Below are 81,764 nucleotides of genomic sequence, written 5' to 3' on the forward strand. Positions count from 1 at the left end.
GCACGTCCTCGGCGGCCGCGCGCCGGTCGGCACCCTCGGCGGGCAGCCAGCCCCAGGCGTACAGGGCCTGGCGGGCGAAGTCGCGGGCCAGCGGTACGACCCCGCTCTCGCCCGCGAAACTGAGCCTGCGGGTGTTCCGGCCCACGGCCGGTTCGGCGTCGTCCCCGGCGGACGGCACGGAAGCGCCTCCGGCGGGCGCCTCCGCAGCGCCACCGGGCTCCGGGCGGTCGCCCGGCGGGTAGGGCCGGGTGGTGCTCATCAGCGCTTCACCTCACCGATTCACCGGTTCACGATTCAAGAGTCGGTACGTGTTCAAGAGTCAGTACGTGGATCAGGAGCGATTTCGTCGCTCGGGGTCTCGACAGGTTCAGATGTTCTCCTGCCCGAGCGAACCGGCAAAACACCCCTTACTCGGCACGGAAGACGAGGCACGGGGAATGAGCCGGTCGCACGGGGAGAACGGGGTCAGCCGGACTCGTCGGCGAGGGCGGCCCCGAGGGTGTCATGGACGGTGAAGACCGCTTCCGCCCCTGTGATCTCGAACACGCGCGCCACCGCGGGCTTCATCGCCGCGAGGTGCACTCCGCCACCTGCGGCTTCCGCCTTCAGGCGCGCGCCGAGCAGTACGTTCAGGCCCGTGGAATCGCAGAACTCCAGCCCTGAGCAGTCCACGACGAGCCGTGCGTACCCATGGGCGAGCAGGTCCTCCAGCGGTTCCCGCAACAGATCGGCGGTGTGGTGATCCAACTCACCCGCCGGCGTCACGACAGCGCTGAGGCCCTGTTTCCGCACCTCGACCAGAAGCCGGCCAGACTGTGCGCTGCCGACCGTCCCGCGGTCCATGCCGTCTCTCTCTCCCGAGGTCGTGGCTGTTGACGTTCGCCCTGGAACACTACGCCTTCCTCACACTCTCCGACACCCGAACAACCGCCCGTAAATGGACATATGGGTACACAGCGCACTTGCGGCGGGCTCCGGAAAACGGGTAGGGCTAGTAGAGACAAGTATTTGGACATTCGATACGACGGACAAGACCGGTCACCGACCGGCTCTCGCCCCGACTGTCGAAACGACCGACCGACCGACACGACCGGCTTTGGAGGCGCCGCACTCCGCAGTGCACGCACCGGCTTCGGCAGCCATATGCCGAGAACGATGGAGGACGCCATGTCACCCCGGCTCGACGCATCGCCTACCCCCGCAGCGACGTCGACACCCCCACCGGCACAACTGGATCCCAATGCCATCGAGGGGCTCCCCGAGATCCCCCCGTACGACGAGGTCGGCGCCGTAGACGCACGGGCGCTCTCCAAGACCCTCTTCGAGCGGCTCGAATCACTCGAAGAAGGCACGCACGAGTACGCGTACGTCCGCAACACCCTCGTCGAACTCAACCTCGCACTGGTCAAGTTCGCCGCCTCCCGGTTCCGCTCGCGCAGCGAACCGATGGAGGACATCATCCAGGTCGGCACCATCGGCCTGATCAAGGCGATCGACCGCTTCGAACTCAGTCGCGGTGTCGAGTTCCCCACCTTCGCGATGCCAACCATCGTCGGTGAGATCAAGCGCTTCTTCCGTGACACCTCGTGGTCCGTGCGCGTCCCGCGCCGGCTGCAGGAACTCCGGCTCGACCTGGCCAAGGCCGGCGACGAACTGGCCCAGCAACTCGACCGCGCCCCCACCGTGGCCGAGTTGGCCGAGCGCCTGAAGCTCTCCCGCGATGAGGTCGTCGAGGGCATGGCAGCGTCAAACGCCTACACGGCCAGCTCACTTGACGCGCAACCCGAGGAGGACGACTCCGAGGGCGCCCTCGCGGACCGTATCGGCTACGAGGACCACGGACTCGAAGGCATCGAGTACGTCGAGTCGTTGAAGCCGCTGATCGCCGAACTCCCGTCCCGGGACCGGCAGATCCTCTCCCTGCGCTTCGTCGCCAACATGACGCAGTCGGAGATCGGCGACGAGCTGGGCATCTCGCAGATGCACGTGTCGCGGCTGCTGTCGCGGACACTGGTGCGGCTGCGGAAGGGACTCACGGTCGAGGAGTAGGAACTCCCCTGGCCGTACGCCCGTATTGCCCGTATCGCCTGTACTGAGCGCGGCGCGCGTGTGTGCGCCGCGCTCAGGCGTTCCCGGACTCGCCCGTACCACCCCCGGGGTTACCCACAGAAACCTCTTTCCCCACCGGTCTCCTTCCACCACTATGGGCACCCGACAAACTGGCTGGTAGGTCAGGACGGGCGCGAGGAGGCGGGTGAATGGTTCGCTCCGAGAAGGACGACGGCATACCCGGAGCGTCCGACGCCCGGCTCACGGAGTTGCTGCGCGCCGACACGTCCACGGTCTACGCGGTCCTGCGGGAACTCCGCACCCGGCACCAGCCGTCCGTGCTCTCCTACGCCCGCCTGTGCACGACGAGCGAGTCGGCGGCCCGGCAGCTGGCCGCCCAGGCGTTCACCCTCGCGGCCCGCGAGACGGCACGCGGCGTGGACCCGTCCGTCCCCTGGCGGCACCAACTCCTGCTGCTGACAGGGCGGGTGGCCGCGTCGTGGTCCCGGGACGACCGCTCGACCGGCCTGGACGCCGGCCTCCTCCTGCTCCTGAACACGACGGACCCGGCACCTTCCATGCTCCCGGCGTTCCTCTCGCTCCCCTCCCGGACTCAGGGCCTGGTCTGGTACGGCATCGTCGACAGGGAACCGGAGACCGTGACCGCCTCCTTCCTGGGCCTCACCTCCGAGGACGTCGTCCACGGCACCGGACCGGCCCTCCAGTCCATGGCCCAGGCCTGCCTGAAGTCCCGCCTGGCCGCCTCCGACGACCCGCGCTGCGGTGACTTCCGGCGTCTGATCGAGGAGTCGGTACGCCCCGACAACCCCCGCGACAGCGCCGACCTGCACGCGCACATGGCGCAGTGCGTCCACTGCACGGGCGCGTACGAGGAACTGACGGCACTGCGGGACGGGCCGCGGGCGACCCTGGCGGAGGGGTTGGTGGCGTGGGCGGGGGCGTCGTACGCGATGCGGGGCCGCGAGGAGGCGAGGAGCAACGCCCGCGGGACTCCGGCGAGTTGGGCACCTTCGCGTCGGCTGGTGCTGGCGTCGGCGGCGCTGGGGGTGGCGTTGGTGCCCCTGGTGTTCTTTCTGCTGCGGCCGGGCGGGACGACGTCGCATCCGGGCGCGGCGGCGGGAGCGGTGGCGATTCCGTCGACTCCGTCCGAGGTGACGGTGACGGCGACGGTGCCGGTGAAGCCGTCCACGACTCCTTCCAATCCTTCCAAGTCACCGTCCTCGCCGAGGAGTTCGAAGCCGAGGCGCTCCGCGAGCGCGACGCCCTCCCCGTCCCCGGCCTCGCACGCGCCCGACGGCACCTCCGCGCGGGTCGTGAACGTCTCCACGGGCCGGTGCCTGGACATCCGCGACGGCGACCTGACGGAGGGCACGGATGTGATCACGGCCCCCTGCACCTCGTCCGACACCCAGCTGTGGCGCGTCGACGCCGGGCGCGGGGTGGTGCAGTCCTCCGCCGACTCCGACCTGTGCCTGGACAGCCGGGGGTCCGTGGCCAAGGGCGTCGGCATCTGGGAGTGCGATTCGGTGGACGGGAACCACGGCGAGAACCTGCGGTTCACGGTGGACGCGGACGGGGTGATCCGCCCGGCGATCGCGATCCTGACGGGGATGGCACCGGACGGGGAGGAGGGGGTGTCACTGGTGCCGCTGAGCGGGGGTGCGGAGCAGCGGTGGCGGGCGGGGTGAGACGGGGTCCTGCGGGCCGGGTGTGGGTGTGAGCCGTACCGGAGCTGTCATTTCGGTGAGACTGAGCAGTCCGAACTGTGGCTCCGCCAAAGGGGAGTTGGGCATGGCTGCACAGGCACAGGCGCAGAACATCGACGAGGTCGTGGACGGGCTTGCGGGGATCGTGCGGGAGGCGACCGGTGCGGGGGACCGGGTCGGGTACTTCGCGGCGCTGTACCGGCAGGTGACGGTGGAGATCCGCAAGGCCATCCACGCCGGGCAGTTCGAGGACGGCCCCCGGATGGACCGTTTCGACACGCTCTTCGGCAACCGCTATTTCGACGCGTACGACGCCTGGCGCCGCGACCGGAGCGGGCCGCGCTGCTGGCGCGAGACGTTCGGTCTGCTCGACGACGCCGACACGGTGATCGTCCAGCACCTGATCCTCGGCGTGAACGCGCACATCAACCTCGACCTGGCCGTGGCCGCCGCGCGGACGAGCCCCGGCGAGGACATCCACGCACTCCAGCACGACTTCCTGCTGATCAACGACATCCTCGCGGGGGTGGTGCTGGTGCTGGAGGACTCGGTGGGCGCCGTATCCCCCCTCCTGTCCCTGCTGGACAAGGTCGGGGGCCGCACGGACGAGGAGATCCTGGACTTCAGCGTCGTCCAGTCCCGCCAGGAGGCCTGGTACAACGCCGTGCTGCTGGCCGGGCAGACGGAGGCGCAACGTGAGACCACCATCGACCGGCTCGATGTCCGGGCCGCGGTACTGGCCCGGTTGATCGCCCGGCCGGGCCTTCTCGTCCGGCCGGCGCTTGAGTTGATCCGGGGGACCGAGAGTGGTGACGTGGGGGCTGTCATCGCGCATCTGGACGGGGCGATGGAGCGGGCATCCGCCGGGCGGGGCACGGGCTGAGGCCCGGCGGATCAACCGTCCGACTCAGGGCCTTTCGGTGAACAACTCCCCCGCGTCGGCGATCTCGTAGGAGCGGTCGAGCCAGGTACCGAGTGCGTCGATGTCGGTGCAGGCGAGGATGCGGTCGCGGATGTCGTCGGGTACGTCGATCTGACGCCACTGGAGGGTTCGCAGAATCGTCGCCGCGCGCTCCTGAGCCCGTCCCTCCTCACGGCCTTCCTCGCGGCCTTCCTCGCGCACCTGCTCCGCCAGCGGGTGCCGCCAGAAGTACTGGATCGCCGTCATCAGGTCCCTCCACATCTGCTGGGCCTGGCGGTCTGCCAGGCATGAGTCGACGAACTGCACGAAGACCGCGGCGCTGTCCGGGTCGATGGTCCGCAGGGCGGTAGCCAGGTTTTCCAGTATGGCGGCGGCCTGCGGGCCACGGCCATGTGTCATCGCCGAAAGCACCGCAAGGGGTACGTCCCGTTCGGCCTCGCGCTCGCCCACGATCACCGGCACGTTGTCCGGGCCCAGGACGAAGGGGCGCACCGTCAGCGAGGGACACCCGCGTACCCCGAGATGGATGGGCTCCGCCGCCCAGCGGGCCGTAGCGCTGTTCTGGGTGATGACGATGAGCACCGGTTCGCAGCGGTACTTCTCATGCAGGTAGCTGAGGTAGTACGGCCAGCTGCCGCGTTTCCTGTCGTCCGGCTTGCCCTGCGATTCGACGACCAGGAGGTAGGCCCCGTCGTCGGTCTCCGCCCGGAGCAGCGTGGGAAGGGGATGCGTAACACGCTCTGCAGGGCGCGGGTCAGAAGCGCGGGGTCCTTCTGGAAGATCCGGTGCAGCGCTTCGTGCGACGAGCTGACCACTACGCCACCTCCAGTTCGCACCACACGTACTTGCCGCGCTGCCCGTTCCTGGACAGCGGCTGCCACCCCCAGGAGTCCGAACACGCCCGAACCAACGCGAGCCCTCTCCCTGCCTCGGCGCCCAAGAGCTCCCCCAACTGGCCCGGCGGTTCAGGGGGTTCGGGGTCCGCGTCCCACGCCCCGACCCGCAGTACCCCCGCCGCCCACCGCACCCGGAGCATCACCGGCCCCTTCGTGTGCAGTACGGCGTTGGCCACCAGCTCCGTCGCGAGGAGTTCGGCGGTGTCCACGACCCGGATGAGGCCGTGCGCGGTGAGGACGAGGCGCAGGGTGCGGCGGCAGACGGTGACGGCACGGCGATCGTGCGGGACGGAGAGGGAGTACTCCCAGGGTTCGGGCTCGGTTTCGGGCATGCGGCAGCTCCGGACGGGGTGAGGTGGGTGATGGGCGCGGGCGGTGGCATTGCCGCAGCCGTCATGGCAGGACGAAGCGGTGCGCTTCCGCAGCGTGTGCGTCGCATCACTGAAGGTAGAGCAAAAAATTTTGCTCGCGCAAGCCGATGTCGTAATCTGACCCCCGAATGAGGCACAGCCGCGGGGCAGTTGAGGTCGGGAGGGGCGCATGGCGCCAAGGAGCCAACCCACGGCACGACAGGTGCGTCTGGGCACCGAGTTGCGCCGGTTGCGGGAGGCAGCCGGGCTGAAAGCCCGCGAGGCGGCAAGCCTGTTGAACTCGACGTCAGCCCAGATGAGCCAGGTGGAAGCGGGCTTCGCGGGTGTGAGCGAGGAACGCGTAAGGCGACTGGCTGCTCACTATGCCTGCACCGACGAGGCGTTGATCGACGCGCTCGTGGCGATGGCGACCGACCGGACACAGGGGTGGTGGGAGGACTTCCGGGGCGTTCTACCGACATCCTTTCTGGACCTCTCGGAACTGGAACATCACGCGGTGTTCCAGCACGAGGTGGTCATCACCCACGTACCGGGGCTGCTCCAGACACCCGACTACGCACGGTCAGTGTTCTCGTACATGAATCCGGGTCTGCCGTCGAGCGAACTGGAGCCAAGGGTCGAACACCGCATGCGACGCCGCGCAGTCCTGGAAGTGGACAGCCCGACCCCGTACGAGGCGATCGTCCACGAGTTCGCACTACGCATCCGCGTCTCCGACCGCCGTGTCGCTCGCGCACAACTCAAGCAGATGCTGGACCTGAGCGAACAGGACCACGTCACCGTGCGTGTCATCCCCGTCGACCAGGACGACTTCGCCGGCGCGGGAGCAGCGATGATCTACCTCGGCGGTCCGGTACCCCGGCTGGACACCGGCCTCCGCGATGCGCCCGTGAACAAGGGGCCCCTCGATACCGAAGCCCAGCTTCAACGGCTTCGTACCCTTCTCCTTAAGGTGGGTAAGGCGTCACTCGCTCCCGCACAGTCGCGGGAGTTCATCCACCATCTGGCAAAGGAACTGTGAGGACCCGCATGACCCAGGCACGGCATTGGCAGAAGTCCACCTTCTCCGACGGCAGCGACGGCGATGCCTGCGTCGAACTCGCCGCCACCCAGGCCATCCTCCACCTCCGCGAGAGCGACACTCCCAGCACCGAACTCACCACCAGCACCGCCCCGTTGACCCACCTCATACACGGCATCAAGTCAGGCCTGTTCCGCACCTGAGCACGCCCGCGCCGGGGGCTAACCCCCACTCCGATCCTGGGGCACACCGGATCGCACCCCACCGGACCCCGAAACTAGCGTTCAGCCATGACTTCGGCCCTACGGAAGCCCCTCGCCCTGGCGCTCGGCATCGCCACGCTGCTCGCCGCCGAGATGGGCACCGCCGTAGCCCAGCCCGCCAGTCCCTCCCCTGCGGAGCAGTTGCGTCAGGACACCGAGGCGATCCACGCTCTGGGTGTCAGCGGAGTGCAGGCCCGCACGGTCGCGCCGGACGGCCGGGAGTCCGTCGCCGCCAGCGGTACCGCCGACCTGGACACCGGCCGCCCGGTCCGTTCCGACGGGTATTTCCGTATGGCCAGCACGTCCAAGACGCTGGTCGCCACCGTGGTACTGCAACTGGAGACCGAGGGCAGGCTGTCGCTGGACGTCACGGTCGACCACTGGCTGCCGGGCGTGGTGCGGGGCAACGGCAACGACGGCACCCGCATGACCATCCGCCAACTGCTCCAGCACACCAGCGGAATCCACGACGACCTCCCCGGATACACCACGCCGGAGGAGTACTACCAGCAGCGCTACGACGTCCACAGCCCCGGGCAGTTGGTCGCTCGCGCCATGGCCCACGCGCCGGACTTCCCGCCAGGCGAGGGCTGGAGCTACTCCAACACCGGTTACGTCCTGCTCGACGCCGTCATCCAGAAGGCCACCGGCCGACCCGCCCACCAGGAGATCGACGAACGTATTCTCCGTCCGCTCGGCCTCAACCAGACTCGCTGGGGCGGTACTTCGTCCGCCCTGCCCCGTCCGCACGCGAAGGCCTATCAACTCTTCGGGCCCGATTCCTTGGTGGACGTCACCGAGCAGATACCCGTGGACTACGAGAACCTCTCCTACGTCACGACCACCCGCGACGAGAACACCTTCCTCCGCGCGCTGCTCGCCGGCCGCCTGCTGCCGCCGCGACAGCTCACCGAGATGAAACGGACCGTCCCCGTGAGCGCGGAGGTCCAACAGCTCTGGCCCGGCGGCCGCTACGGACTCGGCCTGGCCGAACGCCCCCTGAGCTGCGGAGGAACCTACTGGAGCCACGAGGGAGGGGACGGCGGCTACATCACCCTCAACGGCGCCACCGACAACGGCAGTCGAAGCGCCGTCGTCTCCATGTCCGAGGCCCGCGGCGACACCCTGGAACACATCCTCGCCCAGGAGAACGCGGCCAGCACCCTGATCGACCACGCGTTGTGCGCCGGGAGCCCCAACACCCCGTGATCAGAGCAGAGTTACCGGGCCCCCACCCTCTGGACGCTGTAGTCCTTTCTAACCAGTCACAACGCATAGCAGCGGTTAGATCTACCCCCAGCTTCCAGCAACCGCCCGCGCCCCCCGCCGCCACACCTCAGTCACCAACGGCACCCCCGGCCGATAAGCCAGATGCACATGGCTCGGCGCGTCCAGCAGGATCAGGTCCGCGCGCGCGCCCACCGCAACCCGCCCCACGTCGTCCCGTCGCAGTGCCGCCGCACCGCCCGCCGTGGCCGCCCATACCGCCTCGTCCGGCGTCATCCCCATGTCCCGTACCGCCAGCGCGATGCAGAAGGGGACGGAGGACGTGAAGGACGAACCCGGGTTGCAGTCCGTCGACAACGCGACCGTGACGCCCGCGTCCAACAGGCGGCGTGCGTCCGGCCATTCCGCGCGCGTCGAGAACTCGGCGCCGGGGAGCAACGTGGCGACTGTCGCGCCGCTCGCCAGCGCGTCCACGTCCGCGTCCGTGAGGTGCGTGCAGTGGTCCGCGCTCGCCGCGTCCAGTTCTACGGCGAGTTGGACGCCGGGGCCGTAGGAGAGCTGGTTGGCGTGAATGCGTGGGTGCAGGCCCTTCGCCTTGCCCGCCGTCAGGATCGCGCGTGCCTGGTCGCCGTCGAACGCGCCCTTCTCGCAGAACACGTCGATCCAACGGGCGTGCGGGGCACAGGCGTTGAGCATCTCGCCGGTGACCAGGGACACGTACGCGGCCGGGTCGTCGGCGTAGTCGGGCGAGACGATGTGCGCGCCGAGGTACGTCACCTCGTCGGTGTGCGCGGCGGCGATGCGGAGGGCGCGGGACTCGTCGGCGACCGTCAGGCCGTAGCCCGACTTCGTCTCGAAGGTGGTGGTGCCCTGGCGGAGGGCCTCGGTCAGGTAACGGGTGAGGTTCGCCTCCAGTTCCGCGTCGCTCGCCGCGCGCGTCGCCGCGACCGTCGTACGGATGCCGCCCGCGCTGTACGCCCGCCCGGACATGCGGGCGTTGAACTCCTGCGTGCGGTCGCCGGCGAAGACGAGGTGCGAGTGGGAGTCCACGAAGCCCGGCAGGACCGCCCGTCCACCGGCGTCGACCCGATTGTCAGTGGCGGGTGCTTTGCTTGATTCACCGGTCCACGCGATGCGGTCGCCGTCGATGACGACGGCCGCGTCCTGGATCAGACCGAGGGGAGATCTGTCACCGAGGGAGGGGTCGTTGGTGACCAGCGTGGCGATGTTGGTGATGACAGTGGTGCTGGTGCTGGTGCCGCTCATCGTGTCCTCGTGGGTGCGGGGGATCGTGGCCTCGTGGGTGCGTGGGGTGGCGATCGGCTCTACGCGCGCAGGGCTTCGACGGCTGCGGCGAGCGCCTGCGGTACGTCCGGTACGAGCGCGTGCGCCCCGTCGCGTACGACGTGCCTGCCGCCCACGATCGTGTGCCGTACGTCCGCTGCCGTCGCCGCGAATACGGCCGTCTCGGCGCCGAGCCTGGGCACCGGCCCCGCTGTCCTGACCGAGTCGAGCGCGATCGTCGTGAAGTCGGCGAGGGCGCCCGGTTCGAGGATTCCCGCCTGGTCCCAGCCCAGCGCCGCGTGGCCGTCGGCCGAGGCCGCGCGGAGCAGGGCCGCCGCCGTCCAGTGACCCCTCGTGCGGGTGCGGAGGCGCTCGTTCAGCTCCATCGCGCGGGCCTCTTCGAGGAGGTCGATGACTGCGTGACTGTCCGAGCCCAGGGAGAGAGGGGAGCCAGCTCGCTGGAGGGCGACCGCCGGGCCGATGCCGTCCGCGAGGTCCCGTTCCGTCGTCGGGCACATACAGGTGCCGGTGCCCGAACGCCCCAGCAGCGCGATGTCCTCGTCCGTGAGGTGCGTGTTGTGGACGCCGGTGGTGCGGGGTCCCAACACCCCGTGGTCGGCGAGGAGTTGGGTCGGGGTGCAGTCGTGGGCCGTGCGGCAGGCGTCGTTCTCCGCCGTCTGCTCGGAGAGGTGGACGTGGAGCGGGGCCCGGCGCTCCTCGGCCCAGCGCGCCACGGTCGCCAACTCCCTTGCGGGCACCGCCCGAACGGAGTGGATGGCGGCACCGATCCTCGCGTGATCCCGTTCCTTGAGAAGTGAACAGCGTTCGGCCCAGGCGTCCGCGCTTCCGTCGGAGAAGCGGAGCTGGTGGCGGTTGGGGGGCTGTCCGAAGCCGGAGGAGAAGTAGGCGGTGTCGAGGAGGGTGATGCGGACACCGGCTTCGGAGGCGGCGGCGACGAGGGCCTCGCCCATGGCGTTGGGGTCGGCGTACGGGGTGCCGCCGTGGGCGTGGTGCACGTAGTGGAACTCGCCCACCGCCGTGATCCCGGCCAGCGCCATCTCCGCGTACACCGCGCGGGCCAGTGCGTGGTAGGTGTCCGGGGTGAGCTGGTCGGCGAAGGAGTACATGAGCTCACGCCAGGTCCAGAAGGTGCCGGAGCCGACCTGCACGGTGCCGCGCAGGGCACGGTGGAAGGCGTGGCTGTGGGCGTTGGCGAGGCCGGGGAGGGTGAGGCCGCGGAGGGTCTCGGCACCCGGGGGTGGGGCGTCAACTCCCTTGCGGACGGCGGCGATCCGGCCGTCCCTCACCTCCAGGGCGACGCCCGGCTCGACGTTGGTGTCGAGCCAGGCGTGTTCCAGCCAGTACGTCCGCGTGGTGGGGTGCGTCACCTGCAGGCCAGCCCTTCCAGTACGTCGGCGAGTGCGGTCACCCCGGCCACGCAGTCGTCCTCGGCCGCGAACTCGGCCGGGGAGTGCGAGACGCCCGTGGGGTTGCGCACGAACAGCATGGCGGTCGGGATGCTCCCGGAGAGGATTCCGGCGTCGTGTCCGGCACCGGTGCCGAGGACGGGAACGGTCAGCTCCGTCTCCTTCCCCTTCTCCTTCCCCAGGACTCGGGCGAGTTCGTCGCGCAGGGCGTGGTCGAACTCGACGACGGGGGTGAAGGACTCCCGGACGATGTCGAGGTCGATGCCGCGCGCCTCCGCGTACTCGCGGGCCGCCTTCTCGACGCCGGTGACCACGGTGTCGAGGGTCTGCTGGTCGGCGGCGCGGGAGTCGAGCCAGCCACGCACCAGGGAGGGGATGGCGTTGACGCCGTTCGGTTCCACGGCGATCTTCCCGAACGTGGCCACCGCGCCCGCGAGTTGGGCCTCGCGGCGGGCGGCGAGCACGGTCTCGGCGTACGACAGCATGGGGTCCCGCCGGTCCACCAGCCTCGTCGTACCGGCGTGATTGGCCTCACCCCGGAAGTCGAACCGCCACCGCCCGTGCGGCCAGATGGCGCTGGCGATGCCGACCCGGTCGCCGGACAGGTCCAGCGCGCGGCCCTGTTCGACATGCAGCTCGACGAACGCGCCGATGCGGGCGAGCCGTTCGGGGTCGGGGCCGATGGCGTCGGCGTCGTAACCGGCGGCCGCCATGGCCTGCGGCAGCGTGACCCCGTCGCCGTCGGTCAGCCGGTGTGCCTGCTCGACGGTGAGCTGCCCGGCGGTCAGCCGCGACCCGACACAGGCGAGCCCGAAGCGGGCCCCTTCCTCGTCACCGAAGTTCACGATGGCGAGCGGCCTGGTGAACTCCACTCCCCTGCCCCGCAGTTCATCGAGCGCGGCGAAGGACGACACGACCCCGAGGGGCCCGTCGAAGGCCCCGCCATCGGGCACCGAGTCGAGATGCGACCCGGTGACGACAGCGTCCCCGGCGGCGGGGTCGCCCAGCCAGGCCCATTGGTTGCCGTTGCGGTCGAGTTCGTAAGCCAGCCCGCGAGCCTCGGCTTGCGCCTTGAACCAGGCCCGGCATTCGGCATCGGCGCCGGTCCAGGCGTAGCGGCGGTAGCCACGAGAGTCGGGGTGCCGCCCGATGGGGAGCAGTTCGCGCCACATCTCGTGGAAGGAGGGCGTGTTGTGGCTTGCAGCCTGGCTGTGACCCTCAGGCCGCTCAGGCTGTGGGCAGTCGTTCCGCAGGGCGGAACGGGTGGGCACAGCCGGACCTGCGGTCGGCGACGAAGCCCCCGCCCCCACCGAGGAGTTGCCGCGCCCGCCCTCGACATCCGTCACGCGTCTCCACCCTCGCGCATCGGCACCCGCACACCCCGCTCGTCGGCGACCCGCTCCGCGATGTCGTAGCCGGCGTCGACGTGCCGGATGACGCCCATGCCGGGGTCGTTGGTCAGGACGCGGCGGATCTTCTCGCCGGCGAGAGCCGTGCCGTCGGCGACCGTGACCTGGCCCGCGTGGATGGAGCGGCCCATGCCGACGCCGCCGCCGTGGTGGATGGAGACCCAGGAGGCGCCGGAGGCGACGTTGACCATGGCGTTCAGCAGGGGCCAGTCGGCGATCGCGTCGGAGCCGTCGAGCATGGCCTCGGTCTCGCGGTACGGGGAGGCGACGGAGCCGGAGTCCAGGTGGTCGCGGCCGATGACCAGCGGGGCGGCCAGCTCGCCGGAGGCCACCATGTCGTTGAAGCGCTCGCCGGCCTTGTCGCGCTCGCCGTAGCCGAGCCAGCAGATGCGGGCGGGCAGGCCCTGGAAGTGGACGCGTTCGCCCGCCATCTTGATCCAGCGGTGCAGGGATTCGTTGTCGGGGAAGAGGTCGAGGATCGCCTTGTCCGTCTTGTGGATGTCGGACGCCTCGCCGGACAGGGCGGCCCAGCGGAAGGGGCCCTTGCCCTCGGAGAACAGGGGGCGGATGTAGGCGGGGACGAAGCCGGGGAAGGCGAACGCCCGCTCGTACCCGGCGAGTTGGGCCTCGCCGCGGATCGAGTTGCCGTAGTCGAAGACCTCGGCGCCGGCGTCCATGAAGCCGACCATCGCCTCGACGTGCTTGGCCATGGACTCGCGGGCGCGGGCGGTGAAGCCCGCCGGGTCCTTGGCGGCGGCGTCGGCCATGTCCTCGAAGGCGATGCCGATCGGCAGGTAGGCCAGCGGGTCGTGGGCCGAGGTCTGGTCGGTCACGATGTCGATGGGGGCGCCCTCGGCGAGCATCTGCGGGAACAGTTCGGCGGCGTTGCCGAGAAGGCCGATGGAGAGCGGGCGGCGGGCGTCACGGGCCTCGACGGCCAACTCCAAAGCGTGGCGCAGGCTGTCGGCCTTGACGTCGAGGTAGCGGTGCTCGATGCGGCGCTCGATGGCGCGCGGGTCGACGTCGATACAGATCGCGACGCCGTCGTTCATCGTGACCGCGAGGGGCTGGGCACCGCCCATGCCACCGAGGCCGGCGGTGAGGGTGATGGTTCCGGCGAGGGTGCCGTTGAACTTCTTCGCGGCGACGGCGGCGAAGGTCTCGTACGTGCCCTGGAGGATGCCCTGGGTGCCGATGTAGATCCAGGAGCCGGCCGTCATCTGGCCGTACATGGTGAGCCCGAGGGCCTCCAGGCGCCGGAACTCCTCCCAGTTGGCCCAGTCGCCGACGAGGTTGGAGTTGGCGATGAGCACGCGCGGCGCCCACTCGTGGGTCTGCATCACGCCGACCGGGCGGCCCGACTGGACGAGCATCGTCTCGTCCTGCTTCAGGGTGCGCAGCGTGCGGACCATGGCGTCGAAGGAGCGCCAGTCGCGGGCGGCCTTGCCGGTGCCGCCGTAGACGACGAGCTTGTCGGGGTGTTCGGCGACCTCGGGGTCCAGGTTGTTCTGCAGCATCCGCAGAGCGGCTTCCTGCTGCCATCCCAGGGCGCTCAGTTCCGTACCGCGCGGTGCTCGTACGGGGCGGGGTCCTGACATGGTCTGCCTCCTAGCGGACTGCTCTCTCAGCGGATTTCCTACTACAGCTATTCACATCCTGGCTTCGTGAATAGAACTAGTCAATACATCGGGGCGTCTCTGTGGGCAGGCTCTGAGTGTTTGGCCGGATGTACCGACCATGGGCGACGACATGACGGGGGCTCCAGTGAACGACGGAAACCAGGGTCACACGGACGGCACCGATCCCGGCACGGATCCCGGCGCCGAACGCACCGCCCGCCGGGACGAAGCCGTACAGGCCGCCGTGGAGCAGGGGCTGCTGGGGCCCGGTGCCCCCATCGCCGCGCTGCTGGACGTCACCGGTATCCGGGAGTCGGCGGCGGCGCTGCGCGCGGCGTTCGACGCGGTGACGGCGCCCGGGACGCCCGTGCTGCACGCGTTCGCCGTGAAGGCGAGTCCGCTCGTGCCGGTGCTGCGGCTGCTGCACGAGGAGGGCATCGGCGCGGAGGTGGCGAGCCCCGGTGAGCTGGCCCTGGCGCGGGCGGCGGGCGTACGGCCGGAGCGGACGGTGCTGGACGCGCCCGCGAAGACGCCGGCGGAGCTGCGGGAGGCGCTGGCGCTGGGGATCGCGGTGAACGCCGACAACCCGCAGGAGCTGGAGCGGATCGACGCGCTGATGCGGTCGGCGACCAGTCGCTCCCCGCTGGGGATCCGGGTCAATCCGCAGATCGGCGGCGGGTCGATCGCCGCGCTGTCCACGGCTACGGCGACCTCGAAGTTCGGGGTGGCGCTGCGGGACGAGGGGGCGCGGGAGTGGGTGGTGCGGGCGTACGCGGAGCGGCCGTGGCTGACCCGGCTGCACGCGCACACCGGGTCGCAGGGCATCCCGCTGTCGCTGCTGGCGCGGGGCGTGGCGGAGACGTACGAACTGGCCGAGGAGATCAACGCGCGGCTCGGGCGGCCGCAGATCGACACGCTCGACATCGGCGGCGGCCTGGGGGTGAACTTCGGTTCGGACGCGACGGCCCCGACGTACGCACAGTACGCGCGGCTGCTCAGGGAGGCGGTGCCGGGGCTGTTCGACGGGCGGTACGGGCTGGTGACCGAGTTCGGGCGGTCGATGCTGGCCAAGCAGGGCACGGTGGTGGCCCGGGTCGAGTACGCGAAGAGCGCCGGGGGACGGCCGATCGCGATCACGCACGCGGGCGTGCAGGTGGCGACGCGGACGGTGTACGCGCCGCAGTCGTGGCCGCTGCGGATCGCCGCCTACGACGGGAAGGGGCGGCCCAAGTCGGGGGCGGACGTGGTGCAGGACGTCGCCGGGCCCGCCTGCTTCGCGGGTGACCTGCTGGCCGAGGGGCAGGCGTTGCCCTTGCTGGAGCAGGGGGACTACGCGGCCGCGCTGGACACCGGGGCGTACTACTTCGCGGCGCACTACGCCTACAACTCCCTTGCCCGGCCCGGGATCTACGGCTTCGTGCGGGACGGTGCCGGGGGCGTGTCGTTCGCGACCGTGCGGGAGCCGCAGACGGTGGCGGAGATCGTGGCCGAATCCGGCGGGGCGCACGCCGCCGCGCTCACCACCCTCCGCGCGCCCGGGAGCCGTTGACGCACGCCCGTGCGAGCAGGGTTCAACTGACCCATGCAACTCATGTGAAAACGGGGTCAGTTGACCCACCTTAGTCACTCGGGCGCATGTTCCACTGGAAAATGCCAGATCCCTCACCCCTCGGCCACACGGTGCGTAGCTTCGTCGTCACTCAGCCGAACCGCAGGCGGGAGGGGAGCCACGGTGCCCGGAATCGACGAGTGCTTACTTGAGGCCATGCGACTGCCCGGTGCCCGGGGCGCCGCGCTGGTCGACTGGACGAGCGGGCTGGCCCTGGGCGTCGTCGGGGAGTCGCCCGGGGGTGACCAGGAGGCCAGTGCCGCCGAGGCCGCCGAGCTGGCGCGGCTCGCGGCGGAGCACCGGGCGTTCGCGTCCGTCGGGGAGGACGGTGAGACGGCCGACGATCCTCCGCTGGAGGATCTGATCGTCAGCAACCGGGACAGCTATCACGTGCTCCGGTTCGTGCGGACGTCGTTCGACAGCAGTGTGTTCCTGCATCTGTGGCTGGCCCGCGCGGAGGGCAACCTCGCGCTGGCCCGGATCCGGCTCGGCGAGATGGCCGGACGGCTGGTGCTGGGATGACCGCGGTCAAGGCCACGCCCACCACCCCGCCGCCCCGGCTGCCCGTGCGGGCCAAGTCCGCGGCCGGCGACCGGGGTTGGGGCGGTGTCTCGCCGATGCTGACACGGCTCGCCGCCGAGGAGGCCACCGGTGTCCTCGTCCGCGAGCGCGGCAGCCTTCATCTCGTGGCCGGCCGGGTCGTGCACGCCGAGAGCCCGTCCGCCCCCGGCCTCGACCTCCTCCTCACCGCGCACGGCACCCTGCGTGCCGGCGCCTGGGAGGCCGCGGCCAAGGCGACCGACGACCGGCACACCACGACCCGGCTCCTGCTGGACGGCGGCCTGTTGAGCCCCGGCGCACTCGAACTGTGCCATCTCGGGGCGCTGTACGACGCGGCGTACTTCGTGCTCGCGCCGAGCAGCACCCCGGGCCGTTTCCGCTACGGCGTCACGCATCCGCTCGGTTCCGTGCGGCCGGTTCCGGTGGCCGCACTGGAGCGCGAGACGCTGCGCCGCCGCGATCTGCTGCACCGCGTGTGGCCGGACGCGGCGACGGACGGCGCGCCGCTGGTGCGGGCCGACCCCGTCGCGCCGCCGCCGATCACGGCCCGGCAGGCGGCGGTGCTGGCACGGGTGGACGGCGTCCGCACGGCGCCGGACATCGCACGGGCGCTGGGGCGGCGGGCGTACCCCACGCTGCTGGACGTCCGGCGGCTGGTGTCGGCGGGGCTCGTGTCGCCCCGGCCGCCCGCGCCCGCCGCCGCTCCCCTGCCCGACGTCACCGATCCCGACATCACCTTGCTGAAGAGGCTCAGAGATGCGCTGGAGGCCCTTTGAGTGGCAGCGAGCACGCGCCGAGAGGAGAGAGCCGATGGCCTCCGAGGCAGAGATCCTCGACGAGCTGCGCCGGTTGAGAGCCCGCGTGCCCCAGTTGACCGGGGCGCTGGCGGCGGGCGTCGACGGTCTCGTCCTGGCGCAGGACACCCCGGGCGTCGAGCCGGAACGGGTGGCCGCGCTCACCGTGACAGCGCTCGGCGTGGCCGTACGGATGGCGGACGCGACCGGGCAGGGCGACTTCCGCGAGCTGATCGTGCGCGGGGTCTACGGCTATGTCGCGACCTACGCGGCGGGCCGCGGCGCCGTGCTGACCGTGCTCGCCCAGGACCGCGTCCACGTCGGACGGCTGCTGCTGGAGGGCCGCCGCGCGGGGGCCCGGATCGGCGAGCTGGTCGACGCCGAGGCCGCGGCCGAGGCCAGAGCGGCCGTGACGGAGACGCCGGCCGAAGCGGCACCGCCCGCCAAGGCACCCCCGAAAACCACCACCGCACGAACGAGAACACCGCGCGCACCACGCACCACCACAGGCACCAACGCGCGGACCACCACGGAAAGCTGAACGGAACCAAAGGAGCACTGTCATGGCCAACACCGAAACCTCCCTCAAAGAGGCGCTGACCTCCATCGAGGGCGCGACCGGGGTCGCGCTCGTCGACTACACCAGCGGTATGGCGCTCGGCACGATGGGCGGCAGCAAGACCTTCGACCTCGGCGTCGCCGCCGCCGGGAACACCGACGTCGTGCGCTCCAAGCTGCGCACGATGGAACACCTCGGCCTGAAGGGCGAGATCGAGGACATCCTGATCACCCTGTCCAGCCAGTACCACCTGATCCGCCTGATCAAAGGACGCGGCGGCAACGGCCTGTTCCTCTACCTGGTCCTGGACTCCAACCGGGCCAACCTGGCCATGGCCAGGCACCAGTTGAAGAAGATCGAGGCGGACCTGGAGGTCTAGCCGAACCCGGGTCAGGCGAAGACGTCGCTACGGCGGCGCGCCCCGCCCGGGGTCGCGTCGCCCGCGGCGATGCCGGTGGAGCGGTAGCCCTTGACCGGCTTGCCGGCGGGGGCGCCGCCGCGCCCGTTCAGCCAGTCGACGCGGATCCACAGCAGGACGTCGTCGGCACGCTCGCGGCGACCCAGCCAGGCGGCTTTCAGTCGCAGCCCGGTACCGGCACCGGCGAGCAGCATGCCGCCCGCCGCGGGCACCGCGAACGAACTCGCCAGCGCGAGCGCGAAGGCGAGCACGAGCCACCAACGGTGGGCGCGGCGCCAGTTCCGCGTGCTCACCGCGCGGTCCTGGAGCACGTCGTGCTTCCCGGCCCGGGCGGCACCGCGGGCCAGCGCGGTGTACCGCCGACGCCGCGTGTACGACACCACGACCGCCGCGACGATGAACAGCGCGGCCCCGGCCATCACCCCGATCCGGCGCCCGGTGACACCGGGCAGCAGCACCCCGACACCCGCCGCCAGCACCCCGAACCACCACATCGGGGCCGCCCCGGCCCGTACGACGACTGCCACTCGGGCCAGCCCCTGGACTCTGCGATCTCCGCGTGCCACGTCCCGCCTCCTGGTCGTCCCGGCACAGTTCTGTCCGGCCGGGAGACTAGTGAGCGAACGTGAGACGAGTCTGAGAACTCGGCAGCTGGGACGGGTTTTCCCGGCTGGGCGGGGCGCGACCAGCCACAGCGCACCCGCACCCGACAACCCCGCCTCCGCCCGCGCAGCGCCTTTCACTCCACAAACAACCCCCGCGCCGCCGCCCGAGCGTCGAACTCCTCAAGCCTCGCCTGCGCATCCGGCAAGTCATCGCACATCGCCTCCAACAACACCCGCCCGAGCAGCATCGGCGCGCAGGCCGTGTCGAAGGCGAGGCCGGTGCCGACCGCGGCCGGGATCAGGAGGTCGGAGACCTTGGCGACGGGGGCGAACGCCGAGTCCGCGACGGTGACGACGGTCAGGCCCGCCTCCCTCGCGTACGCCAGGGTGTCGACGACCTCGCGCGGGTGCCGGGGCAGCGCGAAGCACAGGAGGGTGGTGGCGCCGGCCCGGACGGCCGCGTCGATCCGGTCGTGGATCATCGTGCCGCCCTCGTTGAGCAGCCGTACGTCCGGATGGACCTTGGCGGCGAAGTACGCGAAGCCGTAGGCCTGGGAGGCCGCCGCGCGCAGACCGAGCACGGGCAGCGGGCGCGAGGCGGCGAGGAGACGCCCCGCCTTCGCGACCGGGCGGGGGTCGGCCAGTATCTCCGCGAGGTGCTTCAGGTTCTCGATCTCGGCCTCTACGGCCTGCTGGTACTCGTTGTACGACGCCGTGTCCGGGGCCGACTCGGCGGGCGCGACCTCGCGGAGGTGTTTGCGCAGCGCCGGGTAGCCGTCGAAGCCGAGGGCGACCGCGAAGCGGGTCACGGAGGGCTGGCTGACGCCGGCGAGTTCGGCGAGTTCGACGCTGGAGAGGAACGGCACGTCGGCGGCACGGCGCACCATGCTGTGCGCGATGCGCCGCTGGGTCGGCGTGAGCCGGTGCCCCTCGAAGAGCGCCTGCAGCCGGGCGGCCGGGCTGTCGGTCACACCCGCACTCCTGTCCGCGGCCCCATCCGCAGCCCCATCCGCAGCCCCATCCGCGCTTCCCTCCACGATCCCGTCCACACTCCTGTCCACGCTCATGACGCGCTCCCCCTCCAGATCTCCGTGAACCGGTCCAGCAGGCCCGCCGCCGCCGTCACATCGTCCGTGAGCGGCCGGTCCGCCGTCTCGTCGTCGAGCACCGATTCGGCCAGCTCCAGCGCGCGGCCGACCGGGAGTTCCGGGTCGGGCCGCAGACCGCGCTGACGCAACGCCCGTACGGCGGCGACCAGTTCGCAGCCGACGACGAGACGGTACGCGCGGCAGGCACGCAGTGTCTGACGTGCGGCGAGCGAGGCGAAGCTGGCCTGTTCCTCGACGCCCCGGGAGAGTACAGCGTGCCCGAGCGAGGCGGGAGCCGAGAACGCGCGCAGGTCGCCGAGGGCGGCCGCGGCTGCGTACTCCAGGATCATGACCCCGGAGGACGCGGCCTCGTTGTCCGCGAGGAACGGCTTGAGCCGGGTGAACGCGGGCTCGTTCAGCGAGGAGAGCCGTGACGTCGACAGCCGGGCGACCTGGGTGAGCGCGAGCCTGAAGTGGTCCAGGGCGAGGACGAGTTGGGCCTGGTAGAAGCCGCCGTGGTGGTAGGCGGTCATGTCCTCGGCGGAGATGAAGGGGTTCTCGGCGGCGGCGTTGATCTCGATCGCCAGCACCTCCTCCAACGCGTCCGCCGCGTCGTGCGCGGGACCATGGATCTGCGGCAGACACCGGAACCCGTACGGGTCCTGAATCCGCCCGAGCGGAGGAGTGGGCCGGTCCGCGGCCCCGATCAACTCCCGCATCCGCCGGGCGACTTCGGTCGACCCCCGGTGCGGCCGGGCGGCATGCACGGGCGCGGCGAACGGCTCGTGCGACCCGTCCACGGCAAGCAGCGAAAGCGCCCCGACGACCTGCGTGGCCCCGATCAGCCCCCGCAACTCGTGCAGGGCGAGGGCGGATTGGCCGAGGGTGAGGGCGTTGCTGCTGATGAGCGCGAGCGCGTCGTTGTTGTCGAGGGGTTGGGGCTCGGGAACTCCGGCGAGAGCATGGGGCTCGGGAACTCCGTTGAGCGGATGGGCACTTGAGGCCGGCCCAGTACGGCTGACGGAATCCCCGACACCAAGGCCGCCAACACCCCCCGCGACCCGCCAGGGATGCTCCCCCACCAACGCCAACCCCACCTGAGCCAGCGCCGCGATATCCCCCGTCCCCACCGACCCGAACTCGTTGACGACCGGATACACCCCGTTCTCCAGCGCCTCGCACAACGCCGTGACGACCGTGGGCCGTAGTCCCGCGCCCCCGGCCAGCAACTGGTTCGCGCGGACGGCGAGCATCGCCCGGACCTCCCGGGCCGGGAGCTCGTCGCCGATCGCTCCGGCGTGGCTGCGGAGGAGCCGCAGACCGTGTTCAGCCGCGGCCTCGGTGGGCACATCCTCGTTCCGGTTGGCGCCCACGCCCGTCGAGCGGCCGTAGACGCGGCCCGTCGCGGCGATCTGGCGGGCCGCGTCCCAGGACTCGGTCGCGCGCTTCATCGCGTCGGTGCCGGCGACCGGTCGGGCGTCCCCGTCGGCGAGGCGTACGACGTCGATGACCCCGAAGCCGACCCCGTCGAGGACGACCAGATCGGTGCCTCCGGACAGCGCCACATCGGAGGCGTCCACGATCTGAGACGACATAAGGCGACGAACTCCCCTCAATCAGGACACTCGATCTTGCCTGCCGGTCATCCGTTACCTCGGATTAACGCGGAGACATTGACAAACTATTCAGACACCAAGAACTCTGCATGACGTTATACAGCCGGGCAAGGGACAACTCATGATCCAGTTCGACGCGGTCCACAAACGCTTCCCCAACGGCACGACAGCAGTTCACGACCTCTCCCTGGAGATGCCGGAAGGCGGGGTCACCGTACTGGTCGGGTCCTCCGGTTGCGGCAAGACGACCACCCTTCGGATGATCAACCGGATGATCGACCCGACCTCGGGCGTCATCAAGGTCGGCGGCAAGGACGTCACCCAGCAGGACGCGGCCGAACTGCGCCGTTCCATCGGGTACGTCATCCAGCAGTCGGGCCTCTTCCCGCACCGCACGGTGCTGGACAACATCGCCACCGTGCCGCTGCTGCTGGGCCACGGCCGGAGGAAGGCCAGGGCCCGCGCGGCCGAGCTGCTGGAGACCGTCGGCCTCGCCGCCGACGCCGGGAAGCGCTACCCGCACCAGCTCTCCGGCGGCCAGCAGCAGCGCGTCGGCGTGGCCCGCGCGCTCGCCGCCGACCCGCCGGTGCTCCTGATGGACGAGCCCTTCGGCGCCGTGGACCCGGTGGTCCGCACCCAGCTCCAGGACGAACTCCTGCGCCTGCAGAAGGAGTTGAACAAGACCATCGTCTTCGTCACGCACGACATCGACGAGGCCGTACGGCTCGGCGACCGCATCGCGATCTTCCGCACCGGCGGCCACCTCGTCCAGTGCGCGGCCCCCGCCGAACTCCTCGCCCGCCCGGCCGACGGCTTCGTCGCCGACTTCCTCGGCGCCGAACGCGGCCTCAAGCTGCTCTCCCTGAAGACCCTCGCCGAGGTCCCGCAGGGCCCGGCCCCCGAAGGCGGCACCTGGACCCTGGTCGTGGACGAGGCGCGCAAGCCGCTGCACTGGACATCCAAGGGTGCCGAGATACCCGTACGACCCCTCCAGGACGGCGACTCCCTGCTCGCCGCCCTCAACGAGTCCGTCGCCTCCCCGAACGGCCTGATCGCCCGCGTCGACGCGAACGGCGTCCTCACCGGCGTCTCCTCCCGCGACGACATCCACACCCACGCGGGCCAGGCCCATGCGGAAGCGCGAGTGGCGGCGTGACCATCGACTGGTCGTGGATAGGCGACCACACCGACGACCTCACCAGCCTCACGCTCTCGCATCTCCAGGCCGCGATGACCGCCGTCTTCTTCGGCCTGCTGATCTCGCTCCCGCTGGCGGTCGTGGCCCACCGGGTCCGCCCGCTCCGAGGTTTCCTGCTCGGCCTGTCGAACGTGCTCTTCACGATCCCGTCGATCGCGATCTTCGTGCTCCTGCTCCCGATCAGCGGCCTCACCCGTACGACCACGGTCATCGGCCTGACGGTCTACACGCTGGTCGTGCTGCTGCGGAACACCGTCGAGGGCCTCGACTCGGTCCCCGCGAAGACGAAGGAGGCCGCGAAGGCGATGGGCACGCGCCCCCTGCGCACGCTCCTCACCGTCGAACTCCCCCTCGCGCTCCCGGTGATCATGGCCGGTGTCCGTATCGCCACCGTCATGTCGATCTCGCTCGTCTCGGTCGCGACCTACATCGGCGACGGCGGCCTCGGCCAGCTCTTCACCGACGGCTTCCAGCGCGACTTCCCGACGCCGGTGATCGTGGGCGTGGTCCTCACCCTGCTGCTCGCCGTGGTCGCGGACGCGGCCCTGGTCGCCCTCCAGTACGTACTCACCCCGTGGAAGAGGCGGCGAGCCTGATGTTCGAACTCTTCAAGAACCTCGGCACGTGGCTGACCAGCGGCTCCCAGTGGGCCGGCACGGACGGCATCGCGCACCGCCTCGCCGAGCACCTCCAGTACTCGCTGCTCGCGACCCTCATCGCCGCCGCGATCGGCCTCCCGCTCGGCCTGCTGATCGGCCACACCGGCAAGGGCGCGTTCCTCGCGATCAACCTCGCCTCCTTCGGCCGCGCCCTTCCGACCGTCGGCCTGGTCGTCCTCGTCTTCCTCGCCAGCGGCCTGTCCATGTGGCCGGTGTACATCGCGCTGGTCGCCCTCGCGGTCCCGTCGATCGTCACGAACGCCTACGCAGGCATGACGGCCGTGGACCCGGACGTGAAGGACGCGGCCCGCGGCCAGGGCATGCGCGGCCACCAGGTCCTGTTCCAGGTCGAGTTGCCCCTCGCGCTCCCCCTGATCATGACCGGCCTGCGCCTCGCCCTCATCCAGGTGGTGGCCACCGCCACGATCGCCGCCTACGTCTCCTTCGGCGGCCTGGGCCGCTACGTCTTCGACGGACTCGCCCAGCGCGACCTCGTGCAGGTGCTCGGCGGGGCGGTGCTCGTCGCCGTCGTGGCCATCGCCCTGGACCTGGGCCTGTCCGCCCTCCAGCGCTTCCTCTTCCGCCACCGCACCGCCTAGGGAAACCGGGAACTCCGAAATGAACCGTCGCACCCTCCTCGGCGCCCTCGCCGGAACGGCCGTCGCCGTCCCCGTCCTGTCCTCCTGCGCGAGCGGCGTCACCTCGCTCGACGGCGGGGGCTCCAGCGGCGGTGGCAGCGCCTCCAGCAAGAACGGCGTCACCATCGGCACCGCCAACTTCACCGAGAACCAGGTCCTCGGCTACCTCTACGCCGCCGCCCTCGAAGCGGCCGGCGTGAAGGTCAAGGTCCGCCCCAACCTCGGCACCCGCGAGATCGTCTTCCCCGCCCTCAAGAGCGGCGACATCGACCTCCTCCCCGAGTACCAGGGCTCCCTGCTCACCTACCTCCAGCCCAAGTCCAAGGTCGCGGAGGCGGGCGAGATGCAGAACGCCCTCACCCTCGCCCTCCCCTCCGGCCTCCAGGTCCTGCCCTACGGCATCGCCGAGGACGCGGACTGCTTCGTCGTCACCCGCGCGACCGCCAAGAAGTACGGCCTGACCACGCTGGCCGACCTGGCGAAGCACAACGGCAAGCTCGTCATCGGCGCCTCCGCCGAGGTGAAGACCCGCCAGGTGGGCGTCGTAGGACTGAAGGACGTGTACGGCGTGGAGTTCAAGGAGTTCAAGTCCCTTGATTCCGACGGGCCGTTGGTGAAGGGCGCGCTGAAGAAGGGCGATGTGGACGTGGCGAACCTGTTCACCACCGACACCGACATCAAGGCCAACGACTGGGTGGTCCTGACCGACCCCAAGACCCTGATCCCCAGCCAGCACATCGTCCCGCTCATCGCCGACCGCGTGGCCGACCCCGTTGTCCGCAAGGCCCTCGCGCGGCTCGGCAACCTCCTCACCACGGCCCAGCTCACCGAGCTGAACCGACAGGTGGACAAGGACAAGAAGGACCCGGAGGACGTGGCGAACACGTATGCCAAACAGCACGGCATCACGAAGTAATGACGTGTCGATGATCTGACGAGGAATCAGCCAAGTGTCATTAAACGGACACTCAGGGTGACTGATCGCATGCGTAGGGTGATTGAGCGCTACAGCACAACGTGCTGAACAAGCACACCACCTGAGGAAACGCATGGCCTCGAACCGCAGGGCCTTTCTGACGGCCACCGCCGTCGGCGCGCTGGCCGCCGCCCCTACGACCGCCACCGCCGCCGTCGGCCCACGGCCCCACCCGGCCACCGCCCCCGCCGCGCTCGCCGAACTCCTGGACGGCAACCGCCGCTACGCCACCGACCACTCCCGCCACCCGGACGAGAGCCGCCGACTCCGTCACCAACTGGCCACCGCACAGCACCCGTTCGCGGTGATCGTCGGCTGCATCGACTCCCGGGTCCCGCCGGAGCTGGTCTTCGACCAGGGCCTCGGCGACCTGCTGTGCATAAGGACGGCCGGCGAGGTCCTGGACGAGGCGGTGCTCGCGTCCATCCAGTACGGGGTGGAGGAACTGCGCATCCCCCTGGTGCTGGTGCTCGGCCACGAGCGCTGCGGCGCGGTCGCGGCGACCCTCGCGCACCTGGAGACCGGCGCCCCCGTCCCCGGCCATCTCGCCCTCCTGGTCGACGAGATCAGCCCGGCCGCGCGCCGCACCCGCGCCCTGCCCGGCGACTGGGCCGAGCACACCATGCGGGCCCACACGGCCTGGGTCAGGGACGCGATCCGCGCCGACCCCGCCTTCACCTCCGCGCACGTCGTGGCGGCCCGCTTCGACCTCGACACGGGGCTCGTGTCGCTGCTGCCGTAGCCCCAACTCCCCACTGCCGTAAGCCTATTGCCCTCACGCTCCCCACGCGAAGAAGTCCATGAAGATGAACGGCGTGCTCTCCGTCCTGCCCTCCCCCGCCGACTTGCGCACCATGACCCGCGCCCCGCGCCGCGACCTCCTGTGCGGCCTCACGGTCGCCGTGGTCGCCCTCCCCCTGGCCCTCGGTTTCGGGGTGACGTCCGGTCTCGGCGCGGCCTCCGGCCTGATCACCGCGATCGTCGCGGGCTCGCTCGCCGCGCTGTTCGGCGGCTCCGCGCGCCAGGTCAGCGGGCCGACCGGCGCGATGACCGTGGTCCTCGTCCCGATCGTCCACGAGTACGGCGCGAACGGCGTCCTGACGGTCGGTCTGATCTCCGGCTTCATGCTCCTCGTGCTCGCCTTCGCCCGCGCGGGGGCGGCGATGGCGTACGTCCCCGCACCCGTGATCGCCGGTTTCACCATCGGCATCGCGTGTGTGATCGGGCTCCAGCAGGTGCCGTCGGCGCTGGGCGTGCCCACCCCGAGCGGTGACCAGGTCGCGGTGGTCGCGGCCCGGGCGGCCGAGGAGTTCGACGCGACCCCGCACTGGGCCGCGCTGCTGCTGGCCCTCGGTTCGGCGGCGCTGATGCTGGCGGGAGCGCGCTGGAAGCCCACAGTTCCCTTCTCCCTGGCGGCAGTTGGCGTGGCGACCGTCGTCTCGGAGGCGCTGCACCTGCACGTGACGCGCCTGGGCACGCTCCCGGCTTCTCTCCCCGCCCCCTCCCTCGCCTTCCTCGACGTATCCCGGGTCCCGTCCCTCCTCCTCCCCGCAGCGGCGGTGGCGGCGCTCGCGGCCCTGGAGTCCCTCCTCTCGGCCTCCGTCGCGGACGCGATGCGCCCCGGCGAACGCCACGACCCCGGCAAGGAGCTCTTCGGCCAGGGCATCGCCAACCTCGCGGCCCCGCTCTTCGGCGGTGTCCCGGCGACCGGCGCCATCGCCCGCACCGCCGTCAACGTCCGCACCGGCGCCACCTCCCGCCTGGCCGCCCTCGCGCACGCCGTGATCCTCGCCGGGATCGTCGCGGTCGCGGCGCCGCTGGTGGGCCGTATCCCGCTGGCCGCGCTGGCCGGAGTGCTGCTGGCGACGGCGGTCCGCATGGTGGAGACGGACGCGGTCCGCGCGATGGCCCGCTCGACGCACGGCGACGCCCTGGTCCTGGTCCTCACCGCGGCCGGCACCCTCGCCCTCGACCTGGTGCGCGCGGTCCTGATCGGCCTCGGCGTCTCGGTCCTGCTCGCCCTGCGCGCGGCGATGCGCGGCACCCGCCTGACCCCGGCCACGACCGACGAACTCCCCGCCGCCGCAGGCACGGTGACCTACCTCTTCGACGGCCCGCTCCTGTTCGCCGCCGCCCACCGCTTCCGCCGCAGCCTCGCGGACGTCCAGGACGTGACGGCCGTGGACCTACGGCTGTCGGGGCTGACGGCAGTCGACGCGACGGGGGCGCTCGCGCTGAAGGACGCGGTCGGGGAGCTGCGGGACCGGGGTATCGAGGTCCGGATCTCCGGTGTGGAGCACGGTGGTCATCGCCGGGTGCTGGAGTCGCTCGGGGTGCTCCCGGTGAACCCGACTTCCGACAGGGGGGCTATCCCCAGTGCGGCGGGCGCGGCGGCTCCCTAATCTGAGTCGCATGACGGGAATGGACGCGAACGACGTCGAACTCAAGAAGGAACTCAACGCCACCCTGCAGGCGCGCAGGGAACTCGGCGACGAGTACGAGTCGGCGCTGGTCGACTCGTTCCTGGAGAAGGTCGACCAGCGTATCGACGGCGCGGTGGAGCGCCGGGTGCGCCGGCAGATGGCCGAGCAGCAGATGGTGGTCGCGCGCGGTTCCCGCGGGCCGAAGGCCGCCACGGACTCCTGGGGTGAACGCTTCGGCTTCGGCATCGTCTCGATGGTCCTGGCGATCCCGCTGTCCGCGATCGGCGGCGGCATCGCCCACCTCCCCGGCCTGCTGGTGGCCTGGGCCGGCATCGTCGGCGTCAACGCCGTCCAGGCCGCCCGCACCAACCCGGGGCTCTTCGGCGGGCGGCGCCGTGGGTCCTCGCAGGACAGCGAGTGGGAGGACTGACCGTCCCGGTTGGGGAGTTGGGCCACTGCAGGGCCGTAGAAAAAGCTATGCGCGGGGACCGCCGCACCCCCCGTTGCCGGGAGGGCGGGACGACGGCGGTCCCCGCGAGGGACGCGTGCCGGGTCAGGGCCGGGCGTGCGCGTCCTAGGCGTCGGTGGAGGTCCGGGAGCCGCTCCGGAGGTCCGTGACGCCGTTTTTGTGTCGGCGAGGCGGGGAGCCGCTCCCGCCCTGCCGACATCCACTAATCTGCCCGACGCTTGTTAAGCGGGTGCTGCGTGGACGTGACGCGCTCGTACCACTTCCGCGAAGTCCACCGTTCCGGTGGGCAACCGCAAAGTCGCCGTCGGCACGGCCCGTTCACCGGACGTTTCCTACTGCTTCCCGCCCTTGGCGAGGAAGGACAGCAGGTCCTGCCGGCTGATGACACCGGTCGGCTTGCCCTCGACCAGGACGATCGCCGCGTCGGCGCCCCCGAGCACGGTCATCAGGTCGCCCACCGGCTCACCGGAGCCGACCTGCGGCAGCGGGGCCGACATGTGCTTCTCCAGCGGATCGGTCAGCGAGGCGCGCTGGGTGAACAGGGCGTCCAGCAGCTCCCGTTCGACGACCGAGCCGACGACCTCGGCCGCCATGACGTCCGGGTGACCGGCGCCCGGCTTCACGATCGGCATCTGCGAGACGCCGTACTCGCGCAGCACCTCGATGGCCTCGCCGACCGTCTCGTCCGGGTGCATGTGCACGAGGGACGGGATGGCGCCGTGCACCTTGTCGTTGAGGACGTCGGCGACGCGGGCGCTGGGACCCTCGTCCTCCAGGAAGCCGTAGTCGGCCATCCACTCGTCGTTGAAGATCTTGGAGAGGTACCCGCGCCCACTGTCGGGCAGCAGCACGACCACGACGTCGTCCGGCCCGAGCCGCTCGGCCACCCGCAGCGCGGCCACAACCGCCATCCCGCAGGAGCCGCCGACGAGCAGCCCCTCCTCCTTCGCCAGCCGGCGGGTCATCTGGAAGGAGTCCTTGTCGGACACGGCGACGATCTCGTCCGCGACGGTCCGGTCGTAGGCGGTCGGCCAGAAGTCCTCACCGACACCCTCGACGAGATACGGCCGCCCGGACCCGCCGGAGTAGACGGAGCCCTCGGGGTCGGCGCCCACGACCTGCACCCGGCCCTCGCTGGCGTCCTTGAGGTAGCGCCCGGTGCCGGAGATGGTCCCACCGGTCCCCACGCCAGCCACGAAGTGGGTGATCTTCCCCTCGGTCTGCTCCCAGAGCTCGGGGCCGGTCGAGTGGTAGTGGGAGAGCGGGTTGTTCGGGTTGGAGTACTGGTCCGGCTTCCAGGCGCCCGGCGTCTCACGGACCAGCCGGTCGGAGACGTTGTAGTACGAGTCCGGGTGCTCGGGGTCCACCGCGGTCGGGCACACGACCACCTCGGCGCCGTACGCGCGCAGCACGTTGATCTTGTCGGTGGACACCTTGTCGGGGCACACGAAGATGCAGTGATACCCCTTCTGCTGGGCGACGATGGCCAGGCCGACACCGGTGTTGCCGCTGGTCGGCTCGACGATGGTGCCGCCGGGCTGAAGCTCCCCGCTCTTCTCGGCCGCCTCGATCATGCGCAGCGCGATGCGGTCCTTCACGGATCCGCCGGGGTTGAAGTACTCCACCTTGGCGAGCACGGTCGCCTGGATGCCCGCGGTCACGCTGTTGAGCCTCAGCAGCGGGGTGTTGCCGACGAGGCTGATCATCGAGTCGTGGAATTGCACCGTTGTCTCCGGTTGCCGCAAAAGAAGTGGTCGTGATTGGTTCCGCCAGCCTAAGGCCCGAAATCCACGTTCACCGACTGTTGAGATTGGGCGACGTGCTGTTCGGGGCAAGGAGTGGATGACGGCTCAGAGGAGGTGGCGGCGGCGTATGACGAAGATGTCGAGGGCGCGGGTGGCCCGGCGGATCGCGGCCGGTGCGGCGTACGGCGGTGGCGGGGTCGGACTGGTGGGCGCGGCGGCGGTCGGGCTGGTGCTGGCCGAGGTCCGCTTCGTAAAGCGCCATGTGGGCAACGGCCATGCGCCGGGCAGCAACCATGTGCCGAGCGCGGACGGCCGGTACGGACATGTCTACGACACCCCGGGTGAACCCCCGATCCGGCTGACCATGCTCGGCGACTCCACGGCGGCGGGCCAGGGTGTCCACCGGGCGGCCCAGACCCCGGGCGCGCTGCTGGCCTCGGGCCTGGCGGCGGTCGCGGAACGCCCGGTCGAGCTGCACAACGTGGCCCTCCCCGGCGCCCAGTCCGACGACCTGGACCGCCAGGTGGCGCTGGCCCTCGCGGACACCACCCGGGTGCCCGACGTCTGCGTGATCATGATCGGCGCGAACGACGTCACCCACCGCATGCACCCGACCCGCTCGGTCCGTCACCTCTCGGCGACGGTACGACGGCTGCGCACGGCTGGCGCCGAGGTGGTCGTCGGCACCTGTCCCGACCTCGGGACGGTCGAGCAGGTCCAGCAGCCGTTGCGCTGGCTGGCCCGCCGGGCGTCCAGACAGCTGGCGGCGGCCCAGACGATCGGCACGGTCGAGCAGGGCGGGCGCACGGTGTCGCTGGGCGACCTGCTGGGCCCCGAGTTCGCGGCGAACCCCCGCGAGCTGTTCGGCCCGGACAACTTCCACCCCTCGGCGGAGGGCTACGCGACGGCGGCGATGGCCGTCCTGCCGACCGTGTGCGCCACCCTGGGCCTCTGGCCGGCCGAGGAGGACCGCCCGGACGCGTCCCGCCGCGAGGGCTTCCTGCCGGTGGCACGCGCTGCCGCGGAGGCGGCGTCGGAGGCGGGCACGGAGGTCACGGCGGCGATGCCGAGCGGGCCACGGGGGCCGTGGGCTCTGCTGAAGCGCCGGAAGAGGCGGCGGGTACCAGAACCGGAGGCGGCACCTTCCAGCCCGTCCGGCGTTTGAGGACGAGGCCGTTCAGGCCGATGGGGGTCTGGGGGCGCAGCCCCCAGGGACGCCCGCCCCTGCCGACCCGCCCGCTCGACCGCCGGGGGCCCAAGCAAGCGCTTAGAAACTGCGGCCAGGGTCACATAGCGATCCCCGTGACCTTCGCCATACGTACGGGTAACTTCCCAAGAAAGCCGTGCCAGTCCCCCGCACATACGCCAATGGAGCCGTGATGCCCGAAGCCGTCATCGTGTCGACCGCCCGCTCCCCCATCGGCCGCGCCTTCAAGGGCTCCCTCAAGGACCTGCGCCCCGACGACCTCACCGCCACGATCATCGAGGCCGCCCTCGCCAAGGTCCCCGAGCTGGACCCGAAGCTCATCGAGGACCTGATGCTCGGCTGCGGCCTCCCCGGCGGCGAGCAGGGCAGCAACCTCGGCCGGATCGTCGCCGTACAGATGGGCATGGACCACCTGCCGGGCTGCACGATCACCCGTTACTGTTCCTCGTCGCTGCAGACCAGCCGCATGGCCCTGCACGCCATCAAGGCCGGCGAGGGCGACGTCTTCATCTCGGCCGGTGTCGAGATGGTGTCCCGGTTCGTGAAGGGCAACTCCGACAGCCTCCCGGACACGCACAACCCGGTCTTCGCCGAGGCCGAGGCCCGTACCGCCGAGGTCGCCGCGAGCGAGGGCGCGACCTGGCACGACCCGCGCGAGGACGGCCTGCTCCCCGACCCGTACATCGCGATGGGCCAGACCGCGGAGAACCTGGCCCGGATCAAGGGCGTCACCCGCCAGGACATGGACGAGTTCGGCGTCCGCTCGCAGAACCTCGCCGAGGAAGCCATCAAGAACGGCTTCTGGGAGCGCGAGATCACCCCGGTCACGCTGCCCGACGGCACGGTCGTGTCGAAGGACGACGGCCCGCGCGCCGGCGTCACCCTGGAGGGCGTCTCCGGCCTGAAGCCGGTGTTCCGCCCCGACGGCCTGGTCACGGCCGGCAACTGCTGCCCGCTGAACGACGGCGCCGCCGCGGTCGTCATCATGAGCGACACGAAGGCCCGCGAGCTCGGCCTCACACCCCTGGCGCGGATCGTGTCGACCGGAGTCTCCGGCCTCTCCCCCGAGATCATGGGCCTCGGCCCGGTCGAGGCGTCGAAGCAGGCGCTGGGCCGCGCCGGTCTCACCGTCGACGACATCGACCTGTTCGAGATCAACGAGGCGTTCGCCGCCCAGGTGATCCCGTCCTACCGCGACCTGAACATCCCGCTGGAGAAGCTGAACGTGAACGGCGGCGCGATCGCCGTCGGCCACCCCTTCGGCATGACCGGCGCCCGCATCACCGGCACACTGATCAACTCCCTCCAGTTCCACGACAAGCAGTTCGGTCTGGAGACGATGTGCGTGGGCGGCGGCCAGGGCATGGCGATGGTCATCGAGCGCCTCAGCTGACCAACTCCCCGTAGCCGTACGGGAACTTTGCGTCACCATCTGGCCCGGAACCCAGTAACCACCTGGGTTCTGGGCCGATTTGTGATCCAATCTCCCCCAGGATGTGACCTATCTCCCTTCGAAGAGGGATTTTCCCAGGTCAGGACCGTTTCACCACCAAACATCGGGCCCAAAGTCCTGCCCGTTTCGTGACGTTACGCACTGACAGCTGGTTAGTCCGCCCTTCAAGCTGATGTAGGAAGTCGGGGGTCGACTTTGAACCGGGAGTACGTCAGTGAGCGCCATGCCGATCGCTTTGCTGCTCACCACGGCCGCCACAGGCGCCGTGGGCGTCGCCGTCCTGCGCACCCTCTTGGTGCTCCGTCGCCAGGTAGCAGCCCTCCACACCGAACTGGCCGAGGGCCGGGCCGCCGCCGTGCGCGCGCTCGTGCCCGCCGCCCGCAGCCACACCGACGCGGATGAGATACGCGCCGCCGTGGCCGAGGCGCTGGCCGAGGAGCGGGAACGGGAGCTGGCCGAGGCACGGGCCTTCTGGGCCGCCCAGGAAGCCCGCGACACCGAGGTGCCGACCCTGCTGGGTCTGCCCGACAGTGAGCTGTTCCTGCCCCGCCAGAGCGACTTCGTGGGCCTCGAACCGCTGGAGCCGGTCACCGAGTTCTCCGCGGACGCCGACGAGTTCGCCGGCGAGTCCCCCGAACTGGCCGCGGCCCGCCGCCGCCACCCGTCCCACCCGGACTTCGTCCCGGCCCAGTCACCGGTCGCGAACGACCACGAACGTACGGTGGCGACGCTGGAGGAGCTGGCCGAGTCCGCGGTCGAACTGGCCGACGTCCGCCCCGGCCCCCTCGGCACCCTCGACGTCTACGTCTTCGCCGACGGCACCACCCTCTGCATGACCCCGGGCCACCGCGAAACCGCCGAACGCCTCGCCGCAGCCCTCCACGCCGGCGAAACCCCGTTCCTCCTCGGCGGCTCCGGAGTCTCCGGCGCCTACACCCTCACGTTCGCGTGCGGCGAGGAGAACGTCTACATCCTGGCGGACAGGGTCATAGCGTCACTTTGAATCCGGGGGCGTCACGGTGTTTCGTCGGGTGCGGGTGCGTGGGGGTTGCTCGCGCAGTTCCCCGCGCCCCTAAAAGAGACGGCGGGCGTGCGTTTTAAAGCGCGCGGTTCCACGTGTAAAAACACGGCGGGCCAGCGGTCTTTAGGGGCGCGGGGAACTGCGCGAGCAACCCCCACGCACCGCAAGCCGCCAACGCACCTCAGACCCCCGCCCTCTTCTGCGCCTCCGCGACCAACCCAAGGGCCTTCTCGACCTCGGCGTCATTCACCAGCACAACCGCCAAGTCATGCACAGCCACGGTGATTTGATCAGCCGCAGCGAACATCCCCGCATCCGGCATCTCCCGAGGCACCCCCGAGGGATCCTCAACCCGCTGCGCCCACAGGGCGAACTCCCTGGCCAGCCCCAAAGCCTCCGCGGCAGCCCCCCTCTGCAAACGACTCTGCGGCGCAGCCCTGAGCCGGTCCGCAAAGTGATCCACCGCTTGAGTCAACCGCGTCGTATCCACCACGCCGCGAGACTACGCGCCGTACCGGGACTGTTGCCAACGGGCGAACGCTCAGGCACGGTGACCTGAAGGACCGGCTTACACCCCATGCGTCCGGAGGCGCCGATGTCCCAAGTGTTCTCCCAGGAGACCCACCGTAATCTGCTCGCCCGCATCCCCCACTGCACCGGTCGTGAAGTGTCCGACTGGCTGCGCACCGTCGACGAAGGCCCCGCCCTCTTCCGCTTCGAGGAGAAGGTCAGCTGGCTCCGCGCCGAGCACGACCTCGCGTACGGCCACGCCAAGGCGATCATTCACGAGTACGACCTGAGGAGGGCCGCGCGCAAACTGCTCTAGGCGCGCACCACAGACCGACCCATCACGGACATGACGAAGGGCCCCGGGAGTGAACCCGGGGCCCTTTCGCGCAAGCGGGCGGAGCTACCTGCCGCCGTACCGCCGCTAGTTGTTGCTGTTGAGGATCGAGATGAGCCGCAGGAACTCCATGTAGATCCACACCAGCGTCAGCGTGAGCCCGAAGGCCGCGAGCCAGGCCTCTTCCTTGGGCGCGCCGTAGGCGATCCCGTCCTCGACCTGCTTGAAGTCGAGGGCGAGGAAGCACGCGCCGAGGATAATGCCGACGACGCCGAAGAAGATGCCGAGCGGGCCGCTGCGGAAGCCGAGGCCGTCACCGCCGCCGAACACCGCGAACAGCAGGTTCACGACCATCAGCAGCACGAAGCCGAGCGCGGCCGCCATCACGAAGCCGTAGAACCGGCGGTTCACGCGGATCCAGCCCGCGCGGTACGCGATGAGGACGCCGGCGAAGACCGCCATCGTGCCGATCACGGCCTGCATGGCCGCGCCGCTCGCGATGCGGTTGTCGACGACGCTGGAGACGACGCCGAGGAAGACGCCTTCCAGCGCGGCGTACGACAGGATCAGCGCCGGGACGGGCTTGCGCTTGAAGGACTGGACGAACGCCAGCACCATCGCGATCAGCGCGGCGCCGATCCCGATGCCGTACGAACGGTTGATGTTGGCGTCGTCGACCGGGAGCAGCGCCCAGGCGAGGGCGGCCGTCACGATCAGCGTGCCGAGGGTGGTGCCGGTGCGCAGGACCACGTCGTCCATGGTCATCCGGCCGGTGGTGGCCGGGGCCTGCGGCGGTGCACCCTGCTGAAGGTCCTGCTGGGCGTACGGGTTCTGCGCGTACGGGTTACCGCCCGCGTAGGGGTTGCCCTGCGTCCCCACGGCGGGGCCCCCGGCCTGCGGCGCGGTGTTGAAGCCCGCGTAGCCGTTGTCGCGGCTGAACCCCCGTCGCGAGAAGACCGGGTTTCTGCTCCTCATTTCACTCCTCCATGGCCGCCTCGCGCGGCCTTGGGCTCAAGAGTAATAGGTAGGCAAAGGATTGACCCTACCTCTTGGGGAGGATCTTCCCCTCGTCCTGCCAAGGTACGCGGTGGATCGCACGCCGTGCGAACACTGGTACCAAGCCGTGACGACCCCCTTAGAGCCCCCTTATCCCCGCTCGTCTCCCTGTTCATCGAGAGGGAACCCGGTGTACGCCTCGGCAAGATCCGTCTCGGCCGCCCGCGAGGTCGCGATCCGCTCCAGCCGGGCCAGCTGGAGCCGCCCCTCGAAGGCCGTCGCGTCGGGCGCGCGGTGCAGGAGGCTCGTCATGTCGTAGGAGAACCGCTCGGCCTGCCACACCCGCCGCAGACAGGTGGCGGAGTACCCGTCGAGCCGCTCCTCGCTCCCCGTCTCCTTCTTGTACGTCAGTGCCCTCGCGAAGGTGACGACGTCGCCGACGGCGAGGTTGAGCCCCTTGGCGCCGGTCGGCGGCACGATGTGCGCGGCGTCACCGGCCAGGAAGAGCCGCCCGTACCGCATGGGCTCGTGGACGTACGAACGCATCGGGGTGACGGACTTCTGCGTGATGGGACCGCGGTCGAGCCGCCAGTCGTCCTCAGTCTCGAACCGTCGCTCCAGTTCGCCCCAGATGTCGTCGTCGCTCCACTTCTCGGCGTCCTCGCCCTCCTCCACCTGGAGGTAGAGACGGGAGACGGACGGGGAGCGCATCGAGAGGAGGGCGAACCCGCGCTCGTGACGGGCGTAGACCAGCTCGTCGTGGGAGGGCGCGACGTCGGCGAGGATACCGAGCCAGGCGTAGGGGTACGACCGTTCGAAGACGCGGGTGAGTTCGGCGGGGATCGCATTGCGGGCGACGCCCCAGAAGCCGTCGCACCCGACGACGTAGTCGCAGTCGAGGACGTCCTCGCGGCCCTGGTGCCGGAAGCGGACGCGGGGGCGGTCGGTGTCCGCGCCCTCCACCTCCAAGGCCTCCGCCTCGAACAACAGCGGCCCGCCGTCCGCGAGTTGAAGGGCGATCAGGTCCTTGCACACCTCGGTCTGCGCGTAGACCGTGACGCTACGGCCGCCGGTGAGGGCCGGGAAGTCCACCCGGTGCCGCTTCCGGTCGAACCGCAGCTCGATCCCGTCGTGCCGCAGCCCCTCCCGGTCCATCCGCCCGCCGGCACCCGCCGCGCGCAGCACGTCGACCGTGCCCTGCTCCAGGATCCCGGCCCGCTGCCGGTGCTCGACGTAGGCCCGGTCCCGGCTCTCCAGCACGACCGAGTCGATCCCGGCGTTGTGCAGCAACCGGGCGAGCAGGAGCCCGGCGGGGCCGGCTCCGATGATGCCGACGGTGGTACGCATCGGACGTTCCCTTCGGGCGTGGGCCGCTCAGCCAATATTCGTCTGGGCTCAGCCAGTGTTCGCCTGGTGAAATTCTCTTCACCTTGCCGGTACGCCTTAAGTCTCCGACCGCACGGGTCACCTGTCAACGGTCAGGGAGGGGATGACGAGGGTTACCGAGGGGCGCTACGGCGACTCACCGTTCCCGCCAGTCACACCCAGTAACTGCGATGGTGCCCGGAGCCGGACTTGAACCGGCACGCCCGCGAAGGGGCAGCGAGGTTTAAGCTCGCCGTGTCTGCATTCCACCATCCGGGCAGGCCGTGGGCTCCGCATCGAGGTCACGAGCCTATCGGGACGCGCATCCCCAACAGCGGGCAGGCGGACCGATGTTGTCTTATTTTATTGATGTCTGAGGGTGCATCAGACCACGGAATGCGCCATCAGCACTTGCCAACAGCCTTGCGTGCGATCTGGGGCCTCGTATGCGGAATGACGGAATTTCACCGCCCGAACGAGGGTGCTCCACCGGTTCTTGACGTGATCGTTCACAGAGGCGGGCCCAGGGGGCGTCTCGGGGGTGGCCGTCATCCCCAGGTATGACACCGCTGAGCGCAGTCCGACTGAAGGCTGCCCCCGGAACCGGAACAGCGGCTGACTACACGGCGCGATGGGGCCGAGAGGATGGGTGGCGTATCCAGCAATACCGTCGTCCCGACAGGAGCGCCCTCCGTGACCACCACCCCCATCGCCGACCGGACCACCTCCGTGGCCGCGCGTGCCACGGATCTTTCCAAGATCTACGGACAGGGCGAGACCCAGGTGGTCGCCCTCGACCGGGTCTCGATCGCCTTCCGGCAGGCCGAGTTCACCGCGATCATGGGCCCCTCGGGGTCCGGCAAGTCCACCCTGATGCACTGCGTGGCCGGCCTGGACGCCTTCTCGTCCGGTTCCGTGCGCATCGGTGACACCGAGCTGGGTTCCCTGAAGGACAAGCAGCTCACGAAGTTGCGCCGGGACAAGATCGGTTTCATCTTCCAGGCGTTCAACCTGCTGCCGACGCTGACGGCCCTGGAGAACATCACGCTCCCGATGGACATCGCGGGCCGCAAGCCGGACAAGCAGTGGCTGGACTCGGTGATCACGATGATCGGTCTCGCCGACCGGCTGAAGCACCGGCCCTCCGAGCTCTCCGGCGGCCAGCAGCAACGCGTCGCCGTGGCACGGGCGTTGGCCTCCCGCCCCGACATCATCTTCGGCGACGAGCCGACCGGAAACCTCGACTCGCGCTCCGGCGCGGAGGTGCTGGGCTTCCTCCGCAACTCCGTACGGGAGTTGGGGCAGACGGTGGTCATGGTCACCCACGACCCGGTGGCGGCGGCGTACGCGGACCGGGTGGTCTTCCTCGCGGACGGCCGCATCGTCGACGAGGTCTACGAGCCGACGGCGGACTCGGTCCTGGACCGCATGAAGCAATTCGACGCGAAGGGCCGCACCAGCTGACCAGCTCCGGTCGGCTCACCTGACGGCTCCTCAATTCGCCGCCCGGGTCGTCGACTTCACCACCCGGACAGTTGGCCTTCGCCGCCCCGGCCTCCGGCCTCACTGCCGGGGTTTCGACTCCGCCGCCCGGGACCTCAACTCCGCCGCCTCGGCACCCAGCTTCACCGCCGGGGGCGCCCGACCTCACCGCCCGGGCAACTGACTTCGCAACCCCAGCACCCAACTCCACCGCCCCGGCCACGATTTCGAAGCCCCGGCCCCCGATCTCACTGCCGAGGCCATCAACTCCGCTGCCCTGGCGCCGACTTCACCGCCCCGGCACCCGACTCCGCCGCCCGGCTCACCCCTCGTAGACCTGGACTGAGTAGACCCATGTTCCGTACCGCCTTGCGCAACGTACTCGCGCACAAGGCCCGGCTCCTCATGACCGTGCTCGCCGTGATGCTCGGCGTCGCGTTCGTGTCGGGGACCCTGGTCTTCACCAACACCATCTCGAACGCCTTCCAGAACAGCTCGGCCAAGGGCTTCGACCAGGTCGACGTCGCCGTGAAGGCCAAGTACCAGGATGACAAGGGCGACACGGTCGGCAAGACGCCCGAGCTGACCCAGGCCATGCTCGACACCAGCGCCAAGGTGCCGGGGGCCGCGTCCGCGACCGGTGTCGTCAACGGATTCACCGCCATCGCCGACAAGACGGGCAAGCTCATCGGCGGCGGCTTCCAGTCCCAGGGCGGGAATTATTGGGGTAGCAAGGACGCCCGGTATCCCCTCACGTCCGGTACCGCGCCGCACGGCAGCAGTCAGGTCGCGATCGACTCCGAGACCGCGAAGCGCGCCGGTTACAAGGTCGGCGACACCGTGCGCATCTCCGTCGACGGCCCGGTGCTGACCCCGAAGATCACCGGCATCTTCACCACCGACGACGGCAACGTCGCCGCCGGCGGCAGCCTCGCCCTCTTCGACACCGCGACCGCGCAGAAACTGTTCGGCAAAGCGGGCACGTACGACGAGATCGACGTGAAGGCCGCGGCCGGGACCAGTCAGGCCGCGCTGAAGACGCAACTGGACAGCGCCCTGCCGAAGGGCCTCACCGAGACCACCACCGCCAAGAAGCTCGCCGACGACCAGGCCGAGACGATCGCCTCGTCGATGAGCGGGCTGAAGTCGGGGCTGCTGGTCTTCGCCGGCATCGCGCTCTTCGTCGGCACGTTCATCATCGCCAACACCTTCACCATGCTGGTCGCCCAACGCACCAAGGAACTGGCCCTGTTGCGCGCGGTCGGCGCCTCCCGCCGGCAGGTCACGCGGTCGGTGCTGCTTGAGGCGTTCGTGGTCGGCGCGGTCGCCGCGGTGGCCGGTCTGGTCGCCGGTATCGGCATCGGCGCCGGGCTGCGCGCCCTGATGGGCACGATCGGCGCGACCGTCCCGGACGGCCCGCTCATCATCACCTCGGGCACGGTGCTCAGCGCCCTCGCGGTCGGCATCCTCATCACCATGCTCGCCGCCTGGCTGCCCGGCCGCCGGGCCGCGAAGATCCCGCCGGTCGCCGCGATGAGCAGCGTGCACGCGACGGCCACCACCAAGTCCCTGGTACTGCGCAACACGCTCGGCGCGCTGTTCTCCGGCGCGGGCATCGCCGTCGTCATCGCGGCCACGACGATGAACGGTTCGGACGGCCAGGCGCCCATGGGGTTCGGCGCCGTCCTGCTGATCATCGGTGTGTTCATCCTGACCCCGCTGCTGTCCCGCCCGCTGATCGCGGCCTCGGCACCGGTCCTGCGGATCTTCGGGATCTCCGGCAAGCTGGCCCGCCAGAACTCGGTGCGCAACCCGCGCCGTACGGCCGCCACCGCCTCCGCGCTGATGATCGGCCTCACCCTCATCACCGGCATGACGGTGATGGCGGGCAGCCTCCAGCAGGCGATCGACAAGATGGCCTCGTCCGCGATCAGCGCCGACTACATCGTCTCGATGGCGAACGGCAACCAGCTCTCCCCGGACGTCGACAAGACCCTCACCACCACCTCCGGGATCACCGCCAGCAGCCCGCTGCGCAACGCCCCCTCGCGCATCGACGGCACGTCCGAGTTCCTGACGGGCGTCAACGGCTCCGCCATCGGCAAGCTCACCGACCTCAAGGTCGACAGCGGCACCTTCAAGGTCGCCGGCACGCAGGTGGTCGTGGACGATGACACCGCCAAGTCCCATGGCTGGAAGGCCGGTTCGACCTTCACCACGCACTACGAGGACGGCAAGGCGCAGCAGCTCACCGTCTCCGCGGTCTACGAGGGCAACGCGCTGATCCAGGGCATCATGCTCGACAACGCGACGCTCGCCCCGCACCAGACCGACCCGGCCGACATGCAGATCCTCGTCAAGACGGCTGACGGCGCGTCGAGTTCGACGAAGGACAGGCTGGAGAAGGCCCTCGGCTCCAACCCGGCCGTCAAGGTCCAGGACAAGAAGGACCTCTCCGACAGCATCGCGCAGGTCTTCACCCTGATCCTCAACATGGTCTACGGCCTGCTCGCCATGGCGGTGATCGTCGCGGTCCTCGGTGTCATCAACACCCTTGCCATGTCGGTCTTCGAGCGCTCGCAGGAGATCGGGATGCTGCGCGCGATCGGCCTCGACCGCAAGGGCATCAAGCGGATGGTCCGCCTGGAGTCCCTGGTCATCTCGCTCTTCGGCGGGGTGCTCGGCATCGGTCTCGGCGTGTTCTTCGGCTGGGCGGCCGGTGAGCTGATCGGCGCGAAGATGGCGACCTACGCACTGGTCATCCCCTGGGCCCGGATGGCGCTCTTCCTGCTGCTCGCGGGCACGGTCGGCGTCCTGGCCGCGCTGTGGCCGGCCCGGCGCGCGGCCAAGCTGAACATGCTGTCGGCCATCAAGTCCGAGTAGCAGTGCACGGGTTGGGGCCCCGTTCCGGATCGGAACGGGGCCCCTTCCTGTTCTCGGAAAAACTGACTCAGTTCCAGGTGCGGGCGCGCAACGGCACTCCGGAGTTCCCGGAGTCCGGGGTGCGGACGGCCAGGACCTGGTTGACGCCGATGCGGTTGCGCTCGAATGCGAGCGCGGAGGCCGCCATGTACAGGCGCCACACCCGGGCCCGACCGGCCCCGGCGAGCTTGGCCGCGCGGGACCACTCGGCCTCCAGGTTGGCGACCCAGCGGCGCAGGGTGAGCGCGTAGTGCTCGCGGATGACCTCGACGTCGCGCACCTCAAGGCCGGCGCGCTCCAGCTGGGTCACGGTGGTGCCGATCGGGGCGAGTTCACCGTCGGGGAAGACGTAGGAGTCGATGAACTCGTCGATGCTGTACGAGGATTCGTCGCGGTGCGGGCGGCGGGCGATCTGGTGGTTCAGGAGCCGCCCGCCGGGCTTGAGCAGCGAGTGGAGGACCCCCGCGTACTCCAAGTACCGCTCGGCGCCCACGTGTTCGGCCATGCCGATGGAGGAGATGGCGTCGTAGGGCCCGTCGGTGACGTCCCGGTAGTCCTGCACCCGGATCTCCACCTTGTCGGTGAGCCCCTCCCCCGCGACGCGCTTGCGGGCGTAGGCCGCCTGCTCCTGGGAGAGGGTCACGCCCACCACGCTCACGCCGTACTCGCGGGCCGCGTGGATCGCCATCGAACCCCAGCCGCAGCCGACGTCGAGGAGTCGCTGGCCCGGCGTCAACTCCAGCTTGCGGCAGATGAGTTCGAGCTTGTCGCGCTGGGCGTCCTCCAGGGTGCCGTCCGGGGATTCCCAGTAGGCGCACGAGTAGACCATGGAGGGGCCGAGGACGATCTCGTAGAAGTCGTTGCCGACGTCGTAGTGGTGGCTGATGGCGCGTTTGTCGGTGCGTTTGGTGTGGAGGTGGGCGCGGCTGCGGCGGACCTCCTCCGGGGGCGGGGCGGGCGGCAGCGGGAGTCCGGCGAGTTTCACCAGGCCGCGTACGGCGGACCGCACCTCGGGGTCCCGCAGGGCCTGGGCGAGGGTGCGGGCGTCGTCGCCGCGCTCCCACACCAGCTCGGACATCGCGTCGAGGGCGGCGTACAGGTCGCCCTCGATACCCAGGTCCCCGGAGACCCAGGCGCGTGCCATGCCCAGTTCGCCGGGCTTCCACAGGAGTCGGCGCAGGGCACGGCGATTGCGTACGACCAAGGTCGGCGCATCGGGCGGCCCTGCCACGGAACCGTCCCAGGCGCGGATGCGCACCGGGATGGGGGTTCCCAGTAGCTGTTCGAAGAGGGATTTGAGCCGCAGCGCGGCATCAGCCATGGCGCACACCTCCGTGACGCGGATCCCGGAATTGTCCATCACTACGTAAACACCGGCCAGGCCCGATCGCAGTCCTGCTTGAGCGTTACGAGTAGGCAAAATAGGTGTAGCCACCATGTACGGAGGTGTGTTGGATGTGCGCGGGAACGCCGAAGGGACCGCCCGCACCACGGATGGCGGACGGCCCCTTCGGGGTTACTGCTTCTTGCGTCGTCAGAGGTGACCGGAGGCGGTCAGGAGGCCTTGGCCTTCTCCTCGGTCTTGGCGGCAGCCGCGGCGGGCGCCGGCGCCGGCTTGGCGGCCTCGTAGAACTCCTCGCGGGGGTTCTCCATGGCGCCGAGCGACACGACCTCGCGCTTGAGGAACATCGCGAGCGTCCAGTCGGCGAAGACGCGGATCTTGCGGTTCCAGGTCGGCATGGCCAGACCGTGGTAGCCACGGTGCATGTACCAGGCGAGACGGCCCTTGACCTTGATCTTCACCTTGCCCATGACGATCATCGCGACGCCCTTGTGCAGGCCGAGACCGGCGACCGCACCCTTGTTGGCGTGCGAGTACTCCTTCTGCGGGAAGCCCCGCATACCGGAGATCACGTTGTCGCCGAGGACCTTCGCCTGGCGCAGCGCGTGCTGGGCGTTCGGCGGGCACCAGGCGTTCTCGACGCCGGCCTTGCGGGAGGCGATGTCGGGCACCTGGGCGTTGTCGCCGGCGGCCCAGACGTAGTCGGTGCCGGTGACCTGGAGGGTCGGCTGGGCGTCGACGTGACCGCGCGGGCCGAGCGGGAGGCCGAAGCGGGAGAGAACGGGGTTCGGCTTGACGCCGGCCGTCCACACGATCGTGTTGGAGTCGACCTCAAGGCCGTTCTTCAGCACGACGTGACCGTCGACGCAGGAGTCCATCGAGGTCGAGAGGTAGATCTCGATCCCGCGGCTCTCCAGGTGCTCCTTGCCGTAGAGGCCGAGCTTGGGGCCGACCTCCGGGAGGATCTTGTCGGCGGCGTCGACGAGGACGAAGCGCATGTCCTCGCGGGAGACGTTGGTGTAGTACTTGGCCGCGTCCCGGGCCATGTCCTCGACCTCACCGATGGTCTCCGCACCGGCGAAACCGCCGCCGATGAAGACGAAGGTGAGCGCCTTGCGGCGGATCTCCTCGTCGGTGGTGGAGTCGGCCTTGTCGAGCTGCTCAAGGACGTGGTTGCGCAGGCCGATGGACTCCTCGATGCCCTTCATGCCGATGCCCTGCTCGGCGAGGCCGGGGATCGGGAAGGTGCGGGAGACCGCGCCCATCGCGATGACGAGGTAGTCGAAAGGCAGCTCGTACGCCTCGCCCACGAGGGGGGCGATCGTGGCGACCTTGCGGTCCTGGTCGATGGTGGTGACCCGGCCGGTGAGGACCTCCGCCTTCGGCAGTACGCGTCGCAACGGGACGACGACGTGCCGAGGGGAGATGCTGCCGGCGGCGGCTTCGGGGAGGAAGGGCTGGTAGGTCATGTACGACCGGGGGTCGACGACCGTGACGGTCGCCTCGCCGTAGCGCATCTTCTTGAGAATGCGCCGAGCTGCGTACAGGCCTACGTACCCACCGCCTACTACGAGGATCCTGGGACGCTCCGTGGTGCTCATGGCATCGAGTATCCACCTGCCCCAGGGGGGTCGCTCGTGCGCCCCTTCACAAGCTTGGGTGGGGGGTGTGTTATCCTCCGCGACTCGCATGATCCAGGTCACTCCGCGGGCGGGGAACCACGGGTCGGTTCGCCCCGTTGTCAAGGCCGCGTGAGCTGCCGCTCTACCTTTTCGGCTCCCCTGGACCACACCTCCACGACACCCTCCCGAAACTCCCCCGAATCACTCCCGCACCGCCCCGCCGAGAACGCTCCCAGGCCCGCCGGGACCCCGGAAGGGCCAACCGGGGCAGTCCCGTCGTCCAACGGGACAGAATTCCTTGTGAAGAACTTCACGAACTTTCTTACGGACGTGTTCTGAGGGAGGTCGGCGAGCGCCCCTGCAACCGCTCATACGTTATATGGGCTGCTCAGGAGTTTAATACCGGCGAGTAATAATTCGGGCTCGCGAGGGTCCGGCAGCGCGCCTTCTCCCCATACTCGGAAGCATGGCCGTCTACGACACGCTCGGCACGACGTATGCCAGGACCCGGCGCCCGGACCCACGCATCGCCGCGCGGATCCAGGCCGCGCTCGGGGATGCGGAGGACGTGATCGACGTGGGCGCCGGCGCCGGCTCCTACGAACCGCCGCGCACGACTCTCGCCGTAGAACCCAGCCGGATCATGCTCGCCCAGCGCCCGCCCGGGTCCGCGCCCGCCGTGTGCGCGGTGGCCGAACGCCTGCCGCTGCGCGACGACGCCGCCGACGCCGTCATGGCGGTGCTGACCGTCCACCACTGGACCGACCTCGCGGCCGGTCTCGCCGAACTCCGCCGGGTCGCGCGCCGCCGCGTCGTCGTCCTGACCTGGGACCAGCGGGTCTTCCGCGAACGGTTCTGGCTGGTGCGCGACTACCTCCCCCAGGCGGCGGCCTACGACGACACCCGCGCCGTCCCGCCCGAACGGCTGGCCGCGCTGCTCGGCGAGGCGGTCAGCGAGGAGACCGTCCCCGTCCCGCACGACTGCACGGACGGCTTCGGCGCGGCGTACTGGCGCCGTCCGCACGCCTACCTCGACCCCCAGGTGCGCGCCGGGATCTCCATGCTGGCCCAGGCCGGGGAGGACGCCCTCGCGCCCGGCCTGGCGATGCTCCGGGACGACCTCGCGACGGGCCGCTGGCACGAGCGGTACGCCGATCTGCTCGCGCTGGACACCGTCGACGTCGGCTACCGGCTCCTGGTCGCGGACTTCTGACCGGCGCGTACATCAACTGGCCTACGTGTGCGCCAACGACCGTAAACCCAGGGCGAGTCGGGAATGAAGCCGCCGTGGCCCCACGTTGGCAGCCCCATGACGTCCTCGCCGAGCACCATGCGTGCCGTCCAGCTCTCCGCCCCCGGTCCCGTGGAGAACCTGCGGCTGACCACGCTCCCGCTGCCGCCCGAGCGGGACGGCTGGGTGCGTATCCGCGTCGAGGCGTTCGGGCTCAACCGGTCGGAGCTGAAGCTGCGGCTCGGGGTGAGCGAGGGCGTCAGCTTCCCCCGGGTGCCGGGCATCGAGGCCACCGGCACGGTCGACGCGGCACCGGCCGACAGCGGACTGACTCCCGGGCAGAAGGTCGTCGCGATGATGGGGGACATGGGGCGTACCTACGACGGCGGTTATGCCGAGTACACGTCGGTGCCGCTGTCCCAAGTCGTCCCCGTCGAGACCGAGTTGCCCTGGGAGGTGCTGGGCGCGCTGCCGGAGATGGTGCAGACCGCCTACGGCTCGCTCACCGTCGGGCTGGACCTGCGGCCCGGCCAGACCGTGCTGATCCGCGGCGGCACGTCCTCGGTGGGGCTGGCGGCAACCGCGCTGGCGAGCTGGCGCGGAGCGACGGTGCTGTCCACGACTCGGCGCCCCGATCGCCTGGCTCTGCTGAAGGAGCGGGGCGTCGACCACCCCCTCCTCGACACCGGCGAAGTGGCGCCCGCGGTAAGGGAGTTGTACCCGGACGGCGTCGACGCCGCCCTCGATCTCGTCGGCACCCCGACCCTCCCCGACACCCTGCGCGCGGTACGCGTCCACGGCACGGCCTGCTTCGGCGGCAGCCTCTCCAACCAGTGGACGGTGCGGGACTTCTCCCCGAACGAGTACCTGCCGAGGGGAGTTCGCCTGGCGGGCTACTTCGGCGACGCGTCCGACCTGTCCCCGGCGGTCTTCCAGGAGATCCTCGACGCGGTCGCCGTCGGCCAACTCGCCTTCCCCGTCGACCGGGTGTACGACGGCCTGGAGCAAGTACCGCAGGCCCACGAGGACATGGAGCACGACCGGGCCACGGGGAAACTGGTGGTCCGGGTCCGGCATTAGCCAACGGCCTGGCTACTTGCCGCCCTTGACACCTTCCGCCGCCTTGAACGCGATCCCGTCCAAAATGTCGTGTTCGCTCACCACGACCTCGCTCGCCCCGACCCGATCCATGATCGAGAGGAGTACGAGGGCGCCCGCGCCGATGACGTCGACGCGGCCCGGGTGCATGGAGGGGATGGCCGCGCGTTCGGCGTGGGTGGAGCGGAGGAGGGACTCCGTGATCTCGCGGACGCGGTCGTAGGAGACGCGGGAGTGGTGGATGGCTTCCGTGTCGTACTCGGGGAGGTTCTGGGCGATCGCCGAGACCGTGGTGACCGAGCCGGCCAGGCCGACCAGGGTGCGGGCCTCGCGGAGGGGGACCGTCTGTTCGGCGAGGTCGAGGGCGGCCTCGATGTCGGCGCGCATCACCGTGATCTGGTCCGGGGTGGGCGGGTCGGTGACCTTGCCGTCGCGGACCAGGTGGCGCTCGGTCATGCGGACGCAGCCGATGTCCACGGAGCGGGCGGCGCGGACGGCGTCGTCGCCGACCACGAACTCCGTCGAGCCGCCGCCGATGTCCACGACCAGGTAGGGCTTGGCGAGGTCGTCGCGGCCGGTCAGTTCCTTCGTCGCGCCGGTGAAGGAGAGTTCCGCCTCCTCGTCGCCGGTGATCACCTCCGGCTCGACGCCGAGGATGTGCAGGACGCCGCTGACGAAGTCGTCGCGGTTCGAGGCGTCGCGGGAGGCCGACGTGGCGACGAAGCGGAGGCGTTCGGCGCCGAGTTCCTTGATGATCGCCGCGTAGTCGCGGCAGGCCGCGAAGGTGCGCTCCAGCGCCTCGGGGGCCAGACGGCCGGTCTTGTCCACACCCTGGCCGAGCCGCACGATCGTCATCCGCCGGTCCAGGTCGACGAGTTCACCGGTCTCCGGGTTCACGTCGGCGACGAGGAGGCGGATCGAGTTCGTACCGCAGTCGACGGCGGCGACACGGGTCACTGGTCGTCCTCCTTCGCCTCGACGGGCTTCTCGACGGGCTTGTAGGCAAAGTAGCCCGTGCCGTCCTCGTTCGTCTCCGTCTGCCAGCCCTCGCCGGTCGGCGGCACCCCGGGCACGCGCACGCACGGCCCCTTGGCCCACCACTCCGGCAGCATCGCGATCGCCTCGTCACCGAGCGGGTTGACGCCCGGGCCGGCGGCCAGGGAGTGGCCCACCAGGACGTGCAGGCACTTCACGCGGTCCGGCATGCCGCCCGCGCTCGGGAAGCCCTCCAGGACCTCGATGGCGTCTCGGCGCGCGATGTAGTCCTCGTGCGCGGCGCGGTACGCGGCGGCGAGTTCGGGGTCGGTCCGCAGCCGCTCCGTCATCTCCTTCATGACGCCGTTCGCCTCAAGGGTGCCGATCGCCGAAGCGGCGCGCGGGCACGTGAGGTAGTACGTCGTCGGGAAGGGGGTGCCGTCGGGGAGGCGGGGGGCCGTCTCCACCACGTCCGGCTGTCCGCACGGGCAACGGTGTGCGATCGCGCGCAGCCCGCGCGGCGGACGCCCGAGCTGCTGCTTGAAGGCCTCGACGTCCGCGACGGTGGGCTCGGTGCGCGGGGTGGGCGGCGGGGGCGTTTCCATGCCTGTACGAAAGTCTCTCTGTCAGTTCAATTCGGTTCAGCGACTGGGCAGTTCAGTCACCGGTCGGAGGCGTCGGACTTGTCCACGCCGTCCCAGACGTTCGCGTACCAGGGACGGTCGGCCGCCCCCAGTTCCGCGCGCGACTGCTTGGCCGCGTCCGGGTCGATCACGATGTAGCCCGTCTCCCCGGGCATCACGTAGTGCAGCCGCTGCCGGATCTGCTGCTCCGCGTACGAGTCGTCCTGCCAGCGTGCCTTGAGATCGCGGAGCTGCTCGACGCGCTGCCGCGCCTGCTCCTGCTGCCGCTGGAGGTCGGAGATCTCGGCGCGCTGGGAGACGTACTGCCTTATCGGGTAGGCGAGCGCCACGATCAGCGAGCACAGCACCAGGGCGAGGAGGGCCGCCCGGCCGGTGAGCCGGGAGCGGCGGGCCTGCCGCTTGGTCTGGGAGCGGTAGACACGGGCCGCCGTCTGCTCGCCGAGCAGCTTGAGCCTGGTCGCGGTGGAGAACCGGTCCCGGTCCTTCACGGCCATGTCCCGCCTCCCCTTCACACGTGCGTACGTCCCCGCACACGGTACGGGACCGGGTGCGGGGACGTACGTACGACTGGCTAAGGCTTAGCCCGGTATGGGTCAGCCCTTGAAGCGGGGGAAGGCCGAACGGCCCGCGTACTCGGCCGCGTCGTCGAGGATCTCCTCGATGCGGAGCAGCTGGTTGTACTTGGCGACGCGGTCCGAGCGGGCCGGGGCGCCGGTCTTGATCTGGCCGCAGTTCACCGCGACGGCGAGGTCGGCGATGGTGGTGTCCTCGGTCTCGCCGGAGCGGTGGGACATCATGCACTTGAAGCCGTTGCGCTGGGCCATCTCGACGGCGTCCAGGGTCTCGGTCAGCGAGCCGATCTGGTTCACCTTGACGAGCAGGGCGTTGGCGGTGCCCTCCTCGATGCCGCGGGCGAGGCGCTCGGGGTTGGTGACGAACAGGTCGTCCCCGACGATCTGGACCTTGTCGCCGATGCGGTCGGTGATGACCTTCCAGCCGGCCCAGTCGTCCTCGTACAGCGGGTCCTCGATGGAGACGAGCGGGTACGCGGAGACGAGCTCCTCGTAGTACTCGGTCATCTCGGCGGCCGAGCGGGACTTGCCCTCGAACTCGTACTTGCCGTCCTTGTAGAACTCGGACGCGGCGACGTCGAGCGCGAGGCCGATCTGCTCGCCGGGGATGTAACCGGCCTGCTTGATGGCCTCGATGATGAGGTCGAGGGCGGCGCGGTTGGACTCCAGGTTCGGGGCGAAGCCGCCCTCGTCGCCGAGGCCGGTGGACAGGCCCTTGGTCTTCAGCACCTTCTTGAGGGTGTGGTAGACCTCGGCGCCCCAGCGCAGCGCCTCGGAGAAGGACTCCGCGCCGATCGGGGCGATCATGAACTCCTGGATGTCCACGTTCGAGTCGGCGTGCGAGCCGCCGTTCAGGATGTTCATCATCGGAACGGGCAGCAGGTGCGCGTTCGGGCCGCCGAGGTAGCGGAAGAGGGGGAGGTCGCTGGCCTCGGACGCGGCGTGCGCGACGGCGAGGGAGACGCCGAGGATGGCGTTGGCGCCGAGCGAACCCTTGTTGTCGGTGGCGTCCAGGTCGAACATCGCCTGGTCGATCAGGCGCTGCTCGGTGGCGTCGTAGCCGACGAGCTCCGGGCCGATCTGCTCGATGACGGCGAGGACGGCCTTCTCGACACCCTTGCCGCCGTAGCGGTTGGGGTCACCGTCACGCAGCTCGATGGCTTCGAAGGCACCCGTGGAGGCGCCGGAGGGAACGGCGGCACGACCCGTGCTGCCGTCGTCGAGGCCGACCTCGACCTCGACCGTGGGGTTGCCTCGGGAGTCCAGGATTTCCCGGGCTACGACGACGTCGATGGACGGCACGAGCATCTCCTTCTTGGGATCTGACGCGGCTACGGCAACACCGCAGCGGCTCTGCGAGACGAGCCTAACCGGCCCGGGGCGATTGGCCATCCGGTCGGCCGCCTGATGGACAGAACCGAGAGTAAATTGTTTCCGAACGGAACAAAAAGTCCCGGCAAGCGGCAGGCATGGGGACGGGGGCGGCAGACCGGGAACGCAAAAAGCCCCGCCCCGGTGCGTACGGGGGAACACGCACCGGAGCGGGGAGCCCGTGGGGGACGGGGGTGACCCTCACGAGGTCTCCATGGTGGAGTCCACGGTTGTGAGGGCGCTGTGGTTCAGCTGGGAGCTACTTAAGGTGCAGCTGCTGACCCGGGTAGATGAAGTCGGCGTCGTCGATGATGCTCTTGTTCAGCTTGAACAGCTGCTGCCAGCCGCCCTTCACCTTGTGCTTCTCGGCGATGGAGCTGAGGGTGTCGCCCTTGACGACCTTGTACTCGCCGTCACCCTTCTTGACCTTCTTGCCGGTCGGGGTGGTGACGGTCTTCTTGGCGGCCGGGCGCTCGGCGGAGCGGGAGGCGGTGGTGTCGCTCGTGGAGCGCTCGGTGGTGGTCTTGGAGGAGCTGGAGCTGTTCGAGCCGCTCGACGAGCTGGAGCTGCCGCCGGAGTAGGAGGCGCTCGACAGGCCGGTGCCACAGGTGGGCCAGGCGCCCTTGCCCTGGGCGGCGAGAACCTTCTCGGCCACGGCTATCTGCTGGGACTTGGAGGCCTGGTTCGCGGTGGAGGCGTAGGCGGTGCCGCCGTACGCGGCCCACGTCGAGGCGGAGAACTGCAGGCCGCCGTAGTAGCCGTTACCGGTGTTGATGGACCAGTTGCCGCCGGACTCGCAGCTGGCGACCGTGTCCCACTCGGACGCGGTGGCGGCGGAGGCGCTGCCGGTCGCCATGAGCGGGGCGGCTATCGCGACACCGGTGACGCCGGCGAGCGTGGCGACGCGGGTGGCCTTGGACGGACGGCGGTGCTTGCCCTTGCTGGAAAACAGCATGGAAAATCCCAATCCCCTCACCGACGCCTGCGAGGTGAGCTGTCGGGTTCGGGCCGTGTGAGTTGCCCGGCCGCGACTCGTACGTCTCGTACGAGGCGCGACTTAACCCCAAGCCGGTTCCGGTCGTCTCTCGACTCCCGGGCCCGGCGCTTACCTGGGTCCCCCGCTCCTGCCTACGGCGCTTGACGCGACGACTGTTCCCGGAGGCCGCTGGCAGGACTCGGCGTGTGCGGCAACCGGGGCTCGTGGTGACGAGCGGCCTCGACCGTAGACAGGGAATCGGCGGAATTTCAAAGACGATCAGGGCTTCTGAGACTCATCCCACACTTTGATCAAACCGGACATTCAGCTCGAAGCGTGACGTGAACTCCCGCCGTTCGCTTGCTACTTTTCGTCCGCTTCCGTACCGACGTCCAAGGTCTGACCGGCGGCGATCTGGGTCGGATCGGCGCCTATCACCTTTTTGTTCTCGGCGTAGAGCGCACGCCATCCGCCGTCGTAGCCAAGGGAGTCGGCGATGGACGCGAGGGAGTCGCCGGCGCGGACGGTGTAGGTCTGCGGCGACACGCTTTCCTCGGCACTGGCCCCGCGATGCTTGCCGACGCTCTGCTGACTGGTCTGCTGCTCGCCCTGCTCGTCGGAATCGCCGAGCGCGCCCGTGTCGACGAGGCTCCACTTGCCCACCGCCTGGGCCGAGTTGTCCGATTCGTCGATTTTCGGGGAGGCGGCGACCGAGTCGTTGCCGGCCGAAGGGGTGGTGGACTTGTCGGACTTGGCGGAGTTGTCCGTCGCGGTGGGCGAGGGGCTGGCCGAGGAGTCACTGCCGGAGTCGCCGGACGCGTCGGACGAAGTCGAGTCCGTGGCGCCGGAGTCGGACAACCCGGAGGAAGCAGACGAGTCGGACGAGTCCGCGGAATCGGAACCGGAGGAGTCGGTCGGGCCGGCCGACGGGGAGTCACTCGCGAGGCCGGTGTCGACGTCCGTCGAACCCGAGGTCGTGGTGAGACCGGAGAGCAGCGCGCAGGTGGTCCACGCGGAGGTGCCCTTGTCGTCGAGGACCTTCTCGGCGACGGCTATCTGCTGGGAGCGGCTGGCCAGGTCGGCGCTCGGGGCGTAGGCGAGGCCGCCGTACTTCTCCCATTCGTCCTGGGTCATCTGCAGGCCGCCGTAGTAGCCGTTGCCGTCGTTCATGCTCCAGGAGCCGCCGCTCTCGCAGTTGGCCACCTTGTCCCAGGTGGTGCCGTCGGCGGCGTTCGCGGAGGCGGCCCCGAGGAGGGGGATGGCGATGGCGGAGCCGGTCACCCCGGCCGCGACGAGGAGAGCCGGAGCCTGACGGGGGCGACGGTGACGACCGTTCCCGGAGAGCATGCGGAAGCCTTTCGCGTGACAGCGGGGGACCGCGCGGCGGAAGGGGTGGGGGGTGGTGCGGGTCGCCGCGCTGGTAGCTGAACGTATCCACAGTCGATCACTTGTCACAAGTTAATGCCACGGAGATCACGTGAAGATCACAGAGTTGAAGAACTGTCACTTTCGGGTTTAGGGGGTGAGGTGGCCCGCAAGTCCGAAGTCAGAGAAGGTCAGCGATGGGTCCACCGCAACCCGGCCCTGAACTGAGCGGTTACCGCGAGCGGCGGCAGGGATGGACGCCTGTAGGCGTCCACTCCCGTGGCGTCGCCGTCCAAGCTCCTCATGACCTCCGGCCAGGCACCCTTTTGCCACCAGGAGAGCTGCCGCACACGAATCGGGTCGACAGGCCCCCAGGTAGGGGGCATGTCGCCCCAAGTGAGGCCGTGTCGAAGCCGGTGGAGCATTCCCTCGCACTGGAGACGGATGTCGTACTTGCTGGTGAAGTGACGCTTCGTGAAGAACGGCCGAAGTACATCCAGCACCTTCTCCCACTGCTCGTCGTCAGGGTTCGGCGGCACCTTCGCACCGGTCGTCCAGTGCCACTCACTGACAGCACACCTCACGCCCGGCTTGCCGAGGACGGCCGCATCGCCGAGAACGACTCTGACGTCGAACCTGTCGACGACCTCCTTGCGCTCTTCCAGCGTCAGACTCCTCAGCCGTTCCTCGGCGTTGGCCGCGAGGTCGACGAGGTTCCCCACCCGTCTCTCATCCTCGGCGTACGACTCCAGCCACTGCTGGGCGAACCTGCACTGCTCCCGGAATTCCGCCAGTTCGGCCTCAAGTGCCGTGACGGAGGCCTTGAGTACCGTTGCGTCGATGCCTGCGCGTACGTACTCGGGAATGCGCACCTCGATCAGGTGCTCCTGGCCGGCGATCCTGGTCATGAACTCGGCGACACGCTTCTCGTACTTCTCCTTGTCCCCAGGGAGGTTGCCCACTCGTTCGGCAGTCAGGTCCCGTGAACAGCCTTCCTCTTCGAGGAGCCTGGCCAGTTCCTTCCAGACGGCGTCTTCGATGTCGTCGGCCTCGAAGTCGGGCTCTCGGCACGAGGGGTCCTTGAGACCCCCCTTGCAGCGGTACGACCGGCCGGTGGCCCTTCTGGCTCCCGTGTACACCTCTCCGCACTTGCCGTGGATCCGTCCGGTGAAGGGGTAAACGCCATTGCCCCGCCGACCGTTCTGGAAGCCGAGCTTCTGCAGAGCGGCCATGAGCTGTGCGGCCCGTTCCTCGGAGAAGATCGGCGGAACACCGATTTTGACTTGGTCACCGTGGACGGGGGCGCCGTCCACGCCACGGCGGGTGTGGTTCTTTCCGTTACCGCGATCGGTCTTTCGGTACACCACGTAGCCGTTGTGAATGGTTTCGCCGTAGAGGCGGTTGCGGAGGTTGGCCACGCTCCAGGGGACCCTGCTGCGGGCGAAGAGCTTGCGACTGTTGAGTTTCTCGCAAGCCTCGGTGAGGGTCATGTCTTGGTCGACGACCAGTTCCGCGGCGACGGCGAGGACCATGGATTCGTGGGCGTCGGTGACCAGGACAGAGAAGCGTTTACGGCGTCCGCCGACTTCCTTGTCGTCCTTCTCGATCCGGTAGCCGTAGGGAGCCGGGCCACCGGGCCACCCGCCGTAGCTGATCTTCAACTCTCGGCCGGCGACGGTGCGTTCCTTGATACGTCGCCACTCCATCTCGGAGAAGGTGACGTACCGCATGAACCGCTGCCAGCCCTCTTCGGTGCTGGTGTCGATGCCTTCGGTGACCGAGATGAAGTGGATGCCGGGGTCGGCCATGTTCCAGGCCCACAGGTAGGCGGCTCGGGCCGTGCGCCCGATGCGGTCGACCTTGGGAACGAGGATGCGGTTGAAGCACTGTTGGTGTGCGTCGGCTACGAGGCGGTCCATCTCAGGGCGACGTTCCAAGGCCCCGGACACGGCTTCGTCCACGTAGGAGCCGTGGACCGCGACCTCAGGATGCCGGGCGAGCCACGCGTCCGAGACCCTGTCCTGGTCTTCGAGCCCGAAGCCGTCGAGTTGGTCGAGAGTGGAGACGCGCGCGTACTTGGCGACCACAACGGACGCCGGGGCGGCAAGGCATGGGCGTGCCACAATGGGCATGTTCAGTCCTCCGAGACTGTTCCGTCCCCGGGGTGTTAGCGCACCGCTGGGAAGGTTCCGGCTCCTTTGCGCTGCTGCAAGCGCTCTGGAGCCGGTGCCGTTTTGAGGAACATTACTTGTCACTCTGTGCAGTTGAAGGTGAATTCCACAATCCGGCGATCTCGCCCGCGCAACGCGGCTCCCGGTACCGTCTCCCCGTGAACGCCCCGCATATCGAACCCGAACTCTTCACCTGGGAGTTCGCCACCGACCCCTATCCCGCCTACTCATGGCTCCGCGACCATTCGCCCGTGCACCGCGCCACGCTCCCCAGCGGAGTGGAGGCCTGGCTGGTCACCCGATACCCGGACGCCAGGTCGGCGCTCGCCGACCAGCGCCTCTCCAAGAATCCCGTACACCACTCGGAAGACGCCCACGGCAAGAGCAGGACAGGCATCCCCGGCGAACGCAGCGCCAACCTCATGACGCATCTGCTCAACATCGACCCGCCGGACCACACACGACTCCGTCGGCTCGTCTCCAAGGCGTTCACGCCCCGTCGAGTGGCGGAATTCGCGCCCAGAGTCCAAGAGTTGACCGACCAGCTCATCGACCAGTTCGCGCGTACCGGAAGCGCCGACCTCATCCACGAGTTCGCGTTCCCCCTCCCCATCTACGCCATCTGCGACCTGCTCGGCGTCCCCCGCGAGGATCAGGACGACTTCCGAGACTGGGCAGGAATGATGATCCGGCACCAGGGCGGCCCGAGGGGTGGGGTCGCACGGTCCGTGAAGAAGATGCGCGCGTATCTCGCCGAACTGATCCACCGCAAGCGGGAGGCACTCCCGGACATCCCCGACCCCGGCGAAGATCTCATCTCTGGGCTCATTCGCGCCTCCGACCACGGCGAGCACCTCACCGAGAACGAAGCCGCGGCCATGTGCTTCGTACTCCTCTTCGCCGGTTTTGAGACCGTCATCAACTTGATCGGCAACGGTACGTACGCGCTGCTGCGCAACCCAAAGCAGCGGGCGCAACTACAGAAGTCGATCGAACGTGGCGAACATGAGCTGCTCGACAGCGCCATCGAAGAACTGCTCCGCTACGACGGCCCGGTCGAACTGGCCACCTGGCGCTACGCAACCGAGCCTCTCGAAATCGGCGGACAACCCATCGCCTCCGGTGATCCCGTGCTCGTGGTCCTCGCCGCTGCCGACCGTGATCCCGCCCGTTTCGATGAACCGGACGCACTCGACCTCTCCCGCAGGGACAACCAGCACCTCGGCTACGGACACGGCATCCACTACTGCATCGGCGCCCCGCTCGCCCGTCTCGAAGCCCGCACCGCGCTTGCCACCTTGCTGAGCCGTCTACCCGATCTCCAACTGGCCGTCGATCCAGGGGACTTGCGCTGGCGAGGCGGCCTGATCATGCGAGGGCTCCGGAACCTCCCTGTGAAGTTCACCGTCGACTGAGCGGTGCGGATCACCAGAGCGGCCCTCGCTCCGAACACGGGGTGCTGTAGCGGACCGAGTCAACTCTCACTACCGGCCCCGCTGCCGCTCTCCCCCTCCTTCACCCGGATCGCATCCCGGTAAGCCCGCCCCGCCGCCCGCAAGGCAGCCTCCGGATCCACCCCGGCCGCCTCCGCCCGCACGGCCAGCGCCAGCAGCTCGTACCCGATGCCGTCGTCCCCCGTAGGCAACGGCACCTCAAGTCCCGCCGTCCGCACGCGTGATGCCAGCTTCGATGCGAGGGCGAGGCCGGGCTGGCCCATGGGGATGCCCTCGGTGATGGAGGTGCGGCGCTTCTCCTCGGCCTTGGTGCGGAGCCAATGCGCCTTGACCTCCTCGGGAGTTGACGCCGTCTCGTCGCCGAAGACATGGGGGTGACGGTGGATCAGCTTGGTGATGATGCCGGCGGCCACGTCGTCGATGGAGAAGGGGGTGTCGGGGTCCTCCTCGGCGATGCGGGCGTGGAAGACGACCTGGAGGAGGACGTCGCCGAGCTCCTCGCGCAGTTCGTCGCGGTCGCCCTCCTCGATCGCCTCGACGAGTTCGTACGCCTCCTCGATGCCGTACTTGGCCAGGCCCTTGTGGGTCTGCTGGGAGGACCACGGGCACTCGGCGCGGATGCGGTCCATGACCTGGACGAGGTCGAGGAGGCGGGCGCCGGGCAGGTCGTAGGAGGCGGGGAGCAGTTCCAGGTCCGGCATCTGGACCCGGCCCGAGCCGGCCAGGCGGGCCAGGCCGTCGGTCAGGGCCGGTTCGCCTTCTCCCGTGGCCACGACCACCGCCGTGGAGCCGTCCGCGCAGGCCGCGACCAGTTCCTCGGCGGTCGGGGACGCCTCGTCCACCCGTATCCCTGCTTCGCGGAGATACGGCAGCTGCGGATGCGCGCCGTCCGCGCACAGCACCCGGTCGGCGTCGCGCAGCGCCTGCCAGGCGGGCCAGGACAGCAGGCCGGGGGCGACGCGGTGGCTGGTGGTGAGCAGGACGACGCGGCCGGAGGTGGGAGCGGGGCTGCCCTCGGAGGCGGGGCTGGTTGCGTTCACCCACCGAACGTAACCCACGCCGCCGACAGCCCCGGAGTTATCCACAGGCCGACGGGCGCCGCCGTTTTCCCCAGGCCGGCGCGCACCCCTGTTGTCCACAGGCCGAACTCCGACCCGCCGACACCCGATCCGCCGGCCTCGGACCCGCTGGCTTCCGACCTGCCTGCTCCGACCCGCCGGCCGCCGACCCCCGGGCCTGCCGAGGTGCCGGCCTGCCGACCCCCGGCCTGCCTGCCCGTCGGCCTGCCGAGCCGCCGTACCGTTACGCCGATTGCTGAGTCCCCGCCGCGGTGACTTCCCGCACCCACGGCGTCTTCGCGTCCACCCTGCTGCTCTTGGCCACGTCCCACGTGCCGTAGCGCGGGTTGAGGTCGACGTGGAGTTCCTTGGAGGCGGTGGAGAGGGCCTTCCAGAAGGCGGGCTGGGTGGTGTCGGTGCCGAGTTTCGCGGCGAGTTTGCGGCCCTCCACCTGGAGGCGCAGGTTCTCGTCGAGGCGTTGCGGGGGGACGCCGTACTGGGCGAGCCAGGTCGCCTCCAGGGCCTTGGCGCCGCCCGCCTGCTGGGCGAGGGCGGCCCGCATGTCCTGGATGTCCTTGCGGGTGACGGTGACTCCGGCGTCCTGGGCGGCGCGGTGGACTACCTGGTCGAAGACCATGCCGTAGAGCGTCTCGCGGGTGAGGCCGCCGGTGGTGGCGATGGCGCGCTCGTACTGTGCCTGGTTCTGGACGGCCGACCGCTGGGCCGTGCGCACCTCGTTGACCCTGCTCTGCAGCTGCGCGACGGTGATGCGCTGGCCGCCCACGACGGCCGCGGCGCCTGGATGCGTTTCGTTTCCGCAGGCGGTCAGGGCGGGGGCCGCGGCGGCGATCACGGCGGTGAGGACGAGCGCGGTGCGACGGCGGCGGTGCAAGGGAGCCTCCCGAGGAGATTGTGCGACGGTGCACAAAGTCTTGCGGTGATCGATGTTAGGCAGTGGGTCGCCTGGGGCCAACCCATTCGACCAACGATTCACCAGGACTTCGGGCACCGGCACGCACGCGCGGGCTCCGCGGGCTCTCCGTAGTCGGCCTCTTCGGGCTTCCCCGCGCTCAGCCGGTGATGGCGACCGGCGCGTCCCATGTGTCGCGGTCCACGGTGATCGTGTAACCGCCGCGGGTCTCCTTGCTGTTGACCATGTACTGGTGGGCGCGGCTGTGGTTGGTGAACTGGGTGGAGCCCCAGGGCCAGTCCGAGGTAGTGGTGTACGTCTTGTCCCACAGCGCGTACCAGAGGTTGCCCGGCAGGTCCGTCTTGTCGGTCGCGGTCGCGATCGCCTTGGCGCTGGAGCTGGAGAAGCCGTAGAGGCCGCTGCGGTAGATCTTGGCGTGCAGTTCCTTGTCGAAGGCGCGGACGTACGTCAGCACGGCGTTGTTGCAGGCCGTGTTGGTGATGTCGTACGACTCCATGTCCAGGTAGACGGGGCTGCCGGCCTTGAAGCCGAGCGCGGCGGACTTGGCGACCGCGTCGTCCGCCTCGGACTTGCCGACGGCCGCGGCCGTGGAGGCGCTGATCTTCACCGAGCCGCCGGAACCGCAGGACGGCTGCGAGCCGACGTAGAGCGGGATGAACTTCCAGCCGACCGTGGTGAGGGACTTGACCCAGGACGCGGTGAGGTTGGGCTGGCTGCAGCCGCGGTTCTTGCCGCCGATGTAGACGGCGGCGGCACCGTAGGCGCCGTCGGTGTGCCAGGCCTTCATCGCGGCGAGGGAGGGCGCGGCGCAGGTGTCGAAGGCGCGGCCGGTGTAGGTCTTCTGGGCGGGCCAGGTGGTGGCGGCCATCGAGGTCTGCGCGGCGATACCGCCTCCCGCGACCACAGCGGCTCCGGCGACGCCCCAGGCTATGTATCTGCGCTTCTTCGACTGCCGGTGCTCGGACATGAACGACCCCACCCCTGGTTGGTACGTGACTGGTGTTGCGTGTGGCTTGAATGTGCTCGGCAAAATCTAGCGGCTGACGGCGCTAGCCGCGCACCTGCCCCAGCCACTGCAGCGTCCGCCGGATGTCCGCCGCGAGCGGGTGGCCGGGGCCGTGGCGGCGTTCGACGTCGACCAGGAGGCGGGCGAGGGTCTCGTGGGCCGCGCCCCGGTCGCCGAGGGCGAGCAGCAGGTGGCCCATGCGGCGGCGGACCTCGTGGGCGAGTTCGGGGTCGCCGGCCATGTACTGGTTCTCGTAGTACGGCAGCAGCGCGCGGTACTCCGCGAGGGCCGCGGCCGGGTCGCCGAGCGACTCCAGGCACTGGGCGGCCTCGTAGCGGTAGCGCAGGGACTGCGGGTCGGACGGGCCGACCTCGGCGGCGCGTTCGTCGGCGAGGCGGCGCAGTTCGGGCAGCGCGCGCCGGTACTGGCCGTCGTCCATGAGCGTGGCCGCGTACTGCTTGCGCAAGGTGCGGACGACCGGGGAGTGCACGCCGTGCTGCTCGGCGGCCGTGGGCAGGATCGCGCCGAGGATGTCGACAGCCTGGGTGATACGGCCCTCACCGAGCAGCCGCTTGACCTCGTCGACGGCGGCGGCGACATCGCGTTTCTCGGCGGCGGGCGGCGCGAGCGGGGCGGGCTGCGGCGCGGGCGTGCGGGCGCGGTCCGGCCAGGGGGCGTGCGGGCGCAGGAACGGGCGCGTCGGGTCGAGCGGCGCCCCGCTGGGCATCCCGCGCGCGGGCAGCAGCAGCGCGAGGCGCTCGTAGACCTCCTGCGCGGAGCCGGGGCGGTGCTGCGGGTCCTTGGCGAGCAGGTGCAGGACGAGCGCTTCGAGCGGCTCGGGGACCTCGGGGCGGATGTGGCGGACGGGCACCGGCGGCTCGTACAGATGCCGGTGCAGCACGCCGAGGGCTGTGGAGCCCGCGAACGGGACGTCGCCGCTGAGGAGTTCGTGCAGGACCACGCCGAGCGCGTACAGGTCGGTGTACGGGCCGACCGCGCCGCCCATCGCCTGCTCGGGCGCCATGTAGGCGGGCGAGCCGATGGGGGTGCCGGTGTGCGTGAGGCGGGTGGTGTCGGCGTCCATGACGGAGGCGACGCCCAGGTCGAGGACGGTGACCGTGCCGTCCTGCTTCACCATCACGTTGCGCGGCTTCAGGTCGCGGTGGACGATCGGCACGGCGTGCACCGCGCTCAGCACGGCGCACAGTTGGGCCGCGACCGAGACGGCCCACTGCCAGGGGTACGGGTCGTGCTCGGCGAGGTGGTCGGAGAGGTCGGCGCCGTCGATGTACTGCATGACGAGGAACAGCTCCTCGCCCTCGCTGCCCGCGTCGTGCACCGTGACGAGCCCGGGGTGGTCGACCTGCGCGGTCACCCGGCACTCGCGCACGAAGCGGCGGCGCAGTTCGTCGGCCTCCTGGCCCGCCACCTTGTCGGGGCGCAGCAGCTTCACCGCCACGCGCCGGTCCAGCCGCCGGTCGTACGCCGTCCAGACCTGGCCCATGCCGCCCTGCCCGATCAGCGTGGACAGTTCATAGCGGTCCGCGACGACCCGTCCTGCCGCCACGGTCACCTTCCGCCCTCGTCGTGCTTGCGCAGATAGTCACTCAACTCGTCCAGTTCGGCCCGCACTTGGTCGATACGGGCGGGCGCGGGGCGCTGCCCCGGAGGCGGGGTGGACATCGGTGGCTGCGGCACGGGCGTGTGCGGCACGGGCGGCGGGGTGTGCTGCTGCGGCACGGGCGTGTGGGGCATCGGCGGCGGGGTGTGCTGCGGCGCGGTCGTCGCGGTGTACGGCGACGAGGGCTGGGCCGGCTGCGAGGGTTGTGGATAGCCGTACGCCGGGGACGGCTGCCCGGCGTAGGCGCCGTCACGGAGCTGCTGGAAGTGGCGTATGTCCGCCGCCAGGTAGTACGCGATCGACGCCACCAGGGTGCCCAGGAGCAGGGTGATGCCCAGATAGCCGCCGGCGGTGTGGACGTCCTCTCCGGGCTCGGAGCCGAGCAGCACGATGCTGAGGACGTCCGCCGCCAGCGCGGCCACGAACAGGCCCCAGTCCAGGGACTTGCGGGTCACGATGGCCAGCCGCAGCAGCATCGTCCAGGCCAGGAACCCGATGCAGAACACCGAGATCCCCACGAACAGCACGCGCACGAGGACCAGCGCCCCGGTGGGCGGCGGTGGCTTCGCCGGCTGCGGGTAGCCGTGGCCTTGCATGGCTGCTCCTGGTGCCTTCAGAGGGCGTACGGGTTCGCGGCCGGTGTGCTCCGGGATACGGGCAACACCGGTCGTCCGATTGTCGCTTCGAGCGTATAGGCCGACACCGACAAGCGGTCCCGGGTTGTACCGAACCGTTGTCGTGCCGATCACACAGCGACCGCGCCCGTACTGCGTCGCAGGTGCCGACGGGTGCGCACTCCTGCTCAGGCCTGTACACACTCCTACTCAGGCGAGTGCGAACTCCTACTTGGCTCCTACTCAGGTGTGACCGTGCCGTCCGTCAGGCCGTCGTACATGCCGCGCACGAGCTGCTCGCCGAGCCGGCCCGCCTGCCGCAGCGCCCGCTCGAAGTCCTCCAGGGCGCGAAACCGGGCTCCGTAGCGCCGCTGTTCGTCCAGGGGGAGGCGCGGCAACTGGAGCCTGCGGACGTCGAGTCGGGTCGCCGTGGACGCGTAGCTGCTGGCCTGGCGGTTGTTGGCGGTGCCGCGCAGGAAGCCGGCGAGGAACCACGGGTCCAGCGCGCCGGGATCGGGCCGCAGCAGGACGAGGCTGCGTCCCAGGGCGGCGCCCGCGGTCGTGTCGTCGATCACGCGCGCCATCGAACCGCCGCCGAGCACCGGGACGACGACATCGCCCGGCTCCGTGAGGACGGCGTCCTCGTCACTCTCGGGGAGGATCCCGGAAGGGGCCGTTCCGGCGAGGACGTCGTGGTCGGTGAGAACGGGCACACGCGCGTGGCCGCCGTTTCCACCGGTACGCATCACCAGGGCGCCCCCGCGCGCGAGTTCACCGATCGTGGTGAGCGGCCAGCGCGTGGGCCGCTCGGGGCCGGTGGCGTGCTCCACGGGTGGTGGAGTGAGGTCGGCGGTCAGCCGGAGCGTCTCGCCGAGCCGCTCGCGAACGGCCGTGAGCTCGTCGGCGCCGTCGGCCGCGGTCGCGGGCGGGAGGTGGCGGGCGGGGGCCAGGTCGACGTCGTCGTCGAGGAGTTCGATGACCGGCACGGAACGCGCCAGCCCCGGCTTCTCGTCCAGCCGTCCCGCGCGGTCGAACGCCTTCCAGGCGTCGAGCGCCGCGCCCCGCACGGCCTGCCAGTCCGGCCCGCCCCGTCCCTCGGTGGCGAACCGCCCGGTGTCCACCAGCAGCACCTCCGGCTGCGCGGCCGCCCGCTCCGGCCGCCGCAACACCCACAGGTGCAACGGGATGTTGTACGGCGGCGCCGCCCCGATCGGCAGCGCTACGACCGCCTTCAGCGCCCCGCGCCGCAGCAGGTCGGCGCGGATCCGGCGACCGGAACGCCGGGAGGCCGCCGCCGGCGGCATCAGCAGCACCGCCGTGCCGCCGTCCTTCAGCCGGGCCAGCGCGTGCTGCACCCAGGCCAGCTCGGACTCGTTGCGCGCGGGGAAGCCGTACTCCCAGCGGGGGTCGTAGGCGAGTTCGTCGTGGCCCCAGTTCCGCTCGTTGAACGGCGGATGACACAGGACGACGTCGGCCCGCAGCGCCGGGTACGCGTCGGCGCGCAGCGTGTCCCCGGCCGTGCCGCGCACGGTGACCTGCGCGTGCAGGGCGAGCCGGAGCGCGGTGAGCGCGGCGAGGTCGGGGGCGTCGTCCTGGGCGTACAGCTCCTGGCCGGGGCGCGGGGTGACGGCGCGCAGCAGGGCGCCGGTGCCGCAGGCCGGGTCGAGCGCGGTACCGGCCGGGCCCGTCACCTCGGCCAACTCGGCCATCAGGCGGGCGAGTTCGGTCGGGGTGAGCGTGTACTGGCGCGGGTTGGCATCGAGATGGCGCCCGAGCAGGAACTCGAACGTCTGGCGTGCGCCCAGCTCGGCGGCGAGTTCGGCGGTGCCGCGGAGGAGGGGGGCGGAGGGGAGGAGTTGGGGGCCGGTGGGGGGTTGGACTGCGGGGGTGGGGCTCGGGGTGGGGGCGGGGTTCGCGGCGGGCGGCGTGTGAACGGCAGGGGCGATGTTCGCGGGCGGGGCCGTGTTCACAGGCGATGCGGTGTTCACAGGTGTCGAGGGTGTTGTCGGGTCCGCCGGGGTGTTCACAGTGTTCGGGGCGTTCGGGGCGGCGTGGGTGTTCGGCGTGTTCACAGCCGCCGCTGCGCTCCCCTCTCGCCCCCTGTGAACTCCGCGGCCGCGCACCGCACCGAAGCGCGGCACGATCACCTGCTCCAGCGCGCCGGGGAGCATCGCGGCCATCCGCTCGTCCGAACCGGAACTCACGTCCAGCCAGACGGTGGGGCGTTCGTGGATGAGCAGCAGGGCGCAGCCCGCGTACACAAGGGCGGTGACCGGGCCTTCGGGGTGGCCGACGAGTTGCTGCCAGACCCGTTCGCGCAGCGGGACTTCGGCGAGTTTCCCCTGCTTGCGCAGCCAGGACTCGATCTCGGCGAGGGCGAAGGCGGGGCTGGTCTCGGTGCCGCCGACCGGCTTGGGGAAGTCCGCGTGACGGCGGCGCCAGTTGCTGACGGCGGCACGGCCGACGCCGGCGAGCCGTGCGATACCGGCGGCGGTCACCTCTGTCGCGTTGTCCTGCACTCGCCCCACTCCCCTCGTCACACCGGCCTCGTCGCGTCCGCGCTGCCTCTGCGCTGTGTCCGCGTTACGCCTGCCGCCCGTCTGTGACGCCGAGCATACCGACGCGGACAAGATCTACCCCTTCACGGCCGTGTACACACCGCTTCACGTGAACCGTGTTGACTCGGTTCACAGCCTCTGCTCTTATTGACCCAGCGAACGAACGACTGCCCGAGGGAGGCGGTCGCCGCATCGGGGAGGGGACAGCCATGGGGATGAAGGGCAGGCTCACGCTGAGCGCTGTCGTGGGGGTCGTCGTCATCGGGGTCGTGTCGGCGAACGCCAACACCCATGGCGGGGGCGACGGTTCGGGCAGTGGGCCGGGCAGTGGTTCCGGCAGCAGCGCCAAGGGCTCTTCGGCGTCCGCGGAACACAGCACCGCCACCAAGAAGGACCCGGATCCGACCGAGGCCGCCGCGGAGAAGAAGGCCACGTTCGACGGGGACGGCGACTTCCGGGTCGGCACGGACATCAAACCCGGTACGTATCGCACCAGCGGCAACGCCGACGGCAGGTGCTACTGGGAGCGGGCCAAGGACGCCTCGGGCGACACGGACTCGCTGCTGGCCAACGACCATGTGAGTGGCGCCAGTTACGTCACGGTCAAGGCCGGCGACAAGATCTTCAAGTCCAGCGGCTGCAAGGACTGGGAGGCCGTCGATGCGAAGGCGCAGGGCTCCCCCGCCACGAAGATGGCCGGCGACGGCGGCATGTTCAAGGTCGGCACCGACATCGCCCCCGGCACCTACAGGTCCACCGGCAACACGGACGACCTGTGCTACTGGGAGCGCGCGAAGGACGCCGAGCACGGGCCGGACTCGATCCTCGCGAACGACAACGTGACCGGCACGGCCGTCGTCACGATCAACACCAAGGACGCCTACTTCAAGACGACCGGCTGCAAGGACTGGACGAAGACGGCCTGACGCTCTGATCAGGTCAGGTCAGGTCAACGCTCGTCCCCGCCTACCACACGCGTGCCCATCCCGCCGCAGGCCCATCTCCGCACGTCGGTCTGCCCGGCGCCTCTCCGGACCCCGCTTCGGGGCACCCCCTCATCTCGTCGCCGCTCACCTCCTCACCGCTCACCACTCCACCAAGGAACTGCCATGGGTCGTACCGCACTTGCCGCTCTCTGCCTCACCACCGTGGCCGCCGCGGGACTCACCGGGTGTCTGCCCGGTGAGGACAAGGCGGACAGCAAGCCGAAGGGACCGTTCGCCGGGCTGACCGGTGGCGAGATCGCCGACCGGTCCCTGACCGCCACCACCGGCGCCTCGTCGCTACGGCTGAAGGGCGACATACCCGACGACGAGAGCGGCGGCACGATCGTGATCGACATGGCGCTGAACAAGAAGGGCGAGTGCGCCGGCACGCTGAGCCTGCAGGGCAAGGGCAAGGCCGACATGATCAAGGTCGGCGACACCATCTACATGAAGTACGACGAGGCGTTCCTGCGCGGCCAGAGCGACGGCGAGTCCAAGGCGGACACCGATGCGGTCGTGGACATGATGGCCGGGAAGTGGACCAAGATGTCCGCGAAGGGCGAGGACGCCAAGGACATCGCGAGCTTCTGCGACCTGAACTCGATGCTCGGCGACGCCGCCGACGGCAACTCCGACGCGACGCGCGGGAAGGCGACCACCCTCGACGGCACTCCGGCGATCGTCCTGCACGAGAAGGACGGCAAGGACAGCTACACGCTGTACGTGGCGACCGAGGGCAAGCCGTATGTGCTGCGCATCGACAGCGTCTCCGCGAAGGACCCGGGGACGCTCACGTTCAGCGAGTACGAGAAGCCGGTACCGGCGACGAAGCCCACCGGCAAGATCCTGGACCTGGACAAGCTGGGCAGCTGAGCCACCAAGTCTCCTGCGGCTACGGCACGTTCACGGGGCGAGCCGTAGCCGCAGGTCGAGGTCGTCAAGTCGAGGCCGTGTCGGCTCAGTTCGCGTGGAACCTCGCCGGCGCGTTCGTCGGGTTGCCGCCGGTCGGCAGGGCCTGCCCGGAGCAGGTGGAGAGGACCTTGACCATCGCGGCCTTCTCCGCCGAGGTGACCCACAGCCCGTACTTCTTCTTCACGGCGACCTGCGCGGCGACATACGTGCACCGGTACGCCTTGGGCGGCACCCAGGTCGCCGTGTCGCCGTCGCCCTTGCTGCGGTTGGGGCTGGCGCCGACGGTGAGCAGGTTGAGCGGGTCGTTGGCGAGAGCTATGCGCTTGCTGGCGTCCCAGTACTTGGCGCCCTTCTGCCAGGCGTCGGAGAGGGCGACCAGGTGGTCGATGTCGACGAGGCTGGCGCCGCGCCTGTAGACGACTTCCTTGCCGGAGTACGGATCGGATTCGAGGACGCCGTACGACACCTTGCAGTCGCCGTCGGTGAACTTCACCTGCTTCAGGTCCCGTTTGAGGATGTCGTCCCTGGTGTCGCAGCTGTTGGAGTCCGTGTCGGCCCAGGCGGTACCGAACCGTTCACGGGAGTAACCGGTCTTCGGCGCACGCCCCTTCACGGTCAGGGACTCGGCGGCGGTCAGGGCCGCGCCCCCGCCGGAACCCGTGCCAGCACCTCCACCGGCCGTCGCCTGGGGCCCGGAGTCGCCCGTTCCCGTGGTGTCCGTCTTGCATCCTGCGACCGACAATATGACCAGGGCGGCGATTGCCGCCCCACCCCTCAGACGCATCACGTGCGCCCCTCCCCTAGCTCACCCGGCCCCGCCCCTGCAGGGGCGGATATTGCCTGGTCCCCACGGTAGCGGCGGACGCGTCACGGGCATACAGGACCTAAGCCCGCATGGCACGCAACTCGCCTGTATCGAACCGGTGGAACAGGCCGAAGTACCGGCTTCCCTCACCCCCTCTCCTTACTCCCCTTACTTCGCCCCGGATTTCACGCTCTCTCAGACCGTCAGGCCGTCAGACCCGCACCCCCTCAGACCTTGCCGATGCCCAGCGTCGACTCCGAGGGCAGCAGCCCGGACCCGAGTACGGCGACCCAGAACTCCCCCAGCAGGTCGGCGAGCCGGTCGGTGTCGGTCCGGCCGAGGAACTGCCAGGGTGCGGCGGCCAGTTGGTCGGTGCGGCGCTCGACCTCCTGGCGCAGATCGCGGCCCGCCCGCGTCGCCGTACCCCTGTCGTCTATGACGCCTCGGGCGACCAGCCGTTCGCGGGCCGCCGCCCACTCCTCCCGGCTCCAGCCCCGGCTCTCGAAACGCTGGACGGAGGCGGCGCCGATCGCGGCGAAGGAGACCAGGGACTCGACCGGGTCGAGATCGGCGACGAGGAGGGCGGCCAGGTGGCCGTCGCCCCGGTGTTCGCGCAGGATCGTCGCCGCCTGCCACAGCTGGAGGTGGGGTTCCGCGGGCCAGGCCAACTCGGCGTTGGCCGCGGCGAGGGGGCGGCCGGCGGTGTTCGCCGCCTCGGCGGCGCGGCGGGCGAGGGCGGCGGCCTCCGCCAGCTCGGGGCTGTCGACGCGGTCGCCGAATATCGCGCGGTAGGCCCGGTCCATGCCACGCAGCCTCGCCTTCAGTACGGCGTCCGGGCTCGCGGTGCTCCACGCCGAGTCCATGTGCTCGGCGACCATGCGGGGGTTGAAGCTGTAGAAGGCGGAGGTCACCCGCTCACTGCCGACCGGGCCCAACGGCGCGGCGCGCAGCGGGAAGTAGCTCGGCCAGCGCTCCTCGGTGTCGTATCCGAACGCGGCGGCCTCCTCGAAGACCTCCGGCGCGTAGTACAGCACCGCGTGCAGGGGTTCGAGCAGATGCCAGAGCTGGCGCACGCGGCTCAGCTCCACGGTGGGGAGGCTTTTCGTGGTCTCCACTCCACGCACGCTTTCCGACATGGCGTAACTCCTCGTCGCGTCCCGGTCGTTCCACAACTTGACACTGGCAAGATTGCCTCAGCCGCCCGAACTTGTCAATGCCTAGATTCGGCGTACGCTTGCTGACCATGAGCACAGCCGAGCCCGCGAAGACAGACGAGACGGACGAGAGCGCCGAGACCGACAAGAGCGCCAAGGCCTCCGGGGGCAGCCGCCGCCCGTACCACCACGGCGATCTGCGCCGCGCCATCCTCACCGCCGCGCTCGACGTCATCGCCGCCGACGGCCCGTCCGCGCTGAGCCTGCGGGATCTCGCCCGCCGTGCCGGTGTCTCGCACGCTGCGCCGGCGCATCACTTCAAGGACCGCACGGGGCTGTTGACGGCGATCGCGGCGGAGGGGTTCGGACTGCTGGCGGGCACGATCGGGGAGGCGGCGGACCTGAAGGACGCGGGCGTCCGCTACGTACGCTTCGCGCGCGAGCATCCGGCGCACTTCCAAGTGATGTTCGCGCCCGACCTGTTGCGCGCCAGCGACCTCGAACTCACCACGGCCCGCGCCCTCGCCACCGGCGCCCTGCGCCACGCCGTCTCCGCCGTACCCCCCGAGGGCCGCGGCCCCGACGCCCGCCTCGCCGGGGTCGCCGCGTGGTCCCTGGCCCACGGCTTCGCGACGCTGCTGCTGGGGCACAACCTGGACGGGGCAGTGGGTGAGCGGGACCCGGAGGAGGTGTTCCGGGTACTGGCGTCGATGTTGTTCAGGACGACAGCCGAGTGACGTGACGGCAGCACCCGGAGCGACCGACCGGCAGCCTCCACGCCCCCCGGCCGACCGACCGGCCCCCCCTCCTGCCGGCCCCTCCTACGACGTCCTACGACGTCCTACGACGCCAGGATCACGACCCCAGAGTCGTCGCCAGGAACTCCCCCACCCACCCCAGCAACTCCCGCCCGACAAGCGGCTTCCCGCCCACCTTCGCCGTCTTCGGGCGGGGTACCAGCACCTGGTGGGCGGCCGGCTTGATGACGGTGCCCGGGTAGAGGCGCTTGAGGCGCAGCTCCTGGGACTCGCGCAACTCCACAGGGGCGAAGCGGATGTTGGTGCCCTGGAGGACGATGTCGCCGACGCCGCACGCGCGGGCGAGCATGCGCAGGCCCGCCACCAGCAGCAGGTTCTCCACCGGTTCGGGCAACTTGCCGTAGCGGTCGACGAGTTCCTCGCGTACGGCCTTGATGTCCTCCTCCGTGTTGGCGGAGGCGATGGACCGGTAGGCGGAGAGGCGCAGGCGCTCGCCGGGGGCGTAGTCGTGCGGGACGTGGGCGTCGACCGGGAGCTCGATCTTGACCTCCAGGGGCGGCTCCTCCTCGACACCGCCCTCCAGGGAGGCGCGGTAGTCCGCGACGGCCTCACCGACCATGCGGACGTACAGGTCGAAGCCGACGCCCGCGATGTGGCCGGACTGTTCGCCGCCCAACAGGTTTCCCGCGCCTCGGATTTCGAGGTCCTTCATCGCCACGTACATGCCCGCGCCCATCTCCGTGTGCTGGGCGATCGTCGCGAGGCGCTCGTGGGCCGTCTCGGTGAGGGGCTTCTCCGGGGGGTACAGGAAGTACGCGTAGCCGCGCTCGCGGCCACGGCCCACCCGGCCCCGGAGCTGGTGGAGTTGGGACAGACCGAAGTTGTCACCGCGCTCCACGATCAGCGTGTTCGCGTTGGAGATGTCGATGCCCGACTCGACGATCGTCGTCGATACCAGGACGTCGAACTTCTTCTCCCAGAAGTCGACGACCACCTGCTCCAGGGACTGCTCCGACATCTGGCCGTGGGCGGTCGCGATGCGCGCCTCCGGGACGATCTCGCGCAGTCGGGCCGCCGCGCGGTCGATCGATTCGACGCGGTTGTGGATGTAGAAGACCTGGCCCTCGCGCAGGAGTTCGCGGCGGATCGCGGCGCCGATCTGCTTCTCCTCGTAGGGGCCGACGAACGTCAGCACAGGGTGACGCTCCTCCGGGGGCGTCGTGATCGTCGACATCTCGCGGATGCCGGTCACCGCCATCTCCAGGGTTCTGGGGATCGGGGTGGCGGACATCGTCAGGACGTCGACATTCGCGCGCAGCTTCTTCAGCTGCTCCTTGTGCTCGACGCCGAAGCGCTGCTCCTCGTCGACGATGACCAGGCCGAGGTCCTTGAACTTGGTCTCGGAGGAGAACAGCCGGTGGGTGCCGATGACGAGGTCCACGGAGCCCTCGCGCAGGCCCTCCAGGGTCGCCTTCGCCTCCGTGTCGGACTGGAAGCGGCTCAACGCCCTTACGTTGACCGGGAATTGCGAGTACCGCTCGGTGAACGTCCCGAAGTGCTGCTGTACGAGCAGGGTCGTCGGGACGAGGACGGCGACCTGCTTGCCGTCCTGTACGGCCTTGAAGGCGGCCCGTACCGCGATCTCGGTCTTGCCGTAGCCGACGTCGCCGCAGACCAGCCGGTCCATGGGGATCGACTTCTCCATGTCGTCCTTGACCTCGGCGATGGTCGTCAACTGGTCGGGCGTCTCCGCGTACGGGAAGGCGTCCTCCAGCTCGCGCTGCCAGGGCGTGTCCGCGCCGAACGCGTACCCCGGGGCCGCCATCCGGGCCGAGTACAGCTTGATGAGGTCGGCCGCGATCTCCTTGACGGCCTTCTTGGCGCGCGCCTTGGTCTTCGTCCAGTCGGCGCCGCCGAGGCGGTGCATGGTCGGGGCCTCGCCGCCGACGTACTTGGTGATCTGCTCCAGCTGGTCGGTGGGGATGTAGAGCCGGTCCCCGGGCTGGCCGCGCTTGGCGGGGGCGTACTCGACGACCAGGTACTCGCGCGTGGCGGTCTGCACCGTGCGCTGCACCATCTCGATGTAGCGGCCCACACCGTGCTGCTCGTGGACGATGTAGTCGCCCGCCTCCAGGGTGAGCGGGTCGATGGTCTTGCGGCGGCGGGCCGGCATCCGGACGCCGTCCTTGCCGGCGGCCTTCTGCCCGGAGAGGTCGGTCTCGGTGAGGACGGCGAGCTTGAGCGCCGTATCGACGAAGCCGTAGTCGATCGAACCGGTCGCCACGTGCACGACGGACGGGGCGATCTCCCCCAGCTCCGTCTCCAGGCGGGCCGCCACGCCCTCGCTGCCGAGGACCTCGACCGTGCGGGCCGCGGGGCCGTGGGCCTCGGTCACGAAGACCGTGCGCCAGCCGTCGGCGAGCCAGCCCTTGGTGTCGGCGAGGGCCTTCGCGGTGTCGCCCCGGTAGGTCTCGGGGGCGTGCATGCCGAGCTTCAGGGTGTCCCCCGCCGCGTCAGCGGCGAATGTATCCGTCAGCTCTTCGTCGGCGGCGAACGGCGACACCGACCACCACATCATGTCCAGCTCGCGCGCCCGGCCCCGTACGTCCGCGATGGCCCACAAGGAGGCCGCGCCGACGTCGATGGGCGCCTCGCCGCCACCGGCGGTCGCCGCCCAGGACGCCTGGAGGAACTCCTGCGAGGTGGCGACGAGATCGGACGCACGCGTGCGTACCCGCTCCGGATCGCATACGACGGTCATCGCGCCCTTGGGGAGCACGTCGAGCAGCAACTCCATGTCGTCGACGAGCACCGGGGCCAGCGACTCCATGCCCTCTACGGCGATGCCCTCGGCGATCTTGCCGAGCAGCTCGCCCAGTTCGGGGTGCTGTTCGGCGAGGGCACGCGCACGCGTGCGGACGTCTTCCGTCAACAGGAGTTCACGGCACGGGGGTGCCCACAGGCCGTGTTCGGCGACCTCCAGGGAGCGCTGGTCGGCGACCTTGAAGTAGCGGATCTCCTCGACGTCGTCGCCCCAGAACTCGATGCGCAGGGGGTGTTCCTCGGTGGGCGGGAACACGTCCAGGATGCCGCCGCGCACGGCGAACTCGCCGCGCTTCTCGACGAGCTCCACGCGCGCGTAGGCGGCGGCTCCGAGCGCGTCCACGATCGTGTTCAGGTCGGCGCTCTGGCCCGTCCTCAGGGCGACCGGCTCCAGGTCTCCGAGCCCCTTTACCTGCGGTTGCAGCACGGACCGCACGGGCGCCACGACGACGGAGACCGGGCCCGTCTCCGGGTCGTCCTCCCTCGGGTGGGCCAGGCGGCGCAGGACGGCGAGGCGGCGGCCCACGGTGTCGCTGCGCGGGCTGAGGCGCTCGTGCGGGAGGGTCTCCCAGGACGGGTAGTCCACGACGCCGTCCGGCGGGAGCAGCGAGCGCAGGGCTGCCGCCAGGTCCTCGGCCTCGCGGCCCGTCGCGGTCACCGCGAGGACGGTGCGGCCGGTCTCCCTGGCCAGCGCTGCCACGGCGAAGGGGCGGGTCGCCGGGGGGCCCACCAGGTCGACGTGCATGCGGTTGCCGTCGGTCGCGGCCCTGGTGGCTTCCGCGAGGGCGGGGTCCTTGACTACGGCGTCGAGCAGACCGTGCAGGCTCATGGAGGGCTTTCCGTCTGGGGGTGGGCAACACGAAGGGCCCGACGCGAAGGGTGGGCCGGGGGGTATCCAGCGTACGTCGGTGCGCTGCCGTGTGCCGGGGCCTGTGGACAACCCTCGCTTCCTTGGCACCCCGCACTGCCGAAAAAGCCTTTCCCACCCACCCACCCGTTTACTGGCAACAGAGAAGTGGACCTCAAAGACAACAGACAAACGACAAGAACAAACAAACCCGGCGCCAAGAAGTCCCCCGTGACTTCTCGGCGCCGGGCCTGCCCCCGTTGGACAAGTGGCTTGGTCGGCTACTCCGTGGCGATTGCGTTGAGGACGTTCATCCGTCCCGCCCGGAACGCCGGGATCAAGGCCGCGAACAGTCCCACGAACGCCGATCCGATGAAGACCGCGATGATCGTGCCCCAGGGGATCTCCAGGACCTTCAGCCCCTCCAGGGCGAGCAGCTGCTGGGCGGTCGCGCCCCAGCCCATCCCGAGCCCCAGGCCGAGCAGCGCTCCGAAGAGGGCGATCACGACCGACTCCATGCGGATCATCCGGCGGAGCTGCCGGCGGGACATGCCGATCGCTCGCATGAGGCCGATCTCCCGGGTCCGCTCGACGACCGACAGGGCGAGGGTGTTCACGACACCCAGGACCGCCACGATGATCGCGAGGGCGAGCAGGCCGTAGACCATGTTGAGAAGCTGGCCGATCTGGTCCTTCAGTTCCTGCTTGTAGTCGGTCTGGTCGCGCACCTGGTACTGCGGGTACGGGGCCATGGCCTTCTTCAGAGCCGCGTACGCCTGCTTCTCCTGGCCGTCCTTGGCCTTGGCGAACATGATCTCGTTCGGCGGGACCTTGTCGGCCGGGAGGTACTTCTGCATCGTGGTGATGCTGGTGTAGCGGGCGCCCTGGTCGATGGCGACGTCGTCGTCCGTGATCGCCGCGACCTTCAGCTTCGCCGTCTCGCCGCCCTTGAAGGCGACGCTGATCGTGTCGCCGACGTGGACGCCGTGCTTCTTGGCGTACTTGGAGCCGACCGACATCGCGTTGGTGCCGTAGGCGGCGGACAGTTCGCCGGCCGTGGTGGCGCGGCGCAGGTCCTGGGCGTAGGACGGGTCGGCGGCGGTGATGCCGTCGGTGTCCTTCTGGCCGTCGGGCGAGGTGAGGGTGGCGTCGATGTCCTTGTAGCGGGTGACGTGGACGAGGTCCGGCGACTTCTCCATCGCCTTCTCCGCCTGCGGGACGATCCGCTGGTTGCCCTGGACGATGAAGTCGGCGCCGACGGACTTGTCGAGTTCACTCGTGGCCGAGGCCACCATCGACGAGCCGACCACCGAGAGGCAGGCGACCAGCGCGAGGCCGATCATCAGGGCCGCACCCGTAGCACCCGTACGCCTGGGGTTGCGGAGCGCGTTGCGTTCGGCCAGGCGCCCCACCGGCCCGAAGGCCCGCAGGAGTACGACGCTGATGACCCGTACGACCCCGTTGGCGAGCAGCGGGCCGATGATGACGAAGCCGATCAGGGACAGTACGACACCTGCCCCCAGTACCAGCGAACCGTCCGTCGCCTTCTTGGCGGTGGCCGCCGCGAACAGGGCGGCGACACCGGCGCCCGTCAGGACCAGGCCGATCAGACCACGCACCCAGCCGGCCTTGCCGTCGGCCGGTGTACCGGCGTCGCGAAGTGCGGCCATCGGGGAGACCTTGCCGGCCCGGCGGGCCGGGAGGTAGGCGGCGAGGATGGTGACGATCACGCCGAGGAGGAGGCCGAGCACCGGGGTGGTCCACTTCACCGTCAGGTCCCGGGTCGACAGGTCCATGCCCGCTGCGCTCATCAGCTTCATCAGGCCTACGGCGATCCCGACACCGGCGCCGACACCGAGGATCGAGCCGACGATCCCGAGCAGGGTCGCCTCGACCAGCACCGAGCGGTTGACCTGTCCGCGGGACGAGCCGACCGCCCTCATCAGGCCTATTTCGCGGGTCCGTTGGGCGACCAGCATCGAGAAGGTGTTGATGATCAGGAAGATGCCCACCAGGAACGCGATCCCGGCGAAGCCGAGCATGGCGTACTTGATGACGTTCATGAACTGGCCGACGCCCTTGCGGTTCTCGTCGGCGTTCTCCTTGGCGGTCTGGATCTTGTACGTCCCCGACGAGGCGAGGGTCTGTGCCACGTTCTGCTTGAGCTGGGTGTCGGAGACACCGCTCGCGGCAGTCACGCCGAGCTGGGTGAACCGGCCGGTGGCGCCCAGGAGTTCACGCTGGGCGGTGGCGGTGTCGAAGTAGACGACGGCCGCACCGGGGTTGGTCACCTTGAAGGTGGCGATGCCGACGATCCGCGCGGTGAAGTCACCGGTCTGCGAGATCGTGCGCAGCGAGTCGCCCATCTTCAGGTGGTGCTTGTCTGCGGTGTCGGCGTCGACCATCGTCTCGGTCGGCCCGCGCGGGGCGTGGCCGGAGGTGATCTCCATCGAACGCAGGTCGTTCTTCGTCCAGTTGCCCGCGATGGTGGGCGCGCCGGTCGAGGACCCCATGTTCTTGTTGGCGCTGTCGACGACGGTCACGTTCATCGAACTGACGGCGCCCTCAACGGACTTGACACCCTGCGCCTTCGCCACCTGCGCGACCGTGGAGGCCGGCAGCGACTCGGGCAGTCCGTTCTGCGGGGTGCTGCCGTCGGCCTTGGCCGCCTTCGGCAGGACCGTCACGTCGGACGCGGTGGCCGCGAAGAGCTTGTCGAACGTCGTGTTCATCGTGTCCGTGAACACCAGCGTGCCGCACACGAACGCCACCGACAGCAGCACGGCTATCGCGGAGAGCGCCATCCGCCCTTTGTGCGCGAAGAAGTTGCGCATCGAGGTCTTCACGACAGTCATGACGTACGCCCCCGGGCGTCGAAGTCCTTCATGCGGTCGAGGACGGCGTCCGCGGTCGGCTTGAACATCTCGTCGACGATCCGGCCGTCCGCGAGATACAGGACGCGGTCCGCGTACGAGGCGGCCACCGGGTCGTGTGTGACGATCACGATGGTCTGGCCCAGGTCGTCCACGGACCGGCGCAGGAAGCCCAACACCTCTGCTCCCGCACGGGAGTCGAGGTTTCCGGTCGGCTCGTCACCGAAGATGATCTCGGGCCGGGCCGCCAACGCCCGTGCTACGGCGACGCGTTGCTGCTGGCCGCCGGAGAGCTGGTTGGGCCGGTGCTTGAGCCGGCCGGCGAGTCCGACCGTCTCCACGACCTGCGCCAGCCAGCCCTTGTCGGGCTTGCGGCCGGCTATGTCCATGGGGAGGGTGATGTTCTCCAGCGCGTTCAGCGTCGGCAGCAGGTTGTACGCCTGGAAGATGAACCCGATCCGGTCCCGGCGCAGTTGGGTGAGCTTCTTGTCCTTGAGGCCGGTGATCTCGGTCTCGTCCAGGTAGATCTGCCCGGACGTCACGGTGTCGAGTCCGGCGAGGCAGTGCATGAGCGTGGACTTGCCGGACCCCGAGGGGCCCATGATCGCGGTGAACTGGCCGCGGGCGATGTCCACGTCGACATGGTCGAGGGCGACGACGCGGGTCTCCCCGGCCCCGTACGCCTTGACGACCTGCCGCGCTCGCGCGGCAACGGCCGTACGCCCTCCAGTGCCCCCGTGCCTGGGAATGGTCACAGCCGATGTCACGGTATGTCTCCTAAGTCGGTCGGCAGCAGAGCGTGCCGGTGCCCGGTCGATGCGTTTGAAGTGGTTACGACGATGAGTCTGGCGGCGGGAGGGGGTCCGGCGCGCTGGTGCTCAGCGCAGTCTTTCCCGGGGGAAAACCCCACCCCCGGCGGTTCGGTCTGCCGCCCCCCGCGGCATAAAGCCAGGTTAAGGACGACCCCCCGCCCTTCTCCTCCTCCGCCGGTACGAACCCTCCCCGGGTCGTAGTAGGGAGCCACCCCTAAGGGCTCTCCACCGACGGGTGGAGTCGATCTCGGGGTTCGGTCCACCCACCGGCCCGCTCAGCTTTCACCCTGCCGCTACGTGAGGCTCAAGTGAGAAGCTGGTGCGCGGCAGATAGATGCAAGGGGAAAGGATTCCTGTGGACCAGGGGGACAGCGACACCGAGATACGACCCGAGGCGGCCGAGCAGCCCACGCCGACGCCTCCCGAGCAGCCCACGCCGGCCCCTCCCGACCGGCGCAAGCGCGCGGTCGTCGCGGCCCTCATGCTCGCGATGGCCCTGGCCGCCCTCGACTCCACCATCGTCTCGACCGCCGTACCGCAGATCGTCGGTGACCTCGGCGGCTTCTCCGTCTTCTCCTGGCTGTTCTCCGGCTATCTGCTGGCCGTGACGGTCACCCTGCCCGTCTACGGCAAGCTCTCCGACACGTTCGGCCGCAAGCCGGTGCTGATCGTCGGGGCGGTGGTCTTCCTCGCCGGTTCGCTGCTGTGCGCGTCCGCCTGGAACATGGGCGCGCTGATCGCGTTCCGGGTCGTACAGGGCCTGGGCGGCGGGGCGTTGCAGGGCACGGTCCAGACACTCGCCGCCGATCTGTACCCGCTGAAGGAACGCCCCAAGATCCAGTCCAAGCTGTCCACGGTGTGGGCGGTGTCGGCGGTCGCGGGCCCGGGTGTGGGCGGACTGCTCGCCGCGTACGCGGGCTGGCGCTGGATCTTCCTCGTCAACCTCCCTGTCGGGGCGGTGGCGTTGTGGCTGATCGTCCGCCACCTCCACGAACCGGAACGCGCCCGCGCCTCCCGCCCCCGCATCGACTGGGCGGGCGCGCTGGCCGTGTTCGCGTGCGGAGGCGTGCTGATCACCGCGCTGGTGCAGGGCGGGGTCGCGTGGGACTGGCTCTCGGCACCCTCAATGGCCTTGTTCGGTACGGGACTTGCGCTGGCCGGAGTGGTCGTCGCGATCGAACGCCGGGCGGCCGAGCCCATCATCCCGGGGTGGGTGTGGCGGCGCCGTACGATCGCGGCCGTCAACCTGGCCCTGGGCGCACTGGGGTTGCTGATGGTGGCGCCGAGTGTGTTCCTGCCGACGTACGCGCAGTCGGTGCTCGGGCTGGCACCCGTGGCGGCCGGATTCGTGCTGTCCGTCTGGACGTTGAGCTGGCCGGTGTCGGCCGCGCTGAGCCAGCACGTGTACCGGCGGATCGGTTTCCGCAACACGGCGATGCTCGGGATCGGGACGGCGACGCTGATCCTGTTCACGTTCCCGTTCCTGCCGTATCCGGGCGCGGCCTGGCAGCCGATGGTGCTGATGCTGCTGCTCGGCGCGGCCCTCGGGCTCTTCCAACTCCCGCTGATCGTCGGGGTGCAGTCGACGGTCGGATGGGAGGAGCGGGGCGTGACGACCGCGTCCGTGCTGTTCTGCCGGCAGACCGGGCAGACGATCGGCGCGTCCGTGTTCGGGGCCGTGGCCAACGGGGTGCTCGCGTCACGGCTGGGCGGGGCGAGCGACCTGGACTCGGTGACGCGGGGGTTGGACGGGGGCGCGGTCCCCGAGGCGACCCGGCGGGCGATCGCGGACGCGGTGCACGCGGTGTACATCGGCGCGGGGTGCGCGGCGGCGGTGGCCTTCCTGGTGCTGCTGTTCCTGGCGCCTCGGCGGTTCCCGGTCCTCAAGGAGGAGTGAGCGGGCCGGAGTTGGGCGATCCTGGCAACACCCGAGGTCAGCGGGTGTTGACGCGACGGCGCCTACCGACCGCTCAGTTCGGCGAAAACCACCCACACCCCCTAACCGGCGAGTAACGTGCGTGGCTCGCGCCGCCCCCTCCCTGCGGTCCGCCGCCACGGACCCGAGCCACGCAAGGAGCACGGGATGTCCTACGACCCGTACCCTCCGCATGATTCGTACCGCCCGGATGATGTGCATTCGTCACCCGACCCGTACACCCCGTACGACCCTGACGCCGACCCGTACACCCCGGACTCCGTCCCCTACGTCCCGTACGACCACGCACCACCCCCGACTCAGCCCCCGCCCCCACGCCTCTCCCCGCCCACCGTCACCTACCCCTGGCAGCCACCCCCGCCTCCGCCCGAGCGCCGCCGCCTGCCCCGTCGCCCCGCGCTCGGCAACCACAGCGATCTGCGCATCCTGCGCGGCGCGTACCGGCGCCAGCGCCGGGTGGCGACCACCGCCGCGCTCGGCTACTTCTGTCTCTTCCTTGGGCTCTCCGCGTTCGCGCCCTCGCTGATGTCGAGCACCGGCACCGGCGGTGTGCCCACCGGGCTGCTGCTCGCACTGGTCCAACTGCCCGTCACCTGGCTCGCGACAGCCTTCTTCGAGCGCACGGCCCGGCGTCGCGTCGACCCCCTCGCGGACCGCTTCCGCAGACAGGCCGAACTGGACGCGAGACGGGAGGCGGCACGATGACCGCGACGACCTCGACGTCGACCGTGACGGCGATGACCGGTCTCAGGGACTCCTCGCAGACCATGTCGCTGGTGGCCTTCACCTCCGTCGCCACGATCACGCTGCTGCTGTGCGTGATGACGGGCCCCGACCGCGACGACCTCGACGAGTTCTACACGGGGTACGGCTCCCTCTCCCCGCTGCGCAACGGCCTTGCCATAGCGGGTGATTACATCTCCGCGGCGAGCGTGCTGGGCACGGGCGGGGTGATCGCCCTGTACGGCTACGACGGGGTGGTGCTCGCGCTGAGCACGGCCCTGTCTCTGATGCTGCTGATGTTCCTGCTGGCCGAACCGCTGCGCAACGCGGGCCGGTTCACGATGGGCGACGCGCTCGCCCGCCGGATGCCGGGGCGGCCCGTACGGATCGTCGCGTGCACGGTGACGATCATCGCGCTGCTGCCGCTGATGCTGGTCCAACTCGCGGGCGCGGGACAGCTGTTGGCGTTCATCCTCGGTTTCTCCGGCGACTTCCTGCAGACCGGCTGCATCATCGGCGTGGGCGCGCTGATGATCAGCTACGCGGCGATCGGCGGCATGAAGGGCACCGCGCTCATCCAGATCCTGAAGATCGTGATGCTGCTCGGGTCGGGAGCCGTGATCGCCGTACTCCTGCTGAACCGGTTCCACTGGGACCTGGGTTCGTTCTTCGACACGGCGGCGAAGCAGAGCGGCGCCGGACCGGCCTTCCTGCACTCGGGACTTCAGTTCTCGGGCGGGCCAAGTCCCCGGCTGGACATGATCAGTTCACAGCTGACGGTCGTGATCGGCGGCGCCTGCCTGCCGCACGTCACGATGCGCATGTACACCGCGTCGAGCGCCCGGCAGGTGCGGCGGTCGATGTCGTGGGCGGTGTCGAGCGTGGCACTGTTCGTGGTGATCGTGACGGTCGTCGGGTTCGGCGCGACGGCGCTGCTCGGCCGGGCAGTGATCGCGCGGGCCGACCCGCAGGGCAACACGGCGTATCTCCTGGGCTCACGGGCGGTGTTCGGGGCCACCATGTCGACGACGGAGACCCTCCTCTTCACCACCGTCACCACGGCCGTCTTCCTCACCCTGCTCGCCTCCGTCGCCGGGATGATCCTCGCCTGCGCCAACTCCCTCGCCCACGACGTCTTCGCGACCCGGGTCCAGGAGATGCCGGTCCGCCGCGAGATGACGCTGGCCCGCTACTCGGCGCTGGCGGTGGGCGTTCCGGCGATCGCGCTGGCGACGCTGATCCAGCACCGGGGCCTGCAACCCCTCGTCACCCTGTCCTTCTGTCTGGGCGCCTCGGCGATAGCGCCCGCCCTCGTCTACAGCCTCTTCTGGCGCCGCTACACCCGAACAGGCCTGCTCAGCACGCTCGTTGGCGGCACCCTCTCCGTCCTGCTGCTGATGCCGGGCACGAACCTGGTCTCCGGCTCGCCCACCGCCGCCTTCCCGAACGCCGACTTCAACTGGTTCCCGTTCACCACGACGGGCCTGGTCACGATCCCGCTCGGCTTCGCCTGCGGCTGGCTGGGCACGGTCGCCTCGGGCCGCCGCGAGGAGGAGGAACAGCGGCGCCGCTACGACGAGATGGAGGGGTGGATCCTGGCGGGGGCGGTACGGAGAGACAGCGGCGGGACACACGGAGAGACACCGCATGACCGGCGCAAAAGCACCGCGTGACCGATGTTGTAGCCGTGCATGACTCGTTCTTTGCCACACCACCACCTCGACTCCCGCTGTTCACCGCTCCTTTCCAGACTCTGCACGTCCGAGCGTGAAGGTCCCTGCATCAGCGGGAGTTGAACATGAGCCACGGCCACAGTCACGGCGATCACGGTCACCACCATCATCACCACCACGGGGACGGCGACACCTCGTCGCTGCCGCCCGCCCTCGACACGTCCGTACCGGACGAGGAGTTGACGCCCAGTCAGCTGTCCCGAAGAGGCATGCTGCGCCGAACGGGCCTGCTGGGAGCGGGACTTGCCGCGGGCGGCGTGCTCGCCGGCGCGGGGGAGGCAGCCGCGTCCGTACAGCAGACGGCGCAGCAGCAGGCGTCCCAGAAGTCGCGCGGCGGTGGCTACCTGTGGCTGGCCGGCGACCACCACATCCACACCCAGTACAGCAGCGACGCGAAGTACCGGGTCATCGACCACGTACGCCAGGCGAACGCGCACGGCCTGGACTGGATGGTCATCACCGACCACGGCAGCGTCACGCACGCCAAGATCGGTGTGGAGAAGGTCAATCCGGACATCGTCGACGCCCGTGACAAGACCGACGACACCCTCGTCTTCCAGGGTCTGGAGTGGAACATCCCGGGCGCCGAGCACGGCACGGTCTTCGTGCACCCCGGCTCCAACGAGGTGGCCGTGCTCAAGGAGTTCGAGAACTCCTTCGACGGCAGCGTCAACAACGCGAGCGGCAACTCTCCCGCCAACGAGGCCCTCGCCATCGCCGGCGTCAACTTCCTCGCCGACCAGGTCCGCCGCCGCAAGGTCAAGGACGCCCTCTTCCTCGCCAACCACCCGGCGCGCAAGGGCATCGACTCCCCGCACGAGATCCGCGGCTGGCGCGACGCGCAGCCCTCGATCGCCGTCGGCATGGAGGGCGCCCCCGGCCACCAGGCGGGCGGCATCCCCAAGCCGAACGGCCCGGGCAGCGGACGCGGCATCTACGACAACAGCCCCGGCGCCGACTCCTTCCCCGGTTACCCGCTGGAGAGTTACCGCACCTGGGGCGGCTTCGACTGGATGACGGCCACGGTCGGCGGCCTGTGGGACAGCCTCCTCGCCGAGGGCAAGCCCTGGTGGATCACCGCCAACTCCGACTCCCACAACGTCTACGCGGACACGGCGGTCCGCGGCCCGGGTGGCGACTTCAACGCCAACGGCCGCTACGAGGACCCGGTCTACGGCACCGGCATCAGCCTCACCGACACCGACTTCTGGCCCGGCCAGTACTCCCGCACGCACGTCGGCGCATCCTCCTTCGCGTACAAGGCGGTCATGGACGGCATCCGCGCGGGCCGCGTCTGGGTCGACCACGGCGGCCTGATCAGCGGCCTCGACGCCCGCCTGTCCTACGGCGGCCGCGAGGTCACCCTCGGCGGCGCGCTGCACGTCCGCCGAGGCGCGCAGGTCGACCTGGTCATCAGGATCAGCCTGGCCAACGGCCCCAACTGGGCCCAGTTCCAGCCCAAGTTGGCCCGCGTCGACGTCATCCAGGGCGATGTCACCGGCCCGGTCGCGGACAAGGACACCTTCGCCACCCCCACCACGAAGGTCGTCAAGTCCTTCGAGGTCGACAAGTCCACCGGCACCGTCCGCCTCACGTACTCCCTCGGCCGCCTCGACAAGCCGGTCTACGTCCGCCTCCGCGGCACCGACGGCAACCGCTCCGCCGTAGGCATCAACGGCCCGGCGATCGACCCCGCAGGCCCCGCGATGGACGTCCTCGGCGACGCCGACCCGTGGAAGGACCTCTGGTTCTACTCCAACCCGATGTGGGTCCTCCCCGCATGACCACCCCCTACGACCCGTCCGGGGGGGGGCGCCCCCCCCCGGGGGGGGGGGGGGGCCGCCCCCCCCCCCCCCCCGGGGGCCCCCCCCCCCCCCCCGCTCACACAACAGCCCGGCCGCACCGCGGGCGGGCGGGGACGGTGACAAAC

General features: G+C 70.1%; 68 protein-coding genes, 1 tRNA gene, 1 pseudogene and 1 riboswitch (1 of these 71 only partly in view). Of the genes and pseudogenes, 34 read left to right on the top strand and 36 right to left on the bottom strand.

The window, feature by feature from the left end:
- Window positions 1–259: the 5' portion of an ATP-binding protein gene (locus ACGFY9_RS04515; RefSeq protein ID WP_393751893.1), read on the bottom strand. The gene continues 269 nt to the left of window position 1, outside the view; 259 of the gene's 528 nt are visible here — the first part of the coding sequence; its start codon is at window positions 257–259; the stop codon falls past the left edge of the window.
- Window positions 260–465: 206 nt separating this feature from the next.
- Window positions 466–843: an STAS domain-containing protein gene (locus ACGFY9_RS04520; protein ID WP_366497066.1), complete on the bottom strand. Its 378-nt coding sequence runs from the start codon at window positions 841–843 to the stop codon at window positions 466–468.
- 324 nt (window positions 844–1,167) lie between these two features.
- On the opposite strand from ACGFY9_RS04520, the gene ACGFY9_RS04525 reads away from it, so the two are divergent.
- The 3 genes from ACGFY9_RS04525 to ACGFY9_RS04535 all read left to right on the top strand — a co-directional run bounded on the left by ACGFY9_RS04525 (window position 1,168) and on the right by ACGFY9_RS04535 (window position 4,659).
- Window positions 1,168–2,049 (top strand): RNA polymerase sigma factor SigF, encoded by an 882-nt coding sequence (locus ACGFY9_RS04525; protein WP_393751895.1) that lies wholly within the window; start codon window positions 1,168–1,170, stop codon window positions 2,047–2,049.
- A 209-nt stretch (window positions 2,050–2,258) separates the two neighbouring features.
- Window positions 2,259–3,758 (top strand): ricin-type beta-trefoil lectin domain protein, encoded by a 1,500-nt coding sequence (locus tag ACGFY9_RS04530; protein ID WP_393751897.1) that lies wholly within the window; start codon window positions 2,259–2,261, stop codon window positions 3,756–3,758.
- Window positions 3,759–3,861: 103 nt separating this feature from the next.
- A complete protein-coding gene (locus tag ACGFY9_RS04535; protein ID WP_393751899.1) occupies window positions 3,862–4,659 on the top strand; it encodes a DUF5995 family protein in 798 nt (265 codons plus the stop codon).
- A gap of 24 nt (window positions 4,660–4,683) precedes the next feature.
- Here the strand turns inward: ACGFY9_RS04535 and ACGFY9_RS04540 are convergent.
- Together ACGFY9_RS04540 and ACGFY9_RS04545 are read right to left on the bottom strand one after the other, a co-directional pair.
- Window positions 4,684–5,513 (bottom strand): annotated as a pseudogene (locus ACGFY9_RS04540) (hypothetical protein).
- A complete protein-coding gene (locus ACGFY9_RS04545) occupies window positions 5,513–5,926 on the bottom strand; it encodes an ATP-binding protein (RefSeq protein WP_393751901.1) in 414 nt (137 codons plus the stop codon). Before ACGFY9_RS04545 ends, ACGFY9_RS04540 begins: the two are co-directional and overlap by 1 nt.
- 208 nt (window positions 5,927–6,134) lie before the next feature.
- On the opposite strand from ACGFY9_RS04545, the gene ACGFY9_RS04550 reads away from it, so the two are divergent.
- The 3 genes from ACGFY9_RS04550 to ACGFY9_RS04560 all read left to right on the top strand — a co-directional run bounded on the left by ACGFY9_RS04550 (window position 6,135) and on the right by ACGFY9_RS04560 (window position 8,458).
- Complete coding sequence (locus ACGFY9_RS04550; protein ID WP_393751903.1) at window positions 6,135–6,986, top strand: helix-turn-helix domain-containing protein; 852 nt, start codon at window positions 6,135–6,137, stop codon at window positions 6,984–6,986.
- Between the two features lie 8 nt (window positions 6,987–6,994).
- Window positions 6,995–7,189: a DUF397 domain-containing protein gene (locus tag ACGFY9_RS04555; RefSeq protein WP_393751905.1), complete on the top strand. Its 195-nt coding sequence runs from the start codon at window positions 6,995–6,997 to the stop codon at window positions 7,187–7,189.
- 87 nt (window positions 7,190–7,276) lie between these two features.
- Window positions 7,277–8,458 (top strand): serine hydrolase domain-containing protein, encoded by a 1,182-nt coding sequence (locus ACGFY9_RS04560; protein WP_393751907.1) that lies wholly within the window; start codon window positions 7,277–7,279, stop codon window positions 8,456–8,458.
- 81 nt (window positions 8,459–8,539) lie between these two features.
- On the opposite strand, the gene hutI is transcribed toward ACGFY9_RS04560, so the two are convergent.
- The 4 genes from hutI to hutU form a co-directional block, all read right to left on the bottom strand.
- Window positions 8,540–9,742, bottom strand: coding sequence for an imidazolonepropionase (gene hutI / locus ACGFY9_RS04565; protein WP_393751909.1), 1,203 nt, complete (start codon window positions 9,740–9,742; stop codon window positions 8,540–8,542).
- A 59-nt stretch (window positions 9,743–9,801) separates the two neighbouring features.
- A complete protein-coding gene (locus ACGFY9_RS04570; RefSeq protein ID WP_393751911.1) occupies window positions 9,802–11,148 on the bottom strand; it encodes a formimidoylglutamate deiminase in 1,347 nt (448 codons plus the stop codon).
- Window positions 11,145–12,359, bottom strand: a complete 1,215-nt coding sequence (locus ACGFY9_RS04575) for an allantoate amidohydrolase (protein ID WP_393752835.1) — start codon at window positions 12,357–12,359, stop codon at window positions 11,145–11,147. The genes ACGFY9_RS04570 and ACGFY9_RS04575 overlap by 4 nt, the downstream gene beginning before the upstream one ends.
- A 170-nt stretch (window positions 12,360–12,529) precedes the next feature.
- Complete coding sequence (gene hutU / locus ACGFY9_RS04580) at window positions 12,530–14,194, bottom strand: urocanate hydratase (RefSeq protein ID WP_393751912.1); 1,665 nt, start codon at window positions 14,192–14,194, stop codon at window positions 12,530–12,532.
- A 151-nt stretch (window positions 14,195–14,345) separates the two neighbouring features.
- Between hutU and ACGFY9_RS04585 the strand changes: the two genes are divergently transcribed.
- The 5 genes from ACGFY9_RS04585 (at window position 14,346) to ACGFY9_RS04605 (ending at window position 18,117) form a co-directional block, all read left to right on the top strand.
- Window positions 14,346–15,764 (top strand): diaminopimelate decarboxylase, encoded by a 1,419-nt coding sequence (locus tag ACGFY9_RS04585; RefSeq protein WP_393751914.1) that lies wholly within the window; start codon window positions 14,346–14,348, stop codon window positions 15,762–15,764.
- 183 nt (window positions 15,765–15,947) lie between these two features.
- Window positions 15,948–16,346: a hypothetical protein gene (locus ACGFY9_RS04590; RefSeq protein ID WP_393751916.1), complete on the top strand. Its 399-nt coding sequence runs from the start codon at window positions 15,948–15,950 to the stop codon at window positions 16,344–16,346.
- A complete protein-coding gene (locus ACGFY9_RS04595) occupies window positions 16,343–17,161 on the top strand; it encodes a transcriptional regulator (RefSeq protein WP_393751918.1) in 819 nt (272 codons plus the stop codon). Before ACGFY9_RS04590 ends, ACGFY9_RS04595 begins: the two co-directional genes overlap by 4 nt.
- A gap of 34 nt (window positions 17,162–17,195) precedes the next feature.
- Entirely contained in the window at window positions 17,196–17,720 is a 525-nt protein-coding gene (locus ACGFY9_RS04600) for a roadblock/LC7 domain-containing protein (protein ID WP_393751920.1), read from the top strand.
- A gap of 22 nt (window positions 17,721–17,742) precedes the next feature.
- A complete protein-coding gene (locus ACGFY9_RS04605; protein WP_393751922.1) occupies window positions 17,743–18,117 on the top strand; it encodes a hypothetical protein in 375 nt (124 codons plus the stop codon).
- Window positions 18,118–18,128: 11 nt separating this feature from the next.
- Here ACGFY9_RS04605 and ACGFY9_RS04610 read toward each other — a convergent pair whose 3' ends face one another.
- The 3 genes from ACGFY9_RS04610 to ACGFY9_RS04620 all read right to left on the bottom strand — a co-directional run bounded on the left by ACGFY9_RS04610 (window position 18,129) and on the right by ACGFY9_RS04620 (window position 21,444).
- The gene (locus ACGFY9_RS04610) at window positions 18,129–18,722 is read right to left on the bottom strand and encodes a hypothetical protein (RefSeq protein ID WP_393751924.1); all 594 of its coding nucleotides are present in this window, start codon (window positions 18,720–18,722) and stop codon (window positions 18,129–18,131) included.
- 173 nt (window positions 18,723–18,895) lie between these two features.
- The gene (locus ACGFY9_RS04615) at window positions 18,896–19,732 is read right to left on the bottom strand and encodes a MurR/RpiR family transcriptional regulator (protein ID WP_393751926.1); all 837 of its coding nucleotides are present in this window, start codon (window positions 19,730–19,732) and stop codon (window positions 18,896–18,898) included.
- 92 nt (window positions 19,733–19,824) lie between these two features.
- Window positions 19,825–21,444 (bottom strand): aromatic amino acid ammonia-lyase, encoded by a 1,620-nt coding sequence (locus tag ACGFY9_RS04620; RefSeq protein ID WP_393751927.1) that lies wholly within the window; start codon window positions 21,442–21,444, stop codon window positions 19,825–19,827.
- A gap of 142 nt (window positions 21,445–21,586) precedes the next feature.
- Between ACGFY9_RS04620 and ACGFY9_RS04625 the strand changes: the two genes are divergently transcribed.
- The 7 genes from ACGFY9_RS04625 (at window position 21,587) to ACGFY9_RS04655 (ending at window position 27,789) form a co-directional block, all read left to right on the top strand.
- On the top strand, window positions 21,587–22,621 hold the full coding sequence (locus ACGFY9_RS04625) for an ABC transporter ATP-binding protein (RefSeq protein WP_393751928.1): 1,035 nt from the start codon (window positions 21,587–21,589) through the stop codon (window positions 22,619–22,621).
- Window positions 22,618–23,259, top strand: coding sequence for an ABC transporter permease (locus ACGFY9_RS04630; RefSeq protein WP_327403516.1), 642 nt, complete (start codon window positions 22,618–22,620; stop codon window positions 23,257–23,259). Before ACGFY9_RS04625 ends, ACGFY9_RS04630 begins: the two co-directional genes overlap by 4 nt.
- On the top strand, window positions 23,259–23,921 hold the full coding sequence (locus ACGFY9_RS04635; protein ID WP_393751930.1) for an ABC transporter permease: 663 nt from the start codon (window positions 23,259–23,261) through the stop codon (window positions 23,919–23,921). The genes ACGFY9_RS04630 and ACGFY9_RS04635 overlap by 1 nt, the downstream gene beginning before the upstream one ends.
- Before the next feature lie 19 nt (window positions 23,922–23,940).
- Complete coding sequence (locus ACGFY9_RS04640; protein WP_393751932.1) at window positions 23,941–24,876, top strand: ABC transporter substrate-binding protein; 936 nt, start codon at window positions 23,941–23,943, stop codon at window positions 24,874–24,876.
- 133 nt (window positions 24,877–25,009) lie between these two features.
- On the top strand, window positions 25,010–25,678 hold the full coding sequence (locus ACGFY9_RS04645) for a carbonic anhydrase (RefSeq protein ID WP_393751934.1): 669 nt from the start codon (window positions 25,010–25,012) through the stop codon (window positions 25,676–25,678).
- 58 nt (window positions 25,679–25,736) lie between these two features.
- The gene (locus tag ACGFY9_RS04650; protein WP_393751936.1) at window positions 25,737–27,338 is read left to right on the top strand and encodes a SulP family inorganic anion transporter; all 1,602 of its coding nucleotides are present in this window, start codon (window positions 25,737–25,739) and stop codon (window positions 27,336–27,338) included.
- Window positions 27,339–27,357: 19 nt separating this feature from the next.
- Entirely contained in the window at window positions 27,358–27,789 is a 432-nt protein-coding gene (locus ACGFY9_RS04655) for a hypothetical protein (RefSeq protein WP_393752836.1), read from the top strand.
- A 371-nt stretch (window positions 27,790–28,160) separates the two neighbouring features.
- On the opposite strand, the gene ACGFY9_RS04660 is transcribed toward ACGFY9_RS04655, so the two are convergent.
- Window positions 28,161–29,552 carry a cystathionine beta-synthase gene (locus ACGFY9_RS04660; protein WP_393751938.1) on the bottom strand — a complete coding sequence of 464 codons (1,392 nt, stop codon included), beginning with the start codon at window positions 29,550–29,552 and terminating at the stop codon, window positions 28,161–28,163.
- 148 nt (window positions 29,553–29,700) lie between these two features.
- Here ACGFY9_RS04660 and ACGFY9_RS04665 point away from each other — a divergent pair, with 148 nt between their 5' ends.
- The 3 genes from ACGFY9_RS04665 to ACGFY9_RS04675 all read left to right on the top strand — a co-directional run bounded on the left by ACGFY9_RS04665 (window position 29,701) and on the right by ACGFY9_RS04675 (window position 33,236).
- Window positions 29,701–30,738, top strand: a complete 1,038-nt coding sequence (locus ACGFY9_RS04665) for an SGNH/GDSL hydrolase family protein (RefSeq protein WP_393751940.1) — start codon at window positions 29,701–29,703, stop codon at window positions 30,736–30,738.
- Between the two features lie 214 nt (window positions 30,739–30,952).
- The gene (locus tag ACGFY9_RS04670) at window positions 30,953–32,173 is read left to right on the top strand and encodes an acetyl-CoA C-acetyltransferase (RefSeq protein WP_393751942.1); all 1,221 of its coding nucleotides are present in this window, start codon (window positions 30,953–30,955) and stop codon (window positions 32,171–32,173) included.
- 274 nt (window positions 32,174–32,447) lie between these two features.
- The gene (locus ACGFY9_RS04675) at window positions 32,448–33,236 is read left to right on the top strand and encodes a hypothetical protein (protein ID WP_366497026.1); all 789 of its coding nucleotides are present in this window, start codon (window positions 32,448–32,450) and stop codon (window positions 33,234–33,236) included.
- Between the two features lie 199 nt (window positions 33,237–33,435).
- On the opposite strand, the gene ACGFY9_RS04680 is transcribed toward ACGFY9_RS04675, so the two are convergent.
- Window positions 33,436–33,747, bottom strand: coding sequence for a hypothetical protein (locus tag ACGFY9_RS04680; RefSeq protein WP_393751944.1), 312 nt, complete (start codon window positions 33,745–33,747; stop codon window positions 33,436–33,438).
- A gap of 102 nt (window positions 33,748–33,849) precedes the next feature.
- Between ACGFY9_RS04680 and ACGFY9_RS04685 the strand changes: the two genes are divergently transcribed.
- Window positions 33,850–34,080, top strand: a complete 231-nt coding sequence (locus ACGFY9_RS04685) for a DUF4287 domain-containing protein (RefSeq protein WP_026178224.1) — start codon at window positions 33,850–33,852, stop codon at window positions 34,078–34,080.
- 105 nt (window positions 34,081–34,185) lie between these two features.
- Here ACGFY9_RS04685 and ACGFY9_RS04690 read toward each other — a convergent pair whose 3' ends face one another.
- From ACGFY9_RS04690 to ACGFY9_RS04700, 3 genes are all read right to left on the bottom strand, one after another.
- Window positions 34,186–35,073 (bottom strand): Bax inhibitor-1/YccA family protein, encoded by an 888-nt coding sequence (locus tag ACGFY9_RS04690; protein WP_393751946.1) that lies wholly within the window; start codon window positions 35,071–35,073, stop codon window positions 34,186–34,188.
- 171 nt (window positions 35,074–35,244) lie between these two features.
- A complete protein-coding gene (locus ACGFY9_RS04695; RefSeq protein WP_393751948.1) occupies window positions 35,245–36,441 on the bottom strand; it encodes a 4-hydroxybenzoate 3-monooxygenase in 1,197 nt (398 codons plus the stop codon).
- A 210-nt stretch (window positions 36,442–36,651) separates the two neighbouring features.
- Window positions 36,652–36,738: transfer RNA gene (locus ACGFY9_RS04700), tRNA-Leu, on the bottom strand.
- A 414-nt stretch (window positions 36,739–37,152) separates the two neighbouring features.
- Between ACGFY9_RS04700 and ACGFY9_RS04705 the strand changes: the two genes are divergently transcribed.
- Together ACGFY9_RS04705 and ACGFY9_RS04710 are read left to right on the top strand one after the other, a co-directional pair.
- The gene (locus tag ACGFY9_RS04705) at window positions 37,153–37,923 is read left to right on the top strand and encodes an ABC transporter ATP-binding protein (protein WP_393751950.1); all 771 of its coding nucleotides are present in this window, start codon (window positions 37,153–37,155) and stop codon (window positions 37,921–37,923) included.
- Between the two features lie 372 nt (window positions 37,924–38,295).
- On the top strand, window positions 38,296–40,824 hold the full coding sequence (locus tag ACGFY9_RS04710) for an ABC transporter permease (RefSeq protein WP_393751952.1): 2,529 nt from the start codon (window positions 38,296–38,298) through the stop codon (window positions 40,822–40,824).
- Window positions 40,825–40,891: 67 nt separating this feature from the next.
- On the opposite strand, the gene ACGFY9_RS04715 is transcribed toward ACGFY9_RS04710, so the two are convergent.
- Both ACGFY9_RS04715 and ACGFY9_RS04720 read right to left on the bottom strand, forming a co-directional pair.
- Entirely contained in the window at window positions 40,892–42,184 is a 1,293-nt protein-coding gene (locus ACGFY9_RS04715; RefSeq protein WP_393751954.1) for a class I SAM-dependent methyltransferase, read from the bottom strand.
- A 233-nt stretch (window positions 42,185–42,417) separates the two neighbouring features.
- Window positions 42,418–43,806 (bottom strand): NAD(P)/FAD-dependent oxidoreductase, encoded by a 1,389-nt coding sequence (locus ACGFY9_RS04720; RefSeq protein ID WP_393751956.1) that lies wholly within the window; start codon window positions 43,804–43,806, stop codon window positions 42,418–42,420.
- Between the two features lie 487 nt (window positions 43,807–44,293).
- On the opposite strand from ACGFY9_RS04720, the gene ACGFY9_RS04725 reads away from it, so the two are divergent.
- Window positions 44,294–45,040 carry a class I SAM-dependent methyltransferase gene (locus ACGFY9_RS04725; protein WP_393751958.1) on the top strand — a complete coding sequence of 249 codons (747 nt, stop codon included), beginning with the start codon at window positions 44,294–44,296 and terminating at the stop codon, window positions 45,038–45,040.
- 96 nt (window positions 45,041–45,136) lie between these two features.
- Window positions 45,137–46,138, top strand: a complete 1,002-nt coding sequence (locus tag ACGFY9_RS04730) for a zinc-binding dehydrogenase (RefSeq protein WP_393751960.1) — start codon at window positions 45,137–45,139, stop codon at window positions 46,136–46,138.
- A gap of 12 nt (window positions 46,139–46,150) precedes the next feature.
- Here the strand turns inward: ACGFY9_RS04730 and ACGFY9_RS04735 are convergent, their stop codons facing one another.
- The 7 genes from ACGFY9_RS04735 to ACGFY9_RS04765 all read right to left on the bottom strand — a co-directional run bounded on the left by ACGFY9_RS04735 (window position 46,151) and on the right by ACGFY9_RS04765 (window position 54,191).
- Window positions 46,151–47,113 (bottom strand): exopolyphosphatase, encoded by a 963-nt coding sequence (locus ACGFY9_RS04735; protein ID WP_393751962.1) that lies wholly within the window; start codon window positions 47,111–47,113, stop codon window positions 46,151–46,153.
- Complete coding sequence (locus ACGFY9_RS04740; protein WP_393751964.1) at window positions 47,110–47,736, bottom strand: DUF501 domain-containing protein; 627 nt, start codon at window positions 47,734–47,736, stop codon at window positions 47,110–47,112. Before ACGFY9_RS04740 ends, ACGFY9_RS04735 begins: the two co-directional genes overlap by 4 nt.
- A 56-nt stretch (window positions 47,737–47,792) precedes the next feature.
- Entirely contained in the window at window positions 47,793–48,269 is a 477-nt protein-coding gene (locus ACGFY9_RS04745) for a septum formation initiator family protein (RefSeq protein ID WP_393751966.1), read from the bottom strand.
- A gap of 99 nt (window positions 48,270–48,368) precedes the next feature.
- Window positions 48,369–49,655, bottom strand: a complete 1,287-nt coding sequence (eno, locus tag ACGFY9_RS04750; protein WP_033284339.1) for a phosphopyruvate hydratase — start codon at window positions 49,653–49,655, stop codon at window positions 48,369–48,371.
- Window positions 49,656–49,977: 322 nt separating this feature from the next.
- Window positions 49,978–50,673 carry a transglycosylase family protein gene (locus ACGFY9_RS04755; RefSeq protein WP_393751968.1) on the bottom strand — a complete coding sequence of 232 codons (696 nt, stop codon included), beginning with the start codon at window positions 50,671–50,673 and terminating at the stop codon, window positions 49,978–49,980.
- Between the two features lie 9 nt (window positions 50,674–50,682).
- Window positions 50,683–50,864: riboswitch (cyclic di-AMP (ydaO/yuaA leader) on the bottom strand.
- A 193-nt stretch (window positions 50,865–51,057) separates the two neighbouring features.
- The gene (locus tag ACGFY9_RS04760) at window positions 51,058–52,041 is read right to left on the bottom strand and encodes a transglycosylase family protein (RefSeq protein ID WP_393751970.1); all 984 of its coding nucleotides are present in this window, start codon (window positions 52,039–52,041) and stop codon (window positions 51,058–51,060) included.
- Window positions 52,042–52,250: 209 nt separating this feature from the next.
- Window positions 52,251–54,191: a recombinase family protein gene (locus ACGFY9_RS04765; RefSeq protein WP_393751972.1), complete on the bottom strand. Its 1,941-nt coding sequence runs from the start codon at window positions 54,189–54,191 to the stop codon at window positions 52,251–52,253.
- A gap of 197 nt (window positions 54,192–54,388) precedes the next feature.
- Between ACGFY9_RS04765 and ACGFY9_RS04770 the strand changes: the two genes are divergently transcribed.
- The gene (locus tag ACGFY9_RS04770) at window positions 54,389–55,645 is read left to right on the top strand and encodes a cytochrome P450 (protein ID WP_393751974.1); all 1,257 of its coding nucleotides are present in this window, start codon (window positions 54,389–54,391) and stop codon (window positions 55,643–55,645) included.
- Window positions 55,646–55,704: 59 nt separating this feature from the next.
- Here ACGFY9_RS04770 and ACGFY9_RS04775 read toward each other — a convergent pair whose 3' ends face one another.
- The 6 genes from ACGFY9_RS04775 to ACGFY9_RS04800 form a co-directional block, all read right to left on the bottom strand.
- Complete coding sequence (locus ACGFY9_RS04775; RefSeq protein ID WP_393751976.1) at window positions 55,705–56,724, bottom strand: nucleoside triphosphate pyrophosphohydrolase; 1,020 nt, start codon at window positions 56,722–56,724, stop codon at window positions 55,705–55,707.
- A gap of 262 nt (window positions 56,725–56,986) precedes the next feature.
- A complete protein-coding gene (locus tag ACGFY9_RS04780; protein ID WP_393751978.1) occupies window positions 56,987–57,634 on the bottom strand; it encodes a SurA N-terminal domain-containing protein in 648 nt (215 codons plus the stop codon).
- Between the two features lie 178 nt (window positions 57,635–57,812).
- A complete protein-coding gene (locus ACGFY9_RS04785) occupies window positions 57,813–58,640 on the bottom strand; it encodes a glycoside hydrolase domain-containing protein (RefSeq protein WP_393751979.1) in 828 nt (275 codons plus the stop codon).
- A gap of 82 nt (window positions 58,641–58,722) precedes the next feature.
- The gene (locus tag ACGFY9_RS04790; RefSeq protein ID WP_393752837.1) at window positions 58,723–60,210 is read right to left on the bottom strand and encodes a protein kinase; all 1,488 of its coding nucleotides are present in this window, start codon (window positions 60,208–60,210) and stop codon (window positions 58,723–58,725) included.
- A 38-nt stretch (window positions 60,211–60,248) separates the two neighbouring features.
- Window positions 60,249–60,896, bottom strand: coding sequence for a hypothetical protein (locus tag ACGFY9_RS04795; protein ID WP_393751981.1), 648 nt, complete (start codon window positions 60,894–60,896; stop codon window positions 60,249–60,251).
- A 257-nt stretch (window positions 60,897–61,153) separates the two neighbouring features.
- On the bottom strand, window positions 61,154–63,433 hold the full coding sequence (locus ACGFY9_RS04800) for an N-6 DNA methylase (protein WP_393751983.1): 2,280 nt from the start codon (window positions 63,431–63,433) through the stop codon (window positions 61,154–61,156).
- A 248-nt stretch (window positions 63,434–63,681) separates the two neighbouring features.
- Here ACGFY9_RS04800 and ACGFY9_RS04805 point away from each other — a divergent pair, with 248 nt between their 5' ends.
- Together ACGFY9_RS04805 and ACGFY9_RS04810 are read left to right on the top strand one after the other, a co-directional pair.
- Window positions 63,682–64,398 (top strand): hypothetical protein, encoded by a 717-nt coding sequence (locus tag ACGFY9_RS04805; RefSeq protein WP_393751985.1) that lies wholly within the window; start codon window positions 63,682–63,684, stop codon window positions 64,396–64,398.
- 183 nt (window positions 64,399–64,581) lie between these two features.
- Window positions 64,582–65,331, top strand: a complete 750-nt coding sequence (locus ACGFY9_RS04810; protein WP_393751987.1) for a hypothetical protein — start codon at window positions 64,582–64,584, stop codon at window positions 65,329–65,331.
- A gap of 85 nt (window positions 65,332–65,416) precedes the next feature.
- On the opposite strand, the gene ACGFY9_RS04815 is transcribed toward ACGFY9_RS04810, so the two are convergent.
- Both ACGFY9_RS04815 and ACGFY9_RS04820 read right to left on the bottom strand, forming a co-directional pair.
- The gene (locus tag ACGFY9_RS04815) at window positions 65,417–66,154 is read right to left on the bottom strand and encodes an HNH endonuclease family protein (protein ID WP_393752838.1); all 738 of its coding nucleotides are present in this window, start codon (window positions 66,152–66,154) and stop codon (window positions 65,417–65,419) included.
- Window positions 66,155–66,402: 248 nt separating this feature from the next.
- On the bottom strand, window positions 66,403–67,311 hold the full coding sequence (locus tag ACGFY9_RS04820) for a hypothetical protein (protein ID WP_393751989.1): 909 nt from the start codon (window positions 67,309–67,311) through the stop codon (window positions 66,403–66,405).
- A 107-nt stretch (window positions 67,312–67,418) separates the two neighbouring features.
- Here ACGFY9_RS04820 and ACGFY9_RS04825 point away from each other — a divergent pair, with 107 nt between their 5' ends.
- A complete protein-coding gene (locus tag ACGFY9_RS04825) occupies window positions 67,419–68,066 on the top strand; it encodes a TetR/AcrR family transcriptional regulator (RefSeq protein WP_393751991.1) in 648 nt (215 codons plus the stop codon).
- Between the two features lie 118 nt (window positions 68,067–68,184).
- Here the strand turns inward: ACGFY9_RS04825 and mfd are convergent, their stop codons facing one another.
- The 3 genes from mfd to ACGFY9_RS04840 all read right to left on the bottom strand — a co-directional run bounded on the left by mfd (window position 68,185) and on the right by ACGFY9_RS04840 (window position 75,397).
- Entirely contained in the window at window positions 68,185–71,739 is a 3,555-nt protein-coding gene (gene mfd / locus ACGFY9_RS04830; RefSeq protein ID WP_393751993.1) for a transcription-repair coupling factor, read from the bottom strand.
- A 299-nt stretch (window positions 71,740–72,038) separates the two neighbouring features.
- Window positions 72,039–74,612 carry an ABC transporter permease gene (locus ACGFY9_RS04835; protein WP_393751995.1) on the bottom strand — a complete coding sequence of 858 codons (2,574 nt, stop codon included), beginning with the start codon at window positions 74,610–74,612 and terminating at the stop codon, window positions 72,039–72,041.
- Window positions 74,609–75,397: an ABC transporter ATP-binding protein gene (locus tag ACGFY9_RS04840; RefSeq protein ID WP_363099853.1), complete on the bottom strand. Its 789-nt coding sequence runs from the start codon at window positions 75,395–75,397 to the stop codon at window positions 74,609–74,611. The genes ACGFY9_RS04835 and ACGFY9_RS04840 overlap by 4 nt, the downstream gene beginning before the upstream one ends.
- 379 nt (window positions 75,398–75,776) lie before the next feature.
- On the opposite strand from ACGFY9_RS04840, the gene ACGFY9_RS04845 reads away from it, so the two are divergent.
- From ACGFY9_RS04845 to ACGFY9_RS04860, 4 genes are all read left to right on the top strand, one after another.
- Window positions 75,777–77,339 (top strand): MFS transporter, encoded by a 1,563-nt coding sequence (locus ACGFY9_RS04845; protein ID WP_393751997.1) that lies wholly within the window; start codon window positions 75,777–75,779, stop codon window positions 77,337–77,339.
- Window positions 77,340–77,525: 186 nt separating this feature from the next.
- Entirely contained in the window at window positions 77,526–78,083 is a 558-nt protein-coding gene (locus ACGFY9_RS04850) for a DUF485 domain-containing protein (protein ID WP_393751999.1), read from the top strand.
- Window positions 78,080–79,774 (top strand): cation acetate symporter, encoded by a 1,695-nt coding sequence (locus ACGFY9_RS04855; RefSeq protein ID WP_393752001.1) that lies wholly within the window; start codon window positions 78,080–78,082, stop codon window positions 79,772–79,774. The genes ACGFY9_RS04850 and ACGFY9_RS04855 overlap by 4 nt, the downstream gene beginning before the upstream one ends.
- Before the next feature lie 125 nt (window positions 79,775–79,899).
- Window positions 79,900–81,618 carry a PHP domain-containing protein gene (locus ACGFY9_RS04860; RefSeq protein ID WP_393752003.1) on the top strand — a complete coding sequence of 573 codons (1,719 nt, stop codon included), beginning with the start codon at window positions 79,900–79,902 and terminating at the stop codon, window positions 81,616–81,618.
- The last annotated feature ends 146 nt before the right edge of the window (window positions 81,619–81,764 follow it).

Origin of the sequence: Streptomyces sp. NPDC048504 (assembly GCF_043200035.1) — a bacterium.
In the GTDB taxonomy this organism is placed as follows: domain Bacteria; phylum Actinomycetota; class Actinomycetes; order Streptomycetales; family Streptomycetaceae; genus Streptomyces.

What these genes read in the sequence shown, in the direction of transcription:
- ACGFY9_RS04520 (WP_366497066.1), bottom strand. Translation starts at nt 843, where the DNA reads ATGGACCGCGGGACGGTCGGCAGCGCACAGTCTGGCCGGCTTCTGGTC.
- ACGFY9_RS04525 (WP_393751895.1), top strand. Translation starts at nt 1,168, where the DNA reads ATGTCACCCCGGCTCGACGCATCGCCTACCCCCGCAGCGACGTCGACA.
- ACGFY9_RS04530 (WP_393751897.1), top strand. Translation starts at nt 2,259, where the DNA reads ATGGTTCGCTCCGAGAAGGACGACGGCATACCCGGAGCGTCCGACGCC.
- ACGFY9_RS04535 (WP_393751899.1), top strand. Translation starts at nt 3,862, where the DNA reads ATGGCTGCACAGGCACAGGCGCAGAACATCGACGAGGTCGTGGACGGG.
- ACGFY9_RS04545 (WP_393751901.1), bottom strand. Translation starts at nt 5,926, where the DNA reads ATGCCCGAAACCGAGCCCGAACCCTGGGAGTACTCCCTCTCCGTCCCG.
- ACGFY9_RS04550 (WP_393751903.1), top strand. Translation starts at nt 6,135, where the DNA reads ATGGCGCCAAGGAGCCAACCCACGGCACGACAGGTGCGTCTGGGCACC.
- ACGFY9_RS04555 (WP_393751905.1), top strand. Translation starts at nt 6,995, where the DNA reads ATGACCCAGGCACGGCATTGGCAGAAGTCCACCTTCTCCGACGGCAGC.
- ACGFY9_RS04560 (WP_393751907.1), top strand. Translation starts at nt 7,277, where the DNA reads ATGACTTCGGCCCTACGGAAGCCCCTCGCCCTGGCGCTCGGCATCGCC.
- hutI (WP_393751909.1), bottom strand. Translation starts at nt 9,742, where the DNA reads ATGAGCGGCACCAGCACCAGCACCACTGTCATCACCAACATCGCCACG.
- ACGFY9_RS04575 (WP_393752835.1), bottom strand. Translation starts at nt 12,359, where the DNA reads ATGTGGCGCGAACTGCTCCCCATCGGGCGGCACCCCGACTCTCGTGGC.
- hutU (WP_393751912.1), bottom strand. Translation starts at nt 14,194, where the DNA reads ATGTCAGGACCCCGCCCCGTACGAGCACCGCGCGGTACGGAACTGAGC.
- ACGFY9_RS04585 (WP_393751914.1), top strand. Translation starts at nt 14,346, where the DNA reads ATGACGGGGGCTCCAGTGAACGACGGAAACCAGGGTCACACGGACGGC.
- ACGFY9_RS04595 (WP_393751918.1), top strand. Translation starts at nt 16,343, where the DNA reads ATGACCGCGGTCAAGGCCACGCCCACCACCCCGCCGCCCCGGCTGCCC.
- ACGFY9_RS04600 (WP_393751920.1), top strand. Translation starts at nt 17,196, where the DNA reads ATGGCCTCCGAGGCAGAGATCCTCGACGAGCTGCGCCGGTTGAGAGCC.
- ACGFY9_RS04605 (WP_393751922.1), top strand. Translation starts at nt 17,743, where the DNA reads ATGGCCAACACCGAAACCTCCCTCAAAGAGGCGCTGACCTCCATCGAG.
- ACGFY9_RS04620 (WP_393751927.1), bottom strand. Translation starts at nt 21,444, where the DNA reads ATGTCGTCTCAGATCGTGGACGCCTCCGATGTGGCGCTGTCCGGAGGC.
- ACGFY9_RS04625 (WP_393751928.1), top strand. Translation starts at nt 21,587, where the DNA reads ATGATCCAGTTCGACGCGGTCCACAAACGCTTCCCCAACGGCACGACA.
- ACGFY9_RS04635 (WP_393751930.1), top strand. Translation starts at nt 23,259, where the DNA reads ATGTTCGAACTCTTCAAGAACCTCGGCACGTGGCTGACCAGCGGCTCC.
- ACGFY9_RS04640 (WP_393751932.1), top strand. Translation starts at nt 23,941, where the DNA reads ATGAACCGTCGCACCCTCCTCGGCGCCCTCGCCGGAACGGCCGTCGCC.
- ACGFY9_RS04645 (WP_393751934.1), top strand. Translation starts at nt 25,010, where the DNA reads ATGGCCTCGAACCGCAGGGCCTTTCTGACGGCCACCGCCGTCGGCGCG.
- ACGFY9_RS04650 (WP_393751936.1), top strand. Translation starts at nt 25,737, where the DNA reads ATGAAGATGAACGGCGTGCTCTCCGTCCTGCCCTCCCCCGCCGACTTG.
- ACGFY9_RS04655 (WP_393752836.1), top strand. Translation starts at nt 27,358, where the DNA reads ATGGACGCGAACGACGTCGAACTCAAGAAGGAACTCAACGCCACCCTG.
- ACGFY9_RS04665 (WP_393751940.1), top strand. Translation starts at nt 29,701, where the DNA reads ATGACGAAGATGTCGAGGGCGCGGGTGGCCCGGCGGATCGCGGCCGGT.
- ACGFY9_RS04670 (WP_393751942.1), top strand. Translation starts at nt 30,953, where the DNA reads ATGCCCGAAGCCGTCATCGTGTCGACCGCCCGCTCCCCCATCGGCCGC.
- ACGFY9_RS04685 (WP_026178224.1), top strand. Translation starts at nt 33,850, where the DNA reads ATGTCCCAAGTGTTCTCCCAGGAGACCCACCGTAATCTGCTCGCCCGC.
- ACGFY9_RS04690 (WP_393751946.1), bottom strand. Translation starts at nt 35,073, where the DNA reads ATGAGGAGCAGAAACCCGGTCTTCTCGCGACGGGGGTTCAGCCGCGAC.
- ACGFY9_RS04695 (WP_393751948.1), bottom strand. Translation starts at nt 36,441, where the DNA reads ATGCGTACCACCGTCGGCATCATCGGAGCCGGCCCCGCCGGGCTCCTG.
- ACGFY9_RS04710 (WP_393751952.1), top strand. Translation starts at nt 38,296, where the DNA reads ATGTTCCGTACCGCCTTGCGCAACGTACTCGCGCACAAGGCCCGGCTC.
- ACGFY9_RS04715 (WP_393751954.1), bottom strand. Translation starts at nt 42,184, where the DNA reads ATGGCTGATGCCGCGCTGCGGCTCAAATCCCTCTTCGAACAGCTACTG.
- ACGFY9_RS04720 (WP_393751956.1), bottom strand. Translation starts at nt 43,806, where the DNA reads ATGAGCACCACGGAGCGTCCCAGGATCCTCGTAGTAGGCGGTGGGTAC.
- ACGFY9_RS04725 (WP_393751958.1), top strand. Translation starts at nt 44,294, where the DNA reads ATGGCCGTCTACGACACGCTCGGCACGACGTATGCCAGGACCCGGCGC.
- ACGFY9_RS04730 (WP_393751960.1), top strand. Translation starts at nt 45,137, where the DNA reads ATGACGTCCTCGCCGAGCACCATGCGTGCCGTCCAGCTCTCCGCCCCC.
- ACGFY9_RS04740 (WP_393751964.1), bottom strand. Translation starts at nt 47,736, where the DNA reads ATGGAAACGCCCCCGCCGCCCACCCCGCGCACCGAGCCCACCGTCGCG.
- ACGFY9_RS04745 (WP_393751966.1), bottom strand. Translation starts at nt 48,269, where the DNA reads ATGGCCGTGAAGGACCGGGACCGGTTCTCCACCGCGACCAGGCTCAAG.
- eno (WP_033284339.1), bottom strand. Translation starts at nt 49,655, where the DNA reads ATGCTCGTGCCGTCCATCGACGTCGTCGTAGCCCGGGAAATCCTGGAC.
- ACGFY9_RS04755 (WP_393751968.1), bottom strand. Translation starts at nt 50,673, where the DNA reads ATGCTGTTTTCCAGCAAGGGCAAGCACCGCCGTCCGTCCAAGGCCACC.
- ACGFY9_RS04760 (WP_393751970.1), bottom strand. Translation starts at nt 52,041, where the DNA reads ATGCTCTCCGGGAACGGTCGTCACCGTCGCCCCCGTCAGGCTCCGGCT.
- ACGFY9_RS04765 (WP_393751972.1), bottom strand. Translation starts at nt 54,191, where the DNA reads ATGCCCATTGTGGCACGCCCATGCCTTGCCGCCCCGGCGTCCGTTGTG.
- ACGFY9_RS04785 (WP_393751979.1), bottom strand. Translation starts at nt 58,640, where the DNA reads ATGTCCGAGCACCGGCAGTCGAAGAAGCGCAGATACATAGCCTGGGGC.
- ACGFY9_RS04795 (WP_393751981.1), bottom strand. Translation starts at nt 60,896, where the DNA reads ATGCAAGGCCACGGCTACCCGCAGCCGGCGAAGCCACCGCCGCCCACC.
- ACGFY9_RS04805 (WP_393751985.1), top strand. Translation starts at nt 63,682, where the DNA reads ATGGGGATGAAGGGCAGGCTCACGCTGAGCGCTGTCGTGGGGGTCGTC.
- ACGFY9_RS04810 (WP_393751987.1), top strand. Translation starts at nt 64,582, where the DNA reads ATGGGTCGTACCGCACTTGCCGCTCTCTGCCTCACCACCGTGGCCGCC.
- ACGFY9_RS04815 (WP_393752838.1), bottom strand. Translation starts at nt 66,154, where the DNA reads ATGCGTCTGAGGGGTGGGGCGGCAATCGCCGCCCTGGTCATATTGTCG.
- ACGFY9_RS04820 (WP_393751989.1), bottom strand. Translation starts at nt 67,311, where the DNA reads ATGTCGGAAAGCGTGCGTGGAGTGGAGACCACGAAAAGCCTCCCCACC.
- ACGFY9_RS04825 (WP_393751991.1), top strand. Translation starts at nt 67,419, where the DNA reads ATGAGCACAGCCGAGCCCGCGAAGACAGACGAGACGGACGAGAGCGCC.
- mfd (WP_393751993.1), bottom strand. Translation starts at nt 71,739, where the DNA reads ATGAGCCTGCACGGTCTGCTCGACGCCGTAGTCAAGGACCCCGCCCTC.
- ACGFY9_RS04835 (WP_393751995.1), bottom strand. Translation starts at nt 74,612, where the DNA reads ATGACTGTCGTGAAGACCTCGATGCGCAACTTCTTCGCGCACAAAGGG.
- ACGFY9_RS04845 (WP_393751997.1), top strand. Translation starts at nt 75,777, where the DNA reads ATGCAAGGGGAAAGGATTCCTGTGGACCAGGGGGACAGCGACACCGAG.
- ACGFY9_RS04850 (WP_393751999.1), top strand. Translation starts at nt 77,526, where the DNA reads ATGTCCTACGACCCGTACCCTCCGCATGATTCGTACCGCCCGGATGAT.
- ACGFY9_RS04855 (WP_393752001.1), top strand. Translation starts at nt 78,080, where the DNA reads ATGACCGCGACGACCTCGACGTCGACCGTGACGGCGATGACCGGTCTC.
- ACGFY9_RS04860 (WP_393752003.1), top strand. Translation starts at nt 79,900, where the DNA reads ATGAGCCACGGCCACAGTCACGGCGATCACGGTCACCACCATCATCAC.